Below are 114684 nucleotides of genomic sequence, written 5' to 3'. Positions count from 1 at the left end.
ATCCTGGGTGGGCTACGCGTGGGCTCTCGTGGGGCGGTCACGTTCTGGGCGGGCTACGCGTGGGCTCCCGTGGGGCGGTCACGTTCTGGGCGAGCTACAAGCCCCGTTGGGCCGTCCGCCGCCCCGGGTGGGCTACGCGCAAGCCGCGGTGGGGTCGCCGGTCGCATCCTGGGTGGGCCACGCGCAGGCTCTCGTGGGGCGGTCACGTTCTGGGCGGGCTACGGATAAGCCCCGTTGGGCCGCCCGCCGCCCCTGGACGGGCTACGCGCAGGCTCCCGTGGGGCGGTCACGTTCTGGGCGGGCTACGGATAAGCCCCGTTGGGCCGCCCGCCACCCGGGCGGGCCACCTGTAAGCCCCTGTGGGGTCGTCAGCCACACCCTGGGTGGGCTCCGCGCAGGCTCCCGTGGGGCGGTCACATTCTGGGCGGGCTACGGATACGCCCTGTTGGGCCGCCCGCCGCCCCGGGCGGGCCACGTGCAAGCCCCCGTAGGGCTGCCCGCCGCCCCGGGTGGGCTACGCGCAAGTCCCCGTGGGGTCGTCGGCCACACCCCGGGTGGGCTGCGCGCAGGCCCTTGGGGTCGCCGGTCGCAAGCTGCGCGGGCCACACCGGTGCCCCGTTGGGCGGCCCGCCACCCCGGGCGGGCGGCGCGCAGGCCCCTGGGCGGCCTCCGGTCGTAACCCGGGCGGGCCGCACCTGATGGGGCCGCTCGCCACCCCGGACGGGTTACGCGCGGGTTCGGATCAGGTTGGCCGTGCGGCAGCGGGTGACGGGGGCGGACTCGTGGCGGAACCAGGTCGCGTCGATCTCGCGGCCGTCGCGCAGGGTGTGCCGGGGCGCCCCCTCGGCCGGCACGAAGCCCGCGCGCGTGAGGGCGCCCCGGCAGGCCGAGTTGGTCACCTCGGTCCCGGCGTGGACCGAGTCCAGGCCGAAGTGGGTGTGGCCGAGCTGGGCGCCCGCGGCGAACAGCTCCGCGCCGAGGCCCCGCCCCCGGGCGTGCGGTGCGAGCCAGCCGCCGATCTGCCCGGCGGTGCGGTCGAGTTGGAGGGCCCCGGCGTAGCGGCCGTCCTCCCGGCCCACGGCCACAAGGACCTCACCGCCCTCGGGGTCGAGTTCGAACGCCGAGAGCCACCGCGGGGGGATGCCACGGTGACTGCCGCCGGGGCGCATCCGCAGCAGGGACTCCCGGATGCGGGTGTCGGCGACGACCTCCTCGCCCCGCATCCCGAGCCACCGCTGCGCCGCGTCGTCCGACCCGGCGGCGACCGCCGCCAGCAGGTCCAGCTGCGTCTTTGGGGTGTAGAGCAGCAGACGTCCGGTGTGCACCGTGTGCCGGCCGAGCGCGCACGGCCCGGGCACGGGCAGCGGCGGCACGGACCTGCGGCGCCTCAGTCGCGCCCACAGCATACGAACTCCCGTGGGGAGGAAGGGATGAGAGACCCGTGACGGACAGGCCCTGGGGAGCGGCGGTGGCCGCCGTCGTCCAGGGGACAGGGCCGAATCTACCGGCAGGCGCGACGCGGAGTCGCGACCCGCTGCCGCGCGGACGTTCACACCGCCACGTACGTCACCGGATCGCTGCCCGCGACGGCCTCCGCCCGCCCCAGTTTCACGAGCCGGCGCAGATGGGCCTCCGCCTCCGAGACGGCGATGGTGCGGGAACCGTAGGGGATGTCGGCCCAGGGCCGGTTCCAGTCCATGCGCTCGGCGAGCTGCCAGGGGGTCAGGGGCTCGGCCAGGAGCACCAGCAGGCCGGTCAGACGCGCCTCGTGGTGGGCGAGCAACTGGGCCACCCGGGCGGGGGCGTCGGTGAAGGCGTACTGGTGCGCCGGGAGGACCTCGGCGGGGTCGAGGCGGGCGACGCGCTCCAGGGAGGCCAGGTAGTCGCCGAGCGGGTCGGTCACGGTCGTGTCGTCCGGGTCCTCGTACAGGCCGATGTGCGGGGTGATCTCGGGCAGCACGTGGTCACCGGAGAACAGGCGTCCGTGGCCCGGCAGTCGGGCGGGGTGCTCCTCCTCCAGGTGCAGGCAGACGTGGCCCGGCGTGTGGCCCGGTGTCCAGATCGCGCGCAGCCGGCGGCCGGGCAGGCCGAGCAGCTCGCCGGGGACGATCTCGCGGTCGGGGAGGGCGGGGGAGAGGCCGGGCAGGCGGCCGCGGGCGGTGCGCAGGGGGGCGATGTGGGACTCGGGGGCGCCGGCCGCGGTGAGCTTGTCCGCCATGTACGCGAACCAGTGCTCGGGGCGGGCCTCGTGCGTGCGCCGGACCACGGCCGCGTCCGCCGCGTGCATCGCGATCCACGCCCCCGAGGCCTCCCGCACGCGGCCCGACAGGCCGTGGTGGTCGGGGTGGTGGTGGGTGACGACCACACCGTGCACCTCGGCGGCCGAGGTGCCGCACGCCGCGAGCCCCGCGGCCAGGGTGTCCCAGGACGCCGGGTCGTCCCAGCCGGTGTCGATCAGCACCGGGCCGGCGTCGGTGTCGACGACGTGGACGAGGGTGTGGCCCAGGGGGTTGTCCGGGATGGGGACCTTCAGGGACCGTACGCCGCCGCCGTGATCGTGCACCTGCGTCATGGGTTCCCCCGCTCGCCGCCGTGCGGTCACTATAACTAGAACACGTTTCCATGGGAGCCCGAGTCACCGGTTCCGGGCCGTGGACTCCTAGGGGACGAGCTGGTATCAGTCTTCGTAGTCCGCGCATCTGATGGAGTGTCAGCAGAGCGGCGTCGGGGACCAGGGAGGCAGTCGCCATGACCGAGCTCGTGGAACACGGACAGCTGTTCATCGGCGGGGAGTTGACCGACCCCTTCGGCAAGGACGTCATCGAGGTGATCTCCCCGCACACCGAGGAGGTCGTCGGGCGCGTGCCGCACGCCTCGGCGCAGGACGTGGACCGGGCGCTCGCGGCCGCCCGCCGGGCCTTCGACGAAGGCCCCTGGCCGCGGATGTCCCTCGTCGAGCGGATCGAGGTCGTGGGGCGGATCAAGGACGGCATCGCCGCCCGGCACGAGGAGATCGCCCGCGTGATCTCGTCCGAGAACGGCTCGCCGTACTCCTGGAGCGTCCTCGCACAGGCGCTCGGCGCGATGATGGTCTGGGACACGGCGATCCGGGTCGCCCGCGACTTCCGCTACGAGGAGAGTCGCGACGGCGTGCTCGGGCGGCTGCTCGTACGGCGCGAACCGGTCGGGGTCGTCGCGGCCGTGGTGCCGTGGAACGTCCCGCAGTTCGTGGCCGCCGCCAAGCTCGCCCCCGCGCTGCTGACGGGCTGCACGGTCGTCCTCAAGCCGTCGCCGGAGTCGCCCCTCGACGCGTATCTGCTCGGCGAGATCGCGCGGGACGCCGGGCTCCCCGAGGGCGTGCTGTCGATCCTGCCGGCCGACCGGGAGGTCAGCGAGTACCTCGTCGGGCACCCCGCCGTCGACAAGGTGTCGTTCACGGGATCGGTGGCGGCGGGACGGCGCGTGATGGAGGTCGCCGCCCGCAACCTGACCCGCGTCACCCTGGAGCTGGGCGGCAAGTCGGCGGCGGTCGTGCTGCCGGACGCGGACCTGGAGAGCGCCGTGGCCGGGATCGTCCCGGCGGCCTGGATGAACAACGGGCAGGCCTGTGTGGCGCAGACCCGGATCCTGCTGCCGCGCTCGCGCTACCCGGAGTTCGCGGAGGCCTTCGCCGCGGCGGCGGGCGCGCTCGTCGTCGGGGACCCGCTGGATCCGGCCACCCAGGTGGGGCCGCTGGTCGCCCACCGGCAGCAGCGGCGCAGCCTCGACTACATCCGCATCGGCCAGGAGGAGGGCGCCAAGATCCTCACGGGCGGCGGCCGCCCGGCCGGCCTGGAGCGCGGCTGGTACGTCGAGCCGACGCTCTTCGGCGACGTCGACAACTCCATGCGGATCGCCCGCGAGGAGATCTTCGGCCCGGTGATCTGCCTCCTGCCGTACGGCGACGAGGCCGAGGCCGTGCAGATCGCGAACGACTCGGACTACGGGCTGAGCGGCAGCGTGTGGACCGCCGACGTCGGCCACGGCATCGAGGTCGCCCGCCAGGTCCGTACCGGCACGTACTCGGTGAACACCTTCAGCCTCGACATGCTCGGCCCGTTCGGCGGATACAAGAACTCCGGCCTGGGCCGGGAGTTCGGCCCGGAGGGCTACGGCGCGTACCTGGAACACAAGATGATCCATCTGCCGGCCGGATGGGAGGGCTGAGCACCATGGGGGACCGCTGGCAGCTCCAGGTCGACCGCTCGCTGTGCATCGGCTCCGCGCAGTGCGTCCACCACGCCCCGGACGCCTTCCGCCTCGACGCGGGCCGCCAGTCCCGCCCCGTGGACCCGGAGACGGACGCCGGCGAGGGCATCCTGGCGGCCGCCGAGGGCTGCCCCGTGGAGGCGATCACCCTGACGCTGCTGGGGAGCGGGGAGGCGGTGTTCCCGCCGGAGGAGTAGCGGAGCCCAGCCTCGGGAGATCCGGGAGATTCGCCAAAAAAATTCCCTTTCGGGGGTTCTATTCCGGGAAAGGCGTCTTACCCTGATATCAGGCCTACGAGGCGAGTGAGGGAGTTCGACCGGAGTAGCCGACTCGGGCGAGAGGCTCAGGCTTCCGCCGGTGCCGACGTCGACGGTCGGGCTGAGAGGCCGGAAGGTCGCATGGCAGAAGGACGGCCAGGTGAACCGGAAGGCGACCCCCAGCCACCTGATCCGGGCAATACCGGCGAAGGGAACCCGTCTCGTAGGTCTTTCGCGCGCCCTGTGGGCAGGGCGCTACCTGTCCTCGGGGGTCGTCAGGTCGATCAGACGGCACACCGTCTCGATGTCGATCTTGACCTGGGCGATGGAGGCGCGGCCCGAGAGCCAGGTGATCAGCGCCGAGTGCCAGGTGTGCTCGATGACGCGGACGGCCGAGAGCTGGGCGGGGGTCGGATCGTCCAGACCCATGGCGTCCAGGATGATCGCCGTGGTCTGCCGGGAGACCTGGTCCACCTCGGGGCTCACGCTGCGGTCCGCGAAGGTGAGGGCGCGGACCATCGCGTCGGCCAGGTGCGGCTCGCGCTGGAGCGCCCGGAAGGCCCGCATCAGGGTCTCCGCCACCCGCTCCGCCGCCGTCTCCCCGGTCGGCGGCTTCTTGCGCAGCGTGCCGTGCATGTGCTCCAACTGGTCCTGCATGGTGGCGACCAGGAGATGGATCTTGGACGGGAAGTAGCGGTAGAGGGTGCCGAGGGCCACCTGCGAGGACTCCGCGACCTCACGCATCTGCACCGCGTCGAACCCGCCGCGGCTGGCCAGTTGGGCGCATGCCCGCAGGATGCGGCGCCGGCGCGCCTCCTGCCGCTCGGTGAGGGGCGGCGCGGCGGGGGCGGCGGGCCGCGCGCGACTGGCTTCCACCTTGGCTTGCGCTGGCATGAGGTTCCGTTTCGTGACAGTGCGTGAGGGCGTGCGATCAGACAGCATGGCAGGCGCGGACCGCCGCCGCGTGCCCCGGCGAGCCGTGGCGTGAATCACCTGATCCAGTGCTCACAGCGGCGCTACCTGCCGGTAGATTCAGAGCCTCTTGAACGATCAAGTCTGTAACTTGTTCTAGATTAGCGTCCCGGCGTAATCTCGCGGGACCGTGCAGGGAGAAGGGGGCCCGGAGTGACCGCTGAGGCCAGTCGGACGGGCTCTTCGAAGGCCCTCGCGGCCGACGGCTCACGGCCGCTGCGTATCGCGCTCCTCACGTACAAGGGAAACCCGTTCTGCGGCGGCCAGGGCGTCTACGTCCGGCACCTCTCCCGCGAACTCGCCCGCCTCGGCCACCAGGTCGAGGTCATCGGCGCCCAGCCCTACCCCGTCCTCGACGAGGGCTACGACGGCCTGCGCCTCACCGAGCTGCCCAGCCTCGACCTCTACCGCCAGCCCGACCCCTTCCGCACCCCGGGGCGGGAAGAGTACCGGGACTGGATCGACGCCCTGGAGGTCGCGACCATGTGGACCGGCGGCTTCCCCGAGCCGGTCACGTTCTCCCTGCGGGCCCGCCGCCATCTGCGCGCCCGCCGCGGCGACTTCGACGTCGTGCACGACAACCAGACGCTCGGGTACGGGCTGCTGGGCGACGTCGGCGCGCCCCTGGTGACGACGATCCATCACCCCATCACCGTGGACCGGCAGTTGGAGCTGGACGCGGCCGACGGCTGGAAGCGGCGGTTCTCCGTGAAGCGGTGGTACGGCTTCACCCGCATGCAGAAGCGGGTGGCGCGGCGGCTGCCGTCCGTGCTGACCGTCTCCGGCACCTCGCGTCAGGAGATCGTCGACCACCTCGGCGTCCGGGCGGACCGCATCCACGTCGTGCACATCGGCGCCGACACCGACCTCTTCTCGCCCGATCCCTCGGTGCCGCAGGTGCCGGGACGCATCGTCACCACCTCCAGCGCGGACGTGCCGCTGAAGGGGCTGGTCTTCCTCGTCGAGGCGCTGGCCAAGGTGCGCACCGAGCGTCCCGAGGCCCATCTCGTCGTCGTCGGGAAGCGGCCCACCGAGGGGCCGGTCGCCCAGGCCGTGCGGCGCTACGGGCTCGAAGACGCCGTCGAGTTCGTCAAGGGCATCTCCGACGCCGAACTGGTCGACCTGGTGCGCTCGGCACAGGTCGCCTGCGTGCCGTCGCTCTACGAGGGCTTCTCGCTGCCGGCGGCCGAGGCGATGGCCACCGGGACGCCGCTGCTCGCCACGACCGGTGGGGCGATCCCCGAAGTGGCCGGGCGGGACGGGGAGACGTGCCTCGCGGTGCCGCCGGGCGACGCGGGCGCGCTGGCCGGCGGACTGAGCCGGCTCCTGGGCGACTCCGCACTGCGCGCACGGCTCGGCGCGGCCGGACGCGAGCGCGTCCTGCGCCACTTCACCTGGGCGCGCGCCGCGGAGGGCACGGTGGCGCGCTACCGGGAGGCGATCGCCCGTACCGGCGCGGACCGCCGGCCCGGCCCCGCGGCGTCGCCCGAACTGACCGGCTCGACCGGCTCGGCCGGCTCGGCCCGCTCACCCCGGTCCTCCGGCGCCCCGGAGCGCCGCGGCACGCTGGTCGCGAGCGGCCCCTCCGCGGCCGACGGGGTCGTCGAGGAGGCGGACGCGGAGGCGGTCACCGGCGGCACGGGCGGCCCCGGGAACCCACCGGGCGACGTCCCCGGCGCTGCCCCCACCAGCCCCGCCCCCACGTCTCCCGGGGCGACCCCCACGAGTACCACCGGCGTCTACCGCGAAAGCAGGACCACGTGCTGACCGTCGACTTCTCCCGGTTCCCGCTCGCCCCGGGCGACCGCGTCCTGGACCTCGGATGCGGTGCCGGCCGGCACGCGTTCGAGTGCTACCGGCGCGGCGCGCAGGTCGTCGCGCTGGACCAGAACGGCGAGGAGATCCGCGAGGTCGCCAAGTGGTTCGCCGCGATGAAGGAGGCGGGCGAGGCGCCCGAGGGCGCCACCGCGACCGCCATGGAGGGCGACGCCCTCGCCCTGCCCTTCCCCGACGAGTCCTTCGACGTCGTCATCATCTCCGAGGTGATGGAGCACATCCCGGACGACAAGGGCGTGCTCGCCGAGATGGTCCGGGTCCTGCGGCCCGGCGGCCGGATCGCGATCACCGTCCCGCGCTACGGGCCCGAGAAGGTCTGCTGGACCCTCTCCGACGCCTACCACGAGGTCGAGGGCGGCCACGTCCGCATCTACAAGGCGGACGAACTCCTCGCGAAGATCCGGGAGGCCGGCCTCAGGCCGTACGGCACGCACCACGCGCACGCCCTGCACTCCCCGTACTGGTGGCTGAAGTGCGCCTTCGGCGTCGACAACGACAAGGCGCTGCCGGTGCGGGCGTACCACAAGCTGCTGGTCTGGGACATCATGAAGAAGCCGCTGGCCACCCGCGTCGCCGAGCAGGCGCTGAACCCGCTGATCGGCAAGAGCTTCGTGGCCTACGCGACCAAGCCCCACCTGCCCTCGGTGGACGCCCGGTGACCACTCCCCGGACGGAACACCTCGTCCTGCCCGGGGTCCTCACCGCCGAGCAGGCCGCCGCGACCGTACGCGGCATCCTCGCCGTGCAGCGGGAGGACGGGGCGATCCCGTGGTTCCGCGGGCATCACCTCGACCCGTGGGACCACACCGAGGCCGCCATGGCGCTGGACGCGGCGGGCGAGCACGAGGCCGCCGAGCGGGCCTACCTGTGGCTGGCGGCCCATCAGAACCAGGACGGCTCCTGGTACGCGGCGTACGCCGACGGGGCGCACGACGACGTCACCGACCGGGGGCGCGAGACCAACTTCGTCGCCTACGTCGCCGTCGGCGTCTGGCACCACTACCTCTCCACCGGCGACGACACCTTCCTCGACCGCATGTGGCCGGTCGTCCACGCGGCCGTCGAGTGCGTGCTCTCCCTCCAGCAGCCCGGCGGGGAGATCGGCTGGAAGCGCGAGGACGACGGCACGCCCGTCACCGACGCGCTGCTCACGGGGTCCTCCTCCATCCACCACGCACTGCGCTGCGCGCTCGCCGTCGCGGAACAGCGTGAGGAGCCGCAGCCCGACTGGGAACTGGCGCTCGGCATGCTGCGGCACGCGATACGCCGGCACCCGGAGCGGTTCCTGGACAAGGACCGCTACTCGATGGACTGGTACTACCCGGTGCTGGGCGGCGCCCTGACCGGCGCGGAGGCCAAGTCCCGGGTGGAGGAGGGCTGGGAGCGGTTCGTCGTGCCCGGACTCGGGGTCCGGTGCGTGGTGCCCAACCCGTGGGTCACCGGCGGCGAGTCGGCCGAACTCGCCCTGGCACTGTGGGCGACGGGCGAGTCCGACCGCGCGCTGGAGATCCTGCAGTCCATCCAGCACCTGCGCGACCCGGGGACCGGGCTGTACTGGACGGGTTACGTGTTCGAGGACGACGCGATCTGGCCACGTGAACTGACCACGTGGACCGCGGGCTCACTGCTGCTCGCCGTCGCGGCGCTGGGTGGGCACGAGGCCACGTGTGCCGTGTTCGGTGGGGATCTGCTGCCGGTGGGGCTGGATCCCGACTGCTGCGCCTGAGGTCAGTGCTGACGGTGCATGCGGCCCGCGATCGCGTGGCCGACGAAGAGGTACACGACCGCCGCGAGACCGTAGCCCGCGACGACGCGTGCCCATGCCGCGTCGAAGGTGAAGAGGTCGTAGGACCAGCCGGCCAGCCAGCGCGCGGCGTCGTGCACGAACTGCACGAAGTCGTTGCCGGGGTTGGCGTCCAGCAGGTACATGAGGATCCACAGGCCCAGGATGAGGGCCATGATGTCGGCGACGATCGCTATGACCGTGCCGGCCTGGTTCGCACCGCGATATCTGGGGGACATGCCCTACGGATTGCCGCTCGTCCCTGGCTGAAACCAGAAAGGTCCGCGTCCACGGCAGGGCGCCCATTCCCCCTTCGTTCGGGTGGAGTTGACCCCTCCGGGGGATGATGTTCCACGGGGTCACTGATGATCCTGGCCCCTTGAGCGGCAGGAGGGCCGTTGTCCGCGACCGTGGAACCCAGACTCACCATCCGCAGAACCACGCACCGCCGCGTCCCACGCCTCGTCGTCGCCGCGCTGCCGCTCGCCCTGGCCGGACTGCTGTCCCTGCTGGTCTCCGGCAACACCCTGAGGCCGTTCGAACGCATCACGGTCATCGACTCCCGGATGGCCTCCAAGTCCGACTACTTCAGGGACCCCGAGGTGCAGCGGCTGCTGCTCCGGCACGGCATCCGCGTCGACATCCGCCGCCTCGGCTCCCGCGGCATCGCCACCCGCTCGCTCCAGGGCCTGGACGTCGTCTTCCCGTCCGGCCAGCCCGCGGCGAAGCTGATCCTGGACCGGCCGGACGACACCGGCAGGTCCGTGCGCCCCTTCGTCTCCCCGCTGACCCTCGGCAGCTTCCGTGACTACGCGCAGGCCCTGGTGAAGGCCGGCGTGGCCACCCCGCAGCGCCCCCCGAACGGGACGGAGACGCTCTACTACGACCTCGACATGGCCAAGTTCATGACCCTGCTCAACGGCGTGGACGACCGCGACGACCCCGTCGACGGCCCCAGGGACGGCAAGGGCAAGGAGGCCGACACCTGGGACGGCATCGGCTACGACGACGTGGCCGCCGGCGACCGCAACAGCGGCAGCGTGCTGGTGCGCACGTCCAACGTCTGCGAGTCCAACTCGGCCGGCACCTATCTGAGCATGCTCGCCTTCGTCGCGGGCGGCGAGAAGACGCCCGGCTCCAGCCACCCCAACGACCCCCGGCGGGCCCAGGCGGAGGTGGACCGGATCTCCGCCGAGATCAAGCCGCTCGTCACCCTCCAGGGCATGTGGGCCGACGAGCAGGCCGACAGCTACTTCTCCGCCCTCGGCGAGTCCCTCGCGCCCATCGCCCTGATCTACGAGCACCAGTTCCTGGCCCACCAGATAGCCCACGAGGCCAAGGAGGGCACGCAGGACAGCAGCCGCGTCCTGCTCTACCCCAAGCCCTACGCCCTCACCGAACCGCAGCTCATCTCCCTGAGCCCGCAGGGCGACCGGCTCGTCGAGCTGATCGAGAAGGACGCGGAACTGCGCCGCCGCGCCCTCGAACTGGGCTTCCGGATCCGCTTCTCCGGCGAGGACGGCGCCAGCCGCCAGCTCGACGACTACCTGCGTGAGCACGGCATCCAGGTACCGGTCCCGAACCCCGACCGGACGAAGGCGCTCGAACCCGGTCTGCAGGTCCTGGACGACATCATCGACTACGTCGGCGACTGCCCGCCGCCCGACCTGGACGACGTCTCGTGACCCGCCTCGGCCGCGCCCTGACCGCCTCGCTCGTCCTGGCCCTGCTCGCCGGCCCCACCTCCTGCACGCGGGACGAGGAACCGGTCACGCTGCGCGTCCTCGCCAGCCCCGAACTCGCCGACCTCGCCCCGCTCCTGGACGACCTGGAGGAGGACACCGGCGTCGAGCTGGAGATGGAGTACGAGGCCGGCGCCGACCTCGCGGGGCAGTACCCCGGCGGCCGGTCCTACGACCTGGCGTGGCTCGCCTCCGACCGCTCCTTCCAACTCCGCGTCCAGGACTCCAAGGGCCGCCTGACCCGCCCCGAGTCCACCCCGATCATGCGCTCGCCCGTCGTCGTCGGTCTGGAGGACGAGGTCGCCGACGAGCTGCACGCGGCCGCTCCCGGGGGCCGGATCTCCTGGGCGGACGTGGCCGACGCGGCCGCCGAGGGCACCGTACGGTTCGGGATGGCCGACCCGCGGCACAGCGACACCGGCCGCGCCGCTCTCGTGGGGGTCGCCACCGCCGCCGCCGGCACCGGACGCGCGCTGCGCGAGCAGGACGTCTCCTGCGACCGGCTGCGCGGCTTCCGCTCCGGCCAGACCCTGACCGCGCCCGGCTCGCGGGCCCTGATCGACGCCTATCTCGGCGCACCGGGCAAGGCCAACGCGCTCATCGCGCACGAGGCGGAACTCCTCGCGCTCAACGCCGGGGACCTGCGGGCCGACCCGCTGCGGATCGTGCACCCCGCCGACGGCATGATGCTCTCCGACTTCCCGCTGCTCCTGCTCGACCAGGAACGGCGCGAGGCGTACGGCAGGGTGGTGGACTGGCTGCTGAGCACCGACACCCAGCGCCGGCTCATGGAGCGGACCTTCCGCCGCCCGGTCGACCCGGACGTCGAGCCCTCCGCCCCGCTGCGCGCGGACGTGGGCAACGCGCTGTCCTTCCCCGACAGCCTCGCCATCGTCGAACAGCTGATCACCGACTACGGCGACCCCCGTAGCCGCACCTCCGACCAGGTCGTCTTCGTCCTCGACTTCTCCACCTCGATGCGCGGCGCACGCATGGCCGGCCTGCGCGCCGCGTTCGCGGGACTGAGCGGCGCCGACGACACCTCCACCGGCAAGTTCGCCCGCTTCTACCGGGGCGAGCGGCTCTCCGTCGTCCGGTTCGGCGGCCGGGTGCTGGAGGAGACGACGGTGACCGTGCGTGGCGACGCCGACCTGCGCGCCCTGGACCGACTCGTCGCCGACGGCGGCTACGACGACGCCACCGCCGTGTGGACCGCCCTCGACCGGGGCTACCGCATCGCCGCGGCCGCCGTCCGCGACGAACCCGCCCGTCCCGTCGCCGTCGTGCTGATGACCGACGGCGAGAACAACGCGGGCATCGGCTACGAGGAGTTCCTGCGCCGGCACGAGGCCCTCGGGGCCGACGCCGAGGCGGTGCCCACCTTCCCCGTCCTTCTCGGAGAGGCCGACGCCGCCGCCCTGCGGCGCGCCGCCACCGACACCGGCGGCCGCATGGTCGACGCGGGCCTCTCCTCCCTCTCCGACGCGTTCAAGGAGATCCGTGGGTGTCATTGATGCTCAGTGGTGGGGCCTGTGGTGGCCGTGGTTGCTCGTCTGGGCCGGTACGGCGGTCTGCGCCGTCGTGGTGCTCGGACACGGCCTGCGGCGACTGCGCGGCCGCCGCAGACCCGGCGGCACCCACCTCGACATGTGCTTCTACCTGCACAAGCAGCGAGTCATGGACATCTACGAGGTCGGTGGCTTCGCCCAGTCACTGAGCCAGGAGGTCGCCCACCGGCTCCAGGTCCAGAACAACTTCGGGCTGTGGGGCAGGCTCTTCTTCTGGCTGGGCAAGGCCGAACGGGGCGTCACCCGGGAGCAGGTCACCACCTACCTCCGTGAGGCCAACCCCATGAACGTCATCGGCGTTGTCATGGACGCGATGCGCAAGGAGGACCGGGTGGTGGACGCCGACCTCATCGAGGGCGATCTCGTCCTCAACCGGGCGAGCGCCGACCGCCTGAGCCACCGCTACCCCGCCGGGGACATCCCGCTCAGCGCGCTGGGGCTGGAGTACGTCTCGGTCACCGGCGGCTTCACCGCGAAGCGGGAGGAGAACGGCGTCCGCCTGAGCGCCCCCTACGGCAGCGGCGCCCGCGTGGAGATCATGTGCTTCGAGGCCCAGGGGCGGGGCGACTTCCACGAGGAGCACTACTACAGCGGCCGGTTCACGGCCCGGTGCCTCGGCAAGGTGCTGGCCTGGGACGAGGAGCAGCGCCGGCTCACTCTCGACCCGGTCGCCATCTTCCGCTGAGGGCTCAGGAGTTCAGCTCCGCCAGCACCCGCAGGGTGTGCGGGTCCGGGGCCAGCACCAACAGGTCGGTCACCGGGCCCTTGCGCCACAACTCCAGCCGCCGCGCCACGCGTTCGCGGGGACCGACGAGGGAGATCTCGTCCGCGAACGCGTCGGGCACGGCCCGTACCGCCTCCTCCCGCCGTCCGGCGAGGAACAGCTCCTGGATGCGCCGGGCCTCCTGCCCGTAGCCCATGCGGGCCATCAGCTCGGCGTGGAAGTTGCGCCGCGCGTGGCCCATCCCGCCGATGTAGAAGCCGAGCATCGCCTTGACCGGGAGCAGTCCCTGCGCGACGTCCCGGCAGACCCGCGCCTGGGCCAGCGGCGCGACCAGGAAGCCCTCGGGGGCATCGGCCAGGGACGGCTCGTAGACCTCGGTGCGCTGCGGCGACCAGTACAGGGGGAGCCAGCCGTCGGCGATCCGCGCGGTCTGCGCGATGTTCTTCGGGCCCTCCGCGCCGAGCAGGATCGGCAGTTCGGGCCGCAGTGGATGCGTGATCGGCTTCAGGGCCTTGCCGAGGCCGGTGCCGTCCGGGCCCCGGTACGGGTGGGAGTGGAACCGCCCGTCGAGCTCGACCGGGGCCCGCCGCTTCAGGACCTGCCGGACGACGTCGACGTACTCCCGGGTCGCGGTCAGCGGCGAGGACGGGAACGGCCGCCCGTACCAGCCCTCCACGACCTGCGGCCCGGACAGGCCGAGGCCCAGCATCATCCGGCCGCCGGAGAGATGGTCGAGGGTCAGGGCGTGCATGGCGGTGGTGGTCGGTGGGCGGGCGGCCATCTGCGCGACCGCCGTGCCCAGCCTGATGGTCGAGGTGTGGGCGGCGAGCCAGGTCAGCGAGGTGAAGGCGTCCGAGCCCCAGGACTCGGCCGTCCAGACGGAGTCGTACCCCAGCCGCTCGGCCTCCCGGGCCAGCGTGAGGTGGTCGGGGGAGGGGCCGCGGCCCCAGTAGCCGAGCGCGAGACCGAGCCGCATACCGCCGCCCCCTCCTGACGAAGTGTCAGTTTGTCGGGGGGCGACTGTACGACAACGGCCCCCCGCCGGGAAGGGCGAGGGGCCGCGCGTACGGCGACAGGATCAGCCGCGCTGGATGCCGCTGGTGTCCTGGAGGACACCGCGACGGCCGTCCTGCGTCTGCGCGACCAGCGCCTGACCGCGCTGCTCGACGGCCAGGTACCAGGTGCCCGGGGCGAGTTCGGCGATCGGGGACGGCGAGCCGTCCTCCCCGAACAGCGGGCGCGGGACCGGCACCGCGAACCAGAACGGCGAGAAGTCCCCGGCGGGCGGCTGCGGCTGCTGCGGCTGCTGACCGTAGGGCTGACCGGGCTGACCGGGCTGGCCGGGCTGCCCCGGCTGCGGCTGACCGTACCCGGCGGGCTGCTGCGCGCCCGGGTAGCCGTAACCACCCTGCGGCGGACCGCCGTAGGGCTGCGGGGCGGCGGGGCGCGGGGCCGGGAGGAGGGCGGCGTTCAGCGCCGGCACCAGCGGCGCGGCCACGGCGGCCGCCGCGAGCAGGAGGGCGGCGATCAGGCCGAGGATGAGGCCGGCACCGCGTGTGTCGGCGTCGATCACCCACCACAGCAGCGCCCACGCGGACGCGACGGCCAGCCCCACGCCCAGTGGGCCCAGGTCGAGACCGGCGACCTTGCGGGGCTGCGGCAGCAGGCGAGCGGCCACGATGAGCCCGGCACCGATCACACCGAGCATGTAGGTACCGAGACCGAGACCGAGGCTGAGACCCCAGGCGCTCGGGATGTCGGCCGCCTCGCACACTGCTTCCGGGGCGTCACAGCCGGCTACGTCAAGAAGCGACGCGATGAAGAGCAACACCGCTGCTCCGATCACCACGCCGTCGCCTCGAGTGAGGGAGCGGATATTCACTTCAGGTCCTTCGCAGGTCGTCTCGTCGTCGGTAGAGGCGTCGCTGTCACCGAGTTGCCCGAAAGCTCAGGGTGCGAAGCGCGGGGGTGGCCCCTCATCGTAGGGACGACACTATCGTCCGTACGAACGACCTGTCCGCCGGGATGATCGCCCCGGTGGCTACCCGCGCAGGAAACTCACGATTCCCTCAGAGATCCCTTGCGCCGCCTTCTGCCGCCAGGCTCCGCTGATCAGCAGTGCCGCGTCCTTGCTATCGCGCATGTTGCCGCACTCGATGAACACCTTCGGAACCGTTGACAGATTGAGACCGCCCAGGTCCTGTCGCGTGACGAGACCGGTGCCGCCGCCCACGTAGTTGGAGGGCGCGCTCCCGGTGGCGCGGACGAAACCGCCCGCGATGCGCGCGCCGAGTTCCCGCGAGGGCGCGACGATCGGCCGGGTGTCGGCGGCGCCCGCGTGCACGGACGCCGGGAGGATGACGTGGAAGCCGCGGTTCCCGGTCCCGGAGCCGTCCGCGTGGAGGGAGACGACCGCGTCGGCCTTCTCCTCGTTGCCGATCCGTGCCCGCTCGTCGATGCACGGCCCGTACGCCCGGTCGCCGTTCTGCGTCAACCGCACCGTGGCGCCCTGCTCCTGGAGGACCGTGCGCAGCCGGCGCGCGACGTCGAGGGTGAACTCGGCCTCCGTGTAACCCGCGTTGGTGGCCGTGCCGGTGGTGTCGCACTCCTTCTGCGTCGTGCCGATGTCGACCTTGCGGTTGATCTCGGCCGTGTGCGCGAAGTTGTGCGGGTTGTGACCGGGGTCGATGACGACGACCTTGCCCACGAGCGAGCCCGCGCGCGAGGGCGCGGGAGCGGGCTTCCCGTCGGAGGACGAGGAGTTCTCGCCCGAGGGGGAGTCCGAGGGGGAGGAGGAGGCGGGGGCGGAGGGGGCCGACGGGGCACCCGAGGGCGCCTTGGCCTCCGTGCGCTCCGCTGCCGAACCGCTGTCACCCACCGCCGCGTACACCGCCCACCCGAGCAGTGCGCCGGGCACCAGGGCCGCGACGGCGACGGTCGTCACCCGGCGGCGGGAGCGGCGGGGCGTGGACGAATCGAACTCCGGACCTGTGTACGACACGCTTGCCACCCTAGCGGCCGTCGGGGCACGACCCCGGTTTGTGTACGTCCCTCCGGGTGGCGGCCCGGTCAGATCCCGGCGCCGGTGCGCCGCAGCACCCGCAGCGAGTCCGTCGCCGAGACCTCCGTGAAGGCGCCCGAGGCGAGCGCGCGCAGGTAGATCCGGTACGGGGCCTGACCGGTGAACTCGTCGGCCGGGTCGGGGAAGACGTCGTGGATGACGAGCAGGCCGCCGTCCGCGACATGGGGCGCCCAGCCCTCGTAGTCGGCGGTGGCGTGCTCGTCGGTGTGACCGCCGTCGACGAAGACCAGACCGAGGGGGGTCCGCCAGATCCGCGCCACCTGCGGGGAGCGGCCCACCAGCGCCACCACGTGCTCCTCGAGACCGGCCCGGTGCAGGGTGCGGCGGAAGGTGGGCAGGGTGTCCATCAGGCCGAGCTCGGGGTCGACCGTCCGCGGGTCGTGATAGTCCCAGCCCGGCTGCTGCTCCTCGCTGCCCCGGTGGTGGTCGACGGTGAGCGCGGTGACGCCGGCCGCGCGGGCGGCGTCGGCGAGCAGGATCGTGGAGCGGCCGCAGTACGTGCCGACCTCCAGCAGCGGCAGCCCGAGCCGTCCGGCCTCCACGGCCGCCGCGTACAGGGCCAGGCCCTCACCCGCGGGCATGAACCCCTTCGCCGCCTCGAACGAGGCCAGGATCTCGGGCGGGGGAGCCGCGCTCATGGCAGGAGCCTTCCGGTCGCAGGGGTGTCCGGGCGCCCATGCTGCCGCACCCCCGGTCGACGCGGTGACCGGGGGTGCGGGTGGGGGTGCGGGGAAGGGCTCAGGCCGTGACCGTCTCGCCGGGCAGGGCGAGGTCCAGGTCGATCGGGTCGCCGGCGCCGGAGTGGGTCGCGGCGGAGGCGAGGGGGCCGTGTCCGGCCGCCTGGGCGGCGAGGACGTACGGGCCCCCGGCCGGGACCGCCAGCGCGTAGCTGCCGTCGTCGCCGGAGAGGGTCGAGCCCGCGTGCCGGCCCCGCCGGTCGATCAGCGTGACCTTGGCGCGGGCGACGGGTGCGCCGTCCGCGGCCAGGACCCGGCCGCGGAAACCGCCGAGCGCCGCGACGGCGCGCTCCAGGTTGGCGTCCTCCTCGCTGCTCGCCCGCAGCTGAGGCACGTCCGAGGGGCGGCGGCGGGGCAGGCAGAGGGCCAGGATCAGGCCGACGCCGACGGCGCCGGTCGCGATCAGGAAGGAGACCCGGAAGCCCTGCATGGTGGGGATCTCCACGCCCCCGACGGTGTTCGCCGTGTTGGCCAGCACCATGCCGATGACGGCACTGGAGACGGACGTGCCGATGGAGCGCATCAGGGTGTTGAGGCCGTTCGCCGCGCCCGTCTCCGAGGCCGGGACCGCGCCGATGATCAGCGCGGGCAGCGAGGAGTACGCGAGGCCGATGCCCGCGCCGAGGACCACCGAGGTGACGACGGTCTGCCAGGCGGCGCTCATCAGGCCGAGGCCGCCGGCGTAGCCGAGGCCGATGACCAGGAGGCCGATGATCAGCGTGGTGCGCGGGCCGTAGCGGGCGGAGAGGCGGGCGTAGACCGGTGCGGTGAACATCATCGTCAGGCCCAGCGGGGCCACGCACAGACCCGCGACGACCATCGACTGGCCGAGGCCGTAGCCGGTGGCGGCGGGGAGCTGGAGGAGCTGGGGCAGGACGAGGGAGACGACGAAGAAGGAGACACCGACCATGATCGACGCGAGGTTGGTGAGCAGCACCTCGCGGCGGGCGGTGGTGCGCAGGTCCACCAGCGGCGACGATATGCGCAGCTCCAGCACGCCCCACAGGAGCAGCACGACGGCGGCCGCCCCGAACAGGCCGAGCGTGGTGGGCGACGACCAGCCCCAGTCGCTGCCCTTCGTGATCGGGAGCAGGAACAGCACCAGCCCGAGGGACAGCCCGAGGGCGCCCAGCAGGTCGAAGGTGCCCGGCGCGCGGACCTGGGACTCCGGGACGGTGACGAGGGTGAGGACGATGGCGAGCGTGCCGAGGCCCGCCGCGCCGTAGAAGAGGGTGTGCCAGTCGGAGTTCTGGGCGACCAGGGCCGCGGCGGGCAGCGCCAGGCCGCCGCCGACGCCTATCGAGGAGCTCATCAGGGCCATCGCCGAGCCGAGCCGCTCGCGCGGCAGCATGTCGCGCATCAGGCCGATGCCGAGGGGGATCGCTCCCATCGCGAAGCCCTGGAGCGTACGGCCGACGATCATGGGGAGCAGGGTGCTGCTGAGCGCGCTGAGCAGGGCGCCGAACACCATCACCGTGAGGCTCAGCACGAGCAGGCGCCGCTTGCCGTACAGGTCGCCGAGGCGGCCCATGATCGGGGTGGCCACGGCCCCCGAGAGAAGGGTGGATGTCAGGACCCAGGTGGCGTTGCTGGGCGAGGTGTCGAGCAGTTGCGGCAGGTCCTTGATGACAGGGACGAGCAGGGTCTGCATCACTGCGACGACGATGCCCGCGAAGGCGAGCACGGGGACGACGGCGCCGCCCGCTGTGGCGGTGGGCCGGCCGGTCGTCGTGAGCGTCATGAGGTGGGGCCTCCGGGCCGGAAGAAGATCGTGAGTACGTTCAGTGTGAACCCCGTGCGCTCGGGCAACTATTCCGGTGCTTCGGGACACTAATGAATCCTTGACCGACTCATGGGGATCTGATCTTTCGTCAGTCGGCCCGTGCCGGAGCCGTCGCGTCAGGCGAAGGGCCCGTTCGCGCCGAAGGCCAGCTCGGCGAAGCGCTCGCCCATGCGGCGGTGGGCGGCGGCGTCGGGGTGCAGGTCGTCGGGGAGGGGAAGTTCGGCGTGGTCGGCCTCGCCGTAGAGCGCGCGCCCGTCCAGGTGGTGCAGGTGGGGATCGTCGGCCGCGCGTTGCTCGACGATGCGGGACAGTTCGGCGCGGATGACGTTCAGGGTGAGCTTGCCCGCGGCCGTCTCCGCCGGGTCGCCGGCCGCCCGGAACCGGAGCCGGCCCGCGCTCAGCTCACTGAAGTCGAAGAGGCAGGGGCCGGGGGTGTCCTCGTGCATCGGGCACAGGATCGGGGAGACGACCAGCAGGGGCGTGGTGGGGTGGCCCTCGCGGATCGTGTCCAGGAAGCCGTGGACGGCGGGCGTGAAGGCGCGCAGCCGCATCACGTCGAGGTTGACCAGATTGATCCCGATCTTGACGCTGATCAGGTCCGCGGGCGTGTCCCGCAGGGCGCGCGCGGTGAAGGGGTCCAGCACGGCGTTGCCGCTCAGGCCCAGGTTGATCAGCTCGGCGCCGCCGAGGGAGGCGGCGAGCGCGGGCCAGGTGGTGGTGGGGCTCGCGGCGTCGGAGCCGTGGCTGATGGAGCTGCCGTGGTGCAGCCAGACCGGGCGGCCGGTGTCGGGGGCGGGCTCGACGGGGGCGTCGGTGCGCAGGGCGACGAGTTCGGTGATCTCGTTGTGGGGCAGCCAGATCTCGACGGTCTTGTCGTGGCCGGACAGGCCGGTGAAGCGGACGGTGCCGGGCTCCCCGGCGCGCAGGGCGGTGGCGCCGGTGGTCATGTCGGTCGTGACGAGGTTGCCGCCCGGCGCGGTGGCCTGGCCGGCGAGCCTGCCGTCGACCACGAGGTCGTACACGCCGTCCGGGCGCGGCGGGGCGCCGGTGTAGGCCCGCTTGGTGGGGAGGGTGTCCAGCTCGATCGCGGTGGCGCGGGTGCGCAGGGCCAGGCGCACGCCGGACGGCTGGGACTCGGCCATCTCCAGTTGCGCGTCGGTGTTCTGGGCGCGGGCGGCGGCGGGCAGCCGGTGCGGGAGCAGGCCGTGCGCGGTGCGCTCGACGTCCAGGGCGCCGCGGAGGTGGGCGGGGGTCAGGGGGGTGGTGATCCAGGAATGCATGGCCTCTGCCTGTGGTGTCGTGGTCTTGGGTTGCTGCGGGATCTCGGGGACGGGGCGGGCTCCGGGCGCCCCGGGCTTCGGGGGCTATGGGGCTTGCCGGGCTTCGGGGATTCCGGGGCTACGGGGCTTGCCGGGCTTCGGGTCTTTGGGGGCTATGGGGCTTGCCGAGCTCCGGGGCTTCGGGGTCCATGGGGCCGGCCGAGCTTCGGCTCTTCGGGGGGCTTCGGGGCTTCCCGAGCTCCGGGGCTTCGGGGGCTCCGGGGCTTCCCGGGTCTTCGAGGGCTTTGGGGGCTTCGGGACTTCCCGGGCTTCGGGGGATACGGGGCTTCCCGGGCTTCGGGTCTTTGGGGGCTACGGGGCGTTTCGAGCTGCGGGGCCAAGGGGTACGGGGGTGCCGGTGCTTGTCCCCCCTGCCCTCGCGGGGCGGGTCGACGGGCGCGCTCAGCTCGTGGGCCAGTTGCGCAGGAGGGCGTCGAGGGCGTCGAGGATGCGGTGCCAGGACTCCTCGGAGTCCGGGGCGCTGTGACTGAAGCCGCCCGCCAGCTCCAGGCTGACGTACCCGTGGAAGACGCTGCCGAGCATGCGGACCGCGTGAGTCTGGTCGGGTTCCGTGAGGTCGTAGCCGCGCAGGATGGCGCGCGTCATGGCGGCGTGCCGGACGCCCGCGCTCGCGGCGGCCGTCTCGGGGTCGAGCCTCAGCTGGGCGGCGGCGTAGCGGCCGGGGTGCTCGCGGGCGTAGTCGCGGTAGACGGCGGCGAAGGCGGTGAGCGCGTCCTTGCCGGCCCGTCCGGCCAGGGCGTCGGCGGCCCGGTCGGCCATCTCCTCCAGCGCGAGCAGGGCGATCCTCGTCCTGAGGTCCTCGGAGTTGCGCACATGCGAGTAGAGGCTGGCGACCTTGACGTCGAAGCGGCGGGCCAGCGCGGAGACGGTCACCTCGTCGAAGCCGACCTCGTCGGCGAGCTCGGCGCCGGCCTGGGTGAGGCGGGCGGGGGTCAGTCCTGCGCGTGCCATGAGCTATTGCCCTTCTCTTTTTCCGAATGCCAGTGTGCACCTGCCTAAAGCTTTTAGGCAAGAGGGTGATGAGAGACGGGGAACGGCGAAGTGCGTGGCCGTGTGCCCTAGGGCGGAGGGCGGAGAAACTCTGGGGCGAATTTCCGATGCGTCGGGAGTGCGACGGTTGAGAGCATGACCCGCATGCTCCGAGCCGCAGCGGACCCCCGCATCTCCCGTCGTGACGCCGTCCCCGCCTGGCTGGTGGTCGCACTCGCCTGTGCCGGGCAGTTCCTCGTCGTCCTCGACATCTCCGTCGTGAACGTGGCACTGCCCTCGATGCGCGCCGGCCTGGGACTGAGCGGCCCCGGCCTCCAGTGGGTGGTCAACGCGTACGCGATCGCCTTCGCCGGGTTCATGCTGCTCGGTGGGCGGGCCGGGGATCTGTACGGGCGCAAGCGGATGTTCCTGGTCGGGCTCGCGCTGTTCACCCTGGCCTCGCTGGGCGGCGGGCTGGCCCGTGAGGGGTGGGAACTGCTCGCCGCACGGGCGGTGCAGGGGCTGGGCGCGGCCGTGCTGGCGCCCGCGACGCTGACGATCCTGACGTCCGCCGTGCCGGAGGGCGCCGCCCGGGCGCGGGCGATAGCGACCTGGACCGCGGTCGGCGCGGGCGGGGGCGCCGCGGGCGGGCTGGTGGGCGGACTGCTGGTCGACGGGCTGTCGTGGCGCTGGGTGCTGCTGATCAACGTGCCGGTCGGGGCGGTCGTGCTGCTCGGCGCGCTGTGGGGGCTGCCGGAGAGCCGGGCCGGGGAGCGGCGACGGCTCGACCTGCCCGGAGCGGTCCTGGTGACCGCCGGGCTCGGGACGCTGGCGCTGGGCATCTCGCAGACCGAGGCCGAGGGGTGGACGGCGGCGGCGACCCTGGTGCCACTGCTCGCCGGGCTGGTGCTGATCGGGCTGTTCGTGCTGGTCGAGGCGCGTACGGCGGCTCCGTTGATACCGCTGCGGCTGTTCCGGCTGCGGTCCGTGGCCTCGGCGAACGTGGCGATGCTGCTGAGCGGCTCGGCGATGTTCTGCATGTGGTTCTTCATGACGCTGTACGCGCAGAACGTGCTCGGCTACACGCCGCTGGAGGCCGGACTCGCGCTGGTGCCCAGTTCGCTCGCCGTGGTGGTCGGCTCCAAGCTCGCGCCGCGGCTGATGCGGAGCGCGGGCGCGCGGCACGTGGCGGTGCTCGGGTCGGTGGTGGCCGCGGTGGGCTTCGGCTGGCAGTCGACGATCACCGTGGAGGGCGGGTACCTGACGGCGATCCTGATCCCGGGCGTCCTGATGATGCTGGGCGCCGGACTGGCGGCGACACCGCTGGCCGCGCTGGCGACGTCGGGGGCGGAACCGGGGGAGGCGGGAGTGGTCTCCGGCCTCGTCAACACCTCCCGCACGATGGGCGGCTCGCTCGGACTGGCGGTGATGTCGACCCTGGCGGCGGCCCGCACCGAGAGCGGCTCGGCCCTCGGCACCGAGCCCACGCACCCCGCCGCCCTGGTGGAGGGCTACGCCCTCGCGTTCCGCGCGAGCGCGGGGGTGCTGGTGGTGGGGGCGGTACTGATGGCGGTGTGGCTGCCGCGAAGGGTGGGGGCGCGGTGAGGTCCGGGGGGCTGGCGGCTGCGGGGGCGTGACGGCTGCCCGCCGGGCGAGGTGGCCGACGCGTGTCATGCCGACGCGTGTCATGCCGACGGCGAGGCGTCAAGGGCGTCGGTCATAACGCCGGAGTCGTCGACCGTCCGGCCTTAACCGCCTCACCCGGGTCGGACGACGGACGGTGTTGCGGTCTCGGCGCCACCGCCCCACCCGGGTCAGACGGCGGGCGGGCTCGGCTCCGGCGGGGTCGTGGCGGCCTCGGCGAGTGTCGGGTCGATGACCGTTTCGCCGGTGAGGGCGCGGCGGATGGACGTCGTCAGGTCCTCCAGGGGGCCGTCCTTGACGAGGAGGCCGGCGGCGCCCGACGCCAGGGTGCGCTCCAGCAGGCCGGGGCGGGCGTAGGTGGTGAGCAGGAGCACGCGGCAGTCGGGCACCTGCCGGCGCAGGGCCGCCGCGGCGTCCGGCCCGGTGATGCCGGGGAGTTCGACGTCGAGGAGGGCGACGTCGGGACGGTGGACGAGGGCCGCGTCCAACAGGTCGTCCCCGGTCGGCACCTGGGCGACCACCTGGATGTCGTCCACCAGGCCGAGCAGGGCGGCGAGCCCTCCGCCGCTCAGCGCCCCGTCCCCGGCGAGCAGCACCCTGATGGACTTGGCGGGCCGATGGTCACGGGGCATCTCGTTCACGGAGCCAGCGTAGGCGCAGGGTGCGGCCGCCGCCTGCGCGAAGACATGAACAAAGCTCACCTGACATACCGTCAGGAGCCTTCCCAACTCCGACCGGCTCGGCTATACAGAGGGTCGCCGTACTGGAACGCGTTCTAGAACGGGCGGGTTTCACGGCCCCGTGACGACCTCGGTGCGGCCGACGGTGCGGACGGTCGCACCGAGGTTCCCAGCCCCGTGAGCATTCAGGAGCCCCATGCCCATCGACGCAGCCAAGGCCCTCGCCGCCGAACCCCGGACCGGCGAGATCGTCTGGACCGCGAAGGACGTCCTGCTCTACCACCTCGGCATCGGTGCCGGCCTCCCGGCCACCGACCCCGACGAACTGCGCTACACCCTGGAATCCCGCCTGCACGTCCTGCCGAGCTTCGCCACCGTCGCCGGCTCGGGCGCCCCCGGCGTGATCAGCGGGCTGTCCATGCCGGGCGTCGAGGTCGACCTGGCCCGTGTCCTGCACGGTGGCCAGACGCTCCAGGTGCACCGGCCGATCCCGGCGACCGGCACCGCGACCGCCACCTCACGCATCGCCGGCGTGTACGACAAGGGCAAGGCCGCCGTCCTCGTCCTGCGCACCGAGGTCGCCGACCCGCAGGGCCCGCTGTGGACCAACGACGCGCAGATCTTCCTGCGCGGAGAGGGCGGCTTCGGCGGCGACCGCGGGCCGTCCAGCCGCCTCGACCCGCCCGCCGGAGAGCCCGAGCGGACCGTGGAGCGGACCGTCCGCGAGGACCAGGCACTGCTCTACCGCCTCAGCGGGGACTGGAACCCGCTGCACGCCGACCCCGAGTTCGCCAAGGTCGCCGGCTTCGAGCGGCCCATCCTGCACGGGCTGTGCACCTACGGCATGACGCTCAAGGCCGTCGTGGACACGCTGCTCGGCGGCGACGTGACCCGGGTGCGCGCCTACGCCACCCGGTTCGCGGGCGTGGTGTACCCGGGCGAGACCCTGCGCATCCGCATGTGGCGGCAGGAGGGCGCCGTACGCGTCGCCGTCAGCTCGGTCGAACGGGACGACGCGCCGGTCCTGGCCGACACCGTCGTCCAGCACACGTGAACGCCTCTCGAGGGGAGCCGCACCATGCGCGCAGCCGTACTGCACGAGATCGGCCAGGAGAAGCTGGAGATACTCGACGACGTCGAGACGGTGGGCTTCGGCCCGGGCAAGGTGAGGATCCGGGTGCGCGCCACGGGGCTGTGCCACTCGGACCTGTCCGCGATGAGCGGGGTGCTGCCGCAGCCCGCGCCCTTCGTGCCGGGACACGAGGGCGCGGGGGAGATCACGGAGGTCGGTGACGGGGTCACCGCCCTGAAGCCCGGCGACCGGGTCGTCGTCTGCTGGCTGCCCGCCTGTGGCGCCTGCGCCGCCTGCGGACGCGGCCAGACCCAGCTGTGCCTGGCCGGCTTCATGAACGCGGGCACCCCCAACTACCGGCGTCCCGGCACGGACCTCTTCGGCTTCGCCGGGACCGGCACCTTCGCCGAGGAGGTCGTCGTCGACGCCCGCTGCGCGGTCCCCATCCCCGACGACGTGCCCTACGACATCGCCGCCCTCATCGGCTGCGGGGTCACCACCGGCCTCGGGGCCGCCCTCAACACCGCCGACGTCGAGGCCGGCGCGTCCGTCGCCGTCATCGGCTGCGGAGGCGTGGGCATCTCCGCGATCCAGGGCGCGCGGCTGAAGGGCGCCGCGGAGATCGTCGCCGTCGACCCGGTCGCCGGCCGCCGGGAGGCCGCGCTGCGGTTCGGCGCCACCCGAGCCGTCGCGCCGGACGAACTCGCCGACGCCAAGCAGCAGGTCACGGCCGGCGAGGGCTTCGACTACGTCTTCGAGGTCGTCGGGAAGTCGGCCACCGCCCGCACGGCCTACGAGACCACCCGGCGCGGCGGCACCCTGGTCGTCGTCGGGGCGGGCGCCATGGACGACGTCCTCCAGCTCAACATGTTCGAGCTGTTCTTCGACGAGAAGCGGATCCTGCCGTCCCTGTACGGCGGCGGCGACGTGCTGCGCTCCTACGAGCGGACGATCGCGCTGTGGCGGGCGGGCCGGATCGACCTCGCCGGCCTGATCACCCACCGGGTGCAGCTCGCCGAGATCAACGAGGCCCTCGACCAGATGCGCACGGGCACCTCCCTGCGCACCTGCATCGAGATCTGAAGCGCCACGCCGAAGGGGTCGTAGCTCACCGAAGGGGTCCTATGACAACGCCACTTGAGGGGCTGACCGCGATCGTCACCGGCGCCGGGCGCGGGCTCGGCCGGGCCGAGGCGCTGGAACTGGCCCGGCTCGGCGCGGCCGTGGTCGTCAACGACCACGGGCAGCCCGGCCGGGACGGCACGGGACGGGCCTCGGCCGGCCCCGCAGAGGAGACGGTCGCCGAGATCCGCGCGGCGGGCGGCACGGCCGTCGCCCATACCGGGGACGTGGCCGACCACCGCCAGGCGGCGGCGCTCGTCGCCCTGGCCGTCGAGGAGTTCGGCACCCTCGACATCCTGGTCAACAACGCGGGCATCCTGCGCGACCGCATGGTCTTCTCCATGACGGAGGACGAGTGGGACGCGGTGATACGGGTCCACCTCAAGGGCCACTTCAACACCACCCGCTTCGCCGCCGCGCACTGGCGGGAGCGCGCCAAGGCGGCGGGCGGGACCGTGTACGGGCGGATCGTGAACACCTCCTCGGAGGCGTTCCTCGCGGGCTCCGCGGGACAGCCCAACTACGCGGCGGCCAAGGGCGGCATCGTGGGGCTCACCACGTCCACCGCGCACGCCCTCGGGAAGTACGGCGTCACGGCCAACGCCATCTGCCCGCGGGCCCGGACCCGGATGACCGAGGACGTGTTCACCGACGTCCCCGCCTCCGGCCTCGACCCGCTGGCCCCTGAGCACGTCGCCCCGCTCGTCGGCTATCTGTCGGCGCCGGCCGCCGGACGGATCACCGGGCAGGTCCTCGTCGTGCACGGCGGCATGGTCGCGGTCGTCGAACGGCCGCGGGTGGGGGCGAAGTTCGACAGCAAGCAGGACACCTTCACGTACGACGAACTGGACACGCTGCTCTCCGCGCACTTCGCCGAGCGGGAACAGGGGGAGACGTTCGCCGCGGTGGAGGTGCTGGGACTGCGGCGCGCATAGCGCGGGAACGCTGAAGCCCCGCTCACCGTGGCGGTGAACGGGGCCTCTCGTCCAGCTGATTGACGTACCGTCAGGCCGCCGACTCGCTCTGCTGCTCCACCGGCTTGCGATGCCGGCCGCGAGGGGCCGACTCGGTGTCGTGCGTCGAGACCGGACCCCGGTGCCGGCCGTGGCCGGTGGAGTCCTCGGCGTCGGGCAGCGGCTGGGACGTACTGGCGTCTCTCATCGGAAGAATTCACCCCGTCGACATGATCTTCTGCTCACAGCCGGGCGAGTGTAACCAGGACACCTCGGGACCGATCCAGGCGCACACGCCAACCGGCACTACTTCGTTACCTACTTGCCATACGGCCACCCAACGGTGCCTGCTGAAGCGGCACCGGACGCGGCGCCGCGGGCTCCGGAGGACCCGGTTCCGACGGCTCCGCGGCGCGCAGAGCCGCTGAAGCCGCGCCGTCCGGAACCGAATCCTCCGGGCTCGTGTCCCCCGATCCCCCCGCCCGCGGACCGCCGCCCCCGGTCGTATGCGGGGCCTCGCGGGGCACCGACCACTCGGCCACCCCGCACGCCGCCCCCTCGGTGGCGTACGGCAGCCGCAGCACACCCTCCCTGGTCCACAGGCCGGTCCCGGCCAGCCAGCCCTGCGGCGCCGGAAGATGCCGCACCCGGCGCTCGGCCGGCCGCCACACCCCCACCCAGCTGCCGTCCGGGCCGTCGATGCGCAGCGCCACGCCGCAGCTCTCCGGCGTCAGTACCTGCCCCGGCTGGATCGCGAACGGTGTCACCGCGCACTCCTCGGCCGACCGCAGGCAGTCGGGGAACCGCACCGGCAGCGTGCTGCCCAGCACCCCCCAGCCCAGCCGGGGCCCCGCACCGGGGCAGGGCGCGTCGGAACCGATGAGGAGCAGTCCGCTGTCGGCGTCGGCGAGCAGCAGTCGGTCGTCGCTGTCGGCGGCGATCTGGAGCAGCGGCGACACCTCGCCGCCCCGCCCGAGGTCCACCACGACCGTCTTGGTCCGGCCGTCGTACTCCCGGTCCAGGGCCAGCATCCGCCCCGACGCGTCCAGCCACACGCCGCCGGAGCAGCGCCCGGGGACCTGCGCGACGTGTTCCGGCCCGAAGGCGCCGCCCGCGACCAGCCACACGGTGCTGGAGTGCGGGCCGACGGCGAGGGCGTACGCCATGTCGCCGCCCGGCGCCGGCGGCAGCAGCCGCAGCCGGGTGTCCGGGGCGGGGCACTCGACGGCCCCGAGCGGGAGCTCGCCGGTGCCGGGGCCGGTCGGGTAGAGCAGCGAGAAGGCGTGCCGGCCGGCGGCGAGACGGTGGATCAGCACCCGGCCGTCGCTCATCGGCTGCACCTCGGTGCCGGGTTCCTCCGGCTGGTTGCCGGGCAGCGGTACGGCGTAGGGCTCGGGTCCGTCCAGCGTCCAGCGCTCCGGGAACCAGGAGTCGCCGCTGACGGTGAGGCGTGCGGCGTACGTGCCGTCCGTCGTGATCACGCAGCCCGGCTGCCGGGAGGGCGTGTCCTCGTTCCCGGCCGTGGCCTCGACAACACAGGCAGTCATCTTTCGGTCACCTCCAGCGACGACGCTAGTTTTCGTACGCACAGGCGGGGCACCGGCCGACGGGCGCTTCACACATAAGGGTGGCCGTCCGGCGGTTCGACTGAGGGAACGGGGACGGGTGTGCTGAGCGTGGCGGGGGCGGCGCCACAGGTTCAACGGCGCAGAACGGGCAGGTAGCCTTTGTCCCGTGCCCCGTCTGTCTGAAGTCATCGCCGCGCTGGAGAACCTGTGGCCCGCCGAGTGGGCCGAGTCCTGGGACGCGGTCGGCACGGTCGTGGGCGATCCCGGGCAGGACGTCACCCGGGTGCTGTTCGCGGTCGACCCGGTGCAGGAGACCGTGGACGAGGCGGTGAACCTCGGCGCCGACCTGCTGGTCACCCACCACCCGCTCTATCTGCGCGGCACGACCACGGTCGCGGCGGACCACTTCAAGGGCCGCGTCGTGCACACGCTCATCAAGAACGACATCGCCCTGCACGTCGCCCACACCAACGCCGACAGCGCCGACCCCGGCGTCAGCGACGCGCTCGCCGGGGCGCTGGACCTGCGGGTCGTACGGCCCCTGGTGCCGGACCCGAACGACCCCGAGGGGCGCCGCGGACTCGGCCGCGTCTGCGAACTGGACCACCCGCTGACCGTCCGCGCCCTCGCCGCGCTCGCCGCCGAGCGGCTGCCCGCCACCGCGCAGGGCATCCGCGTGGCCGGCGACCCCGAGGCGCAGGTCCGCACGGTCGCCGTCAGCGGCGGCTCCGGCGACGGCCTGTTCGACGCCGTACGGGCGGCCGGGGCGGACGCCTTCCTCACCGCGGACCTGCGCCACCACCCGGTCTCCGAGTTCGTCGCGGACCGCGCCCACGGTTCCCTCGCGCTGCTCGACGCGGCGCACTGGGCCACCGAGTGGCCCTGGTGCGAGCTGGCGGCCGCCCAGCTCGACGAGATCTCCGACCGTCACGGCTGGGACCTGCGGGTCCACGTCTCGAAGACGGTCACCGACCCCTGGACCGCCCACGCGGCGTCCAACCCGACGCACACTCCTGGAGCCCCCAACTGAACGCCGCGCCCGCCGACCAGATCCGACTCCTCGACGTCCAGGACCTCGACGTCCGCCTCCAGCAGCTCGCGCACCGGCGGAAGTCGCTGCCCGAGCACGCCGAGATCGAGTCGCTGTCCAAGGACCTCGTCCAGCTGCGCGACCTGCTCGTGGCCGCGCAGACCGAGGAGAGCGACTGCGGCCGCGAGCAGACCAAGGCCGAACAGGACGTCGACCAGGTGCGCCAGCGCGCCGTCCGCGACCAGCAGCGCCTCGACTCCGGCTCGGTGACCTCCCCGAAGGACCTGGAGAACCTCCAGCGCGAGATCGCCTCGCTCGCCAAGCGGCAGGGCGACCTGGAGGACGTCGTGCTGGAGGTCATGGAGCGCCGCGAGTCCGCGCAGGAGCGGGTCGCCGAGCTGACCGAGCGGGTCGGCTCCGTGCAGGGGAAGATCGACGACGCGACCGCGCGCCGGGACGCCGCGTTCGAGGAGATCGACGGCGAGGTGGCGTCGGTGACGAAGGAGCGCGAGGTCATCTCGGGCTCGGTCCCGGCGGACCTGCTCGGGCTCTACGACAAGCTGCGCGCGCAGCAGGGCGGCATCGGCGCGGCCAAGCTCTACCAGCGGACCTGCCAGGGCTGCCGCCAGGAGCTGGCCATCACCGAGCTGAGCGAGATCCGCAAGGCGGCGCCGGACACGGTGGTGCGGTGCGAGAACTGCCGCCGCATCCTGGTGCGCACGTCCGAGTCGGGGCTGTAAGGGGCCGTCGCGGTGCGGGAGTTCATCGTCGAGGCGGACGGCGGTTCCCGGGGCAACCCGGGGCCCGCGGGCTACGGCGCCGTGGTGCTCGACGCGGTGACGGGCCGGACGCTGGCGGAGACGGCGGAGTACCTGGGCGTCGTCACGAACAACGTCGCCGAGTACCGGGGGCTGCTGGCCGGCCTGCGCGCCGCCCGCGCCCTCGACCCGGCCGCGACGGTGCACGTCCGGATGGACTCCAAGCTGGTCGTGGAGCAGATGTCCGGCCGCTGGAAGATCAAGCACCCCGACATGAAGCCGCTGGCCATGGAGGCGGGGCGGGTCTTCCCGGCGGGGCGGGTGAGCTACGAGTGGATCCCGCGCGAACGGAACAAGCAGGCGGACCGCCTGGCCAACGAGGCGATGGACGCGGGCGGGCGGGGAGAGGTCTGGACCCCTTCCCCGACGGGGGTTGTCCCTGGGTCACCTCCCGAGGCGGCCGTCCCCGAGCCCGAGGGGCCGCCCGGGGACGCGGCGGCGGGAGCGGCCAGGGCCAGGGCGGCACTGGCGGGGCGCGACACTTCACCGGGGGCGGGGACGGTTGCCTCCTCCGTCGAGGGGGCTGGGGATTCTTCAGCGGCTGGGCAGGGGGTTCCCCCGGCGCCGGTGACGGGGCGGGTGGCTGCGGGGCCTCGGGCCGTTGTCCCGTCCGTCGAGGGGCGGGCCGCTGGGGCGGCGCCGGCGGGGGCGGTTGCTTCCTCCGCCGAGGAGGCCGTGGTTCCTTCGACGGCTGAGCAGGGTGCTTGGCCGGTGGCGGGGCGGGTGGCTGTGGCGCCTCGGGCCGTTGACTCCTCCGGCGAGCGGGTCGAGGGCACGTCCGGCGAGGTGTCCTCAAGTCCCCGTGCCGCGGGGGCGGGTGACCCGGTCTCCGGCAGGTCCCCCGACTCCTCCGCTCCGGCCGACGCCGAGGTGAACGCCGCGCGGAACGTGGCGTCGCCGCAGGCCGGTTGGGGCGCTCCCGACATGGGCGCCCCCGCGACGTTCGTGCTGCTGCGGCACGGCGAGACGCCTCTCACGCCGGAGAAGCGCTTCTCGGGCAGCGGCGGCAGCGACCCCTCGCTCTCCGGCATCGGCCGGGAACAGGCCGAGCGCGTGGCCCTCGCGCTGGCGCGGCGCGGGACGATCCAGGCCGTCGTCGCCTCACCGCTCACGCGGACCCGCGAGACCGCCGGCATCGTCGCCGCCCGCCTCGGCCTGGAGGTCGGCGTGGACGACGGGCTGCGGGAGACCGACTTCGGCGCCTGGGAGGGCCTCACCTTCGCCGAGGTGCACCAACGTCACCCCGACGATTTGAGCGCCTGGCTGGCCTCGCCGGACGCCGAACCCACCGGCGGCGGCGAGAGCTTCGCGGCGACCGCCACCCGGATCGCCGCGACCCGCGACAAGCTGATCGCGGCGTACGCCGGCCGCACGGTCCTGCTCGTCACGCACGTCACCCCGATCAAGACCCTCGTACGCCTCGCCCTCGGCGCCCCGCCCGAGTCCCTGTTCCGGATGGAACTCTCGGCGGCGTCCCTGTCGGTCGTGGCGTACTACGCCGACGGCAACGCCAGCGTCCGCCTCTTCAACGACACGTCGCACCTGCGCTGAGCGCGGCGGCCTCCCGGGCCAGCTCCTCGATCCGCGCCCAGTCCCGCGCCGCGACCGCGTCCGCCGGGACCATCCAACTCCCGCCCACGCAGCCGACGTTCGGCAACGCCAGATACTCCGGCGCGGACGCGAGGCCGATCCCGCCGGTCGGGCAGAAGCGCGCCTGCGGCAACGGCCCGGCAAGCGACTTCAGATACGCCGTACCCCCCGCGGCGGCCGCGGGGAAGAACTTCATCTCCCGCACCCCGCGCTCCAGCAACGCCACCACCTCGGACGTGGTCGACACCCCCGGCAGATACGGCACCCCGGACCGCCGCATCGCCTCCAGCAGTACGTCGGTCCAGCCCGGGCTCACCAGAAAGCGCGCCCCGGCGGCCACGGCGTCCTCGACCTGACCCGGCGTGATCACCGTCCCGGCCCCGACCACCGCGTCCGGCACCGCCCCGCCGATCGCCCGGATCGCGTCGAGCGCGACCGGTGTCCGCAGGGTCACCTCGATCGCCGGCAGCCCCCCGGCGACGAGCGCCCGCGCGAGCGGTACGGCGTCGGCGGCGTCCTGGAGGACGACCACGGGGACGACGGGAGCGAGATCGAGCACGGAGTCGGTCACGGAGTCGGTCATGCGCCACATCGTGCCCGGCGCATGCAGCATGCGCAAAGCCCGTTGCGCATGCTGCAACCCGTACGGTGCGGCTCAGTGGATCTCGTCCACCAGCACGTCCAGCGACCAGGGCCGCCCCGCCCCCGCAGGTGCCGCGGCTTCCACCACGTATCCGAGGTCGCGCAACGCCTCCACCAGTTCCGCAGGCCCCTTCGGCGCCGTCCCCGCCGTCAGCAGACTGCGTACGATCCGCCCCTTGGTCGCCTTGTTGAAGTGGCTGACCACCTTGCGCGTCGGCGCGTGCAGCACCCGTACCGTCGCCGTCCGCCCCGCGACCTCGCCCTTCGGCCGCCACGCCGCCGCGTACGCCGACGACCGCAGGTCCAGCACCAGCCCGTTCCCCGCCGCCTCGGGCAACGCGGCGGCCATCGCCGTACGCCAGTGCGTGCCCAGCGCCCCCAGCCCGGGCAGCCTCACCCCCATCGCGCAGCGGTACGAGGGGATCCGGTCCGTCACCCGGACCGCGCCCCACAGCCCCGAGAACACCAGCAGGGAGCGCGCGGCACGCCGCTTGGCGGCCGCGTCCAGCGAGTCCAGGCCCAGGGCGTCGTACAGCACGCCCGTGTAGATCTCCCCGGCCGGCCGGGCCCCGTGGGTGCGCAGTCCGGTGTTCTTGGCGACCTCGCCGCGCAGCCCCTCGCTCAGCCCCAGCACCTCGCGCGCCTTGTCCTCGTCGCCGGCGCACAGCTCGACCAGTTCGTCGAGGACGGCCTCCCGAGCGGGGTTCAGCTCGGGCAGCGCGAGCGACGCCAGCTTGAGCGGTGCGCCCCGGCCGGAGGACGCCTTCCCCTCCGAGGGCGGCAGCAGGACCAGCACGGATTCTCCTTCTCTAGACCTCCGCGCCAGGGTACGGCCTGCTGTCCTCGCCGCTGAGCGCCCGGGTGACCGCCCCGACGAGGGCGTCCGCCTCGTCCGTGTACACGCGCACCAGGCGCACCTCCCGCCGCCGCCCGAGGAAGGTCAGGTAGGTGACGGGCTCGGCGAGCTCCAGCGTGACCGTCGTCTGCCCGCCGATCTCGACGTCGAGCACGCCGTCGGCCTTCTCGTGCGTCAGGCGCAGCTCACGCCGGACGGCGGCGATCCGCTCCAGCGGTATCCGCAGGTCGAGATGGGCGGCCTTGCGGACCCGCAGGGCGTCCGCCTCCAGCACGTGCGGCCGTACGACGGACGCGGCGTGCAGACCGATGACGAACAGCACGGTGTACACGTCCAGGACCAGCACCACGTGGTGCACGGCCGGCCACCGGGACAGCAGGACGGACATGACGACGGTCTCGACCACGCACACGAACGCGAACCCCATCATCAGCGCGCTCTGCCCGCTCGCGTAGCCGAAGGCCCGCCCGCCACCGACGCCCTGCCGCCGCCGGGCCACCCACAGCACCAGGCACACGTAGAGGTGCACCTCATGCCACACGAGCCGGTACGCCGCTCTCGCGGCCTTCACCGTCGTTCTCCGGAGGCGAGCCGCAGCGCCTGGCGGATGGCCTCCGCCTGGGCCGGGGCGAGGTCGGCGTACATGGCACGCAGGAAGCTGTGCTCGTGCTCGACGGGTTCCGCGGCGACCAGCTCGGGTGGCATCAGCCCCGCGAGCGCGCGCGCCGCCTCCTCCACCCGCGGGTCGTCGGTCGCGGCCTCGGCGAGCGCGTCGAGCAGGGCGTACGCCTCGTGGGCCCGCGCGACGGCGTCGGGCCCGGTCAGCGCGCCCCCGACGGCGGCCAGCAGCCGCTCCCGCTCCTCCGGGCCGGCCGCGGTCTCCAGCAGCGCGAAGATCTCCCGGTCCTTGGCGGCCATCGGGGAGTCGGAGGCGGGCGCCAGCCCCGCGAACAGCTCCGCCAGCTCGGGTGAGACCGGCCCCTCGACGGGCAGCTCCGCCACGTCGAGCAAGGCTTTCAACCGTTCCCGGCGCTCCCGGAGCGCCGCCTCCTGCCGCGCGAGATCCGCGTCCAGCTCCTCCAGCACCTCACTCAGATCCCGCCCCGCGTCCTCGGCGAGCACGTCCCGCACCTCGGCCAGCCCCAGCCCCAGCTCCGTCAGCCGCCGGATCCGCGCCAGCACGACGGCGTGCCGCAGCGTGTAGTCCCGATACCCGTTCGCCAGCCGCTCGGGTTCGGGCAACAGCCCCAGATGGTGGTAGTGCCGCACGGTCCGCGTGGTGACGCCGACAGCAGCGGCGAGTTCTCCGATCCGCATGGGTCCAGTAGAGACGTTGACGTTGCGACAAGGTCAAGCGAACCCGATCGAGGGAACGGTCGGAGATCCCCGGCGCGGTGACCAGCCGCTGCCCCACGCTGACGGACGACCGAAGGAGAAGGGCGTCGTCACGGTGGCAATGGATCCGATCACGCAGGGAATCCTGCTGGACTGGTTCGTGGACCTGGAGACCCCGGAGGGGCTCAGGGCGGAGCTCATCGAGGGGGAGCTGGTCATCACGCCCGTGCCCGACGGGCACCACGAACACTGCATCAGCGACATCGTGGGCCAGCTGCACCGTCGGTCAGGGACGGAGATCCAGTTCTCCGGGAACAAGGGCCTGAAGCTGCGGAACGCGGAAGGCTCACCGCGGGACCACGTCATCCCGGACGGCACGATCGCCCCCCGAGAACGGCGCCTCTTCCGGGGCGCCGACCCCTGGATGCCCTGCGACGGCGTAGCCATGGTCCTGGAGGTCACGTCCACCAAGCCCAAGGCGGACCGCGAGTCCAAGCGTCGCTGCTACGCCCGCGGCGGCATCCCCCTCTACCTCCTGCTCGACCGCGACGACTCCGCGATCACCCTGTTCAGCACGCCGGAGAAGGGCGACTACCGGGAGCACCTCACCCGCCCCCTCGGAAAACCGCTCCCTCTCCCCGCCCCCTTCGCCTTCGACCTGGAGACCGTGGACTTCCTGTGACCCCTCGCCCGGTACCATGGTCGACACGGCAGACGAGCCGGGCGGACGGCCGCGTGGAGGTTTTCGGATCTCCCCGAGGAACGTCCGGGCTCCACAGGGCAGGGTGGTGGCTAACGGCCACCCGGGGTGACCCGCGGGACAGTGCCACAGAAAGCAGACCGCCCAGTGCTCAGGCGCTGGGTAAGGGTGAAACGGTGGTGTAAGAGACCACCAGTGCCCAGGGTGACCTGGGCAGCTAGGTAAACCCCACCCGGAGCAAGGTCAAGAGGGGACACCCCGGTGTCCCTGCGCGGACATTCGAGGGCTGCCCGCCCGAGTCCGCGGGTAGACCGCACGAGGCCGGTGGCAACACCGGCCCTAGATGGATGGCCGTCGCCTCCGGGCCCGCGAGGACCCGGGGGAACAGAACCCGGCGTACAGCCCGACTCGTCTGTCGTCATCTGCGGCCTCGCCTTGGACGGCGGAAAGCCCCTCATGCGCCACTGAGTGCATGAGCAGGCCTCGGAGCTCGCCGTTCGTGGCAGCCCTTGGATCATGGTGCTGTATCTGCTGGCGGCGGGATTGGTCATGGCCCAGCGGGATCCTCGGCGTTGGCAGTCGTGCCGGTCCACCAGGTCTCTTCGGCGCGGCTGAGTGGAGCTGGGGTTCGTCAATGAGGCTAAACACCGTTCTCCGAGCCGCCGGAGGCCTGCGCCGGGGGAACTCGGAGATGCAGTGGACGGCAGCTGGGCCGCGCTCGTCCCCGATGAGGTGCGCCTCGCCGCGCCGACCGCCGTTCGCGGTCACCGCCCAGGGCGGGTGGAGGAACGCCGCGCCAGTACCAAGAGCAGTCCGACCGAGCTCCGGGGGGACTGGCAGGTCGTATACCAGCCGTCGGGGGTGGGATGTGGTCCCTTAGCTGTTTCGACGGGAGCTGTGGGCCGGCACACCGAGGCTTCCTGAGCTCCACGAACCTCGTTCCGTAGTTAGCGCTTCACGCATTGGTGTGCTGACCGTAGGATTCGCATCCAGGGGGGACCAGCGGGACTTGCGCGGCCACCAGGACTGAAGGAACGTCCATGGCCTCGCTATGCGTTGAAGGCAGTGGGGACTGCCAGCAACGTCGGTGCTCCGTTGGCCCAGAAGCGACAACATCAGGGGCCGGCGTGACGAACTCGGGCGACTTCGGAGGAAGCCAGGAACTCGACCGCCTCAGGGCGATGCTTGAGAGCTGGCGCACTTCTCTCGTGGACCTGAGCGGCCGCAACCGGCTGCTCAATTTCCGCCACACCAAGTCGGCGACACTGGAGATCACGACCCCCTCCGCGCGGGAACTCGTCGAAGGCCTGACCCGTGGCTGGGACTTCGCGCCGCTCCCGGATGGGGAGTCGGAGGCCGGTGAACAGATGCGACCCGGCGATGTGGTCCTCGCAAAGCAGAGCGACCGCACCGACGGAATCGTCACCCAGAAGACCACCGCGCCCGCCCTCGTGCGCGCGTTGAACAGCCTGCGCGCCAAAGCGACGCAGGTCTTCAACGACTATGGCCTGTGGACCCTCAACCTTGCTGTCGGCATGCTCCGCTGGCGCGAGGACGGAGCTGAGACGGGCAGCGACGCCCCCCTGGTCCTGATGCCGGTGGTCATTGAGCGCGCGCGCAATGGCCGGATCCGCCTCAGGGCGAGCGACGACGAGGAACCGCGCCTCAACCCGGCCCTGAAAGTGAAGCTGCAGCAATTCCATATCGACTGGACCCCGGTCGCCGAACAGGACCCTTCGGACTTGGAAGCGGTGCTCGCCGCCGCGGCTCGCGCGGTGGCGGGTAAGGCCGGATGGCAGATCTCCGACCGTGTGGTGCTCGCACTCTTCGCCTCCCACAAGGAGTCGATGTACCAGGACCTGCTGGACAACGAGGACCGCGTCCTCGGTAGTGACCTCGTACGGGCGATGGCTCTCGGCACGAACTCCGGACTCGCCTCCGACCGTTTCGATTTCGAGGAGATCGAGCTCGACCGGATCGACGAACTGAGCCCGCCCGAGGACAGTCCACTTGTGCTTGACGCCGACGCCTCGCAGCGTCAGGCCGTTGCCGCGGCCGTGGCCGGACAGTCGTTCGTCCTGGACGGCCCGCCCGGCACAGGCAAGAGCCAGACGATCACGAACATGATCGCCGGTCTGATGCACGCGGGCCGCAGTGTGCTGTTCGTAAGTGAGAAGGCGGCGGCCCTCGACGTCGTCCTCGACCGGCTGAAGTCGGTCGGACTCGACTCGTACGCCCTGGCCCTCCACAGTCACAACACCAGCCGCAAAGCAGTGGCCCAGGAACTGGGTCGGGCTCTCGCGCAGGAGCCGCGGGCACCCCAACTGTCACAGCAGACCCTGGCTGAGGCCAGGGAACTGCGCCTCGCGCTCAGCGCCTACGCCGCAGCGATGAATGAGGTCCGCGACCCGCTCGGACGGACCCTGCACGACGTGCTCGGTCGGGTCGGCCGACTGTCCGAGGCGCCGGTGGCCTATCTGAGTCATGGCGACGACACCCCCACGGGTGCAAGCGCGATGTTTCGCGCCGAGACGCTCAGTGCCGAGGACCTGCGCCTGATCGTAGAGGCGACGAGAGCCATCTCTGAGGCTTGGGATGCCGTCGCCGATCCGTCGTTCCCCTGGCGTGACCTGCGAGCCGGCCTGCCGCATCCACGTCCTGTGCTGGAGCAGGCGCAGGCGGCGCGGGACGCGCTCACGACGGCGGTAGACCGCTACCGAGATCTCGCGCCCGGGGCAGTGCCCGTCACGGACCAGAGCGGGATCGACCGACTGATCGCGCTCCTGAGGCTGCTCGACGCGCGGAGTCCCGTACCGGAAGCGTGGCTGACCACGGAAGCCTTTGCCGACGAGGTGGACGACCGGGCCGACGCCTTCCTGGCGGAACTACGCAAAGCGCAGCGTACGAGCGCTGCCGCCCGCGCAGCGGTGGGCGAGCGTTGGCAGGAGCTGTCCACCAGGCTGACGGCTGAACCGGGGGAAGCCGAGAAGGCGCTCTCGGTGATGGTGCCGCGCGGCCTCGACCTCGCCGGACTCACGGAGGAGCGAGCGCGACAGCTGGCCGGGGAGTTCGAGGCGACCGCTGGTGTGCTGGAGCGGACTCTGCAATGTCTCACCGGTGTCAGCCACATCACTGGGCTCAGGACGCCCGGCGGCCTGGAGGAAGCACGTCATCTGTGCGACGTGATCGCCGTGGCCGGCACCGAACACCGCCCTCCCGAGCAGTGGCTGGTTCCTGACGGCCCTGCGCGGGCTGAGGAGGCGGCGGTCGGGGCCGCTGCCGACGCGCTGAGAGACTTCTTCACACGACGGGACGGAGTAATCTCCGCCCAAGCCCTCGCGACGGACCATGCGGGCCCGGGGTGGGCCGGTCTGCGTCGGGAAGTGAGCGCCGAGCGGCCGGCCAACGAGCAGGCCCTCGCTGCACTGGAACCGCCTGGCGTCGACATCGCGTCGTTGACCTGCCGCGAAGCCGAGGAGCTGGCCGAGCGATTCGACACGCTCACCGACACCCTTGAGATGGCCGCCGAGCGCGCCGACTTGGTGGCCGAGCGACTCGGGTGTGACCGGCCTAAGGCGACGTCCGAGGCAGAGGACCTGGCCACGCTCGTGGAGCTGGCCACAGCCTCCGACCGCATGCTCGGAGCATGGCTCGATCCCCGGGCACTTCCCGGTGTCCAGGCAGCTGTCGCGGAGATCTCCTCGGCCGCCGAAGACCTCGCCGCCGCGGAGGCGGCGGCGCGCGACACCTTCCTGCCCGAAGTCGTCTCCACACCCGAACTGCCCGAGGCAGTCCACCGGCTTATGCAAGGCCGCCAGGGGCTGGCCGCCATCCTGTCCAGCGGCGTCCGGGCCGACCGGAAGCTCGTGGCCCTGCTGACGCACGTCGGCTCGTGGCGCGGCGAGCTGTACGACAAATTGCCACTCGCCGACGCCTGGTGTGCCGCTTACCGGAAGCTACGGTCGCTGACCACGACCCACGCCGAGCTGATCGGCCGCTATCGGGGCACAGCGTTGCCCGACGTCCCGGCACTGCGCAAGGCGCTGGCGCACGCGGAAGCGGTCCATGTACTGGCGCCGGAAACCGTCGCCGACCCGTACCGCCGGAGTCTGCTTGCCGCTCACTTGGCCGACGGCCGAGAGCCGCAAGCCGCGCTTGTCGAGCAGGGAACGGCGCTGCGCAGCGCTCTCGCCACGTGGCGACGGGCTTTGGACAGCCCGTCGCTGGCACCGCATGCGGCCGACCTCACCAAGCAGCCGCTCGCCGAAGCCGCCCGCTGGCTGCTCGCCCACCACGCCCCATTGCGGCAGACCGTCGCGCTGCTGGACACCGTGGCCTCGGTCGGTCGCCGGGACAGTGGCCCCGGTTCCGAGCACACACTCGTCTCTGCGCGCACGGCGGTCACGGCCGCGCACGCGGCACAGAAGGAGACCGCCGCGTTCGCCGCTCAGGCCGTAACCGACCGCAGCCTTCTCGGCCCCTGGTACCGGGGCCTCGACACGCAGGCGGACGACCTGCACGACGCAGCGCCCAACGGCGTGACGGGCTACGAGTCCATGGGGCAGCTGCTGCGCCGAGGCCTTGACCTGATGCGACGGCAACCGGGCCCGCACATCACGGAGGAGCAGCGCGGATTGCTGGGCCGGTACGTCCCGGAAGGGCACCTCCACACCGAGGCTTTGCGAGCCGCCCTGGACTCCGCCCAGCTGATCTCCCGCCTTGCACTCGACACGCTCACGGAACCAGCGCGCCGGACGAGCCTCGTCGAGCTACTCGCCGACGGTCGGCCCGAACCGCGGGAACTCCTCGCGCAGACCGACCAGATCCGACGTGACTTGGACCTATGGCAGGAGTACACCGGGCAGCCCCACGTTGCGGCGGTCGGCACGGCACTCGTCGCCCGCCCCCTGGAACGGGCGGCTAGCTGGCTCCGCGCCCACGTGGAGCCCTTCGAGGACGCGGCCGACCTCATGCGCTCGACCGCTCGCGTCATGGGCGACGAGACGGGCCTCATCCTGTCACGCGCCAGGGAAGCGGTGGCCGCCGTCGCTTCCGCCCGCGCTGCCGAGTCCTCTTTCGCGGAGAACGACGCCACGTACCGAAGCCTTCTCGGCACCCTTTACCAGGGCACCGAGACAGACCGCGACGACATTCTGAGTGCCCTTGACTGGGCTCAGAAGGTCCGTCGTACCGCACATGGCGGCCACTCCGCGCCCCTGTCGCAAACGGCGGCCCTGTTGATGCTGGCCGCGTCAGCCGATCCGTCCGTCGCGGCCCGTGCCGACGACTGGAGCTGTCAACGCAAGACGCTCGCCGGCTACTTCGAGCCTGAGCGGGCTGAGGAGCTGCGACGTGAACTCGCCGAATCTCTCACCACGGCGCAATCCGTCCTGTCCCGCCTCGATCGCGACCCCTACGGCCCGGAGGCGTGGACCAGCTGTGCCGACGCGCTGACCCTGCTACGCCGTTACCATCTCGACGGGCTGCCCGACCAGCTCGCACGCCGCGAGGTTTCCGCCGAGGACTTCCCCTCCGCGATGGAACGTGCCGTGCTCACCGCGTGGGTGGAGCACCAACTTGCTGTCGACCAGCGGCTGAAGCCGATGCGGGCCGCGGAACGTGACCAGCTGGTGGAGCGCTTCCAGCGGGCGGACCGGGACCTGGTGGCGGCGGCACACGCCGAGGTCATTGCCGCGTGCAACTCCCGCCGCCCTCGCCGGACATCGGTGGGCCAGGCCGCCGTGATCCGCCGAGAGTCGGAGAAACAGCGTCGTCACATGCCCGTGCGGCATCTGCTGCAGCAGACCCGCGACGTCGTTCGACTGGTCAAGCCCTGTTTCATGATGAGTCCATTGACGGTAAGCCAGTTCCTGCCATGCGACTTTGAGTTCGACGTCGTCGTCTTCGATGAGGCGTCCCAGGTGCTGCCCCAGGACGCGGTGAACTCTGTCTATCGGGGCAGGGCCCTCGTCGTGGCGGGTGACCAGAAGCAGCTGCCGCCGACCTCGTTCTTCACCGCCGCCGACGACAGCGACGACGGCGATGAGTGGGACGAGGACGCCACCGACGGCTTCGAGTCCATTCTCGACTTGTGCAAGGCCAGCGGAGTCCTGCACGGGCTGCCCCTGCGCTGGCACTACCGCAGCCGGCACGAGAATCTGATCGCCTTCAGCAACAACGACTTCTACGACAACTCCATGATCACGTTCCCTGGCGCCCTGGAACAGGGCCCGGACATCGGTGTGGAGTTCATCAAGGCGGACGGCGTCTATGACCGCGGCGGGAAAAGCAACAACCCCGTCGAGGCCACGAAGGTTGCCCAGCGCGTCATCCACCACTTCGACACCCGCCCCCAGCAAACGCTCGGCGTGGTCACGCTGTCGAAGGCGCAGGCGGAGGCAATCGAGGAGGCAGTGCAGAAGGCCAGGGCGGTCCGCCCGGACCTCGACCACCACTTCACCGAGGGCCGGCTCGACGGTTTCTTCATTAAGAACCTCGAAACCGTTCAGGGCGATGAGCGCGACGTGATCATCCTCTCCATCGGCTACGGTCCCGACCACCGGGGCAAGCTGCTTTCGACATTCGGCCCCATCAACAGGGAGGGCGGCTGGCGACGCCTCAACGTGGCCGTGACCCGCGCCCGGCGCCGCATGGAGGTCGTCGCTTCCTTCCACGGAGGCGATCTGCCGGACAGTGTCAACAAAAGCGTGCAGCACCTCAAGCGGTACTTGCAGTACGCCCAACACGGTCCTGCAATCCTGCAGACGGAGGCCGCCGATCCGGAAGCGGCTCCGGAGAGTCCCTTCGAAGAGGAGGTCATCGACGTCCTGCGCGGCTGGGGATATGCGGTCCAGCCACAGGTGGGTGTCGCTGGCTTCCGCATCGACATGGCGGTACGGCACCCGGGCGCGACCGGCACGTACGCGCTGGGCATCGAGTGCGACGGTGCCATGTATCACTCTTCGCGGGCGGCTCGGGACCGTGACCGGCTCAGGGAAGCGGTCCTTCGCGACCTGGGTTGGAGGCTGCACCGAATCTGGGGTACGGACTGGTACCGGAACCGCCGGGATGCGATGGCGCGGCTGCGGTCCGCGGTCGAGGCGGCGTGTGCGGAGGATCCGCACGCGGTGCGAGTGGCGTCGCCCATCGGGGTGGACGGTAATGGCGGCAATCAAGGGAATGGTGGCAGTACGGCCGAGGTTGTGGGCTGTCCCAAGAGCACAGGAAGCGGCGAGCCTGCAGAAGCAGCGGCTGGTCTGGCAACTCCGCGCGTGGAGTTCGTGACAGTGGACGCCGGCCCCGCGCCCTGGAGTCGTCCCTACCAGGATGTTGACCTCGACCTGTTGGCAGAGGTTCGTGACAGGTCGAGCAACCAGCGGGGCATGTGGGGCGCGGAGTTGCAGGACCCCGATGCCCTCGACGTGGTCGCGGACGTGGCGCTGTGTGTGGTCGAGGTGGAAGGGCCCGTCGAGAAGGAGGTGATCTACACCCGAGTCCGTCTCGCGTGGGGCCTCGGACGAGCCGGCCAGGTGGTTCGCGACCGCATCGACCGGGCGCTTCGCCGCCTGCTCAAGCAAGGAAAGATCGTCCACGTCGGTACGGCTTACGACAGGCCCGGCCACGAGACGGATTTCGCCCGCACCCCTACGGAGCGGTGCGCCCGACGAGTGGCGGAGGTTCCCGCGGTGGAGCGGCAGCTCGTGCTCAGAAATGTGGTCGACGAAGGACCGGGTGTGCACCGTGAGGACCTGCTACGGGAAGCCGCTCGCTTCTTCGGGTGGGCGCGACTCGGCGCCGATATCCGGGACGCGCTGACTGGCGACATCGACGTGTTGATCACTGCGGGGGACTTGGTCGAGTCGGAGGGCGGCCTGATGCCCGCCGAGCGCTCCTAATCGTCTTGAGTCCGCTGAGCCGGTAGGGTGAGACCGCGCTGTGCGATGTTCGTGGGGATCCGTGCTGCTCACGGATCTGAACCTGCCGCGCGCTGGTGCGGTCTGCGTCGTCGACCACATAGACAAGCGGTCCGATGTCCAGGTCGGGCGCTGCAGGGTCGCGACGGGGTACTGATCGCCGTCGACCAGGCTCCCTTGCGACCAGGCACGGCGTCCGCTGCCGCCAATGTGACCACCGGGACGACTGTCAGTACCGCCAGGTACCCTCAAGCACATCGTCAACGCGGCCCGACGGGCTTCCGCTCCACCTCGGTGGAGTCTCGAAGGACATGCCCCCACCCGCACGAGTCCTTTCGTGCTGCCTGGGGGAGTCCTTGCTGTTCCGCGCGTCCGCGAAAACGGTCGCCGTCATGGCACTCGACGGTTCGCTGTTCCTGCACCTCACCGACAATTTCGTCCACACGCACGGCTATCGGCCCGGCGCTTCTGAGGCGCGTTCTTGGGAGCGCAGCATCCCCGTCCTGGCCGCCGTGCTCAGCGACGCCGGGCTGGGCGACGTGGAGGTCATGCTGGAGTACTCCCTCCCGCTGAACAGCAAGCGCGCTGATGTCGTGCTCGCCGGAGTGCACCCGGTCACGGGAGAGCCGTCCTACGTCGTGGTGGAACTGAAGCAGTGGAGCCAGGCGCTGCCCCATGAGGGCGACCCCTCCCTCTGTCACGTCGACGCCTATGCCCATCCCGTCCTCAACCCCGTCGAGCAGGTGCGCCGCTACTGCGAGTACCTGGTCAACTTCAACGGGGCGGTGTCCGAACATGGGCACCGGGTGGCCGGAGTGGCATACCTGCACAACGCCACCGAGTTCGGCGTGGCCGGGCTCCGGGAGATCGAGCGTGACTGCAAAGGCCTGCTCTTCACCGCGGAACGCCGCGGGGCTCTCCTCGACCACCTTCGTACGAGGCTGAGCGACAAGCACCCCGGGGCCCGGGCGGCGGACGAACTCCACGCAGGAGCCACGGTGCCGTCGAGGCAGCTCATGTCCGTGGCCGCTGAGGAGGTGCGCGAGCGCACACAGTTCGTCCTCCTGGATGAGCAGCAGGTCGCGTACCGCATGGTGCTCAACGCGGTGGAGAAGGTGAAGCGCGGCGATCGCAAGGAGGCCGTCATCGTCACGGGAGGCCCCGGCACCGGCAAGAGCGTGATCGCTCTCCAACTGCTCGGCGAGCTCTACCGGCGCGGGGTTCCGGCTCTGCACGCCACCGGCTCGCAGTCGTTCACGAAGACGATGAGGAAGGTCGCCGGGGCCCGCAAGCGGGAAGTCCAGGACCTGTTCAAGTACTTCAACAGCTTCATGACGGCGGAGAAGAACAGCCTGGGTGCCCTGATCTGCGACGAGGCGCACCGCATCCGCGAGACCTCGGCCAACCGCTACACGCGCGCCGAGAACCGAACCGGAAGGGCACAGATCGACGAACTCATCGACGTCGCCTACGTGCCCGTCTTCTTCCTGGACGAGCATCAGGTCGTGCGCCCCGGTGAGATGGGCACCGTGGCGGAGATCAAGGCGGCCGCGGCGAAGCGCGACATTCCCTGCAGTGTCGTTCCGCTGGACAGCCAGTTCCGCTGTGGTGGCAGTGACGCCTACCTGCGCTGGGTGGTCCGCCTCCTCGGCCTGGAGACTGGCGGGCCGGTCGTGTGGGAGCCCGACGACCGTATGCAGTTGCTGATCGCCGATAGTCCGCAGGAGTTGGAATCCTTCCTGGAAGCCCGTCGGGCCCAGGGCTACGGCGCCCGTATCTCCGCGGGCTACTGCTGGCCCTGGTCCCCGGAACCCAAGCCCGGCGACCCGCTCTCGTCCGACGTCGTCATCGGCGACTGGGAGCGCCCCTGGAACCTGCGCGGTGACCGCTCAGTCTCCGGCGCGCCCCCGGCCGCCCTGTGGGCCACCGACCCGGCGGGCTTCGGCCAGGTCGGCTGCGTCTACACCGCCCAAGGTTTCGAGTACGACTGGTCCGGCGTGATCATCGGACCCGACCTGATCTGGCGCGAGGATCGTTGGGTGACCGACCGGGCAGCGTCGAAGGACCCCGTCTTCAAGCGGTCCACCTCTGACGCCGACGTGGACCGCTTGATCCGCAACACCTACAAGGTGCTCCTGACCCGGGGCATGGTGGGCACGGTTGTGTACGCGACGGATCCCGAGACGCGGGAGAAGCTGCGAAAGTTGGCGGGTGGAGCGACACGACAGGCTGTGTCGGTCTGACGCGCCCGGTCCTGCTGGGCTCGGCGCATGGAGTGGCTCACCTCTGATGGCCGTTGAGGGTGGCAGAGCGGCACGGTCGTGTGACCTGCTCAGCCCCGCGTGATCCTGCTGAGTTCGCACAGAGCCCGGTGGTAGTCCAGGTGTGCTTCGTCTATGGGATGACCGTTGCGCTGACGAAGCCGTCCCACTGATTCATCCCCGTGCGTTTGCCTCACGACGCCATCGACATCGACGTAGATTTCGAGCCCGTCGAAGAGGACGTGGTGATTGGCGCACAGGCAGAGCAGGTTCGGTAGTTCGTCCGGACCGTCGTGAGGCGTTCCGAGACCACGTATGTGAGCGGCCTCGCTGTACGGTCTGCGCTTGTACTGCAGACGTGTCTCGCAGATCTGGCAGGCGTGGCCGTGCAGCTCCTTGACCCGCGTGGCGATCGCGGCGTCGCGAACAAGCTGTGAGGAGGTGCGCGTCCGTCGTGCGGCTGGACCGGTCGCACGCTCGGTCCCAGCGGCACCCTCTTTGCCGTCGGGCTCCTCGTCGACCAGGCCATCAGCCGTGGCATATCCGGCGAGGCCTACCCGATTCAGCAACTCACGCTGGTCGACACCGTCAAAGTACGTGCTGCACAGCTTGATCACGGCCCGCAGGCGGATAAGGGGGTCCCTCAGCAACTCAGCGCTTGTGTGGGTCAGGCCGGCGACGGGCTGGTGCGTGTCGAGGGCGCCGGTTCCGGGGGCAGTACCGGCGTCACGCTCCATTCCGTGCACCTCCCAGAGGTCGCTGCCACGCAGGTGCCAGAAGGGGTACTCGGGGGTGACTTTGGAACCGGGGAGTCCGAACTCGGCGAGAAGCGGACTCACCTCCGTCCGGAAGAGGGCCCACGGTGTCAGGCGTGGCCTGTCCACGGAGATCCGGGATATCGCCCACAGCAGGGCCAATGGCTGGTGGCGGCTGGGCGTTTTGCTTCCTGGTTGACGATGAGTACGGAGGGATCCGAGCCGCTCCAGCAGACCCTCTGCGGTTAGCCGGTCAGCTGTGGCTGAGGGCGGCGTCCGCAGTGACGGAACCACCGGCCTGCTCTTCGCCGGTAGGAGTGGGAGAACGCTGCGGTAGCTCTCGGGGGACCGCAGCGTAAGGCTCCACAGAGGTGCTGGAACGTTCATCTGGCGCAGCACGGGCGCTGCGAGGACAGGAGTGGGAAATTCCTCGACGTCACCCAGAGCCATGATGTGTTCCCAAGTGGCGTTGTCACTGTCGGCTCCCCAGACCCTCCGTGCCACGGGCGAGCTGGTGAACAGGTGGAGAATGCGTGCGCGAGCGAAGAAATGGTTCGCCGTGTAGAAATACACATCGTCACCGACGCGACGATCTCGCAGTGCTCGTACTTTTTCGTTGTTGGCTTGCGCGGTGGGAGTGGCCCCCCACAAGCGAGCGATTCCGTCTGGATACAGGGCATTCAGTATGGTCGCCTGGTCACCGAGCACATCCTGGATGTCCGAGATTCGGATGCCCTGGTGCACCGACTTGGCGAAGTTCTGTGCCCCTCGAAGCCGAGCCCCGCCGCGAGGCTGGAGGAGTATCTGCGGCTCTGCCTGCTGCGGGCGGTCCGCAGCGGTGCTTCCGTCCTCCACGGTGAAGCCAAGTGCTCGCAGACGGTGTGCCACTGTGCGTGCACCTCCGCTGAAGTCGTCGGCCGACAGCAGAGTTCCGACTGAGTACAGATGAGCTACGCCGGCTATGGCCTTAGAGTCGTAGCTGTCTCCGTCTACGACCAAGACGTATGTCAATGCCCTGCCGAAGCCGTAACGGCGGCAAAACGTTTCGCGTCCCAAGCCCCGACACTCCGCGACTGCAGCCAGCACGCCTGCGCGCGTGATATCTCCAAGTCCCATGTCGAGGACATTAGTAGGTAGGTATGACAAGTGCTGCCGCGTGCCTGCCTGTTGTCTCACTGCCGGCCCGCCTGCGCCCTCACTCGTGTTGCGCATGGGGGTGCAAGCGCAAGGATCTGCTGCGACTGGCGCGGTAATGGGGTGTGGAGGAGGGAGTGTCGGCGCGAGTGCACTCGGCGACGCTCGAAGTGCTTGAAGCGGCAAGGGCGGCTCGGCTCGCGGTGCCTCTGAATGCCTGGGTCGAGTCCATTGCTTGCCACACAGACTTCTTTTCCGGGCAAGAGAGATAAATCGGCTCAAAGTATTTCGCTATGTGAGGTGAATGTCCTGTAGTCCCGCTCTTCACGAACTCTTCTCATGTCGCTGGCACCCACTAAGATCTGCGCCAGGGGGCTGACCTTGGGCTGAGGCCACCTCGAGGGACACGAGGAGCGGGGAACAGGCATGCGGGAAGGCCGGTGGGTCACGGTCACCGAGTCCGAGTTCGATCACGAACGCCGTGGCCTGGACGCGGTCCGGGAGAAGCTGCCGGACTCCGATCCGTGGCGTGCGTGGTCGAACTTCACCTTCACCGCGAACACGGGCCACGTCCGCGAGGTCGACCTGCTGGTCGTGACCCCCGGCGGTGTCTGCATGATCGAGCTGAAGGACTGGCACGGCTCGGTCGCCTCCGAGAACGGCACCTGGGTGCAGACCACTCCCGGTGGCCGCCGCCGTACGCACGGCAACCCGCTGCACCTGGTGAACCGCAAGGCCAAGGAGCTGGCCGGCCTGCTCGCGCTGCCCGGCAACAAGCGGGTCTGGGTCGCCGAGGCCGTCTGCTTCACGGACAACAGCCTCCGCGTACGCCTGCCCGCCCACGACCAGAACGGCGTGTACACCGTCCACCAGCTGGTCGAGATGCTCAAGCAGCCCCCGCGTGACGAGCGGCGCCGCATCACCGCGATCGGCTCGCGCGAGATCGAGGCGGCCCTCAAGAACATCGGCATCCGCAAGAGCGACGCGCAGTACAAGGTCGGCCCGTACGAGCTGGAGCGGAAGTCCTTCGACTCCGGTCCCACCTGGGCGGACTACCTCGCCCGCCACAGCGACCTGCCCGAGGCGGCCCGCGTCCGCATCTACCTCAGCGAGCGCGGCTCCGACGCCTCCCTGCGCCAGTCCGTCGAGAACGCCGCCCGGCGCGAGGCCGCGGTGCTGGGCCGTTTCAAGCACCCCGGCGTGGTCGAACTCAAGCAGTACTTCCCCTCCGGGCACACCGCCGGCCCCGCGCTGATCTTCGACTACCACCCGGACACCCTGAAGCTGGACGAGTACCTGGTCCAGTACGGCGAGAAGCTGGACATCCTCGGCCGGATGGCGCTGGTCCGCCAGCTCGCCGAGACCATGCGCTCCGCGCACTCCAGCCGCATCCACCACCGGGCGCTCGCCGCCCGCTCCGTGCTCGTCGTCCCCCGGCCGCGCGGCAGGAAGGGCCGGGCCGTGGGGGAGGAGGCCGCCTGGCTCACCCCGCACCTGCAGATCTCCGACTGGCAGATCGCCACCCAGCGCAGCGGCGACTCCTCCCAGGGCCAGGGCATGACCCGCTTCGCGCCGACCGCTCTGTCCGCCCAGCACGTGGCCGACGACGCCGACGCCTACCTCGCCCCCGAGCTGACCGCCGTCAAGCCCGACCCGGTCCACCTCGACGTGTACGGGCTCGGCGTCCTCACCTACCTGCTGGTCACCGGCAAGGCCCCGGCCGCCAGCCAGGCCGAACTGCTGGCCCGCCTGGAGGCGGGGGAGGGCCTGCGCCCCAGCTCCCTGGTGGACGGCCTGTCGGAGGATGTGGACGAGCTGGTGCAGGCGGCCACCGCCTACCGGCCCGGCCAGCGTCTCTCCAGCGTGGACGAGTTCCTCGAGCTGCTGGAAGTCGTCGAGGACTCCCTCACCGCCCCGGCCCAGGCGGCCACCGCCACGGAGGCGCCGGGCGACGAGGACGACGACACCGTCGCCGACAAGGACCCGCTGGAGGCCGTCGCCGGTGACGTGCTCGCCGACCGGTGGGAGATCCGCCGCCGCCTCGGCACCGGCTCCACCAGCCGCGCCTTCCTCGTCCGCGACCTTGAGGCCGAAGCCCGCAGGACCCGCCCGCTGGCCGTGCTGAAGGTAGCCCTCTCCGACAGCCGGAGCGAGATCCTCGCCCGCGAGGCCGAGGCCATGGGGCGCTTGCGCCCCCACTCCGGCATCATCCGCCTCGTCGAGCCCGAGCCGCTGCACCTCGGCGGCCGTACCGTCCTTGCCTTGGAGTACGTCGGTGACGAGCGCGACGACGGCGGACCGGGCACCGAGGGCGGCGCACGCCCGCGCCGCCGCGAGGAGACCGTCGCCCGCCAGCTCCGCGAGAACGGCCGCCTCCAGGTCGACCAGCTCGAGGCGTACGGCGACTACCTCTTCGGCGCCGTCGACTTCCTCGAGGGCGAAGGCGTCTGGCACCGCGACATCAAGCCCGACAACATCGCCATCCGTATCCGCCCCAACCGCACCCGCGAACTCGTCCTCATCGACTTCTCCCTCGCCGGCTACCCGGCGAGCAGCACCAACGCGGGCACCGACGGCTACCTCGACCCCTTCGTCGACGTCATCACCCGCGGCTCGTACGACTCGCACGCCGAGCGGTACGCCGTCGCCGTCACCCTGCACCAGATGGCCTCCGGCGAGCTGCCCAAGTGGGGCGACGGCAGCGTCCTGCCCCGCATGACCGACGCGAAGGAGTGGCCGTACCCGACGATCGCGGCCGAGGCCTTCGACCCGGCCGTCCGGGACGGGCTCGTCGCCTTCTTCCAGAAGGCCCTGCACCGCGACGCGGCCACTCGCTTCCCCGAGCTGAAGCCGATGCGGGACGCCTGGCGCAAGGTCTTCCTCGACGCCTCGCAGACCGTCCCGTCCAGCCACCGTTCCCGCCACCCGGCCGCCACGACCACTGCGGCCACTGAAGAGGGGCTGCCCGCCGGGGGGATCGCTGACGCCGAGCCGGAGACCGCCGAGCAGCAGCGCGACCGCCTGGCCGCCGAGGTCACGCGGGACACTCCGCTGACGGTCTCCGGGCTCACGCCTACCGCCCAGTCGTTCCTGTACGGCCTGGGCCTCACGACGGTCGGCGAACTGCTCGACTACAGCCGCCGCAAGCTCGTCAACGCCCCCGGCCTCGGCGCCAAGACCCGCAACGAGGTCCAGCAGCGGCAGCGCGAGTGGGGCGAGCGGCTGCGCGAGATCCCCGTCTCGCCGCTCACGCCGAAGGGCCGCGCGGAGGCCAAGGAGGAGCTGGAGCAGCTGACGGCTGCCGAGTCCGCGCTCGTTGGGGAGCTGGCGACGGGCAAGTCGGCGGGCGCGCTGTCCCCGCGTACGCTCCGCTCCGTCAGCCTCGACACCCTCGCCACCGTCTTCGTGCCCGCCGTCAACAACAACGGCTCCAACCGCAGCAAGGCAGAGATGGTCAGGCTGCTGCTGCGCCTGCCCGACGAGCACGGGGTCCTGCCGGACATCGGCGTCTGGCCGAAGCAGAAGGACGTCGCGGACGGCCTCGGGCTGAGCCACGGCCGCATCCCGCAGCTGCTCAAGGACGAGCGCAAGCGCTGGAAGGCGGAGCCCGCCGTCCAGGCCCTGCGCGAGGAGATCATCGACCTGCTGGTGAGCATGGGCCGGGTCGCCTCGGCGGTGGAGATCGCGGACGCCTTGGCGGTCCGGCGCGGCACGCACCTCGCGGGGCGTGAGCAGCGGCGCGCGATGGCGCTGGCGGCCGTACGGGCCGTCGTCGAGGTCGAGCAACTGCTGCCGCAGGAAGCCGAGTTCCAGCACCAGCCGAACCGCAAGGCGACGGACGAGTCCCTCGGCGCCGGCCTGCTCGCGCTCGACGTACGCGAGAACGACGGCCCGGACACCCCGACCGCGCCGGGCCTGCTGGAGTACGCGACCCGCCTCGGCAAGACGGCCGACCGGCTGGCCAAGCTGGACACCCTGCCGACGGCGGCCACCGTGCTCGCCGAGCTGGGCGCGCTGACGGTGCCGCCGGGCGCGGTCGACTGGGACGAGCGGCGCATGGTGGAACTGGCGGCGGCCGCGTCCGTGAACGCCGCCGCCACGCCACGCCTGGAGATCTACCCGCGCGATCTGTCGCTGATCCGGGCGCTGCGCCTCACCCAGGCCGGGCTCGTCCGCTGGATCCCGGGCATGCCGGAGGGGCAGCAACCGGGCCTGACCGGCGAGGCCGTGCACGAGCGGGTGCGTGCTCGCTTCCCGGAGATGGTCGTTCCCGACGGGCGTGGCGGCACGCACCACGACCTGCCGACAGGAGGCCCCCTCACCAAGGCGTTGCGCGACGCCGGCTTCGAACTGTCGCTCAGCATGCGCGAGCGCGAGGGCGTGCTGCGCTATCTGCCGACGAGGGTGGACGACGCGTCGAGCTATTTGACGACAGGTGCGTGGCGGCAGTCGACGCGTACGGGCGCGGTGACGCGGTACGCCGACGACCCGCAGCTCGCTGGCGCGGTGCGGGCGGAGGAACGGCTGCTCGCGTCGGCTCGCCGGGACGGGTTCCGGGTGCTGACCGTCGGGCAGCGGTCGGTGCGCGAGGCGGTGGCCGGGCTGGGCAGCGAACGGCTGGGAGCGGAGGCGGTCTCGGTGACCGAGCTGTTCCTCGAGGCTCTGCACGCGCAGGTCACGCCGGGCACCAAGCCGACCTGGGAGACCCTGCTCAAGGCGGACGCCGCCGAGCCGGGCTCCAAGGGCGCGGTGCGGTTCGCGGAGTACGCGCGCACGGCGTGGGGCGCGGTGGAGCCCCGTATCGCGGAACTGCTGGGCAACGGTGGTGGTGGCGAGGCCGGTCCTGTGCTGCTGACGGAGGCCGGGGCGTTCGCACGGTACGACGCGATGGGCGTCCTGGACCGGCTGGCGTCGGCGGCCCGGCGGGGCGGGCGGGGGCTGTGGCTCCTGGTACCGCAGAGCGACCCGTCGCGCGAGCCCCGGCTCGGGCAGGTGGCCGTGCCGTACCAGGCCGGCCTGGGGGAGTGGATTCAGCTTCCGGACACGTGGGTGGGCAACGCCCATCGCGGGTCCGGCGAGGGTATGGCTAGTGCCAGTGGTGTCGAGGGAGACGCGAAGTGATCGACCGCAAGGCTCTGTTGAACGACCTGAAGCATCAGGTCAAGGCGGTCGAGACCGACCTGGGGCGCCAGGTGAAGGCGCTGAGGGATGTCGGTGCGCGGCTGCGTGCCGAATACGACCAGGCGCGCAAGCTGGGGCGTACGGCGGCGACGTGGACCTCGTGGCTGGACGAGCGGGTCACACAGGTCGCGGTGGCGTGGGTGCTGGGGACTGTCTTCGTGCGGTTCTGCGAGGACAACCGGCTGATCCCGGAGCCCTACCTGACGGGGCCGGACGGTGACCGGCGCGAGCTGGCGGAGTCCCGGTACGACGCGTATGTGGAGTCGGACGAGGACCCGACTTACCGGGGGTGGCTGGAGAAGGCGTTCGCGGAGCTGGGGCAGGGGCAGGCGGGGCGCTTGCTGTTCGACCAGCGGCATAACCCGCTGTACCAGGTGCCGCTGTCGCATGACGGGGCGCGGGATCTGGTCGAGTTCTGGCGGGGGAGGGACGAGACGGGCGTCCTCGTTCACGACTTCACCGACCCGCTGAACGAGGACGGCACGGAGGGCTGGGACACGCGGTTCCTGGGCGACCTGTACCAGGACCTGAGCGAGGCCGCGCGGAAGACGTACGCGCTGCTCCAGACGCCGGAGTTCGTGGAGGAGTTCATCCTCGACCGGACGATGAATCCGGCGGTGCGGGAGTTCGGGTACGAGGGCCTGAAGATGATCGACCCTACGTGTGGGTCGGGGCACTTTGTGCTGGGGGCGTTTCGGCGCTTGGTGCGGCTGTGGGGGGAGGGGCAGCCGGGGCGGGATGTGCATGAGCGGGTGCGGGCTGCCCTCGACTCGGTGCACGGGGTGGACATCAATCCGTTCGCGGTGGCTATTGCTCGGTTCCGGCTGCTGGTTGCCGCTATGGCGGCTAGTGGGGTGTGGACACTTGCAGAGGCGGCGAACTATGAGTGGCCAGTACGTCTGGCGGTAGGGGACTCGCTGATCAAATCCCGTCGCTCCCAGCAGGGCAACCTGTTCGGTGGGGTGGACGAGGACTTCGTGGATGAGTTGGCGCAGTTCAAGTACGCCACGGAGGACGTGCAGGAGTACCCGGACATCCTGCGGTCAGGGCGTTATCACGTGGTGGTGGGGAACCCGCCATACATCACGGTCAAGGACAAGACGCTCAATGCTCTTTATAGGGAGCTGTATTCGGCGTGTGCGGGCAAGTATGCGCTGTCGGTGCCATTCGCCCAGCGTTTCTTTGAGCTGGCCAAGCGCGGGGATGCTGCGGGGTATGGATATGGCCTGGTCGGGCAGATCACCGCGAACTCGTTTATGAAGCGCGAGTTCGGGACTCAACTCATCGAAGGCTACTTCGGGCACGCGGTGGAAATTACCGAGGTCATCGATACTTCGGGAGCCTACATTCCGGGGCATGGGACACCAACGGTCATTCTCGTGGGAAAGCAGCGAGGTGGCGACGGGCGAACGCCGGTCATCCGGACCGTTCGCAGCGTGCAGGGTGAACCGTCGGCGCCGGACAATCCTGAGAAGGGGCTGGTCTGGCAGGCAATTGTTGAGCAGATCGACAAGCCTGGTTCGGCGAGCCAGTGGGTGTCTGTGGATGACTTGGAACGAAAGAAGTACTTCGGGAAGCAGCCGTGGATCCTGGCCGACGGCGGTTTGGAACTGAACTCCTCCATTGAGGAGAGTGCCGCGGGGAGGCTGCGCTCAGAGCTCTCACGCGATATCGGCTTCGCTAGTTTCCCGGGTCAGGATGATGCCTTCATCAGCGACCCCCCTGCGCTGCGGCGGCAGGGCGTCGATGCCGCGCTTGCACGCCCGCTGATTATCGGCGAAGTCGTACGCGACTGGAACGTGGCTGCTGTCGAGCGTGCAATTGCTCCCTATAGTGCTGATCTCAAACCGCTGCCGTACGAAGAGGCCAGCTCTTGGGGTCGATGGCTGTGGAGGGTGCGTGGTCATTTGCGTTCAACCACGGACTTCGACGGTAAGACGCAGCAGGACCAAGGGAAGCCGTGGTGGGCCTGGTACAGGTGGGTCCCCGAGCGCTACCGCACCCCGTTGTCGCTGACCTTCGCGTTTGTAGCTACGCATAACCACTTCGTGCTGGACCGCGGCGAAAAGGTATTCAACCGTTCCGCGCCGGTGATCAAGCTGCGAGAGGAGGCAAGTGAGGAGGCGCACCTGCGGTTGCTCGGGCTGCTCAACAGCTCCACGGCTGGTTTCTGGCTGAGACAGGTCAGCCATGACAAGGGGCGCCCCGGTGCAGATGTAGCCGGTGCTGATGAACCTTGGGAGCATCGTTTCGAGTTCACGGGAACTAAGCTGGAGGAGTTCCCGCTTCCCTCTGAGTTCCCATCGGAACTTGGAGCTGCTCTGGACAGCCTTGCGCAGGATCTAGCGACGACTAGCCCCTCCTCTATCGCTTCCAACAGTGCGCCTACTTCGACTGCGCTACGTGAGGGTCGCGAGAAGTGGGAGGCCATCCGTGGCCGCATGATTGCCATCCAAGAAGAACTGGACTGGCAGGTCTACTCTCTCTATAGCCTTCTTGACCAGGAGATCATTGCGTCCGCTGAGGACATTCCTCCGGTTGCTCCTGCCGAACGAGCCTTCGCTATCGTGCTGGCCCGAAAGAGGGAACGCGGTGAGGTCAGTACCTCGTGGTTTGGACATCACAACCACAAGTTTGAGCCCATCACCGAAATCCCTGCCCACTGGCCCGCCCCCTACCGGGAGATCGTCCAGAAGCGGATCGACGCCATCGAGTCGAACCGGGCCGTCGGCATGGTCGAGCGGCCCGAGTACAAGCGTCGCTGGGCCACTGAAGGGTGGGACGCGCTCCAGGAGAAGGCGCTGCGGTCCTGGCTGCTCGATCGGATGGAGAGCCGCGACCTCTGGTTTGACGAGAACGGGCAGCCCGCCATCCTCACGCTCGCCCGCCTCATCGATGCGCTCTCCCGCGACGAGGACTTCGTTTCCGTCGCCAAGCTCTACGCACCCCGCAAGGAACTCGCGAAGGTCGTTGCCGAGCTGATCACCGACGAGCACGTGCCGTTCCTCTCCGCTCTGCGCTACAAGCCCTCCGGGCTCAAGAAGCGCGCCGACTGGGAAGAGGTGTGGGACCTCCAGCGTAAGGAGGATGCCGCGCCGGACGAGCCCGCCAAGCGGAAGATCCGGGACTCCATCCCCGTGCCACCGAAGTACACCTCGGCCGACTTCCTCCGCCCCTCCTACTGGCGAGCGCGCGGCAAGCTTGACGTGCCCAAGGAGCGCTTCGTCTCCTACGGGCAGACCAACGCCGCCACCCCCGAGCTGTACGGGTGGGCTGGCTGGGACCACCGGGAACAGGCGCAGGCCCTCGCCACGTACTTCACCAACACCGCGCTGCCCACCGAGGAGATCACGCCCTTCCTCGCCGGCCTGCTGGAACTCCAGCCGTGGCTGTCCCAGTGGCACAACGAGTTCGACATGCTCTACAGCGGCTCCCCGGCGGACTTCTTCGCCGGTTACCGCCAGCAGAAGCAGGGCGAGCACGGACTCACGGACGACGATCTCCGTAACTGGCAGCCTCCGGCCGCAACCCGAGGTCGTCGCGCCGCAGTGAAGAAGTAGCCGGAAACGACTCGGTGTTGTGCCTGTGCGCCGATGCCGAGTCTGCCGGACCGGGGGTCGCCGCGTGCTTGTGCGGGCGGCCTCCGGTCGGTACGCGCAGCTCCGCCCAGACCGTCTTGCCGGGGGCGGCCGTACGAGGGGTGACGCCCCAGTCGTCCGCGAGGGCAGCGACGAGGAGCAGGCCGCGGCCGGACTCGGATGCGGAGTCGGGAGCCGGAAGAGTCGACGGGGGTTGTTTCTCGGCCCGTGTGTCGGTCACCTCGATGCGGAACGTGCCCTCGGTCAGGGTGAGTTGCACGTGGAAGTCCCGGCCGGGGACGTGACCGTGGCGTACGGCGTTGGCGGTGAACTCCGCCGTGATGAGGGCGAGCGTCTCGTTGACCGGCGTCGCGTACGGGTGGCCCCAGTCGTTCAGGCGGTGCGACACGAGTCGGCGGGCGAGGCGGGCACCGCGCGGCGTTGAAGTGAAGCGCATGGTGAACTCGCGTTCGGGTGCGGGGTGCCGTGGCATATGCCCGTTCGGGGGAGTTGCTGCATTCATACGGTCAACGGTTGCGGACTCTGCGTAGCGTTGAACAGGAGCGATGCCCTGACGGGTACGGGCTGTACACGTCGGCTGTGCGCTTGTAAGCGGTATCGGGCGTGACCGGTTTCCGAGCCGCGTGTCGGGCGGGTGGAGTCCGGTGGCCGTGGTGGCTGTACGGGAGGAGTCGCGGCGTGGACGACGAGGTTCAGCAGCCGGAGTGCGAGGTCGGGACGGGCATCTTGTGTGTGTTCGGGCGGCAGTTGAAACTGTTCCGGGAACGAGCGGGGCTGGACCGGGCAAGGTTCGGTTCGCTGACCGGATACTCGGCCTCGACGATCGCGGCGTTCGAGCAGGCGAGACGTATTCCGCCGCCGAGGTTCATCGACCAGGCTGACGAAGTGCTGGACGCGAGCGGGGTGTTGAGCGCGAGTAAGGAGGAGGTGGCTCGGGCTCAGTATCCAACGTTCTTTCGAGATGCGGCCAGGTTGGAGGCCAAGGCGGCAGCCCTGCACCTGTACGCGACGAAGGCCGTACCGGGGCTGTTGCAGACGGAAGGGTACGCGCGAGCCGTGTTCTCCATGTGGCGGCCGCTGCTGGACGAGGAGACCATCAACCAGCGTGTCGCTGCTCGCCTGGCGCGTCAGGAGATCTTCTCCCGGACTCCGATGCCCACCATCAGCTTTGTCATCGAGGAGTTCGTTCTGCGGCGACCACTCGGTGGGCAGGCCGTGATGCGAGGCCAGTTGGAGCAGGTTCTGCTGCACGGGCACCGGCGTAACGTGGAAATTCAGGTGATGCCGATCGAGCGCGATGAGCATGCTGGGCTGGACGGCCCCTTCACCTTGATCGAGACGCACGAAGGGCAGAGGATCGCCTACGTGGAGGCGTACAAGGACAGCCGTCTCTACACGGAGCGGAGGCAGGTGCGGGAAATCGAGGAGCAGTACGGCATCCTTCGGGCTCAAGCGCTCACTCCGCGCGAGTCGCTGACCCTCATCGAGAAGTTGCTTGGAGAGAGATGAACGCCCAACAGCTCATAGAGCCCGTACCTGAGCCGGCCTGGTTCAAGAGCAGTTACAGCACGGGGTCGGGCGGCGAATGCGTCGAGGTCGCCGCCCTCCCCGACACGGTCCACGTCCGCGACTCCAAGGACACAACCCGAGTCGCCCTGACCGTACAACCCACGGCGTGGACCGCCTTCGTCGAGTTCGCGGCGCTCTGACAGGGGCGGCACTGATGGCAGGGCCTCACGGCGAACCTCTGTTTGTCGAAGGCCCTGCACATCCCGCCTGCCCAGGGGCGATCGGCACAGTGACGGCCCCGCCCCGCACCCCACCGTCACTCATGTAACGAGGTCTCAACGGAGCTGGTCTGACCAGGCCCTTGGAGTGCGGAGCTACTGTAAGTTCCTGCCATGAAACCGGGTAAAGGGATAGAGAACCCCGAGTCGCGCTTCTCTACGTTGTTGGTGAGCGCAGCCAAGCTTCCGGGTGTGCGTATCAACAGGGAGGCGTACCTCCGGAGCGCGCTGGCTCGCCGCTGCTCGGAGGAGGAGATCCGGAAGGCGATAGAAGAGACCCCCGCTGCGGCGGGCATATCTGTCGAGGTTCTCGACAAGGTGGCCGGCGACTCGATCCGCTACGAGACCGCCAAGGTCAGTGCTCTCTCCGCCGCCGCCGGGATACCCGGTGTCCTCGCTCTTCCCGCCACCGTGCCCGCCGATCTGGCTCAGTATGTCGGCCATATGCTGCGTATCGCGCAGAAACTCGCGTACCTCTACAGCTGGCCCGATCTGTTCTCCGACGAGGGCGACGACGTCGACGACGCGACCATGGCGGTGCTCACGCTGTTCTTCGGCGTGATGTTCGGTACCCAGTCGGCAAACGCCGCCGTGGGGAAGGTCGCGGCGATGATGTCGGAGCAGGCCGCCAAGAAGCTGCCTCAGAAGGCGCTCACCAAGGGCCTCATCTATCCCATCGTCAAAAAGGTCGCAGCCTACCTCGGCGTCAAGATGACAAAGGATTCCTTCGCGAAGAGCGTCTCGAAGGCCATCCCCCTCGTCGGTGCCGCCGTCTCCGGCACCCTCACCTTCGCGACCTACCTTCCGATGGCCAAAAGACTCAAGAAGCACCTCGCTGGCCTGCCGCTGGCGGATCCCTCGCACCGTATGGCGGACGGGGATGTCGTGGACGGCGAAGTAGTGGAAGACCACGAGGAACCGGTCGCCGCAACACACGCTGAACAGCTCGACGCGGACACCACTGCCGTCAAGTTGGAGGAACCTCAGCATTGACGCTGCGAGTGCCCTACTGACTGCCGACGGTCAGCGTGCTGACATCCGCCGGAGTGGCACGTCGCGGGCATCGCCGCCTACCTGTATTTCGGGATTCTCCCCTACGATCTGGACCGGTGGCCGACCTCGGGCCGGGTCGGCGAACCGCCCCCCGTGGGCCGGGCCTGCGTGGCACGTCCGAGCATCAAGGGGAGCGCGGGCACACCGAAGGAAGCGAGCTGCGAAGGGGGACGGGCCGTGATCGGCTCAGAGCTTCACGACCAGCACGCGGTCGGCGCACAGCCTGCGCATGTCGTCCTCGTCCGACGTGAACACGGTGACAGGGCCGGGCTGCCGCAGGGCGACGGCGGCGAGGGCAGCGTCGATGGCGTACTTGTGGCCGTGCAGGCCCGTCTCCTTCAGGAGACCGGTCGCCTCCTTGGCGATCTCCGCGGTCACCGGCTCGATACGGATCTTGGAGAGCGCCCAGTGCCACTTGGGAAGGTGGCGCGTGGGGTCGTAAGCCTCGACGAGAGTCATCGAGGTGGTGACGACCGGGATACCCGCGTCGTCGGCGTGCTTCAGGTAGGCGCCCATGCGACGCTCGCCGCGCACCCACTGCGAAAGCCCCTCGCTGTCGAGCACGTAGACCCGGTTTCCGGTCACGCGGCATCCCGCTTCGGACCGTGCGGCTGCTCACCGGTCTCGGAGGCGCCGGCTCGCTCGGCGTGCTGCCGCTCCAGGTCGCGGTGCTCGGCCTCGACCTCGGCCAGTTCCGCCTCGGTGATCTCCCCGTACTCGGACTCCCACCACCCCACCGCCTCGTGCAGACGCTCCCGCTCCCGCTGGCGCTCTATGGCGTGCGTGACGTAGCGGCTGAAGCCGCCGGGGCCGACCTCGGCCCGGATGGCCTCGGCGAGCTCCTCGGGAAGCGTCACGGTGTACTTCTTGGTTGCCATACCATCGACCATACCGAGGGTCTGATCAGGCAGCCAACCAGCAGCAGACATCTCCACACGATCGAGTACGAGCGGCGGCCGAGGTCGCCAGAAGGAGAGCGAGACAGGTAATGGCCCAGCCGCCCCTCCTCCGCGATGTCATCGACATCAAGAAGAAGATCTCCACCTCGGACTTCGTGCTGTCCCTCGCCGAGGCGACGACACCCGAAGGCGCCCAGAACGCGCTGAAGGACTACGTCGTCACCGAGCGGCTGCTGGAGAACTTCGACGAGGCGCTGGCCCTCATCAAGTCCTCGCTGGACGGACACCGCTCCAAGGCTGCCTACCTGCACGGCTCGTTCGGTTCCGGTAAGTCGCACTTCATGGCGGTGCTCTACGCGCTGCTCAGCGGCGACTCGGCCGCCCGTGCCCGTACCGAGTTCGACCCGGTGCTGACCAAGCACGAGTGGCTCACCACGGACGGCAAGAAGTTCCTGCTCGTGCCGTACCACATGCTCGGCGCCAAGGCCCTCGAACAGCGGGTGCTCGGCGGGTACGTCACGCACGTCAAGAAACTGCACCCGGACGCCCCGACCCCGCAGGTGTACCGGACCGACTCCCTCTTCGCCGACATCCGGGCCAACCGCTCCAACTTTGGCGACGAGGCAGTCATCCGCCGCCTGGGCGGCGGTGACGCGGGCGACGACGAGACGGACGAATGGGGTGAGGGCTTCGCCTGGACCCCGCAGCTCCTGGACACCGCGCTCGCCGCCGAGGAGGACCACGAGGGGGGCACGCCTCTCGACCTCCGCAACCCCTCCACCCCGGCCGAGCTGCGCGCCAAGCTGGTCAACGACGCCGCAACGAACCTGTTTCCCGGCTTTGCCCAGAACGCCGCCGAGAACGAGCACGGCTTCATCTCGCTGGACGCTGGTCTGTCCGTCATCGCCGAGCATGCCAAGTCGCTCGGCTACGACGGGCTGATCCTGTTCCTGGACGAGCTGATCCTCTGGCTCGCGACCCTGATCCACGAGCAGAAGTTCGTGGCCCGCGAGGCCAGCAAGATCACGAACTTCGTGGAGGGCGGCGACGCCCGACGTGCCATTCCCGTGGTGTCGTTCATCGCCCGCCAGCGCGACCTGCGCGAACTCGTCGGCGAGGAGGTGTCCGGCGCGGCGGAAGCCTCCATCCAGGACACCCTGAACCTGGCCTCCGGCCGCTTCGACAAGATCACTCTGGAGGACCGCAACCTCCCGCAGATCGCCCACGCGCGCATCCTCAAGCCGAAGGACGCCGAGGCGGAGCGGCTCGTCGACGCGGCCTTCGAGCAGACCAAGCGGGTCGGCACCCAGGTCTGGGACACCCTCCTCGGCTCGGAGAAGGGCACGACCGGCGCGGACGCGGAGTCGTTCCGGCTGACGTACCCCTTCTCGCCGGCGTTCATGGACACCCTCGTCCACATCTCGTCCGCGCTGCAGCGCTCCCGTACCGGTCTGAAGCTGATGGGCCAGCTGCTCGCCGACCACCGCGACGAGATCCGGCTCGGACAGCTCATCCCCGTAGGTGACCTCTACCCGGTGATCGCGGAGGGCGGCGACAAGCCGTTCACCGACAGCCTGAAGGTCGTCTTCGAGGCCGCCGACAAGCTCTACAAGACCAAGCTGCGGCCCTACCTCCTCAGCTCGTACGACATCACCGAGGACGACGTCAGGCAGTACCGCACCAGCCCCGAGACCGTCACCGACCCGCAGCGCGCCAACCGCTGCCGCATGTTCATCGGCGACAACCGGCTCGTGTGCACCCTGCTGCTGTCGGCGCTCGCGCCCAGCGTGCCCTCGCTGGCCGAGCTGACCATCCGGCGGCTCGGCGCGCTGAACCACGGGTCGGTCCTCGCGCCCATCCCGGGTGCCGAGGTCGGGATCATCAAGAACAAGGTCGCCGAGTGGGCGGCCAGGTTCCCCGAGATCAAGGAGACCGGCACCGACGCCAACCCCGGCGTACGGCTGGAGCTGTCCGGCGTCGACGTCGACTCGGTCATCGCCAACGCTCAGGTCAACGACAACCCCGGCAACCGGGTCGCCCTCGCCCGGCGCCTGCTGTCCGAGGAACTGGGCGTCGAGCACGGGCAGTTGAGCGACCAGCTCGGCTTCACCTGGCGCGGCACCACCCGCACCGCCGAGATCGTGTTCGGCAACGTCGCCGACGAGGACGAGCTGCCCGACCACGACCTGATGCCGCAGGAGGACGGCCGCTGGCGGATCGCCATAGACCTCCCCTTCGACGAGGGAGAGTGGGGGCCGGTCGACGACGTCAACCGTATCCAACGGCTGGGCGAGCGCCAGCAGGGCGAGCGGTCCCGTGTCGTCGCCTGGCTGCCCGCGCACCTGTCTGCCCAGCGCTTCGCCGACTTCCGACGGCTCGTCGTCATCGACAAGGCCCTCGCCGACGAGCACCGCTTCGACACCCAGTACGCCGGCCACCTCAACGCCGACAACCGCAGCCGCGCCAAGGGGCTCCTCGAAACCCAGCGCGAGGCCCTGCTCAAGCAGGTCAAGGGTGCCTTCAAGCAGGCATACGGGCTCGCCCAGAAGCAGCCGGCCGACGTCGTACCCGACTTCGAGGACCATCTTGTCCCGCTGCCCGACGTGGACGGTCTCACCCTGGCTTTCGGGCAGAGCCTGCACGACGGCATCCGGCACGTCGCGGGCAAGCTGCTCGCCCACCAGTACCCGGCGCACCCCGACCTCGACCCCGACGGGAGCGGTGTCGCCGTCAAGGCCGCCGACACCAAGAAGGTGTTCACGCACGTCCGGGCCGCCGCCGAGGCGCGTGACGGGCGGGTGGAGGTACCGGCCGCCGACCGCAGGCTCATGCAGCGGATCGCGGGGCCCCTGCGCCTCGGGCAGCAGAAGGAGGCGTACTTCGAGCTGTCCCGCTACTGGGCCGACCATTTTCGCCAGCTCGCCAGTGCCCAGGGCGTCACCGGGGACCTGTCCCTGATCACGCTGACCGACTGGACGGACAAGCCCGACCCGCGCGGCCTGCCCGACTTCCTCGCCCGGCTCGTCGTCGCCGCGTTCGCCGAGATGGACGACCGGGTGTGGGTGCGCGGCGGCACCGTCCTCGATCCCGCGCCCGAAGTGTCCGCGATCAAGGATCATGACGCGCTGCGCAGCCAGCCGCTGCCCACCGAGTCCGACTGGGACACCGCACGGCAGCGCTTCGAGACGGTCTTCGGGGCGAAGGCGCCGGCGCTGCGGCGCGGCCGGATGGTGAACCAGTTCGCCCGCCAGATCATCGAGGCCGCCCGCGCCCACCGCGACTACGCGGCCGACCTGGTGCACCAACTGGACGCCCACGCCTCCTTCCTCGGCCTCGACCAGACCGCCGACACCGGACGCCTCGCCCTCGCCCGGCGCTCCCTGCAACTCCTGGACGCCGTCACGGCGGAGGCCGGCAAGGGCGCGGCCGGGGCGAAGAAGACCGTGGAGGCCCTCGCGTCCTTCGACCTAGGCGAGACCAGTGCCGACCGGTACGGGACCTCCATCAAGCAGGCCCGCGGTGTCGCGGAAGCGGTCGCCTCCGCCGCCTGGGGCACCCTCGACCTCGCTGCCGGACTCGGGCCCGAGGGCGCGGCGCTGCTCGACTCGCTGCGCAACGTCGCCCGTGACGACCAGCGCACCGCGGACCTGCGCGACGCCCTGGCCCGGACCCAGCGCGAGGTCGTCGCCCTGGCGAAGCGTGCCCAGGCCGCCGCCACCCCGCCGCCCGCACCCGTCGCGCCGCAGCCCACGGCCGACGACCTGTCCCTGAACACGTCGACCAGTGACCCGCGCATCCCGTACACCTCGCAGGAGCCTCCCGCCCCGGCCCCCTCCGGCAGCGGCTCCGCGCGAACGGCCGGTGGCCGCCGTACGACCGTGGCACGCGCCGCCGCCGACCTCCAGGCGGAGCTGTCCGAACTGGCCGCCCGCCACCCCGACGCGACCATCGAGATCACCTGGAAGGTCGTGGAATGACGGACACCGTCGCCGCTGCTCCGGGCGCCGTCCGGCTGAACACCGCGACCGTCACCCAGTACCTGTCCTCGCAGTCCTCCCTCGCCGCCTCCCTGACCGGTGACGGCGGGGGCAGGCGGCGGGTGGTGCTGCTGCGCTCCGCGCCCCAGTGGGACGGGCCGGCCGAACCCGCCTGGGGCGAGGGCCGCACGGCCGGTGTCGCGGTGGCGCCGTCGCCGCTCGCGGTGCACGAACTCGTCCTCGACCATCTGGCGGGCCGCCGCCGCGGCCCCGCCGTGCTGGTCGTCCTCACCGACCGGGAACAGGGCGAACTCGACCCGGCGATCCTCGCCCGCGTCCACAAGCTGCGCATCGACACCGTCGACAGCTGGGACGTCGTCCGCGAGGCGTTCGGCGCCCGGCAGATCGACCCCCGGCTGAAGGACGTCAACTGGGCCGCCGAGGCGCTCCTCGACGCCACCCCGCCCGGCGGCTGGCCCGCCGTGCCCGGCGGCTGGCTGTCCCGCCAGTACGCCCTGACCGCGCTCGCCCAGCGCCGCCTGCGCCTGGGCCGCTACGACACCGAGGACGGCCCGCGCCGCCCGGGCGACGACCGGCTCGACGCCGGGGCCCTGCTGCACTGGTCGACCCGGCCCGGCGCCCCCGAACGGTTCCTCACCCTGCGCGGCCCCGAACGCGCCGGACTGGCGACCTTCCTCGGTGAGGAGGACCAGGCCGGCCTCGCTGGACGCGCCCTGCTCGCCCTCGTCGACGCCGAACGCGGCGCGGACGCCGCCGCCTTCGGCCTGGTGTGCACGGCCCTGTGGAGGCATGCTGCCCCCGCCCCCGAGACGTACCAGGCCCGGGGGCGCGCCGAACGCTACTTCGGGGACCGGCCCCCGTCACTGGGTGAACAGCTCGACGCCCTGGTGACCGTCTTCGGCCAGACCGCCGAGGAGTACGTCACCGGGCTGCTGGCGGCCGGACACCGCACCGGTGGCGGCGAAGCCGACCAGGCCCGCGAGGCACGCCGCACCACCGGCACCGTGCTGGACCGCGCGGCCGTACTGGCCCGCCAGTTCGGTGCGGAACACGCCGTCGCGGCGAGCCCCGTCCTGCGCGGTGGCCTCGACGCCCGGTTCACCGCGGTCGGCCAGGCCCTTGCGTCGGGTGACACGGCCGCGGTCGGGGACGCCGTACGCCTCCTGCAGGACCATCAGCTCGCCGTGGAACCCGAGGAGTCGGCCCGTGTCGAACGCGCCCGCATGGGAGAGCGCCTCGCCCGCTGGCTGGCCACCGACCCGCCCGCCGACGCCCCCACCGTCGCCGACGCCATACAGCGGCACGTCGACGAGACCGGCTGGGTGGATCTCGCCCTGGAGCACATCGAAGCGGGCGGCGACCGGGACCCCGTCCTCAAGGCCGCATACGACACGCTCGGCACCCGCGTCAGGGACCGCCGCCGGCAGATCGACGCGTCCTTCGCCGCGAACCTGGCCTCCTGGACGCAGGCCGGTACCCAGCCGGGCCGCATGCTCACCGTGGAGACCTTCCTCGACCGCGTGGTCGGACCGCTCGTCCGGCGTGGGGAGGAACGACGGGTGCTGCTGCTCGTGCTCGACGGCATGAGCGCGGCCATAGCGAACGAACTCGGCGAGGAACTGCGCCGCTCTTGGGCGGAGTTCGACCCCCTTCCCGTGGAGGGCGCACCGCTGCGGCGGGCTATGGCCGCCGCCATGCCCACCGTGACGGCCGTGTCCCGCACTTCGCTCTTCGCGGGCACCCTGATGAAGGGGACCCAGGCCGACGAGAAGCGGCTCTTCCCCACGCTGAAACTGTGGGGCGGGGCCCCGGCCGCCGTCTTCCACAAGGACGACCTGCGCACCGAGACCGCGGGCGACACCTTCGGCTCGGCGCTCACGGAGGCGCTCGCCGACGGCAGGACCCATGTCGCCGTCGTCCTCAACGCCATCGACGACCGGCTCGCCAAGGAGCAGAAACTCGGCGACGGCGCCTGGCGGGTCGACGACGTACCCGGCCTGCGCGACCTGCTGAGAGCGGCGGTGGAGCAGGGCATGGCGGTTCTCGTCACCAGCGACCACGGCCATGTCGTCGATCGGCACGGAGCGAAGGTCGATGCGGTCACCGAGCCCGCGTCCGCGCGGCACCGTCTGCCCGGCGGCCCGATCGGCGAACGGGAGATCGCCCTCACCGGCCCGCGTGTGGTCGGGCCCGAGCCCGGCGCGTCCATCGTCGCGCTCTGGGACACGGACTCCCGCTACACCGCCCTCAAAGCCGGCTACCACGGCGGGGCCTCCCTCGCCGAGGTCACCATCCCGGTCCTAGCCTTCCTTCCGTTCGGGGCGGAACCCCCCAAGGGATGGCGGGAGTTGGGGGACCAGCGGCCACCCTGGTGGGCTCCGGAGGAGGCGGGTAAGCCGGTTCCGGACGAGCGGGCGGCTCAGGCGGTCGGCGCGATTCCGAAGAAGGGCGCGACAAAACCCCGCAAGAAGCAGCCCCACCCTGAGTCGCTGCCCGAGGCGCTGTTCGATGTGGCGCTGACGGCCGGGGGAGACGACGCCTTGCTCACCCCGACCGTCGTCTCCCGGACCGAGGTGCTCGTCACGGCGCTGCTCGACTCGCAGACGTATCAGGTGCAGCTCGAAGGCCTTGCGCGCAAGCCGCAGCAGGAGCAGGTCCGCAAGGCGCTCGCCGCCCTGCTCGACGCGGGCGGCACCCTGCCCGTGACCGCGCTCGCCCAGCGGGCGGGCATGCCCACCGCCCGGGGCGACGGCTTTGCCGCGGTCCTCAGACAGCTCCTCAACTACGACGGTGTACAGGTGCTGGAGACCCTGCCGGACGGGCGCACGCTACGGCTCCACGAGGCGCTGATGCGCGAGCAGTTCGCCCTCTGAGCGGGCTGACGGCATGCGGGGCGCCTCCGGCGTCCACGTCGGGGCACCCCGCCGCCTCAGGCCACGAACGCCCGCAGCAGCTTCGCGAACGTCGTCAGCTCGTCGAGCAGCTCCTGCGGAAGCGGCTTCTCGTCGAAGTGGGCGATCCGGTTGCGGATGTCCTTCACTCGTTTCAGGCGGCCGAGAAACTGTTCCCGGGGCATGTTGGGCCACTTCAGGGCTTCCCAGTTGGCGTCGGCGCGTTCGGCCAGCGCTGTCTTCGCCTGGTCGCCATCCAGGAGTCTCAGATAGTCCCCGAACATGAGGTCGGAGACCTGGCCGGTGCGGTGCTCGGCCTTCTTGTTCGTCTGTACGGCCTTGATGGTCTCCTCGTCCAGTGCCGCGCCCAGGCAGCGGCGCAGCAGGGACTCGATCTCCCCGACGATGAAGAAGGGCCGTGCCGCGCCCTCGAAGCGGTCCGTGACGTCCGCCGCGGTGACGATGCCCGACAGACAGCCGTCGTCGCCTCGGACCAGGAGGTACCCGTGCTCGCGGATCACCGGCAGGGCGGAGAAGAACTCCTGGCGGGTGTCGGCGACCGGAAAGGAGTCCCTCTCCATCGCGTTGTCCAGCGTCGGGTGCTTGCCGGCCTCGTACATCTTGGCGACGGACCCCCAGGTGACCACCCCGTGGATCTGCGCCATGCCGGTGGTCACCGGGACCTGCGCGAGGCCCTTCGTGCGCATCAGGAACGTGGTCTGCGCCAGGGGCGTACCGGGACCGACAGACACCAGGCCGCGCCGCGCCGACGGAATGTCCCCGAGCAGCAGACGCTGCGGAAGGGCGGCGGAGGGCAGGGACTCCTCCGTCTCGTCCTCCTCCGCGTCGACGGGGTCGGCCTGTGCGGGGATGGAGGCCAGTGGTACCACGTCGACATTGCTGCGCTGGCCGCACACGGCGAAGTCCGGCAGCGTCGTCAGGCCGGCGTCCGTGAGCGCCTGCGAGATGCGGTGCACCGTTCTGTGGTCGCGGACCCTGACCTGGAACAGGTCGAGAATGTCCTGCACGGGCACGGTCCTGCCCTTGAGCGCTGCGAGATCCTGGCCGCTCGGTGCGGTCGTCATCGGGCGTCGCCCTCCGCGAGGTCACGGAGCATGGTCCGCTTGCCCATGGCGGCGTGCACCAGATCCTGCAACTGCTTGGAGCGGTCGCGGTAGAAGCGCCCGTAGTCGTTGTCGCGGAGTGCCGCCGGATCGATGAGGTGGGTGGAGAGTACGTCATCGAACCATTCGGGGCGCATGTCGGAGGCCGCCACCATGGTGGACAGGTAGGAGGCGGGTGCCCCGGTCATGTCCATCGCCGCGCGGTAGGACAACGGGGTCTTGTTCACGATGGAGTTCGTGGGCAGGCCCTGGCTGTTTCCCCGCCGGAACCAGGTCTTGGGGAAGATCTGCCGGACATTGACGCTGTACTCGTCCAGCCTGCCGGGGCTGAGCGGCCTGTCCGTGTAGTGCCAGTCCACCGCCCCCTGCTTGACCAGCAGGGCGTAGATGCCCTTGTAGGCGGCGCTGTTGCGGGTGGTGAGGCTGTCGAGGCGGTCGGCGAAGAAGAAGGCGTCCGTGACGGTGTCGGGCGCCCGGTCGTCCTGCGCGATCCATGGGATGAGCTGCTCGACGTCACGAGTGAAGCGGGTTTCGGTGGAGCCGCCGTACATCTCGCCGAGAACCCCGCACCAGTACCACTGCTCGGTCTTCTCCTCCGCACCCAGGCTGTCCAGCGCCGTGTCGAGGATGGCTCGGACGGCTGCGAGCGGCACGAGCTGTGTCTTGTACGGCAAATCGTTCGGCCGGACGATGCACTGCCGTTCCAGGAAGTCGCCCACCCAGGCGAAGGCCTCGGCGAGTTTCGGCGCAAGCCGGACGAAGTCGGCCAGCGGAAGGTCCAGCAGGTCCCGGCGTTTGCACGACACCGTCGCCCCGGTGCCCGCCTGCTTCCGCTCCCAGGTGCGTACCAGGGCGATGGCCTGCAGGAAGTCAATACTGCTCAGCCCGTTCTCGACGCCGCCGTCCAGACGGCCGAAGACCGGGTACTTGGCGGCCAGCCCCTGCTTGATCTCCCGCCACACCTCGGGGAGCTGGTAGTAGTCCCCGGTCCGGTCCACGTACTCGCGGTCCCCAGCGTACGTCGCCGTGAGCAGTTCGAAGACGTTCAGGGGCACTCCGCCTGTGTTGACCCGCTCGAACACCGCGCAGACGGCGTCCATGGAGGTGGAGGCGGCCAGCCGGATCATCGGTACCTGGAAGGCGCGGACCTGCTGGAGGACCGCCTCGTCGAACTGGCCCCACAGGTCCCAGTTCCGTTGCTCGTCCGCCTTGATGTACGACATCATCCACTGGTTCACGCGCTGGGCGTCGAAGACGAGATGCAGAGGGAAGAGGCCGGCCGCGCACTCGCCCTCCGCGGTGGTCAGATCCAGCACCACTGTGCGGTTGAAGTCCGCGCGGAGGACCTTGTCCGCCGGGACGGACACGACGGCCTCGTCACGGTCCGAGGACGGCCCGACCGCCTTCGCGATGTCGACGTAGTACCACCGCTGGATGGGCTTGCCACGGGCGTCCGCGGTCTCCACCGGGGCGTCAAGCCACAATGCCTGGAAGAGCGAGGTGAGGCGTTGCTGCCCGTCCAGCAGAAGCAGGTCGGCCGCCGGATCCCCGTCCGGCCGGGCGCCGGTGAGAGTGCGGGATCGGAACCGGGTGGCGCCGCCGGTCTGCAGCGTCATCACCACACCCAGCGGGTAGTCCAGCGTGACCGTCGCGATGATCGCCTTGATCCGGTCGTCGTCCCATTTCCAGTTCCGCTGGAAATCGGGCAGTTGTAAGGAACCCGAGGCGACGTCCGCCAGGACGTCCTTGAGTTTCACGTTGTCGAGGGCCGCCATGTGATTCCACTTTCCGCCGTGCCGCCTGCACGCAGAGTGATTTCAGCAGCGCATTCCGCCAACCGTCAACCGGTTCGCGGAACTGGGGCGTCGCGCGGCAGCTGCCGTGGGTGACCGTTGTGTCCGCCCGGAACGCACCGCTCTCGTACGTCTATGCCCGGAGAGTGAAAGACTGTTTTCGTGAGCACCATCGGATCCAGGCGCCCCGCGCAGGTCAGCGCGGCCCGCCGTCGTACCGTCGTCGACGCCCTGCGCCGCGGGGCGGTACCCGAGAGCGGGCTCGATCTGCTCGCCACGGGACTCGACCGGTTCGAGGCGGCCCTCGACGCCGAGCTGGACGCCGTCGAGTCCGGCGGGTCCGTGTTCAAGGCCGTGCGAGGTGAGTACGGGTCCGGCAAGACGTTCTTCACGCGTTGGCTCGGGGAACGAGCCAAACGCCGGAACTTCGCGGTGGCCGAGATTCAGATCTCCGAGAATGAGACACCGCTCCACAAGCTGGAGACCGTCTACCGGCGGCTCACCGAACGCCTCGCCACCTCGAGCTTTCCGCCCAGCGCGCTGCGGCCCGTCGTGGACGCCTGGTTCTACGCCTTGGAGGAGGACGCCCTCGCGGCCGGCGCGACCGAGGAGGAGCTGCCCGGCGAAGTGGAGAAGCTGCTCGTCGCACGGCTCGCCGAGGTCTCCCGGCACGCTCCTTCCTTCGCCACCGCGCTGCGCGGCTACCGTGCCGCCCTCGCCGACGGCGACGAGGCGACCGCCGCCGCGGTGCTGGCGTGGCTCGGCGGCCAGCCGCACGTCGCCGCCTCCGCCCGCAGGTCCGCCGGGGTGCGCGGGGACCTCGACCACTTCGGGGCGCTCGGCTTCCTGCAGGGCCTGCTCACCGTGCTGCGCGACTCCGGGCACAACGGGCTCTTCGTCGTTCTGGACGAGGTGGAGACGCTCCAGCGGGTCCGCTCCGACGCCCGCGACAAGGCGCTCAACGCCCTTCGTCAGCTCATCGACGAGGTGCACTCGGGCCGCTTTCCCGGCCTCTACCTGGTCATCACAGGGACCCCTGCCTTCTACGACGGCCAGCAAGGGGTGCAGCGTCTGGCCCCGCTTGCTCAGCGTTTGGCCACCGACTTCACCACTGATCCGCGCTTCGACAACCCGCGCGCCGTGCAGATCAGGCTCCCCGGCTTCGATCAGGAGTCCCTGGTCGGACTCGGCCTCACCATCCGTGACCTGTACGCCGATGCTGCGGAGATGCCCGAGCGTGTGCGCAAGGTCGTCGACGACGTGTATGTCGCCGACCTTGCAGTGGCCGTCGGCGGGGCGCTGGGCGGCAAGGTCGGAGTCGCCCCCCGGCTGTTCCTGAAGAAACTCGTCGGGGACGTGCTCGACCGGGTGGACCAATTCGACGAATTCGACCCCCGACAGCACTACCGGCTCACCGTCGCCGACCACGAACTCACCGATGTGGAGCGGAATCTGGCCGCCACGGTCTCCGGTGACTCCGCGTCGGCCGACGACATCGACCTGGAGCTCTGATGGCGGACACGGGACTCCCGGACGAGAAGCAGCCGGGTGACCAGGACGCCGACGTACTGGACCGACTCGACCCCGTCGTGCTGCATCACATCGTCAACACCCTCGGCTGGCCCGATCTGCGCCCGCTGCAGCGGGCGTCGATCACGCCGCTCATGGAGGGTCAGGATGCCGTACTGCTGGCGCCGACGGCGGGCGGCAAGACCGAGGCGGCCTGCTTCCCCCTGCTGTCGGCGATGGCCGAGCAACGGTGGACCGGCACTTCCGTGCTGTATCTGTGTCCGCTCAAGGCGCTTCTCAACAACCTGGTCGTCCGCGTCGACTCCTACGCCCAGTGGCTGGGGCGGCGCGCCGCGCTCTGGCACGGTGACACCAAGGAATCGCAACGGCAGCGCATCCGGGCAGAGGCGCCGGACATCCTTTTGACCACGCCCGAGTCGCTCGAAGCGATGCTGATCGGCGTCAAGACCGACCACACCCGCCTGATGGGGAGTGTGCGGGCTGTCGTCGTCGACGAGGTGCACGCGTTCGCCGGGGACGACCGGGGATGGCACCTGCTCGCCGTGCTCGAACGGCTGGAGCGGGTCACCGGACGGCCCATTCAGCGCGTCGGGCTCTCGGCGACCGTGGGCAACCCGGCCGAATTGCTGCACTGGCTGCAGGGCGCGGGCGTCGGCAACCGCACCGGTCAGGTGGTAGCCCCAGGAGTGCACCTGCCGACCGTGGATGCCGGCGGACTCGCCGGGAAAGCATGTCCCGAGCCGCCCAGCAGACCTGCGGGCGAAGTGGAACTCGACTACGTCGGCTCCCTCGACAACGCGGCCAAGCTCATCGCGGCGCTGCACAGAGGTGAGAAGCGGCTCGTCTTCTGCGACTCGCGCCGCCAGGTCGAGGAGCTGGGCGCGGCGTTCCGCGCGCGCGAGGTGACTGTCTTCCTGTCCCACGCCTCGCTCTCCGTCGACGAACGCGTCCGTTCCGAGCAGGCGTTCGCCGAGGCGCGCGACTGCGTCATCGTCTCCACGTCGACCCTGGAACTCGGTATCGACGTCGGAGATCTCGACCGCGTCATCCAGATCGACTCACCGGCCTCAGTCGCCTCGTTCCTGCAGCGCATCGGCCGTACGGGTCGCCGTTCCGGGACCGTGAGGAACTGTCTGTTCCTCACCACCCATAAGAACACCCTGCTGCAGGCAGCAGGCTTGTTGCTGCTGTGGTCGCGGGGCTGGGTGGAACCAGTTGTCCCCCCGCCCGAGCCGCGACACCTAGTGGCCCAACAGCTGCTCGCGGTCACCCTGCAACAGCACAAGCTCGGCGATCAGTTGTGGGACCGGCAGTGGAACGGTCTGGCACATTTCGACAAGTCCGCCGCTCCCATCCTGCGTTTCCTCACCGAGGAGGGCTTCCTCGACAGCGACGGCGGAATGCTGTTCGTCGGTCCGGAAGCAGAACGCCGCTTCGGTAGAAGGCACTTCATCGAACTCACGGCTTCCTTCACCGCACCTCCGCAGTTCACCGTCCTCTCTGGACGGACGGAGATCGGCCGCACCGACCCGAGCGTGCTGACGGAGGAACGCCCCGGCCCCAGGCGGTTGCTGCTCGGTGGACGCAGCTGGCAGGTCACCTACATCGACTGGCTGCGCAAGCGCGTCTTCGTCGAGCCGGCCGACGGCGGCGGAATCGCCAAGTGGATGAACGGCGGAGTCGCCGGACTGTCGTACGCCCTGACGCGTGCCATGCGTGAGGTGCTGCTCGGCACAGACCCGCCCGTCTCCCTCACCCGGCGGGCAGAGGCTTGCCTGGCCGAAATGCGTGAGACTGACGCACCCGACACCGTCCATCCGGGCGGCACGTTGATCACGCGCGTCGGCGCCGACGTCCGGTGGTGGACCTGGGCCGGCTACCGTGCCAATGCCACCCTGGCAGCTACCCTCCGGTCGGTCACCGACCCCCTGCAACGGCCCACCGATAGCTGGTTGCGCCTGCGTGAAGACCTCACGCCCGCCGCTTGGCGCGGCGCCCGCGAGAACGTAGGCGAGAACCTCGTACTGCCCGACGTGGACCGCCGGGCAGTACGCGGCCTGAAGTTCTCTGCCGCACTCCCGGAGCGCCTCGCCGTAGCCACGGTGGCAGCCCGCTTGGCCGACTTCGACAGCGCTCGCTCAGTGCTCGGTGAGTTGACGCGCTTTCAGAGAGGGTACTGAAGCGATGAGGCCGCAGGGAACGGTACTTCCCGCTCGTGTCACTTCGGGGTTCCCTCTTTCATGCAGATGACCGTGCCCGTCGCCGCGGCCGTGCGGAGGGCCGTCAGGGTGTGGACGGCGGTGGGGGGAAGGTGCAGGGGCAGGGACTCGGGGGGTGTGAAGGTGTGGGCGTCGTGTTCGGGGCTCAGGGTGATGGGGGTGCCCGGGGGGACCGTGCCGCCGTGGAAGTAGCAGTCCAGGACCGGGCCCGTGCCGCCCACGTTCGCGCGGTGGTCGATGCCGATCAGGGTGGGTGGCGTGGGGAGGGTGATGCCGGTTTCCTCGTGGGTTTCGCGGTGTGCGGCGGTCAGGGGGTCCTCGCCGTGGTCGAGCATGCCGCCGGGTAGCCACCACACGCCGGCCGCCGGCTGGGTGGGGGCGTAGCGCAGGAGCAGGATGCGGCCGGTGTGGTCGAAGAGCAGGACGCACGCGGCGATGAGCGCCTGCGGCTGGGTCCTGATCCATTCCTCGCGGGGGAGTACCTCGGTCACTCGCGCCCCCTGGTCGTGCTGATCATGTGCTTCCGCCCTCCCGGTGGTCCTGTCCGGACTAACGGGTGAGAGGGCCATCGGTGACCTGGTGATCCGATTCGGTGGCGGGACCGATGGGTACCCGGCGAGTTCCGTCGTACGAGAACCGCGCCGAGGGACGGTACGCCATGACCGAGTACGAACGCTCCCGCACCATGCCCGCCCAGCCCGAGCAGGTGTTTGAGGAAGCAGCCGACGTGGGGCGGCTGGACAGTTGGATGCCGGCCGAGCTGCATGTGCGGGCGGAGGACCTGCCTGCCGTCACTGTGCACGAGGACCGCACCGACGAGGACACCGCCGCCCTGCTCCAGGCCCGGCGGGAACAGATGCGGCTCGAATGGGGCACCCGCGAGCAAGGGAGCTACGCCGGCTGGCTCCAGGTCGCCGGGATCGGTGCCGGGGCCAACGAGGTGACCGTGCACCTGTCGTTCTTCGACGACAGCCACGACCCGGGCGAGGCGGCCGTGGGCGACGCCCTGGACGCCAGCCTGCGGCGGCTGGAGGAGCAGGTGCGGCTGCGCGTCGATCACCCGGCGGGCTGATCCGCCGAGGAGGCCCGTCCACGCCCGTGTTCGACCGGCCGGACTTCGGGAAGACGCAGAGAAGACGCAGAGAAGACGCGAGTGACGGGCACGGCTACGGATGAGGAGGATGCCATGGAGCGGGTGGCCGGAAGGACGCGGTCGGAGCAGCGGATCGGCATCCGGACGTACGGTGAGGTCGACTCGGCGCTCAGCGGGCTGGTGGCCCGGCAGGGCGGCGGCAGCGCGCAGTTCTCCGCCGGCGAGGCGGTGGCCCTGGAGTGGGCGCTGGGGCGCACGGCCCGTTCGCCGATCACCGGTGTGGGCGTCCGCGACGTGCCGGACCTTCAGCTGCTGACGGCCGAGGTCGACGCCACCGTCGTACGGCTGGAGGACCCCACCGCCCAGGTGGGCAACCGCGACTACTTCCGCGGTGTCTACGGCGCCCTGGCCTGGGTCTGCGGACTGCGAGGCCGGCTCGTCTGAGGGCCGCCGCCAGGGACGGCTAGCGCACCCGTCCCGCCGCGGGCTCCTCCTCGTCCTCCTCGTCGGGGAGGTGCACGTCGTCGACGGCGATGTTGACCTCGACGACCTCCAGGCCCGTCATCCGCTCGATCGAGGCGATGACGTTCTCACGGACGTCGGCGGCGATCTCGGTGATGGACAGGCCGTACTCCACGACGACATCGAGGTCGACGGCGCTCTGCCGCTCACCGACCTCGACCTTGACGCCGCTGGTGACGCCCGCCCGCCGGCCGGGGACCCGCTCGCGCACCGCGCCCATGGTGCGGGCCAGGCCGCCGCCGAGGGCGTGGATGCCGGGCACCTCGCGCGCCGCCATCCCGGCGATCTTCGCCACGACGTCGTCCGCGATGGTGGTCCTGCCCCGGCTGCCGGCGGCGACGGTCCCGCCGCCGCGCGCGTTCGCGCCGGTTTCGCTGGTGCGCACCGCCGCACCGGTCGTCTCCGTCATGTCCGACCCGCCTCCTCCGGGCGCGCACGGACCCGCCGCACAGGAGGCCCGCCGCCACGCTCATACCTGCTTCCCAGCGTGCCCCGGGCCCTCCCGGCTCGCCACCGCAGGCGGCGGGCGCGACCACGCGGCGAGGACGGGCTGACGGCGCGCGGCCGGTCAACCCCCGGCGCGCGCTGGGCCGTTCGGGTCGGCCCGGACGCAGGTGACGTCCAGCGTGAGCTCCAGCAGGCGTCCGGTCATCAGCCGGGAGCCGGTGACGCCGAACTCGGTGCGGTCGACCGTGGTGGTGGCCCGCACGGTGAACGCGTCGCCGGAGGTCCGCACGCGGACGACCGACAGCCGCAGCGGCCCGGTCACCGCGCCCACGGTGAGCTGCCCGGAGAGCACGGCGGGGTCCACGTGGCCGGAGACGAACGTGATCACGGGGTGGCGTGCCGTGTCCAGGAAACGGGCCGACCGGACGGCGTCGTCCCGCAGCGGGTTGCCGGTGCGGAAGCCCGCCGCGTCGATCTCGGCGCGCACCCGGGACTCGGCGAGCGGCTCGGCGACGTCGACCGTGCCGCCGCGGATCGCGAAGCTGCCGCGCACCGGCAGGAGGCCGAGGAGATGCCGGGTGCGGAAGGTGAGGGAGGAACGGCCGGCGTCGATCGTGTACCGGCCGAGGCGGGGGACCGGGGCGAGGTCGCCGCCGTCCGTGGTGTCTGTCGTGTCCGTCGTGTCCATAACTCCATTGCAGGGCAAGGACCGTGGGGAGCGGCAGGGCGGGCGGTCGGCTTCGGGGGCGACGGACGGCGGGACCGCGCACGACTTTCGTAGGGTTGCGCGGGACGACGCGTTTGCGTGGCCGCGGGCACGGGGAGGGGGCCGCGGTGGACTGCCCCACCGTGGACGGGAAGAGGTTCGGGCCGTGGCGTCGCCGGCACCGGGTCGCCGTGGACGTGGCGATCGCGGTCGCCTTCGTGCTGACCGACACCGGGGTGACCCTGGCGGGCGGCGGCTGGTGGCCGGAGCGGCCGGACACGCTCGCCTGGACCGTGCTGGGGGCGCAGGCACTCGCCTGCGCCTCGCTCGTCTTCCGCCGTACCGCCCCGCTCGCCGTCGTCGCCGCGCTCGGCACGTTCACCCTGGCGGTGACGCTGCTGATCGCCCCCGCGGACCTGCTCACCCCCGCCCACGACGGCAACGTGTGGGCACCCCACTCCACGGTGCTCGCCGCCTACGGCCCGCTCTTCCACCGGCGCGAGCGCAGGGCGGCGGCGTACACGGCACTGGCCGCCCTCACACTCGTCGTGGCGAGGCCCTGGGAGCCGTCCGTCACGGTCATGACGATCGGGCTGCTGCGCACCGCGATCGGGCCGCTGCTGGCGCTGTACTTCGACGCCCGGCGCCGGATGGTCCGCGCACTCGTCGAACGCGCCGAGCGGGCCGAACGGGAACGCCATCTGCTGGCCGAGCGGGCCCGCGCCGAGGAACGCGCCCGGCTCGCCGCCGAGATGCACGACGTGGTCACCCACCGGGTGAGCCTGATGGTGCTCCAGGCCGGGGCGCTGCGGGTGACCGCGCCCGACGAGCCGACCCGGCGGGCGGCGGAGGACCTGCGCGCGGCCGGCTGCCAGGCGCTCGACGAACTGCGGGACCTGGTCGGCATCCTGCGCGCCGCGCCCGACGGCGACCGCACGCCTTCCGTGGCGGGCTTCCCCGACCTGGTCGCCGAGTCGGTCGCCGTCGGGACGCCGACCGAGCTGATCGAGTCGGGCGACCCGGCGCTCGCCTCCCCGGTCGTCGGCCGCACCGCCTACCGGGTGCTGCGGGAGGCCTTGACCAACGTGCGCAAGCACGCGCCCGGGGCCGCGGTGACCGTGCGGGTGGAGTACGACGAGACGCGGGTGCGGCTCACCGTCCACAACACGGCGCCGAGCGGCCGGCCCGGCGCCGCGCTGACCGGCACCGGCTCGGGCCTCGGCATCGCCCATCTGCGCCGACGCATCGAGCTGTTGCACGGCACGCTGCGCGCCGGGCCCCGCCCCGACGGCGGGTTCGGCGTCGAGGCGACGCTGCCCTCGTACGTCCCGACCGCGGAGTCGGTGGTGTGAGCGTGGTCCCCGTGGTCCCCCCGGCTCCCGTGGTGCGTGTGGTGGTCGTCGACGACGAGCCGATGGTGTGCCGGTTCCTGCGGACCATCCTCGGGTCCGCCGCGGACGTCGAGGTGGTCGACGAGGCGTACGACGGGGCCGCGGGCGTCGAGGCGGTCCGCCGCAGCGGCCCGGACGTCGTCCTGATGGACCTGCGCATGCCCGGCATGGACGGCCTCACCGCGATCGAACACATCAACAGGCTTCCGGACCCGCCCCACATCATCGTGCTGACGACCTTCGACGCCGACCGGTACGTGCTGCGCGCGCTGCGGGCCGGGGCGACCGGCTTCCTGGTCAAGTCCACCCCGCCGGAGGAGCTGATCGGCCTCGTCCGCACGGCCGCGCGCGGCCACACCGTCCTGTCGCCCTCCGCCGCCCGCCGGCTCGTCGCCGCCTCCACGGACTCCCTCTCGGCGCGCGACCGCGCCCGGGAACTGGTCGCCTCCCTCACCGAGCGCGAGAGGCAGGTCCTCGCGGGCCTGGGCGAAGGGCTGCCCAACGCGCGGATCGCGGCCCGGCTCCACCTCTCCGAGGCCACGGTCAAGGGCTACGTCTCGCGCACGCTCGACAAGCTGGGCTGCGTCAACCGCACCCAGGCGGGACTGATCGCCCACGACGCGGGGATCGTCGACGCCTAGCAGGACCGCCCGCGCTACTCCTCGAACAGCACCTCCTGGCCGTCCGGTTGGGCCTCCTGCCGCAGCCGCTTGTTCCGCGTCCCGACGACCACCGCCGCACCGGCCGCCACCACACCGAGGGCGGCCGGGACCATCCAGCCGCGGTTCAGCCGGTCGCCGAGGAGGTGGTCGAGGGAGAGGCGGCCGGGGCCCGCGACGGCGAGGCCGGCCGCCACCATGCCGAGGGTCGCGGGGTGCTCGAAGCCGCCCTCCGCGTTGAAGAAGCCGTTCGGCATGTGCAGCGCGCAGGCACCCGTCATGCCGCCGGCCGCGGCCGCGCCCGCCGCCGGGGTGGCCAGTCCCAGCGCCAGCAGGGTCCCGCCGCCCCACTCCGCGAGCCCCGAGGCCGTGGCGCTCAGCTTGCCGGGCCGGTATCCGACGGACTCCATGAACTGCCCGGTGCCCTCGATCCCGGCGCCGCCGAACCAGCCGAACAGCTTCTGCGCGCCGTGGGCGGCCAGGACTCCGCCGGTGCCCAGCCGGAGCAGGAGCAGACCCAGATCACGTCGGTCGTAGCACGTCACGATGTCTCCCGGTGCAGAAGTGGACTCCCGTCCACCGTCGCAGGCCGCCACCCGCCCGGCCCTCCCGGGCAGCCGTTCGGGTGGCGGGCCGCCCGGGGCGGTGTGAGGGTGGCTGGCATGACGATTCAGACGGCCAAGCTGAGCGACCCGGCGGTGCGTGCCTTCGTCTCCGCCGTCAACGCCCATGACCGCCAGGCCTTCCTGTCCCTCCTCGCGCCCGGCGCCACCATGGCCGACGACGGCACGGACCGTGACCTCGACGACTGGATCGACCGGGAGATCTTCTCCTCCCACGGCCATATGGACGTCGACAACGAGTCCAACGGCGGCCGCTCCCTCATCGCCCGCTACCGCAACGACACCTGGGGCGAGATGCGCACGCGGTGGTCCTTCAGCGTCGACGACGACGGCAGGATCAGCCGTTTCGAGACCGGGCAGGCCTGAACCGAGCCCCCTGGCTGTACGCGGGGCTTCCCGCCGCGCGCCGGGCTTCCCGCCGCGCGGCGCGCCGCGACCCGGGTCGGGGTCCTCTTGCGTCGGGCTCTCCCTCAGCGGGGCTTTCCGCCGCGAGGCACTTCGTTTCGCGCCGGGCGCCTTGGAGGCGCGGCGCTGCGCCCGCGTGGGGCTGCGCCCGCGTGGGGCTGCGCCCGTGTGGGGCTGCGCCCACCCCGAGCACTCGCCCCTTCCCAGGCCCCCGCCCGCAGGGCATCCCTTGTGCTGAAGCGCGCTCCAACTCCTAGCCTCCTGAGGCATGGAGAACACCAGAACACTCGGACGCGGCGGCATCGGGATCAGCGCGCTCGGCTTCGGCTGCTGGGCCGTCGGCGGTGAGTGGCAGGACACCGCCGGGCAGCCGCTCGGCTGGGGCAAGGTCGACGACGAGGAGTCCGTACGGGCGATCCACCGCGCCCTCGACCTCGGCGTCACCTTCTTCGACACCGCCGACACCTATGGCGCCGGCCACAGCGAGCGCGTCCTCGGCCGCGCCCTCGGCAAGCGCCGCGCCGACGTCGTCGTCGCCACCAAATGGGGCAACGTCTTCGACGCGGACACCCGCACCCTCACGGGCACCGACGACTCCCCGGCGTACGCGCGCCGCGCGCTGACCGCCTCCCTGCGGCGCCTCGGGACCGACCACGTCGACCTGTACCAGCTGCACCTGTCCGACGCGGACCCGGACCGGGCGGCCGAACTCCGTGAGGCGTGCGAGGAGTTCGTACGGGAAGGGCTCATCCGGGCCTACGGCTGGAGCACCGACGACCCCGCCCGCGCCGCGGTCTTCGCCGAGGGCGCGCACTGTGTCGCCGTGCAGCACCGCCTCAACGTCCTCCAGGACGCGCCCGAGATGCTCGCGCTGTGCGCGGAGTCGGGACTGGCCGGCATCAACCGCAGTCCGCTGGCGATGGGACTGCTGACTGGCAAGCGCGCCGCAGGGCAGCCCCTCGAAGCGGGGGACATCCGCAGCGCGCCGCCCGCCTGGCTGCCCGGCTTCGCGGTCGGCAGCGGCGCCGATCCGCGGTGGACGCGCCAGGTCGACGCCCTGCGGCAGATCCTGACCAGCGGCGGCCGCACGCTCGCGCAGGGCGCGCTCGCGTGGATCTGGGCGCGTGCTTCCCACACGGTGCCGATCCCCGGCTTCCGTACGGTCGCGCAGGCCGAGGAGAACGCGGGTGCGCTGGTCAAGGGTCCGCTCACCGCACGTCAGACGGCGGAGATCGACGCCGTCCTCGGCCGGTGAACGCCGGGCCGCGGGCTTCGTGAAAGCGGCAGCCGTCCCAGGGTCGACCGGTCCGAACCCCGCGGTCCCTCGCGGGGTCCCCCCTCCGGTCGCCGTGGAACGGCTGCCGCCCTCCCCCCTGAGATGTGGCCGGCGGGAGCTTGACGCTCCAAGTGTGAAGCCCTTGTGTGAAGTTCCTGTGGAGGAGGGTCGATCATAAGCTCCCCACCGGCCACGATGGGGCGGAAGTCAAAACTCCGTTTGTGCAGGTTGACCGTTCACCCACGTCCGATGTACGGCATCGTCGTCGCCAGCACCGTCGCGAACTGCACGTTCGCCTCCAGTGGCAGCTCCGCCATGTGCGCCACCGTGCGCGCCACGTCGGCGACGTCCATCACCGGTTCCGGCGCCACCTCGCCGCTGGCCTGCGGGGCGCCGTGCTCCATGGCCTTCGTCATGTCGGTCGCCGCGTTGCCGATGTCGATCTGCCCGACCGCGATCCGGTACGGCCGCCCGTCCAGCGACAGCGCCTTGGTCAGGCCGGTCAGCGCGTGCTTGGTGGCCGTGTAGGCGGCCGAGCGCGGGCGGGGCGCGTGGGCCGAGATCGAACCGTTGTTGATGATCCGGCCGCCCTGCGGGTCCTGCTCCTTCATCTGCCGGTACGCCGCCCGCGCGCACAGGAACGCGCCGTTGAGGTTGGTGTCCACCACGTGCCGCCACGCGCTGTACGCGAGGTCCTCGACCGGCACCCCGCCGGGCCCGAACGTGCCCGCGTTGTTGAAGAGCAGGTCCACCCGCCCGAAGTGTGCGACGGTCGCCGCGAACAGCGCGGTCACGTCCTCCTCCTGTGCCACGTCGGTGCGGGCGACGAGCGAGGCGCCCTCGGGCACCAGCGCCGCCGTCTCCCGGAGCGTCTCCTCCCGGCGGCCGGCCAGCGCGACCGACCAGCCGGCGCGCAGCAGTTCCACCGTGACCGCGCGGCCGACCCCGGAGCCCGCACCGGTCACGACCGCGATCCTGGACTGCCGTTCGGCAGTTTGCTTGGCATTCATAGCCCTGAAGCGTAGGAGACGGTCCGCCATCCGGAACTCATGAGTCCGCCATGCGAGTGTTGTGTACGCGCCAAGCGTTTGTCGTCCCGGGCCACTCGAATGCGACCTGCACGCATTCGCAGGATCGTCAGGGGAGAACCGGATGACACCCGCAGCTCGTCAGCCCCAGCACGCCCCCGAACTACGCGCCGCCGCACGCCATATCGGCCGCCGCCGCTTCCTCACCACCACCGGCGCGGCCGCCGCGCTGGCCTTCGCGGTCAACCTGCCCACCGCGGGCGTCGCCGGCGCCGCCGAACTCGACGCCGCGCGCCTCACGGACGACCCGTTCACCCTCGGCGTCGCCTCCGGCGACCCCCAGCCCACCTCGGTCCTGCTGTGGACCCGGCTGGCCCCCGTCCCCTTCCAGGCCGACAGCGGTCTGCCCGCCGAACGCGTCACCGTGCACTGGGAAGTCGCCCGCGACGAGCACTTCCGGCGCACCGTCAGACGCGGCACCGCCACCGCCCACCCGGAGTTCCACCACACCGTGCACGTCGAGGTGGGCCACCTGGAGCCCGGCCGCCTCTACCACTACCGCTTCCGGGTCGGCCGCTGGATCAGCCCGGCCGGCCGCACCCGCACCGCGCCCGCGCCCTTCGACCGCGTGTCCGGGCTCACCCTCGCCGCGGTCTCCTGCCAGGCGTACCACGACGGCTACTTCACGGCCTACGGCCATCTCGCGCAGGACGACGTCGACGTGGTCTTCCACCTCGGCGACTACCTGTACGAGTACGCCGTGAGCGCGGTGGGCGGCCAGCGCAACTACACCGACCGGACCCTGCCCGACCTGTTCAACCGGGAGACCGTGACGCTGGAGGACTACCGACTGCGGTACGCCCTCTACAAGTCCGACCCCGACCTGCGCGCCGCCCACGCCGCGCACCCCTTCGTCGTCACCTGGGACGACCACGAGACCGAGAACAACTACGCCGGCGACACCCCCGAGAACTCCGTCCCGCCGGAGGAGTTCCTGCTGCGCCGCGCCTCCGCCTACCGCGCCTACTGGGAGAACCAGCCGCTGCGTCTGCCCCAGCGGCCCGAGGGCCCGGACATGCAGCTCTACCGGCGGCTGCAGTGGGGCCGGCTCGCCCAGTTCGACGTGCTGGACACCCGGCAGTACCGCTCCGACCAGGCTTACGGCGACGGCTCCGACGTGCCGGGACCCGAGGTCGACGACCCGGCGCGCACCATGACCGGCGCCACCCAGGAGCGCTGGCTGCTCGACGGCTGGCGCCGCTCACGGGCGCTGTGGAACGTGGTGCCGCAGCAGGTCACCTTCTCCCAGCGGAAGTTCGACCTGACCGAGCCCTCGCGGGTGTCGATGGACGCCTGGGACGGCTACCGCGCCTCGCGGCGCCGGGTGCTGGAGGGCGCGCGGGCGGCCGGCGTCGACAACCTGATGGTCCTCACCGGTGACGTGCACGTCGGCTACGCCTTCGACATCAAGGAGGACTTCGACGACCCGGCCTCGCGCACGCTGGGCACCGAGATCGTCGCCACCTCGATAGCCAGCGGCCGGGACGGCGCCGACAAGCCGGCCAACTGGGACACGTACATGACCGCCAACCCGCACATGCGGTTCTACAACGGCCGACGCGGCTACGTGACGGTCGCCCTGGGCCGCGAGCAGGCCCGGGCCGACTTCCGGACGGTGCCGTACGTGACCACGCCGGGGGCGCCGGTCACGACGGCCGCGTCCTTCGTCACGGAGGTGGGGGAGCAAGGGCTCAGGCAGGTGTGAGTTCCGCCGTGGGGTCCGTCTCGGGGGCCTCGCCCGGGTAGCGGACGCCGATGCGGTCCCGGATCGCGTCGAGCGTCCGCATCACGGCGAGGGTGCCGTCGAGCGGGACCAGGGGGGACTCGGTCTCGCCGGCCCGCAGGGCCCGCATCACCTCGCGGGCCTCGTGCTTGAGGCTGTTGTGCGCGGCGCCGGAGGCCGGGTCGTGGACGAACTCCTCGGGGTCCCGGCCGTCGCGGTGCAGGACGAAGCGGTCCGGGTTGAAGAAGCCGTGCGGGAGGTCGATGCGGCCCTGGCTGCCGGTGACCGAGGCCGTCACGGGGGTACCGCCGACGATGGAGCAGTGCACCGAGGCGAGAGCACCGCTCTCCCAGGAGAGCATCGCACCCGTCTGGAGATCGACGCCCTCGTCGGAGAGCACTGCTCTCGCCGCGATGTCCGTCGGCTCACCGAGCAGCAGATGCGCGAACGAGACCGGGTACACCCCGAGGTCCAGCAGCGCACCCCCGCCCTGCCGCGGGTCCCGCAGCCGGTGCGAGGGCGGGAACGGCCCGGACAGCCCGAAGTCCGCCTGCACGCTGCGCACTTCACCGATCGCCCCGTCGTCCACCAGCGCCTTCAGGCGCCGCACCAGCGGACTGCAGTACATCCACATCGCCTCCATCAGGAAGCGCTCCCGCTCGCGCGCCAGCGCGACCAGCTCCCCGGCCTCGCGCACGTTCAGCGTGAACGGCTTCTCCAGCAGCACGTTCCGCCCCGCCGCCAGACACAGACCGGCGGCCGTCCGGTGCGCCGCGTGCGGAGTGGCGACGTACACCACGTCCACGTCCGCGTCGTGCGCCAGCGCCTCCCAGTCCCCGTAGGCCCGGGCGATCCCGAACCGCTCCGCGAACCCCTTCGCCGACTCCGTGGTCCGTGACGCCACCGCCACCACCTCGGCGTCCGGCAGATCCACCAGATCCGCCGTGAAAGCCGCCGCGATCCCGCCCGTCGCCAGGATTCCCCACCGCACGCCGTCCGTGCTCATTGCCGCCCCGCCCTCGTTCTCGTGCGTTCTCGCGCGTTCTTGTTCGATGTCAGTTCGATGTCAGCAGGCACCGTGTTCGAACTGAGAGCATAGGGACCGCACTGCTCGGAGAGGGAGGGGCACATGCCCGAGGGGGCACCGATACCGGACCTGTCACAGGCGGCCGCGACCGGGGCGCGGCCGCCCGTCCCCGCGCAGCGCCGCGCGGGCCTGCTCGTCACGCTCGTCCTCGGCGGCCTGACCGCCACCCCGCCGCTGGCCATGGACATGTACCTCCCGGCGCTGCCGGAGGTCACCCGCTCCCTGCACGCCCCGGCCGCGACCGTGCAGCTGACCCTCACCGCCTGCCTGGCGGGCATGGCCTTCGGCCAGCTGATCGTCGGCCCGATGAGCGACCGCTGGGGCCGCCGCCGCCCGCTGCTCGCCGGACTCGCCGTCTACGTCGTCGCCACCGTGCTGTGCGCCCTGGCGCCCACCGTGGGGACGCTGATCGCCTTCCGGCTGGCGCAGGGGCTCGCGGGCGCGGCCGGGATCGTGATCGCCCGGGCCGTCGTACGGGATCTGTACGACGGCATGGCGATGGCCCGTTTCTTCTCCACTCTCATGCTGATCTCCGGTGTCGCCCCGGTCGTGGCCCCGCTGATCGGCGGGCAGATGCTGCGGGTGACGGACTGGCGGGGCGTGTTCGTGCTGCTCGCCGTCGTGGGGGCGCTGCTGGCGGGTGTCGTGTGGTTCCGGCTCCCGGAGACCCTGCCCGCGAAGGAGCGGCACAGCGGCGGCGTCGGCGAGGCCCTGCACGCGATGCGCCGGCTCCTCGCCGACCTGCCCTTCACCGGGTTCATGCTCGCCGGCGGCTTCGCCTTCGCCGCGTTGTTCGCGTACATCGCGGCCTCCCCGTTCGTCGTCCAGGAGATCTACGGCGCCTCCCCGCAGACGTTCAGCCTGCTGTTCGGGCTGAACTCGGTCGGGCTGGTCGTCGCCGGGCAGATCAACGGCAAGGTGCTGGTCGGCCGCGTCGCCCTGGAGAAGGTGCTGGCCGTCGGCCTCGGCATCGTCGTGGTGGCCGCGACCGCGCTGCTGCTGATGTCGCTGGGCGTCTTCGGCGAGGTGGGGCTCGCCCCGGTGGCCGGCGCCCTGTTCGTGCTGATGAGCGCGATGGGCATCACCCTGCCCAACACGCAGGCGCTGGCCCTGATGCGGGTACGGCACGCGGCCGGATCCGCGTCGGCGCTGCTCGGCACCTCGTCGTTCCTCATCGGCGCGATCGCCTCCCCGCTGGTCGGGATCGCCGGTGAGCGCACGGCCGTCCCGATGGCCGTCGTCCAACTGGCCGCCGCGCTGGTGGCCGTCGCCTGTTTCGTGGGAATGTGCCGTCCCTGGAACACCCGTGCGGGCGCGGAGGGTGTGGGTACCCCGCACTCGACGAGCACGAGCGCGTCCGAGAGCTTGGGGGAGAAGAGCTGAGCGCACCCAGACTGCGTACCGGCACCCCGGAACGAGCCGGCCTCGACGCCGGCGAACTCCGCCTGCTGGTCCGCGAGGTCCGGCAGCTGACCACCGGGGACCGCCCCTGGGCACCGGGGGTCGTCGTGGCCGCCGGGCGGGGACCCGTGCTCGCGGTGCACGAGGCCTCCGGCCACGCGGTGCGCTACGCGGCGTACGACCCGCGGGCGGACGCGGGCGTGGAACTGCCGGGCCCCGCCCGCACGCCGACGACCGTCGACACCGTCTTCGACCTGGCCTCGCTCACCAAGCTGTTCACGGCCGTCGCCGCGGTGCAGCAGATCGAGCGCGGCACGCTGGGCATCGACGGGCGGATCGGCGCGTACCTGCCCGAGTTCGGGGCGGCCGCCCGGCACGGCATCACGGTCCGGTCCCTGCTCACCCACACCTCGGGCCTGCGCCCCGAACTGCCGCTCCACGACTGCGCGACGGGCGCGGCACGCCTGGCCATGCTGCGCGCGGAGGCCCCGGACGGCCCGCCGGGCGAGTACCGCTACTCCGACCTGAACCTGCTGCTGCTCCAGTACGTCCTCGAACGTGTCACCGGCCGCCCCCTGGACGTCCTGATCCGGGACGGCATCACCCGGCCCCTGGGCATGACGTCGACCCGTTTCGGCCCCTGCCCGGGCGCGGCGGCGACGGAGGACCAGCGCCGCCCGTGGGCGAAGGCGGACCGGGGGATGCTGCGCGGCGAGGTCCACGACGAGAACGCCTGGGCGCTGGGCGGGGTCGCCGGTCACGCGGGGTTGTTCTCGACGGCCCGGGACCTGGCGGTGTTCTGCCGCGCGCTGCTGGCGGGCGGCTCGTACGGGCCGGCGCGCATCCTGGGCCCGGACTTCGTGGACCTGATGCTGACGCCGCCCGGGCTGGGCTTCGCGCTGGACCAGTCGTGGTTCATGGGGGAGCTGGCGGGCCGGGGCGCGGCGGGTCACACCGGCTTCACGGGAACGTCCCTGGTGGTGGACCGGGCGACGGACACCTTCCTGGTGCTGCTGGCCAACACGGTCCATCCGCGGCGCCGGGCACCCGACAGCCGGCCGCGGGCCCGCGCGGGGACGCGCATGGCCTGGGCGGTACGGGGGGTGTGAGCGCTCCGGCGACGTACGGGACCTGAGCCCACAGGGAACCGAAGGACCTCGCAGACAGGAGCCGAAGGACCTCGGAGACCGGAGCCGAAGGACCTCGGAGACCGGAGACCGAGGGGCCTCGCGGACCTGAGAGAATCGCACGGTGAACGCCCCCTCGTCCGCCTCCGACACCCTCCGCGCCGCCCTCGCGGGGCTCCTCGACGGGCTGCCGCCCCGGCAGGCCGCGCAGGCCGTGGAGCGGCTGATCGCGAACTATCGGGGGGCCACCCCGACCGACGCGCCGATCCTGCGGGACCGGGCGGACGTGGTCGCGTACGCCGCGTACCGGATGCCCGCCACCTTCGAGGCGGTCTCCGCGGCGCTGGACGCCCTCGCGGAGGCGGCACCGGACTGGGTGCCGGGCGGCCACGTGGACGTCGGGGGCGGCACGGGCGCGGCGACCTGGGCCGTCGCCGCCACCTGGGAGGGCGCCCGCCCGGTCACCGTGCTCGACTGGGCCGAGCCCGCGCTGGCGCTGGGCCGGGAGATCGCGGCGGCCAACCCGGCGCTGCGGGGCACCCGCTGGCAGCGCTCCCGCATCGGAGCGGCGCTCACCATGGAGAGCACCGATCTCGTCACGGTCTCCTACGTCCTCAACGAACTCGCCGCCCCCGACCGCACCGCCCTCGTGGACGCCGCCGCCTCCGCCGCCCAGGCCGTGCTGATCGTCGAACCCGGCACCCCCGACGGCTACGCCCGCGTGATCGAGGCCCGCGACCGGCTGATCGGCGCCGGCTTCCACATCGCCGCCCCGTGCCCGCACAGCGCCGCCTGCCCCATCGTCCCCGGCACGGACTGGTGCCACTTCTCCGCCCGGGTCAGCCGCTCCTCCCTGCACCGCCAGGTCAAGGGCGGCTCCCTGCCCTACGAGGACGAGAAGTTCAGCTATGTCGCCGCCACCCGCTTCCGCCCCGCCCCGGCCGCCGCCCGGATCGTACGGAGGCCGCAGATCCGCAAGGGTCAGGTGCTGCTGGACCTGTGCGAGGGTCCTGCCGGAGGCGGCCCCGCCCTGCGCCGCACGACGGTCACCAAGCGGCACGGAGACCTCTACAAGGCCGCACGTGACGCCGGCTGGGGCGACCCCTGGCCCGATGCCGCGCCACTGACCTGACACGGCACCGACCCGGCGCATCACCGACCTGACGCGGCACGGCACCTAACGTCCCGCGTTCTTCTCCTGGAACCTGCGCAGCAGTTCCCGTTTCTGGTCCTGGGCGTCGGTGCCGCCGACGCGGCCTCCCCGGTCGCCGCCGCGCAGGGCCTTGCGGCCCAGCTTCCGGCGCGTGCCGCCGACTCCCAGCATGTTTCCGGCTCCACCTCGGGTCATGGTTCCGTCTCCCTGATCGCCGCGTCATCTCGTCGCCCTCATCAAAACGATACGTATCGTCTCGCCTTCGGGCCCCCTCAGAGTGCAACGAGACGCAGCGTCTTGTCAACCTGATAGATTCGTCGCATGGTCAAGAAGCCCACTCCCGACTCCACCCGCCGCAGCGAGCGGTCCCGCCGCGCGATCTACGGCGCCGCTCTCGGCCTCGTCGCAGAGGTCGGTTACGCGAAGACCACCATCGAGGGGATCGCCGCCCGCGCCGGCGTGGGCAAGCAGACGATCTACCGGTGGTGGCCGTCCAAGGCCGACGTACTCCTGGAGGCCTTCCTCGACCTCGGCGAGCAGGCGGCCGAGCAGGCGGCGCAGCAGGCCGCCGGGCTCGGCGTGCAACCGGCCGCCGAGTACGCCCTGCCGGACACCGGCGACCTCGCCGCCGACCTCAAGTACGTCCTGCGCGCCACCGTCGACGAACTCCTCGACCCCACGTTCGAGGCACCGGCCCGCGCCCTGGCCGCCGAGGGGGTCGTCAACGAGCCGCTCGGACGGCAGTTCGTCGCCAAGCTCCTCGAACCGCAGCTCCAGTTGTACGTGCGGCGGCTGCGGGCGGCGCAGGACGCGGGCCAGGTCCGCGCCGGCGTCGACCCGCGCATCGCGCTGGAGCTCTTCGTCTCCCCGCTGGCCCAGCGCTGGTTGCAGCACACGGCGCCGATCTCCTACGAGTACACCGACACCCTCGTCGACTACGCGCTGTACGGCCTCGTGCCCCGGTGACGGCACGTGATCCACGGTGGCTGTGTGTGATCACGGAATGTGGAGTATGTCTCGTACCCCCGGCCCCGGTTGGGGACTACGGCCCTCCAGGGCGCAGGATGGTGGGACCATGGGGCACGGTGACCGTTCCACAGACGAGGCGAGGGGATAGATGAGCGCGGAGTTCGGCGGCCGCTCCGGCCGGCAGGGCAAACTCTCCCAGTGGCTGCGCGGACGGCGCCCCAAGGAGACCGCCGACGACGGCGGCCGGGAGGCCCAGCTGCTCGCCACCGCCGCCGCGGGACTGCCTTTGGCGCCCGCCGCGTATCCGGCCCCCGACTACCGCTGTTCCTGCGACCGCGTCGGCTGTCCCACCCCCGCCCGGCACCCGGTGTCGTTCGCCTGGCAGACGCAGTCCACCACCGACCGCGCCCAGGTCGAGCGCTGGGCCCGCCACCAGCCGCAGGCCAACTTCATCACCGCGACCGGCATGACCCACGACGTCCTCGACGTGCCGCTGGAGGCCGGCCAGGAGGCCCTGGACCGGCTGCTCGCCTCCGACGTCGAGGTCGGCCCGGTCGCCACCAGCGACGACGGCCGCATGCTGTTCTTCACCCTCACCCGCGGTACGCCCGAGGAGGAGGACGAGTGGTGGCCGTGCGAACTGGACTGCCATCCCGAGACGATGGACGAGCATCCCGGCCTGCGCTGGCACTGCCGCGGCTCCTACGTCCTCGTCCCCCCGGCCCGGCTCCCCGGTGACGACCAGTCGGTGCGTTGGCTGCGCGGCCCCGAGCACCCGCTGCCCGAACCGCTGACCCTGCTGGAGTCGCTGACGGACGCCTGCGCCCGGCACGCGGGCACGGAGACCGACCACACGGACGCGGCCTGGCCCCTGCGCCGCCACTGACCCGCGGCCCCGACCACGACACCGGATCAGGTCGCGGACCGCGGCGTCACTCGCCCTTGGCGGAGGTCAGTCCCTGGATCCGGCCCAGGACGCTCACCTGGGCCGCGCCCGACCCCTTGCGCGGGCTGAGCGCCACCTGGTTGGAGACGAACTCCATCGTCAGCGACTGCTTGATCTCGCCGGTGGTCAGCGCCTCCACGTCCTTGCTGGGCTCCGGTACCGAGGCGCCCGCCGCGGCGGTCTGCTTCTCGTAGTGGTGCGTGGTGAAGAACACCGCCGCCCCACCGTCCGCGGTGCGCAGCGCGACCGGGGCGTAGTCGCCCTCGGTCAGCGGCTCGTCGAGGTACTGGGTGACCAGGCCGGGCCGCTCCTTGTTCTTCTCCCGCTCCTGGCGCCACCGGCTGGTGTGCGCGCCGTCCGCGAAGCCCTCGCCGCCGTCCTGGAGGTAGGCGACGTAGTCCTTGCTCAACCGGGCCGGGGGCACGGCGAATTCGGCGGAGTCCACCGGCAGGGCCTCGGCCCAGCCGTCCTTGTCCTTCTTGAACTCCGGCACCTTCCCGGGCGCCACGAGCGTCAGGTAGGACACCTCCCACTCGGCGTCCAGCCCGTCCCGGGTGAACACCAGCAGCCAGCGCGCGTCCCCGCCCCGGTTGGCCTCGGCGTCCGCGAGGAACCAGCGTGGCCAGCCCGCCTTCTTCGGGATCGTGTAGGTGACGTCGCTGAACTCCAGCGGGGAGTGGTTGGGGTTGCCGCCGGGGTCGACGACGTGGCCCGCCTTCAGGCGCGCCTCGTCGATGGCGGCCAGCGGCCCGGTGACATGGTCGGCGTCGAGCGAACTGTCGTACGACTTGTCCGCCTTGTTGTACGCGCTCGTGAACTCCCGGAGCGCCTCGGCCGCCTCGTCCCGGGTGGCACCCGGCAGCACCTCGCGCTCCCCGTGCACCACCACGCATCCGCTCGCCGTCAACGACAAAGCGGTCAGCGAAGCGGCGAGGAGCGCGCTCCGGTCCAGCCTGCGAAGCCTGCGAGGGCCGCGATCCCTGGTCATCGGGTCCTTTCCACCTTCCCCTTCCCGGAGGCGAACCCTACCGGGGCACCCCGGCGCGCCGGTGGCCGGTTCCGGGTAGAGCGGCCACACCGTGACCTGGACGTCATCCGTCCCGGCGCGGGGCCACCAGGACCGCTCCGGTGCGGGGATGCGCGAGCACCTCGACAGGCTGGTCGTAGACCTCGGACAGGAGGCCCTCGCCGAACACCTCCGCCGGGGGCCCGTCGGCCGCGACCCGGCCCCGGTGCAGCACGGCGACGCGGTGCGCGTAGGCGGCGGCGAGCCCGAGGTCGTGCAGCACGACCACGACGGCGTCGCCGGCCCCCGCCCGTTCCCGGCACAGCCGCAGCACCAGTTCCTGGTGCTTGAGGTCGAGGGCGGCGGTCGGTTCGTCGAGCAGCAGCAGCGGGGCGCGCTGGGCGAGGACCCGGGCGAGCGCGACGCGGGCGCGTTCACCGCCGCTGAGCGCGGCGAAGGGCCGGGCGGCGAAGCCGGTGACCTCGGTGGCCGCCATGGCCGCGGCCACCGCCGCGTCGTCCTGCTCCTCCAGGGGCGTCCCGGCCCACGGCGCCCGCCCCATCCGCACCACCTCCTCGACGGCGAACGGGAACGACAGCGTGGCCGACTGCGGCAACACGGCCCGGCGCAGCGCCAGTTCGGGCGCGGTCCAGTCCACCGCGGGGCGGCCGTGCAGGCGTACGACGCCGTCGGCGGCGGGGAGATCGGCGGCGAGGGCGCTCAACAGGGTCGACTTGCCCGCCCCGTTGGGGCCGACCAGTGCCAGCACCTCGCCCGCGCGGACGGTGACGTCGACACCGTCCAGGACGGTCCGGGCACCCAGGCGGACGCGCAGGCGGAGGGCCTCGGCGAGGACGTCGCCGGGCGCCGGCGCGGGCGGGGGAGCGGGACGGGCACGGAAGAGCCCTCGCCTCGGCGGTGTCACGCCCAGCCTCCTTGCTTGCGACGGGTACGGCGCAGCAGCCAGAAGAAGAACGGGCTGCCCACCAGGGCGGTCAGAACTCCGAGCGGCAGCTCCGCGGGCGCTGCCAGCGTGCGCGCCGCGAGGTCGGCGCCGAGCAGCACCGCCGCGCCGCCGAGCGCGCTGCCCGGCACGAGGAACCGGTGCCCGGGCCCGGCCGCCATGCGCAGCAGATGCGGTACGACGAGACCGACGAAGCCGATGACGCCGGAGACGCTCACCGCGGCCGCCGTCAGCAGCGCCACCACCAGGATCAGCACGATCCGCAGCCGCTCCACGTCCACGCCCAGGTGCCGGGCGGGCCGGTCGCCGAGGGCGAGCAGGTCCAGCCGGCGGGAGTACAGCGGGGCCAGCAGCAACCCGGCGGCCGCGCACGGCAGTACGGCGAGCACCTTCGGCCAGGTGGCCTGGGAGAGGGAGCCGAGCTGCCAGAAGGTGATCTGGTTCACGGCCGCGGTGTCGGCGAGGAAGATGAACAGGCCCACGAGGGCGCCGCAGAAGGCGTTCACGGCGATCCCGGTGAGGATCAGTGTCACGACCTCCGTGCGGCCGCCCGCGCGGGACATCGCGTACACCAGCAGGACGGTGGCGAGACCGGCGACGAACGCCATCGCCGGGAGCGTCCAGTTGCCGAGGAAGTCCAGCCCGAGGGCGATGGCGGCGACCGCCCCGACAGCCGCGCCCAACGAGACGCCGATGGTGCCCGGTTCGGCGAGCGGGTTGCCGAACACGCCCTGCATCAGCGCCCCCGCGCAGCCCAGCGAGGCACCGACGAGGAGCGCCAGCACGATCCGGGGGAAACGCACGTTCCACAGCACCGACTCGGCCACCCGGTCCAGTTCCGTGCCGCCGAGACCGGCCTTGTGCTGCACGGAGGAGAGCACGTCGCCGACCGGGACGGGGTAGGCGCCGATGCCGGCGGCGAGCGGGACGAGGACGAGGAGGGTGGCGACCAGGCCGAGCGTCAGGAGCCAGGCGGGGCCGCGGCGTCCGCCGGGCGCCGCGGCCGGCCGGGCGGTGCGTGCGAGGGGTCGCTCCTTGAGGGCCGTCACGCGCCACCGCCGCCGTGGAGTTGGGCGACGACCGAGGCGAGCACCTGGTCGGTGCGCGGTCCGTAGCTGAGCAGGACGCCGTCCTCGACGGAGACGATCCGGCGGTCCAGGCCGGCCGGGGTCTGGGCGATGCCCGGGATCCTCTCCAGGCCCTCGACGCCGCCGACCGACGCAAGTCCCTTGCTCATCACGAGGATCGCGTCGGGTGCCGCTCGGGCCAGCGCCTCGCTGGTGAGGGCGGTGAAGTCCTTGTCCAGGCCGGAGGCGGCGCCGGCGTCGACCGCTCCCGCCGCCTCGATCAGCGAGGTGGCGCCGGAGCCCTTGCCGCCGAGCAGGTAGACGGAGGCGGAGCCGCGCAGGTAAAGGAAGGCCACCCGGGGGCGGGGTCCTTTCGTGGGGACCGTCGCGCGCACCTCGGTGAGGCGTTGCTCGGAGCGGCGGGTGAGCGTCTCCCCGGCGGACGGTACGCCGAGGGCGGCGGCAACGGCCCGGATGCGCGGGCCGACGTCGTCCAGGCCCCGTGCCGGGGCGACCACGAGCACCGGGACCCCGGCGTCGCGGATCTGCCGTACGGCCTCCGCCGGTCCGGTGGTGGTCTCGGCGACGACGAGGTCGGGCCGCAGCGACAGCACGCCCTCGGCGGAGACGTCGTGGGCGCGGGTGACCACCGGGAGCTTCTCGGCCTGGGCGAAGGTGGCCGAGATGTCGCGGGCGACGACACGGTCGCCGAGCCCGAGGGTGAAGACGATCTCGCTGAGGCTGCCGGACAGGGGCACGATCCGGTCCGCCTCGCGGACGGTCACCGTGCGGCCGTCGGCGGAGGCGACCGTGACGGGGAGGCGTGGCTCGGGGGTGTCCGCCAGGGGTTCGACCCGGTCGGGAGCGGCCGCCGCGGGTGTGCGGCCGGGCCGTTCGGGCTCGTCGGTGGCGCCGCAGCCGGCCGCCGTCAGGGCCAGCAGCGCCAGCGCGGCGGCCCCCAGTCGAGTGCGCAAGCGTCGCACGTCCCGTTCCTCTCAGCTTCCGGACCTTCCGGATTCACGGTTTGCAGCTTAGGTTAGCCTTACCTTCCTGGCCAGGTGGTGGTGATCCCCTGGCCGACTCCCCGTGCCCGCTGGAGGTCCGTCATGTCCCCACCCCCGCGCCCGCGTCGGTACGGCTGGGTCGCCGTGCTGTGCCTCGCCGTGCTCGGGGCGCTGCTGCCGTCCGGCGTCGCACGGGCCGACGGCGCCGCCGTGCGGGGCGGGCGGCTGGACTGGGGGATCAAGGCCTCCTTCCAGAGCTACGTCACCGGGCCGATCGCGGGCGGGAGTTACACGCTGACCGGCGGCGCGGCGACGGTGGGGGAGAGCCGGTTCCGGTTCCACTCGGCGACCGGCACCTACGACGGGGACAGCGGCGCCTTCGGTGCCGCGTTCTCGGGCGGGGTGCGCTTCACGGGGCACCGCACCGACGCCGGCGAGTACCAGCTCGACCTGACCGTCGCCAACCCCAGCGTGCGCATCATGGGCTCCACCGGCACGCTGTACGCGGACGTCACCAGCAAGGCGAAGGGCACGGGGGCGGTCACGACGTCCCGTCAGGTGCCCTTCGCCTCCCTCTCCCTCGGCGGGATCGACATGAGGGGCGGCGGCACCACCGTCGTCCTGAACAACCTGCCCGCGACGCTGACCGCCGAGGGCGCCAGGTCCTTCGCCGGGTACTACACCGCGGGGACCGCGCTCGACCCGCTGAGCCTGTCGGCCGACGTCGCGGCGCTGCCCGCGAGTTCGCCGCCGAAGCCCACGCCGAAGGCGTCCGAAGCGCCGCAGCGGACGTCGGCCCCCGCCGGGCGGATCCAGGACGGCGCCGTCGACTGGGGGGTCCGCCGGACCTTCCGGGAGTACGTCACCGGCGACATCGCCCGGGGCGGGTGGACGCTGTCCGCGGGCGCCCAGGACGGCGGCGCGCTGTTCCGGTTCCCGGACGGCTCCGGGACGTACGACGACGGCGACCTCAAGGCGGCCTTCACCGGCGTGCTGCGGTTCACCGGCGCCCACGGGCTCGATCTGAGGCTGAGCGCGGTACGCGTCACCGTCGCCGACGGCAGGGGCACGCTCCACGCCGACGTGCGCGGCCCGCAGTACGCGGCGCGGAAGGTCCCGCTCGTCACCTTCACCGCGAAGGGGCTGAAGGTGGGCGACGGCCTGGTCCGGCTGACCGAGGCGCCGACGAGACTCACCGCCGCCGGCGCACGCGCCTTCGGCGGGATGTACCGGACCGGCACCGCGATGGACCCCGTCTCCCTCGCCGTCGCCCTCACCGCCGACGCCGACCTGCCCGCCCTGCCCGACCTGGGCAGTTCGGCGAGCCCCACGCCGGAGCGGGCCCGGGTGACCGAGCGGCCGGCGCGCACCGCCGGACCCGTCGCGGGCGCGTCGCACGACGACGGCCTGCCCGTGCTGCCCCTCACCGTCCTCACCGGCCTGCTGCTGATCGCGGCCGCGGCCCTGGCCTACGCCGTCCGCACCCGCCGCACCCGCACCCGCACGCCGACCGGCCGCACGCAGGGCTGACCTCCGGCGGCCCTCACCCCGCAGGTCCGGCCCCGTCCGACCAAACCCCTTCCACCGACCTCAGGAGCAACGCGACATGTCCGCCAGACCCCGCCGCCGTACCACCGCCCTCGCCGCCGCCGTCGCGACGGCCGCCGCGCTCGGCGCCACCGCCCTGGCCACCGTCGGCGCGCCCGCCGCGGCGGCCGCCGAAGTGCCGCTCAGCGACTACACGTTGACGTGGGGCATCAAGCAGTCGTACCGCTCGTACGTCACCGGCATGGCGGCCGGCACCTTCACCCCCTCGGACGGCGCCTCGCAGGCCGCGGGCAACGGCGCGTTCACCTTCACGGACGGCACCGGCGGCTACGACCCCACCGCGCACACCGTGGACCTGGCCTTCCGGGGCACCCTGAAGATCGAGTCGACCGCGCACCGGTTCGAACTCGGCCTGTCCGACATACGCTTCGACAGCGCGGCCGCCGAGATCACCGCCGACGTCACCAGGAGCGGTACGACCACCCAGGACGTGCCGCTCGCCGAGGTCGCCGTCACGCGTGCCATGACCGAGATGGCGACCACGCTGACCAAGGAGGCCGCGGACGTCTTCGGCAGCGCGAGCTACGAGGGCGCGGCCGGCGACCCGCTGACCGTCGCCCCCGAGGACCGGCCGTCCCCGTCCCCCACGGCGACCGCGACGGGCTCCCCGACGGCGAGCGCGTCCCCGTCCCCCACGGCGACGGCCTCGCCCTCCTCGTCCCCGACGGCCTCCCCCTCGCCCACCGCCTCCACCTCGCCCTCGGCGAGCGCGAGCCCCTCCGCTCCCGCACGGGGCGACATCGCCGACGGCACGCTGACCTGGGGCGTGAAGGAGTCCTTCCGCGCCTACGTGGTCACCGGCCAGGCGCGCGGAGCCATCACGGTGTCGGGCGGCGCCGGACAGGCCCCGGGCAACGGCGAGTTCACGTTCGTGGACGCGACCGGCGGCTACGACGCGGACGCCGGCACGCTGTCGGCCGCGTTCGAGGGGGCGGTGAACTTCAAGGGCCACAAGGAGGGTGACGAGTACGGCCTCGACCTCACCCTGGACGATCTGCGCACCACGTTCGACGGCGGCACCGGCGAACTCACCGCCGACGTCACGAGCCTCGGCGAGACGACCCAGGACGTGCCCCTGGCCGACCTGACGGCGCGCTCGTCCGACCTGGCGCCGGAGAACGACGTCATCACCCTGGACGACGTGACCGCCGAGCTCACCTCCGCGGGCGCCGAGGCCTTCGGCGGCTTCTACACCGCGGGCACCGCACTCGACCCGGTGGACGTCGCGATCGCCCTCACGGACGACGCCCAGCTCCCGGACGGCGACGACCCGGCCACCCCGTCGCCCTCGGACACCTCGGCCGCCACGACCTCGGGCGGGGTCACCGGCTCCACCACCGGCGGCGCGGGCGGCTCTCTCGCCACGACCGGCTCCGAGGTCCCGGTGGGCGCGCTGGGCACGGCGGCCGCCGTGACCGTCGTGGCCGGCGCGGGCGTGGTGGTGGCGATGCGCAGGCGGCGCACCGGGGCGTGAGGCCCGGGGCAGTCCGGCGTTCCGGTCACGCCGGTGGTGTTTGAATGCCGGAGTGACTGACTACGACGTGCTGCGTGTCTTCTGCGCGGCGAACGGCGGATACGGGAACGAGCTGGGCGTGGTCCGCGACGGTTCGGTCGTCCCCGGGCGGAGCGAACGGCAGGCGTTCGCGGCGAAGCTCGGTTTCAGCGAGACCGTGTTCGTGGACGACCCCGAGCGCGGCGTCATCGACATCTACACGCCCGGCGCGCGCCTGCCGTTCGCCGGGCACCCCTGCGTCGGCGCGGCCTGGCTGCTCGACGTGCCCGAGCTGGTCACGCCCGCCGGGGTGGTGGGGGCCCGGCAGGACGGGGAGTTCAGCTGGATCGAGGCGCGCCCGGAGTGGCCGGAGCCGCGCACCCTGCGCCGGTACGCCACCGTCGCCGAGGTCGACGACCTGCCCGTACCGCCGCGGGGGGAATGGGTCTACGCCTGGGCGTGGGAGGACGAGGCGGCGGGCCGGGTGCGGGCGCGCGGCTTCCCCGGCCGGGGCGACGGCATCGAGGAGGACGAGGCGACCGGCGCCGCCGCCCTCCAGCTGACGGCCCGGCTGGGACGGGCGCTGAACATCGCGCAGGGCGCCGGTTCCCAGATCCTGACGGCGCCTCAGCCGGAGGGGTGGGTGGAGATCGGCGGCCGGGTCCTGCTGGAGCGCTGAGCGTCGCCGGGCGCCCGTACGGGTGGAACAGCGTGTGCGCGGCGAGGTGAGCGGGGACCGATGGGCGTGACCACTCAGCATCGCGAGAGGAGCCCCATGCGCATCCGATCTGCCCTGGCCGCGACCGTCCTGGCCGCCGCCCTGACCGCCACCGGCGCCGCGACGGCCACCGCCGTCGACCCCCGGGTCGCGACCGACGAGACCGTTCCGTGCAGCCCCTACGCGGGCTCCATCGACGCGGAGACCGCCGACATCCAGTGGGCGGGCGCGGTCTGCCACAACGGGGTCTTCGACTTCTGAGCGGCACACGCCGGGCACCTGGCCCGAGCCGGCCCCGGGTCCCCCTCGCAGCGTGCGAGGGGGACCCGTTCCGTTGCCGGGGCTCCGCTCACGCGGACAGTGGGAACTCCTCGCCGAGGGCCCGGAACACGGCGGTGTTCAGCGCGAACGCCTTCTTGCACTCGGCCACGATCCGCTGCTGCTCCAGTTCGTCCGCGTCGATCGCGTCCAGCAGCTCGCGGTAACCCCGCTTGAACGCCGCCGGGTTGCCGATCTCCTCGAAGACGTAGAAGCGGACGCCGTCGCCCTTCTTCGCGAAGCCCCACGTCCGCTCGGCCTTGTCACGGATGATCTGACCGCCGGACAGGTCGCCGAGGTAGCGGGTGTAGTGGTGGGCCACGTACCCGGCGGGCCACTCGCGCGCGCACCGCGCGACGCGGTCCGCGTAGGTCCGGGTGGCGGGCAGGGCGGTGAGCGTCGCCCGCCAGTCCGGGCCGCGCAGATGGGCGAGGTCCCGTTCCAGGGCGGGCAGCCGGAACAACCCCGGCTGGATGAAGGGGCCCGCCACCGGATCCGCGGCCAGCCGGTCCGCGCCGGCCTCCAGTGCCTCGTACACGAACCACAGTTGCTCGGTGTAGCGCGCGTACGCGTCCACCCCCAGCCGGCCGCCCAGCAGATCGCTCATGAACGTCGAGGTCTCCGCCTCCACGTGCTGCTCGTGGGAAGCGGTGCGGATGAGGGTCGAGAAGGAGTCCATGAGCTCAGTTTCTATGGTTAGGCTTACCTAAGTCAACGGCTTTCCGACATCCTGTCGGTAACTTTCTACCCCTCCTCCTCGCCGGCCGCACACCCGGCAGCACACCCGGCCGGGCACGAGAAAAGGCCCGCCCTCGCAAGAGGGCGGGCCCGCGCGGGAGCGGTCGCTACGGCAGCGTGAGGATCTCCGCGCCGGACTCCGTCACGACCAGCGTGTGCTCGAACTGCGCCGTGCGCCTGCGGTCCTTCGTGACCACCGTCCAGCCGTCGTCCCACATGTCGTACTCGTGCGTCCCGAGCGTCAGCATCGGCTCGATGGTGAAGGTCATGCCGGGCCGCATCACCGTGGTCGCGTGCGGGGCGTCGTAGTGCGGGACGATCAGGCCCGAGTGGAACGACGAGTTGATGCCGTGTCCGGTGAAGTCGCGGACCACGCCGTAGCCGAAGCGTTTGGCGTACGACTCGATGACCCGGCCGATGACGTTGATCTGCCGGCCCGGCCGGACCGCCTTGATCGCCCGGTTCAGCGACTCCCGGGTGCGCTCGACCAGCAGCCGGCTCTCCTCGTCCACGTCGCCGACCAGGTACGTGGCGTTGTTGTCGCCGTGCACCCCGCCGATGTACGCGGTCACGTCCAGGTTGACGATGTCGCCGTCCCGCAGGACCGTCGAGTCGGGGATGCCGTGGCAGATCACCTCGTTCACCGAGGTGCACAGGGACTTCGGGAAACCCCGGTAGCCGAGGGTGGAGGGGTAGGCGCCGTGGTCGCACAGGAACTCGTGCGCGACCCGGTCCAGCTCGTCCGTCGTCACGCCCGGCGCGATCGCCTTCGCGGCCTCGGCCATCGCCTGCGCGGCGATCCGCCCCGCGACCCGCATCGCCTCGACCGTCTGCGGCGTCTGCACCTCCGGACCGGTGTACGGCGTCGGCGCGGGCCGGCCGACGTACTCGGGCCGCCGGATGTTTCCGGGCACGGAACGGGTGGGAGACAGCTCCCCTGGTACGAGCAGTGACTGGCCAGACATGCCAGCGAGTCTAACCAGCGGGCATACGAGACCATGTCCCCTGGCGAAAGGAGCCGGTCATGGCCCTGTTCAAGAAGCGCACCGTCGGCAAACCGGGCGAGTGGTACTACTGCCTGGAGCACAAGAAGGTCGAGGAGGGGCCGGAGTGCCCCAACAAGGACCGCTTCGGCCCGTACACCAGCCGTGAGGAGGCCGAACACGCGATGGCGACGGCCCGCGAGCGGAACCTCGAATGGGAGAACGACCCGCGGTGGCACGACACCGCGGGGCGCGGGGAGCGCGACGAGGACTGATCAGGCCCCCGTCGACGCGGCTGCGCGCAGGTCGCGCAGCCGCGTCGCGTGCTCGTTCGTCCGTACGTCGTACGTCATCAGCTTCGGCAGGCACAGGGCCAGCAGCCCCACCGCGCCCGCGCACAGCAGCCCGCCGGACCACACCGACGCCCGCACCCCGGCCCACGCGGCCATGCCCCCCGCGCGGACCTGGCCGAGCTGCGGTCCCACCGAGTACGACAGCAACTCGATGCCGGCCAGCCGGCCGCGCAGCTCGTCCGGGATCGTCTGGTTCCACATCGCCGCCCGGAAGATGCCGCTGACCATGTCGAAGGCGCCGCCGAGCGCCAGGCACAGCAGCACCAGCCACACGTTCCCGGCGATGCCCGCGGCGGCCATGGCGAGCCCCCAGCCGGCCGCCGCCAGCACCACCATGCGCCCGTGCCGGTGCACCCGTGACGTCCAGCCGCTGGTCAGGCTCACCAGCAGGGAGCCCGCCGGGATCGCCGCGTACATCAGCCCCAGCGACCACTCGGCGCGCAGCTCGTCGGCGAGGAACGGCAGCACGGCGAGCGGCATCGCCAGGAACATCGCCGCGAGGTCGATCGTGTACGTGCCGAGCAGCTCCTTGCGGCTCCACGCGTAGCGGGCGCCCTCCGCGATCGACGACCAGGAGGGCTTCGCGGCCTCGTGGGACGCGGGGGAGGCGGCGAGGCCGACCGCCAGCACCACCGAGACGGCGAAGGTCGCCAGGTCCAGGGCGTAGGCCCAGCCCAGCCCGGCGTACGCCACCACGACCCCGGCCAGCGCCGGGCCCGCGATGCCGCCGACCTGCCAGCGCAGCGCGTTGAGCGAGGCGGCGGCAGGCAGGTGCTCGTGGGCCACGATCCGGGGTGTCAGCGCGTCCAGGGCGGGCCGCTGGACCGCGGCCAGCGCGGAGGACAGGGCGGCGACCACGTACAGCGGCCAGATCGCCGGGTCCGGCAGCAGCGCGTTCGCCAGCAGCGCCGCGCTCAGCAGGCCGAGCCCGGCCTCCGTCCACAGGATCAGCTTCCGCTTGTCCAAGGCGTCGGCGAGCGCGCCGCCGTACAGCCCGAACACGACGAGCGGCACCAGTTCGACGGCTCCGATCGCGCCCACGGCCGCGGCGGACCCGGTGAGCTCCTTGATCTGCACCGGCAGTGCCACGAAGGTCAGGAAGCTGCCGAAGTTCGTGATCAGACCGGCGACCCAGAGCCTGCGGAAGTCGGGGGAGGACCGCCACGGCGCGAGATCGGGCAGCAGGGCGCGCAGGCCGGCCGGGGGCGGGGGTGGGGCGTCGTCGGTCACGAGAGGCCATGCTCGGACGACCCGGGCACCTGAGGCAATCGCTTTTCGACGCGGACGGGCACGCCGCGGACGGCACGGCACGGCACGGCACGGACGGCACGGACGGCACGGCACGGCACGGACGGTGACGCGGATGCCGGCGCGGGCGGGTCACCAGCGGGGCGGGGGCGGGGAGGTCAGTTCGTCGGCCAGGCGGGAGAGGCGGTCCCGGAGCCGCCGGCGTCCGCGGGCCGCCGGGAGCGCGTTCTCGCCCGCCGCCGCGCTCACCAGGTGCTGCACCGTGTCCAGGTCCAGCTCCGAGCGCGCCCCGACGGCCAGCGCGTCGTGCGCCATCGTCGCGAGGTCCCCCTCGGCGGCGCCCAGCGCCAGCACCGTCGCCCCGGCCCGCCGCGCGTCGTGCACCCGCTCCAGCAAGGAATCACAGGGCAGCTGTGGCGACACCACGAGCAGCGTCTCCCCCCGCCGGGCCGCCTCGATCCGGCCCAGCCCGACCGCCAGGTGCGCCGGGTCCGAGGGGCGCGCGTCGTGCCGTACCAGCGTCGGCGCCAGCTCCGGCGTGCCGGACCAGGCCGCCTCGTCGACGAGGTGGGCCGCCAGATGCCACGGCTCGTACTCCCGCGTGCCCACCAGCAGCAGGCCACCCCCGTGCGACACCACGGAGCCCCGCAGCACCCCGGCGAACCTGCGTGTGGCCCCCAACCACTCGGTCCCGGCGAGCACTTCGCGCAGCAGCGCGACCCGTACGGCGTCCATGCCACGGCATCCTGCCGTAACCGGCCACCCTTGGCCCTGAGTTCACCGCGAATTCGCCCAGGTTGGGCACGGCGCCCCGACACCACCCGAACGGGAGGTCACCGGTGGGGCGAACGGGGAACCAGTAGGGCGAAGCGCACCGCCCGTACCGGGCCGAAGCAAGGCGAAGCAGAGGGAGAGCGATCCATGTCCGCACCCACCGTCCCCTTCCGCGCCGGCCAGGAGGGGTACGCGAGTTACCGGATCCCGGCCGTCGTCCGCACCCGCGAAGGCACCCTCCTCGCCTTCTGCGAGGGCAGGGTCGACTCGGCGAAGGACTGGGGCCGCATCGACATCGTGCTGAAGCGCTCCACCGACGGCGGCCGCACCTGGGGCCCCCTCATGGTCGCCGCCGACCACGGCGCCGACCTCGCGGGCAACCCCGCCCCCGTGGTCCTCGACACCGGCCGCGTCCTGCTCGTCCACGTCCGCTCCGCCGCGTCCGCCTCCGAACACCTCATCCTGCGCGGCGAGGTGAGCGAGGCCGACGGCCGCAGGGTGTGGGTCCAGCACAGCGACGACGACGGCCTGACATGGTCGGCGCCCAGGGAGATCACCGAGCAGGTCAAGCAGCCCGGCTGGCGCTGGTACGCCACCACCCCCGGCCACGGCATCCAGCTCGGCACCGGACGGGTCGTCGTCCCCGGGAACCACACCCTCCCGCCCACCGGCACCGACGTCGGCGACGAGGCGAAGTACAACAGCGGCCACTGCCTGCTCAGCGACGACCGCGGCGAGAGCTGGTACCTGGGCTACCTGGAGCAGGACACCCGCGGCTACATCAACGCCAACGAGACCACCGCCGCCGAACTCCCGGACGGCCGCCTCTACTTCAACACCCGCAACGACTCACCGTCCCCCGGCAACCGCGCCGACGCCCACTCCGAGGACGGCGGCAGGACGCTGCGACGGCCCTTCCGCCCGCAGGCCGGCCTCGCGGGCCCCGTCTGCCAGGCCAGTCTGCTGCACCTCGGCGAGCCCGACGTCCTGCTGTTCTCCGGCCCCGCCTTCCCCGGCGGCCGCGGCCTGATGACCGTCCGCGCCTCCACCGACCACGGCACCACCTGGCGCGAGGCCCACACGATCGACGGACTCCCCGCCGCCTACTCCGACCTGGTCCGCGTCGACGACGACACGGTCGGACTCCTATACGAGACAGGGGACTTCGGGGCGTACGAACGGATCACCTTCCGGCGGCTGCCCGTGACGCGTCTCACCTGAGCCCGCCGGGCGGCGGGGGGCGGACGTAGAGTCAGGTCCATGACCTCTACGGACAGTGCCGCTGCTGAGAAGCAGCCCGCGAAGGCCCCCGCCAAGGACCCCTGGGACCTGCCCGACGTCTCCGGGCTGGTCGTCGGTGTGCTCGGCGGGACCGGGCCGCAGGGCAAGGGCCTCGCCTACCGGCTCGCCCGGGCGGGCCAGAAGGTGATCATCGGCTCACGCGCCGCCGAGCGCGCCCAGGCCGCCGCCGGGGAACTGGGGCACGGCGTCGAGGGCGCGGACAACGCCGAGTGCGCCCGGCGCAGCGACGTCGTGATCGTCGCCGTGCCGTGGGAGGGCCACGGCAAGACGCTCCAGGCGCTGCGCGAGGAACTGGCGGGCAAGCTCGTCGTCGACTGCGTCAACCCGCTCGGCTTCGACAAGCAGGGCGCCTACGCCCTCAAGCCGGAGGAGGGCAGCGCCGCGCAGCAGGCCGCCGCCCTGCTGCCGGACTCCCGGGTCGCCGCCGCCTTCCACCACCTGTCGGCCGTGCTGCTCCAGGACCCCGCGATCGAGGAGATCGACACCGACGTCATGGTCCTCGGCGAGGAGCGGGCGGACGTGGAGATCGTGCAGGCGCTGGCCGGCCGCGTCCCCGGCATGCGCGGCATCTTCGCCGGCCGGCTTCGCAACGCCCACCAGGTCGAGTCGCTGGTCGCCAACCTGATCTCGGTGAACCGCCGCTACAAGGCCCACGCGGGCCTGCGCGTCACGGACGTATGACCCCATGGGGGACACTGGTGGGCAGCCCGCGCACCGCGGCACCGACCAGCAGTGTCCCCCGACAGGAGCCGACCGCCATGCCCCCCACGTCCTCGACCGGCCCGGCCCGGCGCCTCGCCCGCTACGCCCTCGCCGTCTGCCTGCTCGCGGTCGCCGCGGCGGTCATCTCCTTCGCGCAGGGCAGCTGGCTGGGCATCGTGTGGGTGCTGCTGGCGGGCCTGTCGTCGAACATGGCCTGGTACTACCTGAAGCGCGGCAAGGCGGCGCGGGGTGACTCGGTCACGGGCTGACCGAGCAGTAGTCGTTCGTGCCGAGCCAGAAGCGGTACAGCTCGTAGCCGCAGTAGGTGTCCGGTTCGCCGACGCCGAGGCCCCGCAGCACCGCGTCGACGAGGTCGAAGAACGCGCCGTTCAGCGCCGGGATCCACAGCAGCGCGAAGACGAACAGCAGACCGAACGGCGCGAACGGCTCCACCTGCCGGCGGACCCCGTACGACAGCCAGGGCTCGACCACGCCGTAGCCGTCCAGGCCCGGCACCGGCAGGAAGTTCAGGATCGCGGCCGTCACCTGGAGCAGCGCGAGGAACGCCAGCGCGTACCGGAAGTCCCGCGGCACCCCGTCCAGCGCGTCCAGCCAGAACGGCGCCGTGCACACGAGCGCGAAGAGCACGTTCGTCAGCGGTCCGGCCGCCGAGATCAGGCTGTGCTTCCAGCGGCCCCGGATCCGCCCCCGCTCGATGAAGACGGCCCCGCCGGGCAGACCGATCCCGCCCATGATCACGAACAGCACGGGCAGCACGATGCTCAGCAGCGCGTGCGTGTACTTCAGCGGGTTGAGCGTGAGGTACCCCTTCGCGCCCACCGAGATGTCCCCGCCGTGCAGCGCGGTCCGGGCGTGCGCGTACTCGTGCAGACACAGCGACACGATCCAGGCGCCGGTCACGAACAGGAACACGGCGACCCCGGGCTGGGCAGCGAACCCGGTCCAGGTGGCCCACCCGGTCACCGCCGTCACGGCCAGGATCCCCAGGAACACGGGGCTGATCCGCCGTTCGGCGCGACGGGAGGCGGCGGTGGTCATGGGAGGGCTCCTGGGACGAGTCGGGGGGTGCCGGGTCGACCGTACCGGTGGGGCCGCAGGGACGTCACCGGGCGGTGGGAGGTTGCGCCGGGGCTCGCGGATCGGGCACGCGCGGTTCATGCCCGCGTAAACCTGGAGGCGGTGCCTTGGCCGGAGCAGTGACAATGGGTTCCGTGCGCTATCGCATCCTCGGCACCACACAGGCGGTTCGCCCCGACGGTTCGGTCCTCTCGATCGGCGGGGCGCGCCTGCGTGCGCTGCTCACCGTGCTGGCGCTGCGGGCCGGACGTGCCGTGCCCGCGGGGCTGCTCGTGGACGAGGTGTGGGACGGCGATCCGCCCGCCGACGCGGCCGGGGCCCTCCAGGCGCTCGTCGGACGCCTCCGGCGGGCGCTGGGCGCGCAGGCCGTCGCCTCGGTCGACGGCGGGTACCGGCTCGCCGCCGCGCCCGACGACGTCGACCTGCACCGGTTCGAGCGGCTCGCCGACGAGGGCGCGCGGGCGCTGGCCGACGGGGACCCCGCCAAGGCCGCCGTCCTCCTCGACGACGCCCTGGCCCTGTGGCACGGCCCCGCCCTCGCCGACCTGCCCGACCGCACGGTCGAGGCGGCCCGCTGGTCCGCCCGCCGGCTCGACGCCCGGCGCGCCCGGCTCGCCGCCGCCCTCGCCCTCGGCCATGCCGAGCAGGTGCTGCCCGAGCTGACCGCCCTGTGCGGGAACCACCCCCTCGACGAACCCCTCCAGGCCCTGCGCCTGCGCGCCCTGCGCGACGCGGGCCGCACCGCCGAGGCACTGGCCGCGTACGAGGAGGTACGACGCCTGCTCGCCGACCGGCTGGGCGCTGACCCGGGACCGGAGCTGCGCACCCTCCACGCGGACCTGCTCAACCCGGCGCCCCCCGCCGCGGCCTCCCCCACGCCCTCGACACCGGACGCGTCCCGCACCCACGCCCCGACCCCGACGCCGAGCACCGCCGCCGCCGGCTGGGCCCCCGTGTCCGGGGGTGGCCATCCGGCCCCCATGTCCGGCGGTGACGAGTCGGCCGGTGTGTCCGGCGGCAACCACTCGGCCCCCGTGTCCGAGGGTGGCCGTCCGGCCCACGTGTCCGGCGGTGACGAGCCGACCGGCGTGTCCGGCGGCAACCACTCGGCCCCTGTGTCCGGCGGCAACCACTCTGCCGCCCCCGTGTCCGAGGGTGGCCGTCCGGCCCACGTGTCCGGCGGTGACGAGCCGACCGGCGTGTCCGGCGGCAACCACTCGGCCCCTGTGTCCGGCGGCGACCACTCGGCCTCCGTGTCCGGCGGTGGCCGTCCGGCCCCCGTCGCCGAAGTCGACCGCGCGGCCACGGCGCCCGGCACGGCCTGGCCGGGCGCCGTGCCCTCCGATGCCGGTCAGCCAGCCGCTGTGCCTGGTGCGGCCGCCTCGGACGGAGTCCCCGCCGGCGGCCCGAACGACCCTGCGCCCGGCCACGCCCGGTCGGCCTCCCCAGCGGCCCCCGCGACGGGCGCTGCCCCGTCGCCCCACAGGCCGGCTCCCGCCCCCTCGGCCCCCACGCCCGGTGGGACACCCGCCTCCGCCCCGACGGCCGTGCCCGGTCCGGCCCCGTCGGCCCCCGTGTCCGGCGCTGCCCCGCCGACCCCTGCGCCGGGCGCCGTCGCCCCGGGGCACCCCCGTGCGCCGGGCGCCGTAGCGGGTGTGGCTCCCGGGGACGGGCGTACCCCGCAGCCGGGCAATCTGCGGGTCCGGCTCACCTCGTTCGTCGGGCGGGGCGACGACATCGACCTCATCCGCGGCGACCTCGCCTCCGCCCGGCTCGTGACGCTGCTGGGCCCGGGCGGGGCGGGAAAGACCCGGCTGTCGCAGGAGGCCGCCGAGAACGTCCGGGAGACGGCCCCCGACGGCGTCTGGCTGGCCGAGCTCGCGCCGGTCGACGACCCCGCCGCCGTCCCCGAGGCCGTGCTCACCGCGATCGGCGCGCGCGAGACCGTGCTGCACGGCGCCGGCGCCGAGGAGTTCCGCGCCGCCGTCGCCGACCGGCACGACGACCCCGTCGCCCGCCTCGTCGAGCACTGCGCCCGGCGCCGCATGCTGCTCGTCCTCGACAACTGCGAGCACGTCGTGGACGCCGCCGCCCGGCTGGCGGAGGAACTGCTGGCGCGCTGCCCGCACCTCACCGTCCTCGCCACCAGCCGGGAACCCCTCGGGGTGCCGGGAGAGGTGCTGCGGCCCGTGGAGCCGCTGCCCGAGCCGTACGCCCTGCGGCTGCTCGCCGACCGCGGCGCCGCCGCCCGCCCCGGCTTCCGCGTCGACGACGACCCCGAGGCCTGCGCCGAGATCTGCCGCCGCCTCGACGGCCTGCCCCTCGGCATCGAGCTCGCCGCCGCCCGGCTGCGGATGCTCACCCCGCGGCAGATCGCCGACCGGCTCGACGACCGCTTCCGCCTGCTCACCTCCGGCAGCCGCACCGTGCTGCCCCGCCAGCAGACCCTGCGGGCCGTGGTCGACTGGTCCTGGGACCTTCTCGACGAGGACGAACGCGAGGTGCTGCGCCGCCTGTCCGTCTTCGCCGGCGGCTGCGACCTCGCCGCCGCCGAGGCCGTGTGCGGGCCCGCCGCCCTGGACGCGCTCGGCTCCCTCGTCGACAAGTCGCTGGTCGTCGCCACCCCGTCCGCCGAGGGCGAGATGCGCTACCGGCTCCTGGAGACCGTCGCCGAATACGCGGGCGAACGCCTGGACGAGGCCGGCCGGCGCCGCGCCACCGAGCGCGCCCATCTGACGTACTACCGCGAACTCGCCCGCACCACCGACCCGTTGCTGCGCCGCTCCGGACAGCTCGCCGCCGTCGAGCGGCTGGAGCGCGAGTACGAGAACCTGCGCACGGCGCTGCGGCACGCCGTCGCCGAACGCGACGAGCAGGAGGCGCTGTGCCTGGTGCTGTCGCTGGTCTGGTACTGGCAGATGCGCGATCTGCGCATCGAGGCCCGCACCTGGTGCCGCGCGGTCATGGACCTCGGCCCCGACCCCTTCGCCGAACCGGCCGCCGTGGCCGCCCCGGTACGGGAGCCCTGCACCGCCGCACCGCCCCCGATGACCGGCGAGGTGCTGGCGGAGGCCCGGCGCGGCGTGCACCTCGGGCATCTCGCCTGCATGGACACCGAACTGGACGCCTGGCAGACCCCCGAGGCCCAGCGCAAGCTGCGCACCATCGCCGAGGTCTACGCACCGGGGCTGCCGCAGACCTGCCGCAGCCCCGGCATGCTGTCCTTCTACGCCGTGATGCTGACCGGCGACATGGCCCGGCTGTCCGCGCTCATCGACGCCGCCGTCGACACCTGCCGTGCCACCCCCGGCTTCGACTGGGAACTGGCCGCCAGCCTGCAACTGCGCGCCAACGTCCTCGCCAACCGTCCCGACCGGGCGACCGAAGCCGGCCGGGACGCCGACGAGTCGCTGGCGATCTACGCGCGGCTCGGCGACTCCTGGGGCAGCGCCGAGGCGCTGTCCGCGCGGGCCGAGAGCCTCGAACGCAAGGGGCGCCACCTGGAGGCCGCCGCCGACTACGAGGCCGCCATGGAGCATGCCCAGCGGCTCGGCGCCCGCGCCCAGCACGCGATCCTCACCGCCCGCCTGGGCAGCGCGCTGCTGGAGGCGGGCGAGACCGAGCGCGGCGAGCGGCTGGTGCGCGAGGTGCTCGCCGCGGGCGAGGGGGCGCACAGCGAGGCGATGCCGTTCGGCCGGCTCATCCTCTCCGGGTGGCTCAGCATCACCGGCCGGACCGCCGAGGCCCGCGAGCATCTGCGGCTGCTGCGCGAGGAGTTCGTCATCGCGCACTTCGTCGTCTTCGACGCCTTCATCCTCGGCCAGGAGGCCTGGGTGGACGCCGCCGACGGCCACTACGAGGCGGCCCGGGAGAAGATCCGGCGCGCCCTCGCCCAGGCCGACGACCCGCTGTCGAAGGCGATGGCCCCGCAGCTGGTCTCCTCGTACCTGTTCGTGGCCGCGCTGGCGCTGGTCGGCTGCGACGGCGGACGGCACGCCGAGGACGCCGCCCGCTGCCTGGGCGCCGCCGACGCGCTGATGCCTCCCGGCCATCTGTGCTCCTCCCTGGAGCGCGGGTCACGTGAGCGCGCCATGGACGCCGTACGCGGTGCCCTGCCCGCCGCGCGGTTCACGGCCGCGTACGCCGAGGGCGGCGGCCTCTCCCCGCAGGAGGCCACCGCCCTGGTGTGAACGGTCGGGGTGCGACCGGTTCAGTTCTTCGTCTTGAACTTGTGGATCGCGACCGGCGCCATCACCGCCGTGATCGCCGCCGACCAGCCCAGGGTCACCCACAGGTCGTGCGCGACCGGGCCGCCCACCATCAGACCGCGGGCCGCGTCCGCGAGCGTGGACAGCGGGTTGTAGTCGGTGAACGCCTGGAGCCAGCCCGGCATCGACGCCGTCGGCGCGAAGATCGACGAGCCGAACTGGAGCGGGAAGAGCACCAGGAAGCCCATCGCCTGCACGGACTGAGCGTTCTTCAGGATCACGCCCAGGGTCAGGAACACCCACATGATCGACGACGCGAACGCCGTGGACAGGCCTACGGCCGCGAACAGTCCGAGCCAGTCGGTGATGTCGAACCCGACCAGGACGGCGACGATCATCAGGACGGTCGTCGCGAACAGCATCCGGACCAGCTCGACCGAGATCTTCGCGAACAGCACCGAGCCGCGCCCGATCGGCAGGGACCGGAAGCGGTCCATGACGCCGGAGTTGAAGTCCTGGCTGAAGCCGGTGCCGACGCCCTGGGAGAGCGTCATGCTCATCATCGCGATCATGCCGGGGATCACGTACTGCACGTACCCGTCCTGCCCGCCGCCCAGGGCCTGCCCGATCGAGCCGCCGAAGACGTAGACGAACAGCAGGGTGAACACGACCGGCATCAGCAGCGCGTCGAACATCGACTCGGGGTCCTGCCGGATCCACAGCAGGTTGCGGCGGATCAGGGCCCCGGTGTGCCGCACATGCCCGCGCAGCGTGATCCGGGCGTCGTCCTTGAGGACGGGTACGGCGGTGGTGTCGGGGGCGGCGGTGGCGGCGCTCATACGGCGACCTCCTCGCGGTCGTCGGTGGGCACGGTGTCCTGCGGGGCACTGGCGCGGTGGCCGGTGAGGGACAGGAACACCTCGTCGAGGCTGGGCAGTTCGGTGCTGATGCCGGCGAGCGTGATGCCGCGCGCCGTGACGGCGCCGACCACGGCGGTCAGCTGCTCGTCACTGAGGATCGGCACCAGCACGGTGCCGCCCTCGGTGTCCACGGTCGTCGTGGCCAGCCCGGTGATGCCCAGCTCGTCCAGCGTGTGGGCCAGCGGCCGCAACTGCGCCGGATCGGCCGGCCGCACCCGCAGCGTCCGCCCGCCGACCTTGGCCTTCAGCTCCTCGATCCGGCCGTTCGCGATGACCTTCCCGCGGTCCACGACGGTCAGCTCGGACGCCAGCTGCTCGGCCTCCTCCATGTACTGCGTGGTCAGCAGGACGGTGACCCCGTCGCCGACCATGGCCTTCACCTCGTCCCACACCTCGTTGCGGGTGCGCGGGTCGAGGCCGGTGGTGGGCTCGTCGAGGAAGAGCACGGTCGGCCGGCCGATCATCGACGCGGCCAGGTCGAGCCGCCTGCGCATGCCCCCGGAGTACGTCGACGCCGGACGCTTGGCCGCGTCCGTCAGCGAGAACCGCTCCAGCAGCTCGTCGGCGCGGGAGCGGGCTTCCTTGCGGGGCAGGTCCAGCAGGCGCCCGATCATGTACAGGTTCTCCCACCCGGGGAGCTTCTCGTCGACCGAGGCGTACTGCCCGGTCAGGCCGATCACCCGGCGCAGCTGCCGGGGCTGGCGCACCACGTCGTAGCCGGCGACCGTCGCCTGGCCGGCGTCGGGCGCCAGCAGCGTGGACAGGATCCGCACCAGGGTGGTCTTGCCGGCCCCGTTCGGCCCCAGCACCCCCATCACGGTGCCCTCACGCACCTCCAGGTCGACACCGTCCAGCGCCCTGGTCTCGCCGTAGTGCTTGACCAGCCCCCGCACGGTCACGGCCGCGCTGCTGGGTTTCTTGTCGATTCGTGTCATACCGCAGACCTTCGCAGCCGCCACCGACAAACGACCGACAGCCGGCCGACAGCGGGCCGACGAACAGCCGACACCCGCCCGGCGAGGTCTTCGAGCCGCACCGGAGGCGGCCCGGCGGACGTGGGACAGGGAGAGGGGCCGGCGGTCCGCGACCGTCGGCCCCCGTTCTGTGCGTACGCCTACAGCACCGGCAGGCTCTTGCGCAGCTCGAAGGCGGTGACCTCGGAGCGGTACTCGTGCCATTCGGCGCGCTTGTTGCGGAGGAAGAAGTCGAACACGTGCTCGCCCAGGGTCTCGGCGACCAGGTCACTGCGCTCCATCAGGGACAAGGCCTCGCCCAGGTTCTGGGGCAGCGGCTCGATGCCCATCGCGCGCCGCTCCGCGTCCGACAGCGCCCAGACGTCGTCCTCGGCGCCCGGCGGCAGCTCGTAGCCCTCCTCGATGCCCTTGAGGCCGGCGGCCAGCAGCACGGCGTAGGAGAGGTAAGGATTCGCCCCGGAGTCCAGCGACCGGACCTCGACGCGCGCCGAGCCCGTCTTGCCCGGCTTGTACATCGGGACGCGCACCAGCGCCGAGCGGTTGTTGTGGCCCCAGCAGATGTACGACGGCGCCTCGCCGCCCGCGCCGGCGGTCCGCTCCGAGCCGCCCCAGATGCGCTTGTACGAGTTCACCCACTGGTTGGTGACCGCCGAGATCTCGCCCGCGTGCCGCAGCAGCCCGGCGATGAAGGAGCGGCCCACCTTGGACAGCTGGAACTCGGCGCCGGACTCGTAGAACGCGTTCCGGTCACCCTCGAACAGCGACAGGTGGGTGTGCATCCCCGAGCCGGGGTGCTCGGAGAACGGCTTCGGCATGAACGTCGCCTGGAGGTTCTGCTCCAGCGCCACCTGCTTCATGACCAGGCGGAAGGTCATCACGTTGTCCGCGGTGGACAGCGCGTCGGCGTACCGCAGGTCGATCTCCTGCTGGCCGGGACCCCCCTCGTGGTGGGAGAACTCGACCGAGATGCCCATCGACTCCAGCATGGTGATCGCCTGGCGGCGGAAGTCCATCCCGACGTTGGTCGGGGTGTGGTCGAAGTAGCCGGAGTTGTCGGCGGGGGTGGGCACCGTGCCGTCGACCGGCTTGTTCTTCAGCAGGAAGAACTCGATCTCGGGGTGGGTGTAGAAGGTGAAGCCCAGGTCCGAGGCGCGCGCGAGGGCCCGCTTGAGGACGTAGCGGGGATCGGCGAAGGAGGGCGAGCCGTCCGGCATCAGGATGTCGCAGAACATCCGGGCCGTGCCCGGCGTCTCCGCGCGCCACGGCAGGACCTGGAAGGTGGACGGATCGGGCTTGGCGATCATGTCGGACTCGTAGACCCGGGCGAAGCCCTCGATCGCGGAGCCGTCGAAGCCGATCCCCTCGTCGAAGGCCTGCTCCAGTTCGGCCGGGGCCACGGCCACGGACTTCAGGAAGCCCAGCACGTCCGTGAACCACAGGCGTACGAACCGGATGTCGCGCTCCTCCAAGGTCCGGAGCACGAACTCCTGCTGCTTGTCCATCTTCCGATTCCCCATCCTTGCTGGTCAGGCGGTCCGTGTCCCGTCCGTGCGCGGAACGGTCGGGCACCTGAGCATCCCACCACAACAGCGTTTCGTGCGCGTTGCGCACCTTGATCGCCCGGCCGACCCCGCCCCGAACGCCCGCGGTACGGCAGGTGTACGGCGCATGAGCCCATCTTGCCTGCTCGGCCCGGCATCCGTAATGCCCGGCCATTTCTGTGCCCTCCCTACGAGATCGCCGTCCGCGCGCACTACGATCAGCGCACCGTCCGTCCTCCGCTTCCCAGAAGGGCCAGCCCCATGGGTTCCGCCAAGAACAAGAGCAGTGCCTCGCGCAAGGCGCGCATAGAGGAGATGCGGCGCGCGGAGCGTGCCCGCGAGCGTCGCAGCCGGATCCTCACCGTCGCGGCCAGCGTGATCGTCGTCGCCGGTCTGGTCGTCGGCGGTGTGGTGCTGCTCCAGTCGCAGTCGGACGACTCCGACACCGCCGGGGACTCCAAGAACCCCGGCAAGTTCGTCGCCGGCGCGGACGGTGTGCGGACGTGGCAGGGCAAGCTGGCCCAGAACCACGTCACCAAGAGCGTGACCTACCCGATGAAGCCCCCGGTCGGCGGCGACCACAACCAGGTGTGGATGAACTGCAACGGCGACGTCTACACCGACGAGATCCCCAACGAGAACGCCGTGCACTCGCTGGAGCACGGCGCGGTCTGGGTGACGTACACGAGCAAGGCCGACAAGGCCGACGTGGACGCGCTGGCGGCGAAGGTGAAGCAGACGCCGTACACGCTGATGAGCCCCCTCGAAGGGCAGCAGGCCCCGATCATGCTGTCGGCGTGGGGCCACCAGCGCACGGTGACCGGCGCGGACGACGCCGACGTCGACAAGTTCCTCCAGACCTACGTCCAGGGCAAGCAGACCCCCGAGCCGGGCGCCGCCTGCACGGGCGGGCGCGCGAAGTGACGGCGGCAGTGAGGCGGCGGACGTGAGGCACGCGCAGGCCGGATGGATCGCGGGGGCCGCGGCGGCGGTGCTCGTCGCGGTCGGCGGGATCACGTACGCGGTCGCCCAGGACGGCGGCTCCGGGGCGGGCACGCCCGCGGCCGACTCCGCGGACGCCGGCTTCGCGCGTGACATGGCGGTGCACCACCAGCAGGCCGTGGAGATGTCGTACATCGTGCGGGACCGCACCGAGGACGAGGAGGTGCGGCGGCTCGCGTACGACATCGCGCAGACGCAGGCCAACCAGCGCGGCATGCTGCTGGGCTGGCTGGACCTGTGGGAGCTGCCGAAGGTGTCGCCGGAGCCGATGGACTGGATGGGCATGGGCGGGATGGCCTCCGGCGAGGACGGCGCCCTGATGCCGGGGATGGCGACCCGCACCGAGATGGAGCGGCTCGGCAGGCTGGACGGCAGACAGGCCGAGGTCTTCTACCTCCAGCTCATGACGGACCATCACAAGGGCGGTATCCACATGGCCGAGGGCTGCGTGGACAAGTGCTCGGTGGACGTGGAGAAGCGGCTCGCCCAGGGGATGGTCGAGGGGCAGCAGTCGGAGATCGGGCTGATGAAGGACATGCTGAGGGAACGGGACGCGGCGCCCCGACGGTAGTCCGGGGCGTCCGGGGCGTCCGGGGCCCGACAGGGCTCGCCGGGGCCGACGGGGCTGTTGGGGCCGACGGGGCCGCCGGGGCGTCCGGGGCGTCCAGGGCCGTTAGGGGCATTCCGTGGCCGACAAGGCTCGCCGGGGGCCGACGGGGCTGGCCGGGCCGTCGGCCCTGCCGGGACCGACGGGGCTGTGGGGCTGACGGGGCTGGTCGGGCCGACGGGGCTTAAGGGGGTCGTCGGGGCTGCCGGGGCCGACAGGCTCGCCGGGGCTGCCGGGGCTGCCGGGGCTGCCG

The 114684-nt window shown here is 71.9% G+C and carries 92 protein-coding genes, 1 other RNA gene and 1 pseudogene; 51 read left to right on the top strand and 43 right to left on the bottom strand.

Annotated elements, in window-relative coordinates; genetic code table 11:
* Window positions 1-725: 725 nt before the first annotated feature.
* Complete coding sequence (locus ACZ7LV_RS08740; RefSeq protein WP_471937172.1) at window positions 726-1406, bottom strand: GNAT family N-acetyltransferase; 681 nt, start codon at window positions 1404-1406, stop codon at window positions 726-728.
* A gap of 143 nt (window positions 1407-1549) precedes the next feature.
* Window positions 1550-2572, bottom strand: coding sequence for an MBL fold metallo-hydrolase (locus ACZ7LV_RS08735; protein WP_471937170.1), 1023 nt, complete (start codon window positions 2570-2572; stop codon window positions 1550-1552).
* 176 nt (window positions 2573-2748) lie between these two features.
* On the opposite strand from ACZ7LV_RS08735, the gene ACZ7LV_RS08730 reads away from it, so the two are divergent.
* Together ACZ7LV_RS08730 and ACZ7LV_RS08725 are read left to right on the top strand one after the other, a co-directional pair.
* Window positions 2749-4206 (top strand): aldehyde dehydrogenase, encoded by a 1458-nt coding sequence (locus ACZ7LV_RS08730; RefSeq protein ID WP_471937168.1) that lies wholly within the window; start codon window positions 2749-2751, stop codon window positions 4204-4206.
* A gap of 5 nt (window positions 4207-4211) precedes the next feature.
* Window positions 4212-4445, top strand: a complete 234-nt coding sequence (locus ACZ7LV_RS08725; RefSeq protein ID WP_401676672.1) for a ferredoxin — start codon at window positions 4212-4214, stop codon at window positions 4443-4445.
* A 315-nt stretch (window positions 4446-4760) separates the two neighbouring features.
* On the opposite strand, the gene ACZ7LV_RS08720 is transcribed toward ACZ7LV_RS08725, so the two are convergent.
* The gene (locus ACZ7LV_RS08720) at window positions 4761-5399 is read right to left on the bottom strand and encodes a TetR family transcriptional regulator (RefSeq protein ID WP_471937167.1); all 639 of its coding nucleotides are present in this window, start codon (window positions 5397-5399) and stop codon (window positions 4761-4763) included.
* A gap of 231 nt (window positions 5400-5630) precedes the next feature.
* Between ACZ7LV_RS08720 and ACZ7LV_RS08715 the strand changes: the two genes are divergently transcribed.
* The 3 genes from ACZ7LV_RS08715 to ACZ7LV_RS08705 are packed head-to-tail and all read left to right on the top strand — an operon-like array spanning window position 5631 to window position 9039.
* Window positions 5631-7244 carry a glycosyltransferase family 4 protein gene (locus ACZ7LV_RS08715; protein WP_471937165.1) on the top strand — a complete coding sequence of 538 codons (1614 nt, stop codon included), beginning with the start codon at window positions 5631-5633 and terminating at the stop codon, window positions 7242-7244.
* Window positions 7238-7972 carry a class I SAM-dependent methyltransferase gene (locus tag ACZ7LV_RS08710; protein ID WP_471937163.1) on the top strand — a complete coding sequence of 245 codons (735 nt, stop codon included), beginning with the start codon at window positions 7238-7240 and terminating at the stop codon, window positions 7970-7972. The genes ACZ7LV_RS08715 and ACZ7LV_RS08710 overlap by 7 nt, the downstream gene beginning before the upstream one ends.
* Window positions 7969-9039: a prenyltransferase/squalene oxidase repeat-containing protein gene (locus ACZ7LV_RS08705; RefSeq protein ID WP_471937161.1), complete on the top strand. Its 1071-nt coding sequence runs from the start codon at window positions 7969-7971 to the stop codon at window positions 9037-9039. Before ACZ7LV_RS08710 ends, ACZ7LV_RS08705 begins: the two co-directional genes overlap by 4 nt.
* Window positions 9040-9041: 2 nt before the next feature.
* Here the strand turns inward: ACZ7LV_RS08705 and ACZ7LV_RS08700 are convergent, their stop codons facing one another.
* Window positions 9042-9335 (bottom strand): hypothetical protein, encoded by a 294-nt coding sequence (locus ACZ7LV_RS08700; RefSeq protein WP_365445445.1) that lies wholly within the window; start codon window positions 9333-9335, stop codon window positions 9042-9044.
* A 159-nt stretch (window positions 9336-9494) separates the two neighbouring features.
* Here ACZ7LV_RS08700 and ACZ7LV_RS08695 point away from each other — a divergent pair, with 159 nt between their 5' ends.
* The 3 genes from ACZ7LV_RS08695 to ACZ7LV_RS08685 are packed head-to-tail and all read left to right on the top strand — an operon-like array spanning window position 9495 to window position 13091.
* Window positions 9495-10781, top strand: a complete 1287-nt coding sequence (locus tag ACZ7LV_RS08695; RefSeq protein WP_471937159.1) for a hypothetical protein — start codon at window positions 9495-9497, stop codon at window positions 10779-10781.
* Entirely contained in the window at window positions 10778-12352 is a 1575-nt protein-coding gene (locus tag ACZ7LV_RS08690) for a substrate-binding domain-containing protein (RefSeq protein ID WP_471937157.1), read from the top strand. Before ACZ7LV_RS08695 ends, ACZ7LV_RS08690 begins: the two co-directional genes overlap by 4 nt.
* On the top strand, window positions 12339-13091 hold the full coding sequence (locus tag ACZ7LV_RS08685; protein ID WP_471937155.1) for a hypothetical protein: 753 nt from the start codon (window positions 12339-12341) through the stop codon (window positions 13089-13091). The genes ACZ7LV_RS08690 and ACZ7LV_RS08685 overlap by 14 nt, the downstream gene beginning before the upstream one ends.
* A gap of 4 nt (window positions 13092-13095) precedes the next feature.
* Here ACZ7LV_RS08685 and ACZ7LV_RS08680 read toward each other — a convergent pair whose 3' ends face one another.
* From ACZ7LV_RS08680 to ACZ7LV_RS08650, 7 genes are all read right to left on the bottom strand, one after another.
* Entirely contained in the window at window positions 13096-14106 is a 1011-nt protein-coding gene (locus tag ACZ7LV_RS08680; RefSeq protein WP_471937153.1) for an LLM class F420-dependent oxidoreductase, read from the bottom strand.
* Window positions 14107-14208: 102 nt separating this feature from the next.
* On the bottom strand, window positions 14209-15012 hold the full coding sequence (locus ACZ7LV_RS08675) for a DUF5336 domain-containing protein (RefSeq protein ID WP_471937151.1): 804 nt from the start codon (window positions 15010-15012) through the stop codon (window positions 14209-14211).
* Window positions 15013-15171: 159 nt separating this feature from the next.
* A complete protein-coding gene (locus tag ACZ7LV_RS08670) occupies window positions 15172-16131 on the bottom strand; it encodes an N-acetylmuramoyl-L-alanine amidase (protein ID WP_471937149.1) in 960 nt (319 codons plus the stop codon).
* Between the two features lie 68 nt (window positions 16132-16199).
* Entirely contained in the window at window positions 16200-16850 is a 651-nt protein-coding gene (locus tag ACZ7LV_RS08665) for a class I SAM-dependent methyltransferase (RefSeq protein WP_471937147.1), read from the bottom strand.
* Window positions 16851-16950: 100 nt separating this feature from the next.
* The gene (locus ACZ7LV_RS08660) at window positions 16951-18690 is read right to left on the bottom strand and encodes an MFS transporter (protein ID WP_471937145.1); all 1740 of its coding nucleotides are present in this window, start codon (window positions 18688-18690) and stop codon (window positions 16951-16953) included.
* Window positions 18691-18848: 158 nt separating this feature from the next.
* Complete coding sequence (locus ACZ7LV_RS08655) at window positions 18849-20012, bottom strand: GDSL-type esterase/lipase family protein (protein WP_471937143.1); 1164 nt, start codon at window positions 20010-20012, stop codon at window positions 18849-18851.
* A 441-nt stretch (window positions 20013-20453) separates the two neighbouring features.
* Window positions 20454-21023, bottom strand: coding sequence for a TetR/AcrR family transcriptional regulator (locus ACZ7LV_RS08650; RefSeq protein ID WP_471937141.1), 570 nt, complete (start codon window positions 21021-21023; stop codon window positions 20454-20456).
* Between the two features lie 183 nt (window positions 21024-21206).
* Here ACZ7LV_RS08650 and ACZ7LV_RS08645 point away from each other — a divergent pair, with 183 nt between their 5' ends.
* Window positions 21207-22646, top strand: a complete 1440-nt coding sequence (locus ACZ7LV_RS08645; RefSeq protein WP_471937139.1) for a DHA2 family efflux MFS transporter permease subunit — start codon at window positions 21207-21209, stop codon at window positions 22644-22646.
* Between the two features lie 227 nt (window positions 22647-22873).
* Here ACZ7LV_RS08645 and ACZ7LV_RS08640 read toward each other — a convergent pair.
* Window positions 22874-23317, bottom strand: a pseudogene (locus ACZ7LV_RS08640) (response regulator); the annotation flags it as partial.
* A 244-nt stretch (window positions 23318-23561) separates the two neighbouring features.
* Here ACZ7LV_RS08640 and ACZ7LV_RS08635 point away from each other — a divergent pair.
* From ACZ7LV_RS08635 to ACZ7LV_RS08625, 3 genes are read left to right on the top strand one after another with little or no spacing between them, the layout of a single operon-like run.
* A complete protein-coding gene (locus ACZ7LV_RS08635) occupies window positions 23562-24419 on the top strand; it encodes a MaoC/PaaZ C-terminal domain-containing protein (protein WP_471937136.1) in 858 nt (285 codons plus the stop codon).
* Between the two features lie 24 nt (window positions 24420-24443).
* Window positions 24444-25520, top strand: a complete 1077-nt coding sequence (locus ACZ7LV_RS08630; RefSeq protein WP_471937134.1) for a Zn-dependent alcohol dehydrogenase — start codon at window positions 24444-24446, stop codon at window positions 25518-25520.
* Window positions 25521-25561: 41 nt separating this feature from the next.
* The gene (locus ACZ7LV_RS08625) at window positions 25562-26494 is read left to right on the top strand and encodes a 3-oxoacyl-ACP reductase (RefSeq protein WP_471937132.1); all 933 of its coding nucleotides are present in this window, start codon (window positions 25562-25564) and stop codon (window positions 26492-26494) included.
* Between the two features lie 70 nt (window positions 26495-26564).
* Here the strand turns inward: ACZ7LV_RS08625 and ACZ7LV_RS08620 are convergent, their stop codons facing one another.
* Entirely contained in the window at window positions 26565-26720 is a 156-nt protein-coding gene (locus ACZ7LV_RS08620; protein ID WP_471937130.1) for a hypothetical protein, read from the bottom strand.
* 106 nt (window positions 26721-26826) lie between these two features.
* A complete protein-coding gene (locus ACZ7LV_RS08615) occupies window positions 26827-28059 on the bottom strand; it encodes a hypothetical protein (protein WP_471937127.1) in 1233 nt (410 codons plus the stop codon).
* Window positions 28060-28246: 187 nt separating this feature from the next.
* Between ACZ7LV_RS08615 and ACZ7LV_RS08610 the strand changes: the two genes are divergently transcribed.
* The 3 genes from ACZ7LV_RS08610 to ACZ7LV_RS08600 are packed head-to-tail and all read left to right on the top strand — an operon-like array spanning window position 28247 to window position 31479.
* Window positions 28247-29110 carry a Nif3-like dinuclear metal center hexameric protein gene (locus ACZ7LV_RS08610; RefSeq protein WP_471937124.1) on the top strand — a complete coding sequence of 288 codons (864 nt, stop codon included), beginning with the start codon at window positions 28247-28249 and terminating at the stop codon, window positions 29108-29110.
* Complete coding sequence (locus ACZ7LV_RS08605; protein ID WP_471937791.1) at window positions 29107-29850, top strand: zinc ribbon domain-containing protein; 744 nt, start codon at window positions 29107-29109, stop codon at window positions 29848-29850. Before ACZ7LV_RS08610 ends, ACZ7LV_RS08605 begins: the two co-directional genes overlap by 4 nt.
* A gap of 12 nt (window positions 29851-29862) precedes the next feature.
* Complete coding sequence (locus ACZ7LV_RS08600) at window positions 29863-31479, top strand: bifunctional RNase H/acid phosphatase (RefSeq protein ID WP_471937121.1); 1617 nt, start codon at window positions 29863-29865, stop codon at window positions 31477-31479.
* Here ACZ7LV_RS08600 and eda read toward each other — a convergent pair.
* The 4 genes from eda to ACZ7LV_RS08580 all read right to left on the bottom strand — a co-directional run bounded on the left by eda (window position 31454) and on the right by ACZ7LV_RS08580 (window position 34333).
* Window positions 31454-32101: a bifunctional 4-hydroxy-2-oxoglutarate aldolase/2-dehydro-3-deoxy-phosphogluconate aldolase gene (eda, locus tag ACZ7LV_RS08595; RefSeq protein WP_471937119.1), complete on the bottom strand. Its 648-nt coding sequence runs from the start codon at window positions 32099-32101 to the stop codon at window positions 31454-31456. The genes ACZ7LV_RS08600 and eda overlap by 26 nt on opposite strands.
* Before the next feature lie 72 nt (window positions 32102-32173).
* Entirely contained in the window at window positions 32174-32956 is a 783-nt protein-coding gene (gene yaaA, locus ACZ7LV_RS08590) for a peroxide stress protein YaaA (RefSeq protein ID WP_471937117.1), read from the bottom strand.
* Between the two features lie 13 nt (window positions 32957-32969).
* Window positions 32970-33587: a hypothetical protein gene (locus ACZ7LV_RS08585; RefSeq protein ID WP_471937115.1), complete on the bottom strand. Its 618-nt coding sequence runs from the start codon at window positions 33585-33587 to the stop codon at window positions 32970-32972.
* Window positions 33584-34333: a MerR family transcriptional regulator gene (locus ACZ7LV_RS08580; RefSeq protein WP_471937113.1), complete on the bottom strand. Its 750-nt coding sequence runs from the start codon at window positions 34331-34333 to the stop codon at window positions 33584-33586. Before ACZ7LV_RS08580 ends, ACZ7LV_RS08585 begins: the two co-directional genes overlap by 4 nt.
* Before the next feature lie 133 nt (window positions 34334-34466).
* Between ACZ7LV_RS08580 and ACZ7LV_RS08575 the strand changes: the two genes are divergently transcribed.
* The 4 genes from ACZ7LV_RS08575 (at window position 34467) to ACZ7LV_RS08560 (ending at window position 45207) form a co-directional block, all read left to right on the top strand.
* Window positions 34467-35033, top strand: a complete 567-nt coding sequence (locus tag ACZ7LV_RS08575) for a Uma2 family endonuclease (protein WP_471937111.1) — start codon at window positions 34467-34469, stop codon at window positions 35031-35033.
* A gap of 33 nt (window positions 35034-35066) precedes the next feature.
* An RNA gene (rnpB, locus tag ACZ7LV_RS08570) (RNase P RNA component class A) lies at window positions 35067-35466 on the top strand.
* Window positions 35467-36178: 712 nt separating this feature from the next.
* Window positions 36179-42946, top strand: a complete 6768-nt coding sequence (locus tag ACZ7LV_RS08565; RefSeq protein WP_471937109.1) for a DUF3320 domain-containing protein — start codon at window positions 36179-36181, stop codon at window positions 42944-42946.
* Window positions 42947-43320: 374 nt separating this feature from the next.
* Window positions 43321-45207 (top strand): DNA/RNA helicase domain-containing protein, encoded by a 1887-nt coding sequence (locus tag ACZ7LV_RS08560; RefSeq protein WP_471937789.1) that lies wholly within the window; start codon window positions 43321-43323, stop codon window positions 45205-45207.
* An 89-nt stretch (window positions 45208-45296) separates the two neighbouring features.
* On the opposite strand, the gene ACZ7LV_RS08555 is transcribed toward ACZ7LV_RS08560, so the two are convergent.
* The gene (locus ACZ7LV_RS08555) at window positions 45297-47096 is read right to left on the bottom strand and encodes an HNH endonuclease (RefSeq protein WP_471937107.1); all 1800 of its coding nucleotides are present in this window, start codon (window positions 47094-47096) and stop codon (window positions 45297-45299) included.
* A gap of 444 nt (window positions 47097-47540) precedes the next feature.
* Between ACZ7LV_RS08555 and pglW the strand changes: the two genes are divergently transcribed.
* Both pglW and pglX read left to right on the top strand, forming a co-directional pair.
* Window positions 47541-52235 (top strand): BREX system serine/threonine kinase PglW, encoded by a 4695-nt coding sequence (gene pglW / locus ACZ7LV_RS08550; RefSeq protein WP_471937105.1) that lies wholly within the window; start codon window positions 47541-47543, stop codon window positions 52233-52235.
* Window positions 52232-55855, top strand: a complete 3624-nt coding sequence (pglX, locus tag ACZ7LV_RS08545) for a BREX-2 system adenine-specific DNA-methyltransferase PglX (RefSeq protein WP_471937103.1) — start codon at window positions 52232-52234, stop codon at window positions 55853-55855. Before pglW ends, pglX begins: the two co-directional genes overlap by 4 nt.
* On the opposite strand, the gene ACZ7LV_RS08540 is transcribed toward pglX, so the two are convergent.
* Window positions 55782-56330 carry an ATP-binding protein gene (locus ACZ7LV_RS08540; protein ID WP_471937101.1) on the bottom strand — a complete coding sequence of 183 codons (549 nt, stop codon included), beginning with the start codon at window positions 56328-56330 and terminating at the stop codon, window positions 55782-55784. The genes pglX and ACZ7LV_RS08540 overlap by 74 nt on opposite strands.
* Before the next feature lie 242 nt (window positions 56331-56572).
* Here ACZ7LV_RS08540 and ACZ7LV_RS08535 point away from each other — a divergent pair, with 242 nt between their 5' ends.
* The 3 genes from ACZ7LV_RS08535 to ACZ7LV_RS08525 all read left to right on the top strand — a co-directional run bounded on the left by ACZ7LV_RS08535 (window position 56573) and on the right by ACZ7LV_RS08525 (window position 58674).
* Entirely contained in the window at window positions 56573-57403 is an 831-nt protein-coding gene (locus ACZ7LV_RS08535; RefSeq protein ID WP_471937099.1) for a helix-turn-helix domain-containing protein, read from the top strand.
* Window positions 57400-57603, top strand: coding sequence for a DUF397 domain-containing protein (locus ACZ7LV_RS08530; protein WP_471937097.1), 204 nt, complete (start codon window positions 57400-57402; stop codon window positions 57601-57603). Before ACZ7LV_RS08535 ends, ACZ7LV_RS08530 begins: the two co-directional genes overlap by 4 nt.
* Window positions 57604-57795: 192 nt before the next feature.
* A complete protein-coding gene (locus tag ACZ7LV_RS08525) occupies window positions 57796-58674 on the top strand; it encodes a hypothetical protein (protein WP_471937095.1) in 879 nt (292 codons plus the stop codon).
* A gap of 246 nt (window positions 58675-58920) precedes the next feature.
* Here ACZ7LV_RS08525 and ACZ7LV_RS08520 read toward each other — a convergent pair whose 3' ends face one another.
* Together ACZ7LV_RS08520 and ACZ7LV_RS08515 are read right to left on the bottom strand one after the other, a co-directional pair.
* A complete protein-coding gene (locus ACZ7LV_RS08520; RefSeq protein ID WP_471937093.1) occupies window positions 58921-59319 on the bottom strand; it encodes a PIN domain-containing protein in 399 nt (132 codons plus the stop codon).
* Window positions 59316-59612, bottom strand: coding sequence for a hypothetical protein (locus ACZ7LV_RS08515; protein ID WP_359566255.1), 297 nt, complete (start codon window positions 59610-59612; stop codon window positions 59316-59318). Before ACZ7LV_RS08515 ends, ACZ7LV_RS08520 begins: the two co-directional genes overlap by 4 nt.
* Window positions 59613-59722: 110 nt before the next feature.
* On the opposite strand from ACZ7LV_RS08515, the gene pglY reads away from it, so the two are divergent.
* Together pglY and pglZ are read left to right on the top strand one after the other, a co-directional pair.
* A complete protein-coding gene (gene pglY, locus ACZ7LV_RS08510; protein ID WP_471937091.1) occupies window positions 59723-63610 on the top strand; it encodes a BREX-2 system ATPase PglY in 3888 nt (1295 codons plus the stop codon).
* Entirely contained in the window at window positions 63607-66504 is a 2898-nt protein-coding gene (gene pglZ, locus ACZ7LV_RS08505) for a BREX-2 system phosphatase PglZ (protein WP_471937089.1), read from the top strand. Before pglY ends, pglZ begins: the two co-directional genes overlap by 4 nt.
* Window positions 66505-66560: 56 nt before the next feature.
* Here the strand turns inward: pglZ and ACZ7LV_RS08500 are convergent, their stop codons facing one another.
* Window positions 66561-67607 carry a CBS domain-containing protein gene (locus tag ACZ7LV_RS08500; RefSeq protein ID WP_471937087.1) on the bottom strand — a complete coding sequence of 349 codons (1047 nt, stop codon included), beginning with the start codon at window positions 67605-67607 and terminating at the stop codon, window positions 66561-66563.
* Window positions 67604-69421, bottom strand: a complete 1818-nt coding sequence (locus tag ACZ7LV_RS08495; RefSeq protein ID WP_471937085.1) for a GmrSD restriction endonuclease domain-containing protein — start codon at window positions 69419-69421, stop codon at window positions 67604-67606. Before ACZ7LV_RS08495 ends, ACZ7LV_RS08500 begins: the two co-directional genes overlap by 4 nt.
* Window positions 69422-69601: 180 nt before the next feature.
* Here ACZ7LV_RS08495 and brxD point away from each other — a divergent pair, with 180 nt between their 5' ends.
* On the top strand, window positions 69602-70951 hold the full coding sequence (brxD, locus tag ACZ7LV_RS08490; protein WP_471937083.1) for a BREX system ATP-binding protein BrxD: 1350 nt from the start codon (window positions 69602-69604) through the stop codon (window positions 70949-70951).
* Entirely contained in the window at window positions 70951-73149 is a 2199-nt protein-coding gene (locus tag ACZ7LV_RS08485; protein ID WP_471937081.1) for a DEAD/DEAH box helicase, read from the top strand. Before brxD ends, ACZ7LV_RS08485 begins: the two co-directional genes overlap by 1 nt.
* Before the next feature lie 38 nt (window positions 73150-73187).
* Here the strand turns inward: ACZ7LV_RS08485 and ACZ7LV_RS08480 are convergent, their stop codons facing one another.
* On the bottom strand, window positions 73188-73679 hold the full coding sequence (locus tag ACZ7LV_RS08480) for an NUDIX hydrolase (protein WP_471937079.1): 492 nt from the start codon (window positions 73677-73679) through the stop codon (window positions 73188-73190).
* Window positions 73680-73846: 167 nt separating this feature from the next.
* Here ACZ7LV_RS08480 and ACZ7LV_RS08475 point away from each other — a divergent pair, with 167 nt between their 5' ends.
* Window positions 73847-74260: an SRPBCC family protein gene (locus tag ACZ7LV_RS08475; protein ID WP_471937076.1), complete on the top strand. Its 414-nt coding sequence runs from the start codon at window positions 73847-73849 to the stop codon at window positions 74258-74260.
* A gap of 114 nt (window positions 74261-74374) precedes the next feature.
* Window positions 74375-74725, top strand: a complete 351-nt coding sequence (locus ACZ7LV_RS08470) for a hypothetical protein (RefSeq protein WP_471937074.1) — start codon at window positions 74375-74377, stop codon at window positions 74723-74725.
* Window positions 74726-74744: 19 nt separating this feature from the next.
* On the opposite strand, the gene ACZ7LV_RS08465 is transcribed toward ACZ7LV_RS08470, so the two are convergent.
* Window positions 74745-75212, bottom strand: a complete 468-nt coding sequence (locus tag ACZ7LV_RS08465) for an Asp23/Gls24 family envelope stress response protein (protein ID WP_471937071.1) — start codon at window positions 75210-75212, stop codon at window positions 74745-74747.
* Window positions 75213-75371: 159 nt separating this feature from the next.
* Window positions 75372-75938, bottom strand: coding sequence for a YceI family protein (locus tag ACZ7LV_RS08460; RefSeq protein ID WP_471937068.1), 567 nt, complete (start codon window positions 75936-75938; stop codon window positions 75372-75374).
* Between the two features lie 146 nt (window positions 75939-76084).
* Here ACZ7LV_RS08460 and ACZ7LV_RS08455 point away from each other — a divergent pair, with 146 nt between their 5' ends.
* The gene (locus ACZ7LV_RS08455; protein ID WP_471937066.1) at window positions 76085-77308 is read left to right on the top strand and encodes a sensor histidine kinase; all 1224 of its coding nucleotides are present in this window, start codon (window positions 76085-76087) and stop codon (window positions 77306-77308) included.
* 29 nt (window positions 77309-77337) lie between these two features.
* Window positions 77338-77988 carry a response regulator gene (locus tag ACZ7LV_RS08450; RefSeq protein ID WP_471937787.1) on the top strand — a complete coding sequence of 217 codons (651 nt, stop codon included), beginning with the start codon at window positions 77338-77340 and terminating at the stop codon, window positions 77986-77988.
* A 14-nt stretch (window positions 77989-78002) separates the two neighbouring features.
* On the opposite strand, the gene ACZ7LV_RS08445 is transcribed toward ACZ7LV_RS08450, so the two are convergent.
* Window positions 78003-78551, bottom strand: coding sequence for a DoxX family protein (locus ACZ7LV_RS08445; RefSeq protein WP_471937063.1), 549 nt, complete (start codon window positions 78549-78551; stop codon window positions 78003-78005).
* A gap of 117 nt (window positions 78552-78668) precedes the next feature.
* On the opposite strand from ACZ7LV_RS08445, the gene ACZ7LV_RS08440 reads away from it, so the two are divergent.
* Window positions 78669-78995 (top strand): nuclear transport factor 2 family protein, encoded by a 327-nt coding sequence (locus ACZ7LV_RS08440; RefSeq protein ID WP_471937061.1) that lies wholly within the window; start codon window positions 78669-78671, stop codon window positions 78993-78995.
* 307 nt (window positions 78996-79302) lie between these two features.
* Entirely contained in the window at window positions 79303-80289 is a 987-nt protein-coding gene (locus ACZ7LV_RS08435) for an aldo/keto reductase (protein WP_471937059.1), read from the top strand.
* Between the two features lie 257 nt (window positions 80290-80546).
* Here the strand turns inward: ACZ7LV_RS08435 and ACZ7LV_RS08430 are convergent, their stop codons facing one another.
* On the bottom strand, window positions 80547-81320 hold the full coding sequence (locus tag ACZ7LV_RS08430; RefSeq protein ID WP_471937056.1) for an SDR family oxidoreductase: 774 nt from the start codon (window positions 81318-81320) through the stop codon (window positions 80547-80549).
* A gap of 142 nt (window positions 81321-81462) precedes the next feature.
* Between ACZ7LV_RS08430 and ACZ7LV_RS08425 the strand changes: the two genes are divergently transcribed.
* Window positions 81463-83103: an alkaline phosphatase D family protein gene (locus ACZ7LV_RS08425; protein WP_471937053.1), complete on the top strand. Its 1641-nt coding sequence runs from the start codon at window positions 81463-81465 to the stop codon at window positions 83101-83103.
* On the opposite strand, the gene ACZ7LV_RS08420 is transcribed toward ACZ7LV_RS08425, so the two are convergent.
* Window positions 83090-84127, bottom strand: a complete 1038-nt coding sequence (locus ACZ7LV_RS08420) for a Gfo/Idh/MocA family protein (protein ID WP_471937051.1) — start codon at window positions 84125-84127, stop codon at window positions 83090-83092. The genes ACZ7LV_RS08425 and ACZ7LV_RS08420 overlap by 14 nt on opposite strands.
* A gap of 123 nt (window positions 84128-84250) precedes the next feature.
* On the opposite strand from ACZ7LV_RS08420, the gene ACZ7LV_RS08415 reads away from it, so the two are divergent.
* The 3 genes from ACZ7LV_RS08415 to ACZ7LV_RS08405 all read left to right on the top strand — a co-directional run bounded on the left by ACZ7LV_RS08415 (window position 84251) and on the right by ACZ7LV_RS08405 (window position 87868).
* Window positions 84251-85591, top strand: coding sequence for a multidrug effflux MFS transporter (locus tag ACZ7LV_RS08415; protein ID WP_471937049.1), 1341 nt, complete (start codon window positions 84251-84253; stop codon window positions 85589-85591).
* Window positions 85495-86718, top strand: a complete 1224-nt coding sequence (locus ACZ7LV_RS08410) for a serine hydrolase domain-containing protein (RefSeq protein ID WP_471937047.1) — start codon at window positions 85495-85497, stop codon at window positions 86716-86718. The genes ACZ7LV_RS08415 and ACZ7LV_RS08410 overlap by 97 nt, the downstream gene beginning before the upstream one ends.
* Before the next feature lie 142 nt (window positions 86719-86860).
* Window positions 86861-87868: a small ribosomal subunit Rsm22 family protein gene (locus ACZ7LV_RS08405; RefSeq protein ID WP_471937045.1), complete on the top strand. Its 1008-nt coding sequence runs from the start codon at window positions 86861-86863 to the stop codon at window positions 87866-87868.
* A 45-nt stretch (window positions 87869-87913) separates the two neighbouring features.
* On the opposite strand, the gene ACZ7LV_RS08400 is transcribed toward ACZ7LV_RS08405, so the two are convergent.
* Window positions 87914-88084: a DUF6243 family protein gene (locus ACZ7LV_RS08400; RefSeq protein WP_471937043.1), complete on the bottom strand. Its 171-nt coding sequence runs from the start codon at window positions 88082-88084 to the stop codon at window positions 87914-87916.
* Between the two features lie 126 nt (window positions 88085-88210).
* Here ACZ7LV_RS08400 and ACZ7LV_RS08395 point away from each other — a divergent pair, with 126 nt between their 5' ends.
* Together ACZ7LV_RS08395 and ACZ7LV_RS08390 are read left to right on the top strand one after the other, a co-directional pair.
* Window positions 88211-88855, top strand: a complete 645-nt coding sequence (locus ACZ7LV_RS08395; RefSeq protein WP_471937041.1) for a TetR/AcrR family transcriptional regulator — start codon at window positions 88211-88213, stop codon at window positions 88853-88855.
* Between the two features lie 151 nt (window positions 88856-89006).
* Window positions 89007-89744: a bifunctional DNA primase/polymerase gene (locus ACZ7LV_RS08390; protein WP_471937039.1), complete on the top strand. Its 738-nt coding sequence runs from the start codon at window positions 89007-89009 to the stop codon at window positions 89742-89744.
* Window positions 89745-89790: 46 nt separating this feature from the next.
* On the opposite strand, the gene ACZ7LV_RS08385 is transcribed toward ACZ7LV_RS08390, so the two are convergent.
* The 4 genes from ACZ7LV_RS08385 to ACZ7LV_RS08370 form a co-directional block, all read right to left on the bottom strand.
* Entirely contained in the window at window positions 89791-90792 is a 1002-nt protein-coding gene (locus ACZ7LV_RS08385; protein ID WP_471937037.1) for an SCO2278 family lipoprotein, read from the bottom strand.
* A gap of 103 nt (window positions 90793-90895) precedes the next feature.
* Window positions 90896-91735, bottom strand: coding sequence for a heme ABC transporter ATP-binding protein (locus ACZ7LV_RS08380; protein WP_471937035.1), 840 nt, complete (start codon window positions 91733-91735; stop codon window positions 90896-90898).
* A complete protein-coding gene (locus ACZ7LV_RS08375; RefSeq protein WP_471937033.1) occupies window positions 91732-92823 on the bottom strand; it encodes a FecCD family ABC transporter permease in 1092 nt (363 codons plus the stop codon). The genes ACZ7LV_RS08380 and ACZ7LV_RS08375 overlap by 4 nt, the downstream gene beginning before the upstream one ends.
* Entirely contained in the window at window positions 92820-93815 is a 996-nt protein-coding gene (locus ACZ7LV_RS08370; RefSeq protein WP_471937785.1) for a heme/hemin ABC transporter substrate-binding protein, read from the bottom strand. The genes ACZ7LV_RS08375 and ACZ7LV_RS08370 overlap by 4 nt, the downstream gene beginning before the upstream one ends.
* Window positions 93816-93947: 132 nt before the next feature.
* Here ACZ7LV_RS08370 and ACZ7LV_RS08365 point away from each other — a divergent pair, with 132 nt between their 5' ends.
* From ACZ7LV_RS08365 to ACZ7LV_RS08350, 4 genes are all read left to right on the top strand, one after another.
* Complete coding sequence (locus ACZ7LV_RS08365; RefSeq protein WP_471937031.1) at window positions 93948-95375, top strand: HtaA domain-containing protein; 1428 nt, start codon at window positions 93948-93950, stop codon at window positions 95373-95375.
* A 76-nt stretch (window positions 95376-95451) separates the two neighbouring features.
* Window positions 95452-96927 carry an HtaA domain-containing protein gene (locus ACZ7LV_RS08360; protein ID WP_471937029.1) on the top strand — a complete coding sequence of 492 codons (1476 nt, stop codon included), beginning with the start codon at window positions 95452-95454 and terminating at the stop codon, window positions 96925-96927.
* Between the two features lie 52 nt (window positions 96928-96979).
* Window positions 96980-97624 carry a PhzF family phenazine biosynthesis protein gene (locus ACZ7LV_RS08355; protein ID WP_401676620.1) on the top strand — a complete coding sequence of 215 codons (645 nt, stop codon included), beginning with the start codon at window positions 96980-96982 and terminating at the stop codon, window positions 97622-97624.
* 96 nt (window positions 97625-97720) lie between these two features.
* Window positions 97721-97924, top strand: a complete 204-nt coding sequence (locus ACZ7LV_RS08350) for a hypothetical protein (RefSeq protein WP_471937027.1) — start codon at window positions 97721-97723, stop codon at window positions 97922-97924.
* An 88-nt stretch (window positions 97925-98012) separates the two neighbouring features.
* Here ACZ7LV_RS08350 and ACZ7LV_RS08345 read toward each other — a convergent pair whose 3' ends face one another.
* Entirely contained in the window at window positions 98013-98660 is a 648-nt protein-coding gene (locus ACZ7LV_RS08345; protein ID WP_471937024.1) for a biliverdin-producing heme oxygenase, read from the bottom strand.
* Between the two features lie 166 nt (window positions 98661-98826).
* Window positions 98827-99684 (bottom strand): type I methionyl aminopeptidase, encoded by an 858-nt coding sequence (gene map, locus ACZ7LV_RS08340; protein ID WP_471937022.1) that lies wholly within the window; start codon window positions 99682-99684, stop codon window positions 98827-98829.
* 59 nt (window positions 99685-99743) lie between these two features.
* On the opposite strand from map, the gene ACZ7LV_RS08335 reads away from it, so the two are divergent.
* Complete coding sequence (locus ACZ7LV_RS08335) at window positions 99744-99977, top strand: hypothetical protein (RefSeq protein WP_471937018.1); 234 nt, start codon at window positions 99744-99746, stop codon at window positions 99975-99977.
* Here the strand turns inward: ACZ7LV_RS08335 and ACZ7LV_RS08330 are convergent, their stop codons facing one another.
* Together ACZ7LV_RS08330 and ACZ7LV_RS08325 are read right to left on the bottom strand one after the other, a co-directional pair.
* The gene (locus ACZ7LV_RS08330; protein ID WP_471937016.1) at window positions 99978-101285 is read right to left on the bottom strand and encodes an MFS transporter; all 1308 of its coding nucleotides are present in this window, start codon (window positions 101283-101285) and stop codon (window positions 99978-99980) included.
* Window positions 101286-101435: 150 nt separating this feature from the next.
* A complete protein-coding gene (locus ACZ7LV_RS08325; RefSeq protein ID WP_471937013.1) occupies window positions 101436-102038 on the bottom strand; it encodes a hypothetical protein in 603 nt (200 codons plus the stop codon).
* Between the two features lie 186 nt (window positions 102039-102224).
* Between ACZ7LV_RS08325 and ACZ7LV_RS08320 the strand changes: the two genes are divergently transcribed.
* The 3 genes from ACZ7LV_RS08320 to ACZ7LV_RS08310 all read left to right on the top strand — a co-directional run bounded on the left by ACZ7LV_RS08320 (window position 102225) and on the right by ACZ7LV_RS08310 (window position 104350).
* Entirely contained in the window at window positions 102225-103298 is a 1074-nt protein-coding gene (locus ACZ7LV_RS08320) for a sialidase family protein (RefSeq protein ID WP_471937011.1), read from the top strand.
* Window positions 103299-103337: 39 nt separating this feature from the next.
* Window positions 103338-104060, top strand: a complete 723-nt coding sequence (gene npdG / locus ACZ7LV_RS08315) for an NADPH-dependent F420 reductase (RefSeq protein WP_471937009.1) — start codon at window positions 103338-103340, stop codon at window positions 104058-104060.
* 77 nt (window positions 104061-104137) lie between these two features.
* On the top strand, window positions 104138-104350 hold the full coding sequence (locus tag ACZ7LV_RS08310) for a hypothetical protein (RefSeq protein WP_471937007.1): 213 nt from the start codon (window positions 104138-104140) through the stop codon (window positions 104348-104350).
* On the opposite strand, the gene ACZ7LV_RS08305 is transcribed toward ACZ7LV_RS08310, so the two are convergent.
* The gene (locus ACZ7LV_RS08305) at window positions 104340-105140 is read right to left on the bottom strand and encodes a site-2 protease family protein (protein ID WP_471937003.1); all 801 of its coding nucleotides are present in this window, start codon (window positions 105138-105140) and stop codon (window positions 104340-104342) included. The two genes, ACZ7LV_RS08310 and ACZ7LV_RS08305, sit on opposite strands and share 11 nt — an antisense overlap.
* 164 nt (window positions 105141-105304) lie before the next feature.
* On the opposite strand from ACZ7LV_RS08305, the gene ACZ7LV_RS08300 reads away from it, so the two are divergent.
* Window positions 105305-109369 carry an AfsR/SARP family transcriptional regulator gene (locus ACZ7LV_RS08300; RefSeq protein ID WP_471937000.1) on the top strand — a complete coding sequence of 1355 codons (4065 nt, stop codon included), beginning with the start codon at window positions 105305-105307 and terminating at the stop codon, window positions 109367-109369.
* Window positions 109370-109389: 20 nt separating this feature from the next.
* Here the strand turns inward: ACZ7LV_RS08300 and ACZ7LV_RS08295 are convergent, their stop codons facing one another.
* The 3 genes from ACZ7LV_RS08295 to ACZ7LV_RS08285 form a co-directional block, all read right to left on the bottom strand.
* Complete coding sequence (locus ACZ7LV_RS08295) at window positions 109390-110226, bottom strand: ABC transporter permease (protein WP_471936997.1); 837 nt, start codon at window positions 110224-110226, stop codon at window positions 109390-109392.
* Entirely contained in the window at window positions 110223-111242 is a 1020-nt protein-coding gene (locus tag ACZ7LV_RS08290; RefSeq protein WP_471936995.1) for an ATP-binding cassette domain-containing protein, read from the bottom strand. Before ACZ7LV_RS08290 ends, ACZ7LV_RS08295 begins: the two co-directional genes overlap by 4 nt.
* Before the next feature lie 179 nt (window positions 111243-111421).
* Window positions 111422-112783 (bottom strand): glutamine synthetase family protein, encoded by a 1362-nt coding sequence (locus tag ACZ7LV_RS08285; protein ID WP_401676606.1) that lies wholly within the window; start codon window positions 112781-112783, stop codon window positions 111422-111424.
* 300 nt (window positions 112784-113083) lie between these two features.
* On the opposite strand from ACZ7LV_RS08285, the gene ACZ7LV_RS08280 reads away from it, so the two are divergent.
* A complete protein-coding gene (locus ACZ7LV_RS08280) occupies window positions 113084-113746 on the top strand; it encodes a DUF3105 domain-containing protein (RefSeq protein ID WP_471936993.1) in 663 nt (220 codons plus the stop codon).
* A 22-nt stretch (window positions 113747-113768) separates the two neighbouring features.
* Window positions 113769-114395: a DUF305 domain-containing protein gene (locus tag ACZ7LV_RS08275; RefSeq protein WP_471936991.1), complete on the top strand. Its 627-nt coding sequence runs from the start codon at window positions 113769-113771 to the stop codon at window positions 114393-114395.
* The last annotated feature ends 289 nt before the right edge of the window (window positions 114396-114684 follow it).

The sequence above is a fragment of the Streptomyces sp. NPDC107562 genome (assembly GCF_055657325.1).
Note: the sequence above shows the minus strand (reverse complement) of the source record. Positions and strands in the feature narration are given on the sequence as shown.

What these genes read in the sequence shown, in the direction of transcription:
- npdG (WP_471937009.1), top strand. Translation starts at nt 103,338, where the DNA reads ATGACCTCTACGGACAGTGCCGCTGCTGAGAAGCAGCCCGCGAAGGCC.
- ACZ7LV_RS08460 (WP_471937068.1), bottom strand. Translation starts at nt 75,938, where the DNA reads ATGGACACGACGGACACGACAGACACCACGGACGGCGGCGACCTCGCC.
- ACZ7LV_RS08645 (WP_471937139.1), top strand. Translation starts at nt 21,207, where the DNA reads ATGCTCCGAGCCGCAGCGGACCCCCGCATCTCCCGTCGTGACGCCGTC.
- ACZ7LV_RS08580 (WP_471937113.1), bottom strand. Translation starts at nt 34,333, where the DNA reads ATGCGGATCGGAGAACTCGCCGCTGCTGTCGGCGTCACCACGCGGACC.
- ACZ7LV_RS08435 (WP_471937059.1), top strand. Translation starts at nt 79,303, where the DNA reads ATGGAGAACACCAGAACACTCGGACGCGGCGGCATCGGGATCAGCGCG.
- ACZ7LV_RS08650 (WP_471937141.1), bottom strand. Translation starts at nt 21,023, where the DNA reads ATGGCACGCGCAGGACTGACCCCCGCCCGCCTCACCCAGGCCGGCGCC.
- ACZ7LV_RS08615 (WP_471937127.1), bottom strand. Translation starts at nt 28,059, where the DNA reads ATGACTGCCTGTGTTGTCGAGGCCACGGCCGGGAACGAGGACACGCCC.
- ACZ7LV_RS08400 (WP_471937043.1), bottom strand. Translation starts at nt 88,084, where the DNA reads ATGACCCGAGGTGGAGCCGGAAACATGCTGGGAGTCGGCGGCACGCGC.
- eda (WP_471937119.1), bottom strand. Translation starts at nt 32,101, where the DNA reads ATGACCGACTCCGTGACCGACTCCGTGCTCGATCTCGCTCCCGTCGTC.
- ACZ7LV_RS08390 (WP_471937039.1), top strand. Translation starts at nt 89,007, where the DNA reads ATGAGCGCGGAGTTCGGCGGCCGCTCCGGCCGGCAGGGCAAACTCTCC.
- ACZ7LV_RS08525 (WP_471937095.1), top strand. Translation starts at nt 57,796, where the DNA reads ATGAAACCGGGTAAAGGGATAGAGAACCCCGAGTCGCGCTTCTCTACG.
- ACZ7LV_RS08740 (WP_471937172.1), bottom strand. Translation starts at nt 1,406, where the DNA reads ATGCTGTGGGCGCGACTGAGGCGCCGCAGGTCCGTGCCGCCGCTGCCC.
- ACZ7LV_RS08475 (WP_471937076.1), top strand. Translation starts at nt 73,847, where the DNA reads ATGACCGAGTACGAACGCTCCCGCACCATGCCCGCCCAGCCCGAGCAG.
- ACZ7LV_RS08735 (WP_471937170.1), bottom strand. Translation starts at nt 2,572, where the DNA reads ATGACGCAGGTGCACGATCACGGCGGCGGCGTACGGTCCCTGAAGGTC.
- ACZ7LV_RS08310 (WP_471937007.1), top strand. Translation starts at nt 104,138, where the DNA reads ATGCCCCCCACGTCCTCGACCGGCCCGGCCCGGCGCCTCGCCCGCTAC.
- ACZ7LV_RS08470 (WP_471937074.1), top strand. Translation starts at nt 74,375, where the DNA reads ATGGAGCGGGTGGCCGGAAGGACGCGGTCGGAGCAGCGGATCGGCATC.
- ACZ7LV_RS08280 (WP_471936993.1), top strand. Translation starts at nt 113,084, where the DNA reads ATGGGTTCCGCCAAGAACAAGAGCAGTGCCTCGCGCAAGGCGCGCATA.
- ACZ7LV_RS08395 (WP_471937041.1), top strand. Translation starts at nt 88,211, where the DNA reads ATGGTCAAGAAGCCCACTCCCGACTCCACCCGCCGCAGCGAGCGGTCC.
- ACZ7LV_RS08660 (WP_471937145.1), bottom strand. Translation starts at nt 18,690, where the DNA reads ATGACGCTCACGACGACCGGCCGGCCCACCGCCACAGCGGGCGGCGCC.
- ACZ7LV_RS08620 (WP_471937130.1), bottom strand. Translation starts at nt 26,720, where the DNA reads ATGAGAGACGCCAGTACGTCCCAGCCGCTGCCCGACGCCGAGGACTCC.
- ACZ7LV_RS08365 (WP_471937031.1), top strand. Translation starts at nt 93,948, where the DNA reads ATGTCCCCACCCCCGCGCCCGCGTCGGTACGGCTGGGTCGCCGTGCTG.
- pglZ (WP_471937089.1), top strand. Translation starts at nt 63,607, where the DNA reads ATGACGGACACCGTCGCCGCTGCTCCGGGCGCCGTCCGGCTGAACACC.
- ACZ7LV_RS08725 (WP_401676672.1), top strand. Translation starts at nt 4,212, where the DNA reads ATGGGGGACCGCTGGCAGCTCCAGGTCGACCGCTCGCTGTGCATCGGC.
- ACZ7LV_RS08290 (WP_471936995.1), bottom strand. Translation starts at nt 111,242, where the DNA reads ATGACACGAATCGACAAGAAACCCAGCAGCGCGGCCGTGACCGTGCGG.
- ACZ7LV_RS08295 (WP_471936997.1), bottom strand. Translation starts at nt 110,226, where the DNA reads ATGAGCGCCGCCACCGCCGCCCCCGACACCACCGCCGTACCCGTCCTC.
- pglW (WP_471937105.1), top strand. Translation starts at nt 47,541, where the DNA reads ATGCGGGAAGGCCGGTGGGTCACGGTCACCGAGTCCGAGTTCGATCAC.
- ACZ7LV_RS08500 (WP_471937087.1), bottom strand. Translation starts at nt 67,607, where the DNA reads ATGACGACCGCACCGAGCGGCCAGGATCTCGCAGCGCTCAAGGGCAGG.
- ACZ7LV_RS08385 (WP_471937037.1), bottom strand. Translation starts at nt 90,792, where the DNA reads ATGACCAGGGATCGCGGCCCTCGCAGGCTTCGCAGGCTGGACCGGAGC.
- ACZ7LV_RS08485 (WP_471937081.1), top strand. Translation starts at nt 70,951, where the DNA reads ATGGCGGACACGGGACTCCCGGACGAGAAGCAGCCGGGTGACCAGGAC.
- ACZ7LV_RS08430 (WP_471937056.1), bottom strand. Translation starts at nt 81,320, where the DNA reads ATGAATGCCAAGCAAACTGCCGAACGGCAGTCCAGGATCGCGGTCGTG.
- ACZ7LV_RS08730 (WP_471937168.1), top strand. Translation starts at nt 2,749, where the DNA reads ATGACCGAGCTCGTGGAACACGGACAGCTGTTCATCGGCGGGGAGTTG.
- ACZ7LV_RS08720 (WP_471937167.1), bottom strand. Translation starts at nt 5,399, where the DNA reads ATGCCAGCGCAAGCCAAGGTGGAAGCCAGTCGCGCGCGGCCCGCCGCC.
- ACZ7LV_RS08465 (WP_471937071.1), bottom strand. Translation starts at nt 75,212, where the DNA reads ATGACGGAGACGACCGGTGCGGCGGTGCGCACCAGCGAAACCGGCGCG.
- ACZ7LV_RS08555 (WP_471937107.1), bottom strand. Translation starts at nt 47,096, where the DNA reads ATGGGACTTGGAGATATCACGCGCGCAGGCGTGCTGGCTGCAGTCGCG.
- ACZ7LV_RS08285 (WP_401676606.1), bottom strand. Translation starts at nt 112,783, where the DNA reads ATGGACAAGCAGCAGGAGTTCGTGCTCCGGACCTTGGAGGAGCGCGAC.
- map (WP_471937022.1), bottom strand. Translation starts at nt 99,684, where the DNA reads ATGTCTGGCCAGTCACTGCTCGTACCAGGGGAGCTGTCTCCCACCCGT.
- ACZ7LV_RS08335 (WP_471937018.1), top strand. Translation starts at nt 99,744, where the DNA reads ATGGCCCTGTTCAAGAAGCGCACCGTCGGCAAACCGGGCGAGTGGTAC.
- ACZ7LV_RS08305 (WP_471937003.1), bottom strand. Translation starts at nt 105,140, where the DNA reads ATGACCACCGCCGCCTCCCGTCGCGCCGAACGGCGGATCAGCCCCGTG.
- ACZ7LV_RS08320 (WP_471937011.1), top strand. Translation starts at nt 102,225, where the DNA reads ATGTCCGCACCCACCGTCCCCTTCCGCGCCGGCCAGGAGGGGTACGCG.
- ACZ7LV_RS08345 (WP_471937024.1), bottom strand. Translation starts at nt 98,660, where the DNA reads ATGGACTCCTTCTCGACCCTCATCCGCACCGCTTCCCACGAGCAGCAC.
- ACZ7LV_RS08630 (WP_471937134.1), top strand. Translation starts at nt 24,444, where the DNA reads ATGCGCGCAGCCGTACTGCACGAGATCGGCCAGGAGAAGCTGGAGATA.
- ACZ7LV_RS08350 (WP_471937027.1), top strand. Translation starts at nt 97,721, where the DNA reads ATGCGCATCCGATCTGCCCTGGCCGCGACCGTCCTGGCCGCCGCCCTG.
- ACZ7LV_RS08415 (WP_471937049.1), top strand. Translation starts at nt 84,251, where the DNA reads ATGCCCGAGGGGGCACCGATACCGGACCTGTCACAGGCGGCCGCGACC.
- ACZ7LV_RS08635 (WP_471937136.1), top strand. Translation starts at nt 23,562, where the DNA reads ATGCCCATCGACGCAGCCAAGGCCCTCGCCGCCGAACCCCGGACCGGC.
- ACZ7LV_RS08360 (WP_471937029.1), top strand. Translation starts at nt 95,452, where the DNA reads ATGTCCGCCAGACCCCGCCGCCGTACCACCGCCCTCGCCGCCGCCGTC.
- ACZ7LV_RS08540 (WP_471937101.1), bottom strand. Translation starts at nt 56,330, where the DNA reads ATGCGCTTCACTTCAACGCCGCGCGGTGCCCGCCTCGCCCGCCGACTC.
- ACZ7LV_RS08425 (WP_471937053.1), top strand. Translation starts at nt 81,463, where the DNA reads ATGACACCCGCAGCTCGTCAGCCCCAGCACGCCCCCGAACTACGCGCC.
- ACZ7LV_RS08625 (WP_471937132.1), top strand. Translation starts at nt 25,562, where the DNA reads ATGACAACGCCACTTGAGGGGCTGACCGCGATCGTCACCGGCGCCGGG.
- ACZ7LV_RS08325 (WP_471937013.1), bottom strand. Translation starts at nt 102,038, where the DNA reads ATGGACGCCGTACGGGTCGCGCTGCTGCGCGAAGTGCTCGCCGGGACC.
- ACZ7LV_RS08420 (WP_471937051.1), bottom strand. Translation starts at nt 84,127, where the DNA reads ATGAGCACGGACGGCGTGCGGTGGGGAATCCTGGCGACGGGCGGGATC.
- ACZ7LV_RS08680 (WP_471937153.1), bottom strand. Translation starts at nt 14,106, where the DNA reads ATGCGGCTCGGTCTCGCGCTCGGCTACTGGGGCCGCGGCCCCTCCCCC.
- pglY (WP_471937091.1), top strand. Translation starts at nt 59,723, where the DNA reads ATGGCCCAGCCGCCCCTCCTCCGCGATGTCATCGACATCAAGAAGAAG.
- ACZ7LV_RS08515 (WP_359566255.1), bottom strand. Translation starts at nt 59,612, where the DNA reads ATGGCAACCAAGAAGTACACCGTGACGCTTCCCGAGGAGCTCGCCGAG.
- ACZ7LV_RS08495 (WP_471937085.1), bottom strand. Translation starts at nt 69,421, where the DNA reads ATGGCGGCCCTCGACAACGTGAAACTCAAGGACGTCCTGGCGGACGTC.
- ACZ7LV_RS08700 (WP_365445445.1), bottom strand. Translation starts at nt 9,335, where the DNA reads ATGTCCCCCAGATATCGCGGTGCGAACCAGGCCGGCACGGTCATAGCG.
- ACZ7LV_RS08300 (WP_471937000.1), top strand. Translation starts at nt 105,305, where the DNA reads ATGGGTTCCGTGCGCTATCGCATCCTCGGCACCACACAGGCGGTTCGC.
- ACZ7LV_RS08665 (WP_471937147.1), bottom strand. Translation starts at nt 16,850, where the DNA reads ATGAGCGCGGCTCCCCCGCCCGAGATCCTGGCCTCGTTCGAGGCGGCG.
- ACZ7LV_RS08440 (WP_471937061.1), top strand. Translation starts at nt 78,669, where the DNA reads ATGACGATTCAGACGGCCAAGCTGAGCGACCCGGCGGTGCGTGCCTTC.
- ACZ7LV_RS08530 (WP_471937097.1), top strand. Translation starts at nt 57,400, where the DNA reads ATGAACGCCCAACAGCTCATAGAGCCCGTACCTGAGCCGGCCTGGTTC.
- ACZ7LV_RS08655 (WP_471937143.1), bottom strand. Translation starts at nt 20,012, where the DNA reads ATGCATTCCTGGATCACCACCCCCCTGACCCCCGCCCACCTCCGCGGC.